The 115,343-nt window shown below is 32.8% G+C and carries 82 protein-coding genes (1 of these 82 running past the window's edge); 30 read left to right on the top strand and 52 right to left on the bottom strand.

Annotated features, from left to right (window positions below; translation table 11 throughout):
* Positions 1-156, top strand: the 3' end of a protein-coding gene (locus tag RH82_RS03670) for a GlcG/HbpS family heme-binding protein (protein ID WP_034058139.1). Its footprint begins 243 nt before the window's first position; only the last 156 of its 399 coding nucleotides appear in the window; its start codon lies beyond the left edge, outside the window; it ends in the stop codon at positions 154-156.
* A 164-nt stretch (positions 157-320) separates the two neighbouring features.
* Here the strand turns inward: RH82_RS03670 and RH82_RS03665 are convergent, their stop codons facing one another.
* Positions 321-767, bottom strand: a complete 447-nt coding sequence (locus tag RH82_RS03665; protein WP_034058137.1) for an FKBP-type peptidyl-prolyl cis-trans isomerase — start codon at positions 765-767, stop codon at positions 321-323.
* Between the two features lie 692 nt (positions 768-1,459).
* Between RH82_RS03665 and RH82_RS03660 the strand changes: the two genes are divergently transcribed.
* Both RH82_RS03660 and RH82_RS03655 read left to right on the top strand, forming a co-directional pair.
* Positions 1,460-2,788: a glycoside hydrolase family 18 protein gene (locus RH82_RS03660; RefSeq protein ID WP_081979176.1), complete on the top strand. Its 1,329-nt coding sequence runs from the start codon at positions 1,460-1,462 to the stop codon at positions 2,786-2,788.
* 407 nt (positions 2,789-3,195) lie between these two features.
* Positions 3,196-3,420, top strand: coding sequence for a hypothetical protein (locus RH82_RS03655; RefSeq protein WP_034058134.1), 225 nt, complete (start codon positions 3,196-3,198; stop codon positions 3,418-3,420).
* Between the two features lie 508 nt (positions 3,421-3,928).
* On the opposite strand, the gene trhA is transcribed toward RH82_RS03655, so the two are convergent.
* Both trhA and RH82_RS03645 read right to left on the bottom strand, forming a co-directional pair.
* Positions 3,929-4,555 (bottom strand): PAQR family membrane homeostasis protein TrhA, encoded by a 627-nt coding sequence (gene trhA / locus RH82_RS03650; RefSeq protein ID WP_034058132.1) that lies wholly within the window; start codon positions 4,553-4,555, stop codon positions 3,929-3,931.
* A gap of 8 nt (positions 4,556-4,563) precedes the next feature.
* Positions 4,564-5,259: a DUF4294 domain-containing protein gene (locus RH82_RS03645; RefSeq protein ID WP_034058187.1), complete on the bottom strand. Its 696-nt coding sequence runs from the start codon at positions 5,257-5,259 to the stop codon at positions 4,564-4,566.
* A gap of 127 nt (positions 5,260-5,386) precedes the next feature.
* Here RH82_RS03645 and RH82_RS03640 point away from each other — a divergent pair, with 127 nt between their 5' ends.
* Complete coding sequence (locus RH82_RS03640; protein ID WP_034058131.1) at positions 5,387-6,475, top strand: M42 family metallopeptidase; 1,089 nt, start codon at positions 5,387-5,389, stop codon at positions 6,473-6,475.
* A 106-nt stretch (positions 6,476-6,581) separates the two neighbouring features.
* Here the strand turns inward: RH82_RS03640 and RH82_RS03635 are convergent, their stop codons facing one another.
* The 3 genes from RH82_RS03635 to RH82_RS03625 form a co-directional block, all read right to left on the bottom strand.
* Positions 6,582-7,580 carry a hypothetical protein gene (locus RH82_RS03635; protein ID WP_034058130.1) on the bottom strand — a complete coding sequence of 333 codons (999 nt, stop codon included), beginning with the start codon at positions 7,578-7,580 and terminating at the stop codon, positions 6,582-6,584.
* Positions 7,581-7,669: 89 nt separating this feature from the next.
* On the bottom strand, positions 7,670-11,038 hold the full coding sequence (locus tag RH82_RS17670; RefSeq protein WP_156112404.1) for a T9SS type A sorting domain-containing protein: 3,369 nt from the start codon (positions 11,036-11,038) through the stop codon (positions 7,670-7,672).
* A gap of 29 nt (positions 11,039-11,067) precedes the next feature.
* Positions 11,068-11,631, bottom strand: coding sequence for a hypothetical protein (locus RH82_RS03625; RefSeq protein ID WP_034058128.1), 564 nt, complete (start codon positions 11,629-11,631; stop codon positions 11,068-11,070).
* A gap of 398 nt (positions 11,632-12,029) precedes the next feature.
* On the opposite strand from RH82_RS03625, the gene RH82_RS03620 reads away from it, so the two are divergent.
* The 8 genes from RH82_RS03620 (at position 12,030) to RH82_RS03585 (ending at position 23,406) form a co-directional block, all read left to right on the top strand.
* On the top strand, positions 12,030-14,108 hold the full coding sequence (locus RH82_RS03620) for a BNR-4 repeat-containing protein (protein ID WP_034058127.1): 2,079 nt from the start codon (positions 12,030-12,032) through the stop codon (positions 14,106-14,108).
* Positions 14,109-14,170: 62 nt separating this feature from the next.
* Positions 14,171-17,227: a protein O-mannosyl-transferase family gene (locus RH82_RS03615; protein WP_034058125.1), complete on the top strand. Its 3,057-nt coding sequence runs from the start codon at positions 14,171-14,173 to the stop codon at positions 17,225-17,227.
* A gap of 11 nt (positions 17,228-17,238) precedes the next feature.
* Positions 17,239-17,775, top strand: coding sequence for a class I SAM-dependent methyltransferase (locus RH82_RS03610; RefSeq protein WP_081979175.1), 537 nt, complete (start codon positions 17,239-17,241; stop codon positions 17,773-17,775).
* 297 nt (positions 17,776-18,072) lie between these two features.
* Entirely contained in the window at positions 18,073-18,624 is a 552-nt protein-coding gene (locus RH82_RS03605) for an NUDIX hydrolase (RefSeq protein ID WP_034058123.1), read from the top strand.
* A gap of 220 nt (positions 18,625-18,844) precedes the next feature.
* Entirely contained in the window at positions 18,845-19,525 is a 681-nt protein-coding gene (locus tag RH82_RS03600) for a PrsW family intramembrane metalloprotease (RefSeq protein ID WP_034058122.1), read from the top strand.
* A gap of 314 nt (positions 19,526-19,839) precedes the next feature.
* Positions 19,840-20,325, top strand: coding sequence for an acetyl-CoA carboxylase biotin carboxyl carrier protein subunit (locus tag RH82_RS03595; protein WP_034058121.1), 486 nt, complete (start codon positions 19,840-19,842; stop codon positions 20,323-20,325).
* A gap of 37 nt (positions 20,326-20,362) precedes the next feature.
* Entirely contained in the window at positions 20,363-21,805 is a 1,443-nt protein-coding gene (accC, locus tag RH82_RS03590) for an acetyl-CoA carboxylase biotin carboxylase subunit (RefSeq protein WP_034058184.1), read from the top strand.
* A gap of 59 nt (positions 21,806-21,864) precedes the next feature.
* Entirely contained in the window at positions 21,865-23,406 is a 1,542-nt protein-coding gene (locus RH82_RS03585) for an acyl-CoA carboxylase subunit beta (protein WP_034058120.1), read from the top strand.
* Between the two features lie 36 nt (positions 23,407-23,442).
* Here RH82_RS03585 and RH82_RS03580 read toward each other — a convergent pair whose 3' ends face one another.
* From RH82_RS03580 to RH82_RS03570, 3 genes are all read right to left on the bottom strand, one after another.
* Positions 23,443-24,069, bottom strand: a complete 627-nt coding sequence (locus RH82_RS03580) for a MarC family NAAT transporter (RefSeq protein ID WP_034058118.1) — start codon at positions 24,067-24,069, stop codon at positions 23,443-23,445.
* A gap of 104 nt (positions 24,070-24,173) precedes the next feature.
* Entirely contained in the window at positions 24,174-25,940 is a 1,767-nt protein-coding gene (locus tag RH82_RS03575) for an ABC transporter ATP-binding protein (RefSeq protein ID WP_034058117.1), read from the bottom strand.
* A 21-nt stretch (positions 25,941-25,961) separates the two neighbouring features.
* Positions 25,962-26,405 carry a DinB family protein gene (locus tag RH82_RS03570; protein WP_034058115.1) on the bottom strand — a complete coding sequence of 148 codons (444 nt, stop codon included), beginning with the start codon at positions 26,403-26,405 and terminating at the stop codon, positions 25,962-25,964.
* A 119-nt stretch (positions 26,406-26,524) separates the two neighbouring features.
* Between RH82_RS03570 and RH82_RS03565 the strand changes: the two genes are divergently transcribed.
* Complete coding sequence (locus RH82_RS03565) at positions 26,525-27,724, top strand: multidrug effflux MFS transporter (RefSeq protein WP_034058113.1); 1,200 nt, start codon at positions 26,525-26,527, stop codon at positions 27,722-27,724.
* 1 nt (position 27,725) lies between these two features.
* Here RH82_RS03565 and RH82_RS03560 read toward each other — a convergent pair whose 3' ends face one another.
* The 4 genes from RH82_RS03560 to RH82_RS03545 all read right to left on the bottom strand — a co-directional run bounded on the left by RH82_RS03560 (position 27,726) and on the right by RH82_RS03545 (position 31,159).
* Positions 27,726-28,253 (bottom strand): GNAT family N-acetyltransferase, encoded by a 528-nt coding sequence (locus RH82_RS03560; RefSeq protein WP_034058111.1) that lies wholly within the window; start codon positions 28,251-28,253, stop codon positions 27,726-27,728.
* A gap of 162 nt (positions 28,254-28,415) precedes the next feature.
* Positions 28,416-29,483, bottom strand: coding sequence for a proline iminopeptidase-family hydrolase (locus tag RH82_RS03555; protein WP_034058109.1), 1,068 nt, complete (start codon positions 29,481-29,483; stop codon positions 28,416-28,418).
* A 46-nt stretch (positions 29,484-29,529) separates the two neighbouring features.
* A complete protein-coding gene (locus RH82_RS03550; protein WP_034058182.1) occupies positions 29,530-30,291 on the bottom strand; it encodes an NYN domain-containing protein in 762 nt (253 codons plus the stop codon).
* A gap of 268 nt (positions 30,292-30,559) precedes the next feature.
* A complete protein-coding gene (locus tag RH82_RS03545) occupies positions 30,560-31,159 on the bottom strand; it encodes a hypothetical protein (protein ID WP_034058107.1) in 600 nt (199 codons plus the stop codon).
* A gap of 132 nt (positions 31,160-31,291) precedes the next feature.
* Between RH82_RS03545 and RH82_RS03540 the strand changes: the two genes are divergently transcribed.
* The 5 genes from RH82_RS03540 (at position 31,292) to RH82_RS03525 (ending at position 35,158) form a co-directional block, all read left to right on the top strand.
* Positions 31,292-31,576 (top strand): DUF2188 domain-containing protein, encoded by a 285-nt coding sequence (locus tag RH82_RS03540; protein WP_034058106.1) that lies wholly within the window; start codon positions 31,292-31,294, stop codon positions 31,574-31,576.
* A 176-nt stretch (positions 31,577-31,752) separates the two neighbouring features.
* Entirely contained in the window at positions 31,753-31,983 is a 231-nt protein-coding gene (locus RH82_RS19070) for a hypothetical protein (RefSeq protein ID WP_316930893.1), read from the top strand.
* Positions 31,968-32,585, top strand: coding sequence for an alpha/beta hydrolase (locus RH82_RS03535; protein WP_316930894.1), 618 nt, complete (start codon positions 31,968-31,970; stop codon positions 32,583-32,585). The genes RH82_RS19070 and RH82_RS03535 overlap by 16 nt, the downstream gene beginning before the upstream one ends.
* Positions 32,586-32,613: 28 nt before the next feature.
* Positions 32,614-34,176, top strand: a complete 1,563-nt coding sequence (locus RH82_RS03530) for a protein adenylyltransferase SelO (RefSeq protein WP_034058105.1) — start codon at positions 32,614-32,616, stop codon at positions 34,174-34,176.
* Between the two features lie 40 nt (positions 34,177-34,216).
* Positions 34,217-35,158, top strand: a complete 942-nt coding sequence (locus RH82_RS03525; protein WP_034058104.1) for an aldo/keto reductase — start codon at positions 34,217-34,219, stop codon at positions 35,156-35,158.
* Between the two features lie 606 nt (positions 35,159-35,764).
* Here the strand turns inward: RH82_RS03525 and ahr are convergent.
* The 6 genes from ahr to RH82_RS03495 all read right to left on the bottom strand — a co-directional run bounded on the left by ahr (position 35,765) and on the right by RH82_RS03495 (position 43,417).
* Complete coding sequence (gene ahr, locus RH82_RS03520; protein WP_034058103.1) at positions 35,765-36,772, bottom strand: NADPH-dependent aldehyde reductase Ahr; 1,008 nt, start codon at positions 36,770-36,772, stop codon at positions 35,765-35,767.
* Positions 36,773-36,872: 100 nt separating this feature from the next.
* Positions 36,873-37,607 carry an acyl-CoA desaturase gene (locus tag RH82_RS03515; protein ID WP_034058101.1) on the bottom strand — a complete coding sequence of 245 codons (735 nt, stop codon included), beginning with the start codon at positions 37,605-37,607 and terminating at the stop codon, positions 36,873-36,875.
* A gap of 58 nt (positions 37,608-37,665) precedes the next feature.
* On the bottom strand, positions 37,666-38,238 hold the full coding sequence (locus RH82_RS03510) for a Crp/Fnr family transcriptional regulator (protein WP_034058099.1): 573 nt from the start codon (positions 38,236-38,238) through the stop codon (positions 37,666-37,668).
* A gap of 38 nt (positions 38,239-38,276) precedes the next feature.
* Positions 38,277-39,986, bottom strand: coding sequence for a serine hydrolase (locus RH82_RS03505; protein ID WP_034058097.1), 1,710 nt, complete (start codon positions 39,984-39,986; stop codon positions 38,277-38,279).
* Positions 39,987-40,109: 123 nt separating this feature from the next.
* Complete coding sequence (acs, locus tag RH82_RS03500; protein ID WP_034058095.1) at positions 40,110-42,017, bottom strand: acetate--CoA ligase; 1,908 nt, start codon at positions 42,015-42,017, stop codon at positions 40,110-40,112.
* Between the two features lie 17 nt (positions 42,018-42,034).
* Positions 42,035-43,417 (bottom strand): alanine/glycine:cation symporter family protein, encoded by a 1,383-nt coding sequence (locus RH82_RS03495; protein WP_034058094.1) that lies wholly within the window; start codon positions 43,415-43,417, stop codon positions 42,035-42,037.
* A 180-nt stretch (positions 43,418-43,597) separates the two neighbouring features.
* Between RH82_RS03495 and RH82_RS03490 the strand changes: the two genes are divergently transcribed.
* Entirely contained in the window at positions 43,598-45,922 is a 2,325-nt protein-coding gene (locus RH82_RS03490; RefSeq protein WP_081979174.1) for a zinc-dependent metalloprotease, read from the top strand.
* A 252-nt stretch (positions 45,923-46,174) separates the two neighbouring features.
* Here the strand turns inward: RH82_RS03490 and RH82_RS03480 are convergent, their stop codons facing one another.
* Together RH82_RS03480 and RH82_RS03475 are read right to left on the bottom strand one after the other, a co-directional pair.
* On the bottom strand, positions 46,175-47,125 hold the full coding sequence (locus tag RH82_RS03480; protein WP_034058090.1) for a phosphoribosylaminoimidazolesuccinocarboxamide synthase: 951 nt from the start codon (positions 47,123-47,125) through the stop codon (positions 46,175-46,177).
* 296 nt (positions 47,126-47,421) lie between these two features.
* Entirely contained in the window at positions 47,422-48,378 is a 957-nt protein-coding gene (locus tag RH82_RS03475; RefSeq protein ID WP_034058089.1) for a PhoH family protein, read from the bottom strand.
* A gap of 120 nt (positions 48,379-48,498) precedes the next feature.
* On the opposite strand from RH82_RS03475, the gene RH82_RS03470 reads away from it, so the two are divergent.
* The 5 genes from RH82_RS03470 (at position 48,499) to dnaN (ending at position 54,218) form a co-directional block, all read left to right on the top strand.
* Positions 48,499-49,332 carry an SAM hydrolase/SAM-dependent halogenase family protein gene (locus RH82_RS03470; protein WP_034058088.1) on the top strand — a complete coding sequence of 278 codons (834 nt, stop codon included), beginning with the start codon at positions 48,499-48,501 and terminating at the stop codon, positions 49,330-49,332.
* An 87-nt stretch (positions 49,333-49,419) separates the two neighbouring features.
* Entirely contained in the window at positions 49,420-49,719 is a 300-nt protein-coding gene (locus RH82_RS03465) for a putative quinol monooxygenase (protein WP_034058086.1), read from the top strand.
* A gap of 11 nt (positions 49,720-49,730) precedes the next feature.
* Positions 49,731-50,525: an SDR family oxidoreductase gene (locus RH82_RS03460; protein WP_034058085.1), complete on the top strand. Its 795-nt coding sequence runs from the start codon at positions 49,731-49,733 to the stop codon at positions 50,523-50,525.
* 13 nt (positions 50,526-50,538) lie between these two features.
* Positions 50,539-52,932 (top strand): gliding motility-associated ABC transporter substrate-binding protein GldG, encoded by a 2,394-nt coding sequence (gene gldG / locus RH82_RS03455; RefSeq protein WP_034058083.1) that lies wholly within the window; start codon positions 50,539-50,541, stop codon positions 52,930-52,932.
* A 167-nt stretch (positions 52,933-53,099) separates the two neighbouring features.
* On the top strand, positions 53,100-54,218 hold the full coding sequence (gene dnaN / locus RH82_RS03450) for a DNA polymerase III subunit beta (RefSeq protein WP_034058081.1): 1,119 nt from the start codon (positions 53,100-53,102) through the stop codon (positions 54,216-54,218).
* A gap of 169 nt (positions 54,219-54,387) precedes the next feature.
* Here the strand turns inward: dnaN and RH82_RS03445 are convergent, their stop codons facing one another.
* The 10 genes from RH82_RS03445 to RH82_RS03400 form a co-directional block, all read right to left on the bottom strand.
* The gene (locus tag RH82_RS03445) at positions 54,388-54,657 is read right to left on the bottom strand and encodes a hypothetical protein (RefSeq protein WP_034058079.1); all 270 of its coding nucleotides are present in this window, start codon (positions 54,655-54,657) and stop codon (positions 54,388-54,390) included.
* Between the two features lie 12 nt (positions 54,658-54,669).
* Entirely contained in the window at positions 54,670-55,266 is a 597-nt protein-coding gene (locus RH82_RS03440; protein ID WP_034058078.1) for a hypothetical protein, read from the bottom strand.
* Between the two features lie 9 nt (positions 55,267-55,275).
* The gene (locus RH82_RS03435; RefSeq protein WP_052158194.1) at positions 55,276-56,031 is read right to left on the bottom strand and encodes a hypothetical protein; all 756 of its coding nucleotides are present in this window, start codon (positions 56,029-56,031) and stop codon (positions 55,276-55,278) included.
* 373 nt (positions 56,032-56,404) lie between these two features.
* The gene (locus tag RH82_RS03430; protein ID WP_034058077.1) at positions 56,405-56,743 is read right to left on the bottom strand and encodes a DUF4870 domain-containing protein; all 339 of its coding nucleotides are present in this window, start codon (positions 56,741-56,743) and stop codon (positions 56,405-56,407) included.
* Positions 56,744-56,976: 233 nt separating this feature from the next.
* Positions 56,977-57,393 carry a DUF6691 family protein gene (locus RH82_RS03425; RefSeq protein ID WP_034058076.1) on the bottom strand — a complete coding sequence of 139 codons (417 nt, stop codon included), beginning with the start codon at positions 57,391-57,393 and terminating at the stop codon, positions 56,977-56,979.
* Between the two features lie 88 nt (positions 57,394-57,481).
* Complete coding sequence (locus RH82_RS03420; protein ID WP_034058075.1) at positions 57,482-58,036, bottom strand: YeeE/YedE family protein; 555 nt, start codon at positions 58,034-58,036, stop codon at positions 57,482-57,484.
* 11 nt (positions 58,037-58,047) lie between these two features.
* Positions 58,048-59,463: an MBL fold metallo-hydrolase gene (locus RH82_RS03415; RefSeq protein ID WP_034058074.1), complete on the bottom strand. Its 1,416-nt coding sequence runs from the start codon at positions 59,461-59,463 to the stop codon at positions 58,048-58,050.
* 70 nt (positions 59,464-59,533) lie between these two features.
* Positions 59,534-60,334: a sulfite exporter TauE/SafE family protein gene (locus RH82_RS03410; protein WP_034058073.1), complete on the bottom strand. Its 801-nt coding sequence runs from the start codon at positions 60,332-60,334 to the stop codon at positions 59,534-59,536.
* Complete coding sequence (locus RH82_RS03405; protein ID WP_034058072.1) at positions 60,334-60,966, bottom strand: Crp/Fnr family transcriptional regulator; 633 nt, start codon at positions 60,964-60,966, stop codon at positions 60,334-60,336. The genes RH82_RS03410 and RH82_RS03405 overlap by 1 nt, the downstream gene beginning before the upstream one ends.
* A gap of 64 nt (positions 60,967-61,030) precedes the next feature.
* Entirely contained in the window at positions 61,031-61,807 is a 777-nt protein-coding gene (locus RH82_RS03400; RefSeq protein WP_034058071.1) for a M90 family metallopeptidase, read from the bottom strand.
* An 86-nt stretch (positions 61,808-61,893) separates the two neighbouring features.
* On the opposite strand from RH82_RS03400, the gene RH82_RS03395 reads away from it, so the two are divergent.
* Positions 61,894-62,553 (top strand): HAD family hydrolase, encoded by a 660-nt coding sequence (locus tag RH82_RS03395; RefSeq protein ID WP_034058070.1) that lies wholly within the window; start codon positions 61,894-61,896, stop codon positions 62,551-62,553.
* Between the two features lie 176 nt (positions 62,554-62,729).
* Here the strand turns inward: RH82_RS03395 and RH82_RS03390 are convergent, their stop codons facing one another.
* The 18 genes from RH82_RS03390 to mnmE form a co-directional block, all read right to left on the bottom strand.
* The gene (locus RH82_RS03390; protein ID WP_034058069.1) at positions 62,730-67,124 is read right to left on the bottom strand and encodes a T9SS type A sorting domain-containing protein; all 4,395 of its coding nucleotides are present in this window, start codon (positions 67,122-67,124) and stop codon (positions 62,730-62,732) included.
* A gap of 219 nt (positions 67,125-67,343) precedes the next feature.
* On the bottom strand, positions 67,344-68,966 hold the full coding sequence (locus RH82_RS03385; RefSeq protein WP_034058066.1) for a T9SS type A sorting domain-containing protein: 1,623 nt from the start codon (positions 68,964-68,966) through the stop codon (positions 67,344-67,346).
* A gap of 461 nt (positions 68,967-69,427) precedes the next feature.
* Entirely contained in the window at positions 69,428-70,522 is a 1,095-nt protein-coding gene (locus RH82_RS18555; protein ID WP_162182445.1) for a T9SS type A sorting domain-containing protein, read from the bottom strand.
* A gap of 119 nt (positions 70,523-70,641) precedes the next feature.
* Entirely contained in the window at positions 70,642-72,762 is a 2,121-nt protein-coding gene (locus RH82_RS03375; protein WP_034058063.1) for a thioredoxin domain-containing protein, read from the bottom strand.
* A 125-nt stretch (positions 72,763-72,887) separates the two neighbouring features.
* Positions 72,888-75,569, bottom strand: coding sequence for a T9SS type A sorting domain-containing protein (locus RH82_RS03370; RefSeq protein WP_162182444.1), 2,682 nt, complete (start codon positions 75,567-75,569; stop codon positions 72,888-72,890).
* Between the two features lie 630 nt (positions 75,570-76,199).
* Positions 76,200-79,502, bottom strand: coding sequence for a VCBS repeat-containing protein (locus tag RH82_RS03365; RefSeq protein ID WP_034058059.1), 3,303 nt, complete (start codon positions 79,500-79,502; stop codon positions 76,200-76,202).
* A 148-nt stretch (positions 79,503-79,650) separates the two neighbouring features.
* Positions 79,651-80,619 (bottom strand): glycoside hydrolase family 17 protein, encoded by a 969-nt coding sequence (locus tag RH82_RS03360; protein WP_034058057.1) that lies wholly within the window; start codon positions 80,617-80,619, stop codon positions 79,651-79,653.
* Positions 80,620-80,656: 37 nt separating this feature from the next.
* Positions 80,657-83,014, bottom strand: coding sequence for an MFS transporter (locus RH82_RS03355; protein ID WP_034058056.1), 2,358 nt, complete (start codon positions 83,012-83,014; stop codon positions 80,657-80,659).
* 44 nt (positions 83,015-83,058) lie between these two features.
* The gene (locus RH82_RS03350; protein WP_034058054.1) at positions 83,059-84,549 is read right to left on the bottom strand and encodes a glycoside hydrolase family 30 protein; all 1,491 of its coding nucleotides are present in this window, start codon (positions 84,547-84,549) and stop codon (positions 83,059-83,061) included.
* 85 nt (positions 84,550-84,634) lie between these two features.
* A complete protein-coding gene (locus tag RH82_RS03345) occupies positions 84,635-85,924 on the bottom strand; it encodes a glycosyl hydrolase family 17 protein (protein ID WP_034058053.1) in 1,290 nt (429 codons plus the stop codon).
* An 11-nt stretch (positions 85,925-85,935) separates the two neighbouring features.
* The gene (locus RH82_RS03340) at positions 85,936-89,388 is read right to left on the bottom strand and encodes a hypothetical protein (RefSeq protein WP_034058179.1); all 3,453 of its coding nucleotides are present in this window, start codon (positions 89,386-89,388) and stop codon (positions 85,936-85,938) included.
* 127 nt (positions 89,389-89,515) lie between these two features.
* Positions 89,516-91,651 (bottom strand): immunoglobulin-like domain-containing protein, encoded by a 2,136-nt coding sequence (locus tag RH82_RS17665; RefSeq protein ID WP_052158193.1) that lies wholly within the window; start codon positions 91,649-91,651, stop codon positions 89,516-89,518.
* 23 nt (positions 91,652-91,674) lie between these two features.
* Entirely contained in the window at positions 91,675-92,511 is an 837-nt protein-coding gene (locus RH82_RS03330; protein ID WP_034058051.1) for a glycoside hydrolase family 16 protein, read from the bottom strand.
* A 29-nt stretch (positions 92,512-92,540) separates the two neighbouring features.
* The gene (locus tag RH82_RS03325; protein WP_034058050.1) at positions 92,541-93,962 is read right to left on the bottom strand and encodes a hypothetical protein; all 1,422 of its coding nucleotides are present in this window, start codon (positions 93,960-93,962) and stop codon (positions 92,541-92,543) included.
* 13 nt (positions 93,963-93,975) lie between these two features.
* The gene (locus tag RH82_RS03320) at positions 93,976-97,161 is read right to left on the bottom strand and encodes a glycoside hydrolase family 2 TIM barrel-domain containing protein (protein WP_034058049.1); all 3,186 of its coding nucleotides are present in this window, start codon (positions 97,159-97,161) and stop codon (positions 93,976-93,978) included.
* A 285-nt stretch (positions 97,162-97,446) separates the two neighbouring features.
* On the bottom strand, positions 97,447-100,251 hold the full coding sequence (locus tag RH82_RS03315) for a helix-turn-helix and ligand-binding sensor domain-containing protein (RefSeq protein WP_034058048.1): 2,805 nt from the start codon (positions 100,249-100,251) through the stop codon (positions 97,447-97,449).
* Between the two features lie 369 nt (positions 100,252-100,620).
* Positions 100,621-101,385, bottom strand: coding sequence for a hypothetical protein (locus RH82_RS17660; RefSeq protein ID WP_052158192.1), 765 nt, complete (start codon positions 101,383-101,385; stop codon positions 100,621-100,623).
* 428 nt (positions 101,386-101,813) lie between these two features.
* Positions 101,814-103,205 (bottom strand): tRNA uridine-5-carboxymethylaminomethyl(34) synthesis GTPase MnmE, encoded by a 1,392-nt coding sequence (gene mnmE / locus RH82_RS03305; protein WP_034058046.1) that lies wholly within the window; start codon positions 103,203-103,205, stop codon positions 101,814-101,816.
* A gap of 105 nt (positions 103,206-103,310) precedes the next feature.
* On the opposite strand from mnmE, the gene RH82_RS03300 reads away from it, so the two are divergent.
* Positions 103,311-104,006 (top strand): DUF4369 domain-containing protein, encoded by a 696-nt coding sequence (locus RH82_RS03300; protein WP_034058045.1) that lies wholly within the window; start codon positions 103,311-103,313, stop codon positions 104,004-104,006.
* Here RH82_RS03300 and RH82_RS03295 read toward each other — a convergent pair whose 3' ends face one another.
* Complete coding sequence (locus RH82_RS03295) at positions 104,007-104,654, bottom strand: rhomboid family intramembrane serine protease (RefSeq protein WP_034058044.1); 648 nt, start codon at positions 104,652-104,654, stop codon at positions 104,007-104,009. It lies immediately after the preceding gene.
* Positions 104,655-104,717: 63 nt separating this feature from the next.
* Here RH82_RS03295 and RH82_RS03290 point away from each other — a divergent pair, with 63 nt between their 5' ends.
* A complete protein-coding gene (locus RH82_RS03290) occupies positions 104,718-105,608 on the top strand; it encodes a lysophospholipid acyltransferase family protein (RefSeq protein ID WP_034058043.1) in 891 nt (296 codons plus the stop codon).
* 170 nt (positions 105,609-105,778) lie between these two features.
* Here the strand turns inward: RH82_RS03290 and RH82_RS03285 are convergent, their stop codons facing one another.
* Both RH82_RS03285 and glmM read right to left on the bottom strand, forming a co-directional pair.
* Positions 105,779-107,278 carry an aminotransferase class V-fold PLP-dependent enzyme gene (locus RH82_RS03285; RefSeq protein ID WP_034058042.1) on the bottom strand — a complete coding sequence of 500 codons (1,500 nt, stop codon included), beginning with the start codon at positions 107,276-107,278 and terminating at the stop codon, positions 105,779-105,781.
* A 26-nt stretch (positions 107,279-107,304) separates the two neighbouring features.
* Positions 107,305-108,693, bottom strand: coding sequence for a phosphoglucosamine mutase (gene glmM / locus RH82_RS03280; protein WP_034058040.1), 1,389 nt, complete (start codon positions 108,691-108,693; stop codon positions 107,305-107,307).
* 79 nt (positions 108,694-108,772) lie between these two features.
* Between glmM and RH82_RS03275 the strand changes: the two genes are divergently transcribed.
* From RH82_RS03275 to RH82_RS17655, 3 genes are all read left to right on the top strand, one after another.
* Positions 108,773-109,366, top strand: coding sequence for an acyl carrier protein phosphodiesterase (locus tag RH82_RS03275; RefSeq protein WP_034058038.1), 594 nt, complete (start codon positions 108,773-108,775; stop codon positions 109,364-109,366).
* A gap of 68 nt (positions 109,367-109,434) precedes the next feature.
* On the top strand, positions 109,435-111,123 hold the full coding sequence (ggt, locus tag RH82_RS03270; protein ID WP_034058036.1) for a gamma-glutamyltransferase: 1,689 nt from the start codon (positions 109,435-109,437) through the stop codon (positions 111,121-111,123).
* A 105-nt stretch (positions 111,124-111,228) separates the two neighbouring features.
* On the top strand, positions 111,229-115,343 hold a 4,115-nt coding region (locus tag RH82_RS17655; protein ID WP_052158191.1), incomplete at its 3' end, for an L-type lectin-domain containing protein.

Here is a 115,343-nt window from a genome sequence, read left to right as displayed (position 1 = left end):
TTTAACATTGAACATTCTAACAATGGACTTATTACTTTTCCAGGAGGTGTACCAATTAAAAATGCAGCTGGAGAGGTTATTGGTGCTATTGGAGTAAGCGGAAGTTCTGTTGAAAATGATCATGCAGTAGCAGAAGTTGGAGCAATGGCAATCTAGTAAAAACTTGATTTTATTTATAGAGGATAATACTCAGGCACTGCAATGCCTGAGTATTATCCTCTATTTTCATCTCACAATTATGAAAAAAACCTGTACACAAAATAGCCTTTGTTAAAACGTTTAACAAAGGCTATTGATATTATTTAAAATTTATAATTACTTTATTCAGCAATTACAGTTTCTTTAATTTCTAACACTTCAAGATCAAAAATAAGGTCTTTACCAGCTAAAGGATGATTGCCATCTACAACAATGCTTTCTTCTTTTACTTCAACAACCATTAAATTCATTTCTCTACCATCAGGAGCTTTAGAAACAAGTCCCATTCCAACTTCTGGAGCCATATCTTGCGGAAGCTCAGCTTTATTTACTTCATGAAGTAAATCTTTATTAACGTCTCCGTACGCTTCCTCTTTAGGAATTGTAATGGTCTTCTTTTCGTTTAATTTCATATCAATTAAACCTTTTTCAAAACCAGGAATTAATCTTCCTTCTCCTAAAACAAATTCTATTGGCGCTTCACCTTCAGATGTATCAAAAATCTTTCCATCAGATAATTTACCTGTATAATTTACTTTTACTGTGCTGTTCTCTTTTACTTGACTCATACTCTATTCTTTAATTTTAAAATTGCGTTTTGGATAATTATTATTCAAAACTATTTTAGTTTAAACTTATCAGAAAGCTATTAGCCAAAATCAAGCCAAAAAACTAATATGAAGCTTTACAAACCTATAAATAAACACGTTGTTAAGAAACAAAATAGGCTATAGTGCTTGTATAACAGTAAACAAGTACTTTAGAACCTTTTTAAAAAGAATGAAATCATGAAAAATAAAATCAGCAACTATGTCAGTTAAAGTAATATTTAATTAAAAAAATGTGACAGTTTTACAAAATAGCAATCAATAATAAAAGCTGTTTAATTTACGTGTATAATAAAATTTAAAACACCCTTTTTTGATAGGTTGAAAAACTTGACTTTCCAAAAAATATGAGCTAACTTCGTTTAATGTCTGTTATAAAACATTAAAACGATTTCATATCAATGAAACATTGTATGTCATTTAAAAAAAATCAAAGTTTGGACGTAATAAGCTACAACTATACATCAAATTTTGAGTTTGATAAAAGTGATAATTTTATTAAAAAAATATTAAAAAAGCAGAAGTTTATCTCACTAATAACTCCACTTTATATCATATCTTGTAAGTTATAATGTAGTTGCAGTAGGTACAATCAAGATTAAAAATAAAATTATGAAATACATTGTAGCTTTTAAAGAATATATTAATATTAAATGATGAATAGAAAATTTATAGTACTAGGTATCTTACTAATGATAGTATTAGGTGCCATAATAATGTTTGTAACTTCACACCAAGAAGGCATAACACTTAAAAGTAGTGTTAGAAAAGTTCAAACAGAATTTAGAGATGCAAAGGGAGGAATAGAAAAAATTAAAAAGAGTGTGGGATTGAATGATGAAAAATTAGCAAATCAATCAGACGACAAAACAGAATCTATAGATTCAATACAAGATGTTTATTCTGTTAAGGATAAAAACTACAAAACGATAAAACTAAATAAGGAAGTCTTTGGGTGGCATCCATATTGGATGGGTAATAAATGGAAAAATTATCCTTTTGAGCTGCTTTCTACCATCTCTTATTTGTCATATAAAATAGACCCAGCTACTGGAGGATATACAAACCCAGAACAAATTGAAGAATGGAAAACAACCGCCATGATTGATTCTGCAAGAGCCAAAAACACTCGTGTGTTATTAACGGTTTCTTCTCACGGTTTTGAAAATAATACTAAATTTTTGGAGAATAAAGATAGATGGGATGTTCTTGTTAAAACCTTAACCGGACTTCTTTTAGATAGAAATGCAGACGGAGTTGATTTAAATTTTGAAGGCATCTCTTACTTTAAAAGAGAACAATTAAACAGATTTGTTCGATATTTTAGAGAAAGTTTTGATAATATTTATTCAAAAGAAGGCAAAACGTTTTATTTATCGATGACTTTGCCTACCTCTAATAGTCGAGATATTTTTGAGGTTAAAGAACTCCAAAATTATACTGATTTATTTGTAATAATGGGTTACGACTACCATATCGGTGAGAAAGCTCAAGGTGCAGTTGCTCCTTTAAGGTCTGCAGAAAATTCTTCGTTGAGTCTTTCAACGACCGTAGCATATTATTTGAATGAAGGAATTAAGCCTGAAAAAACAATTTTGGCACTTCCTTATTATGGAAGCTTATGGAAAGGAGAGCTTGAGCAAAATGGTAGTGCTGTTTACAATAGAAGTACCTATGAAAAACCATTAACTTACAGTGAAATTAGAAAAAAATATATTGATAATGACGAAGTGAAAGTTAATGCCTACAGAGATGATAAAAGCATGACAAATTATTATAGTTTAACATTTGATGATGAGACAACACAAGAAATTTGGTTCGATGATGATTATACATTAGGCAAGAAGTACGACTTCGCCATGAGTAAAAAGTTAAAGGGAGTTGGAATTTGGGCTTTAGGGTATGATGATGGTTACACTGATTTATGGGACGTAATAGAAGATAAATTTGCCACAAATATAAAAACACAAAAGCAGCAATAATTATTTCTCTGTTGTACGGACTTCTTGCAACCACAACACTAGTTCAAGCTTTAAAAAGGAAACCTATTTTTAGACAAAAAGAAGTAAAAGAATAGAATAAAAACGGCATACAACAACATATAAAAGCAATAGCGGTTTAGGTGCTTAATCAAACCGCTATTGCTTTTATTAAAGTATATTTCAATCCGAAACCTAGTGCTTTTTAATCTGCTACTGCTCTTATACCAACCGGTAAACGAAATTTCCAATATTGAATTCACCTAAAAAATATTTAACTACTCTAGCTAACGTAAATAAATGCTAGGTAACAGTAAAAACAAATTCTTTTAAAGAGCTAAAAGAATAATCATATAAGTATAACAGAGACTTATCACAACTTTAGTATCTTACATCAATAAATAATCATTATGAAATTAAACTTATTGTCCTGTGATGCACAGAGACCAGATAGAAGAGCGATAGCCAAATGTATTGCAGAGGTTTCGTCTAGCGTTGGTGGATCTTTGGCTAATGAACTTACAGATATACTCTTAGAAGGAGACGCTGTAGATATTGAGGTAGAAGATAAAAACTCCGGTTCTGCTTTAAGAGCTTTTCGAAAACTAAGTATTGACTACGAGATTATAGAATAAACCTATAATTAGTAAGAGTTATTTCTTATAACACATTGTACTTAATTATAAAAAATGAGTTTAAAGAATAGGATATTAATTAACACGTTTTTAATTCCAATTATACTGCTTCTTTTTTTAGTAATATATATAATAAAAGATGGCTCATATATGTTAAAATAATTTTATGGTATTTATCTTTAATTTTGCACTGTAGATTCTAATAAGTATAATTATTATAAGAAGATCGACTAATCATTTAATAAAATACTCAATTGAGAAAGAGCTTATTAAAGTTAATTCCAGTACTACCCGAGAAATAGAAACTCCAATTAATTCTATCATTTACTCGAAATTGGATACTAGAATTTTTGACTTTGGTTTTGATGTCTTAAAAATTAAATATATTGATGACAAATAAGTCTATAATCTTTTAGATATAAGGGTTTCTGATAAAAAAGATTGGATATCTTTTTTATCAAAAACAGAAAAACATACTAAGTGTAACTAGAGCGTAAAATAGTACACGCTATACAACATAACCATAAACCATAAAAAAGTGAAAAACAGCTCCTGCAAGTACAAATAAGTGCCAAATAACATGATTATAAGGGATTTTATCTACAGCATAAAAAACAATACCTACAGTATAAGCAAAACCACCAGCAGCTAATAAATAAATACCATTAGTATCCATTAGCTCCGATAACTTCGAAAAATCGAATACAACTAGCCAACCCATTACAAGGTATAGTAGTGTAGAAAAAGTTTCAAACTTACCCGTAAATAAAATTTTTAAAACCACACCAAAAGCTGCAATTCCCCAAACAACAGCAAACAAAACCCAACCTAAACTCTGCTCTAAAGTCACCAGTAAAACTGGCGTGTATGTTCCTGCAATAAGAAAATAGATACTTATATGATCTATAATTCTAAAGGTGTGTTTATACTTTTCCTTTTTTATGTAATGATACGCTGTAGAAGCAGAAAAAAGGATGACTATAGACAGTCCGTAAATAATAACACTAAATAAACTGTAAGATGTTTTTTCGGTATCTTTAAGCACCAGGACTATTAAACCTACAACACCTAAAACAGCTCCAATAAGGTGAGTGATAGCGTTCCAGTGCTCTTCGTGTTGTGTTTGTATACGCATTTAAGGTTTTAGTTTTTGTTTGGTACTAATTGCTTTTTTTCGTCGTTTAACCATTTGTTGGTAAGGTCAAAAAAATCTATATCTAAAGCCGATTTCTGTTCTTTTAATATCCCAATTTGAAAATTACGTTGAAGGATATCTTCAATTAGATAATCTTCTTTAACATTTTTCGGATCGAATTCTCTTTTTAAAGAAATATCGAACAAACTGGCTGTACTATTAAACCAAAAGGCTCTCCAACCATTTCTAAGCTCTTTAATTAATGAGAATGTAGTTTTTCCTGTTTGTCTGTGAATGAGTTTAATAAGAATCTGTCCCTCGGTTCTCGTCATTTTTTTTAATTCAACAGAAAACTCACTTTCAATATATTTTTGAACTTTCTTGGCATATCTTTTTTTCTTTCTTTTAGAATCTAAAGTTAACAATTGCTTGGTTAACGAGTCTAACCTTTCTGCAGCCATTTTTGCATAAGGATAGACTTTTATTGTTTTTCGTCTTAAAATATAATAACGCCTTCTATTTTCTTTACTATCGAATTTTAATTTATGTAAAAGCAACACCTCATCAAGGTTGATGGCTTCACGCGGAATAGAATCACCTTCAATAATCATGTATTCCACTTGCGTTGAATCTTGATCTATCTCAAAGGTTTGTCCGAAAATAAGTATCGGAAATACCATTAAAAGTGGTAAAATATACTTCATATAAATAAGTGCTACTAAAACCATTCCAAAAAAAAGTTTAAGCTTCTGCTACAAAATTAATAATTATACTATTGTTAACTACCAATTAAATGCGAATATTGTTATTTTAGTGAAAAATTAGAAAACAATGGCAAAAAAGAGCATACTTAACAAAAAGTCTATGGACTTTTTAGAGAAATATTTAAACAACGCTTCACCTACAGGTTACGAATGGGATGGGCAAAAAATATGGATGGATTACTTAAAACCATATGTCGATGAGTTTTTTACAGATACTTATGGTACTGCTGTTGGTGTAATAAATCCAGAGGCTAAATACAAAGTAGTTATAGAAGGTCATGCAGATGAAATCTCTTGGTATGTTAACTATATAGACGATAAAGGTTTAATTTACGTGGTAAGAAATGGTGGTAGTGATCACCAAATTGCACCTAGTAAAATAGTGAATATTCATACTAAAAAAGGGATTGTAAAAGGTGTTTTTGGTTGGCCAGCAATACATACTAGAAACAGGGCTAATGAGAAAGCTCCAAAACCAGACAATATTTTTATAGATTGTGGTTGTAAAACCAAAGAAGAAGTTAAAGAATTGGGTGTACATATTGGTTGCGTTATTACGTATCCAGATGAATTTCATATTTTAAATAAAAACAATTTTGTTTGTCGTGCATTAGATAACAGAATGGGCGGATTTATGATTGCCGAAGTCGCGCGTTTACTTAAAGAGAATAAGAAAACATTACCATTTGGACTTTATATTACCAATTCTGTACAAGAAGAAATTGGTTTACGTGGTGCGGAAATGATTACACATACAATTAAACCAAACGTAGCAATTGTTACCGATGTAACACATGACACCACTACTCCAATGATTGATATGAAAGTACAAGGTGAAGCTGAAATTGGAAAAGGTCCAGTTATTGCTTATGCTCCTGCTGTACAACAAAAATTGCGTGATTTAATTACAGATACGGCCGAAGAAAAGAAAATTCCTTTTCAACGTGCTGCATTATCAAGAGCAACAGGAACAGATACAGATGCTTTTGCTTATAGTAATGGTGGTGTTGCTTCTGCATTAATCTCCTTGCCTCTACGTTATATGCATACAACAGTAGAAACAGTGCACAGAGATGATGTAGAAAATGTAATTAAACTAATTTACGAAACGCTATTAAAAATTGAAGATGGTGAAACGTTTAGCTATTTTAAATAGACACAAAACAACATTTACATAAAACTAAAAAAGCCTCTTAATTGAGGCTTTTTTTATAGCGTTTTGTTTGTGTTTAATTTTTTAATATCCTTTTCAAACAACTACTTTATTTTTTTCTAGTAAATAAACTTTTTATTGTAATAACATTAAGAGGAAATTCCAGCATAACATGTATAATACTTAGAAATATAGATAGAATTAATCCTAATCTATAGCTGTACAGATAACTACATACTATTAGCACCCAAATTGATGTTATAACTATGCCTTTTTTTGCTGTTAGCTGTTTGTGCCAACCAATAATTGTGGTTTTAGAAAACCAATTTAAATAATGGTAGATGTATGCAAATGTTATAAATATTTGAATTTTTAAATCTACTTTTTCATAAAAGAAAAATTTTAAATCTGCATAAACACCAAATAACTTTGCAAGATTTGCATTTAGTGAGTGAAATCTATTATTTACATAATTATCTTTTACCGTTTGAGAGAAACTATAATTAAAGAGATCTGTATCTAAAAAGAGTAAGGACAACGGTAATGCTATAATGAGTATAATATTAATAATTCCAAATGTATTTGTGTTCTTTTTTACACCATAAAGCATAAACAATATGGTAAATAAATATACATGAATAATAGTAGGTAATAATAGACCAAAAAGCAACGCGTAGGTTGTTGTATTATAGATCCAAAAAGAAACAAACAAAGTAACTAAAAAACTAATTAATAGTGCTTTATAGGTTTTATAGAATACAGAAAGGATTGCAGAAATTAGAATAAAAAACAATAAACCATTAGTGTATTTCACTAACCCAACGGTTAAGAATTGTATAATAGAATACTCATTAAATTGGAAAAAAAAAGAGAGATTAAAAACAAACGGTAGTGAATATATTATAGCTGCTGTTAGTACTAAAAATTTCCAATTGGGATTAACTACAAAGTAATTTTTATCTCTTATCCAGTTTGTTTCTGTTAGATAATGTAAAGGTCCTAAAACAGCATAACCAAATAGAAATAACTCAAATGGTAGAAAACAAGCCAAAACGAAACTGAATAGCAATAATGCTAAATTTAGTTTATCTACGTTAACAGTTTTCATTACTATTTATTATTGAATTTATAACCTTTGTAAAATACAAAAAGCCACACATTAAGTGTAGCTTTTTATATTTTGATTTAAAAATTAAATTAATCTACAATCATTTTTTTAGTATCTATTCTACTACCATTAACATATAAAGTATAGTAATATAAACCACTAGAAAGAGACTCACTATTAAAATATATTTCTTGCTCACCTAAGTTTTTAAGTTCAACGTTATCTATAACTTGTCCTGCATTGTTACTAAATACGATGGCAGCATTCTTATTATCTGTTGGTACAAAATATTTAATAGATGTTGTTCCGTTATAAGGGTTTGGAATATTTTGGTATAAAATAGGGCCTCTAGATTCAGCATCATGATTATGTTCTACAGCTGTTAAGGTATTACATCCACATAATTCACGTGCATCCATTCTTGCTAGTAAATCATCAATTTGTAATTGTTGCGCTGTGTTTTCAGCTTCTAATGTTGCTAAGATTGGAGATAAATCTACGTTTACAGAAGTTCCACTTTCAATAGCTACAGTTAATGTATTTCCACTTAATGTTGCAGAAGCTAAGTTTTGGTTATCTGTTCCTGTACCATCTACTAAACCAGATAAATCTACACTGTTTCCACCTGCAATACTTAAGTTGTTAGAACCGTCTAATGCTAAAGTTTGAGAATCTGTTCCTGTACCATCTGCTAAACCAGATAAATCTACACTGTTCCCACCTGCAATACTTAAGTTGTTAGAACCGTCTAATGCTAAAGTTTGAGAATCTGTTCCTGTACCATCTGCTAAACCAGATAAATCTACACTGTTTCCGCCTGCAATACTTAAGTTGCTTGAACCATCTAAAGCTAAGGTTTGAGAATCTGTTCCTGTACCATCTGCTAAACCAGATAAATCTACACTGTTTCCGCCTGCAATACTTAAGTTGTTTGAACCGTCTAAAGCTAAGGTTTGTGTATCTGTATTATCTAAATAACTAGATAAATCTACTGTTCCTGCATCACCTGTGATACTTAATACATTTGCTGCTACAGAAAGCGCTTGACTATCTGTTCCTGTACCATCGGCTAAACCAGATAAATCAACACTGTTTCCACCCGCAATACTTAAGTTGTTAGAACCGTCTAATGCTAATGTTTGAGAATCTGTTCCTGTTCCATCTGATAAACCAGATAAATCTACACTGTTTCCGCCTGCAATACTTAAGTTGTTAGAACCGTCTAAAGCTAAGGTTTGTGTATCTGTATTATCTAAATAACTAGATAAATCTACTGTTCCTGCATCTCCTGTGATACTTAATACATTTGCTGCTACTGAAAGTGCTTGACTATCTGTTCCTGTGCCATCGGCTAAACCAGATAAATCTACACTGTTTCCACCTGCAATACTTAAGTTGTTAGAACCGTCTAATACTAAAGTTTGAGAATCTGTTCCTGTGCCATCTGATAAACCAGATAAATCTACACTGTTTCCGCCTGCAATACTTAAGTTATTTGAACCATCTAAGGCTAAAGTTTGTGAATCTGTTCCTGTTCCATCGGCTAATCCTGATAAATCTATACTGTTTCCGCCTGCAATACTTAAGTTATTTGAACCGTCTAATGCTAAAGTTTGAGAGTCTGTTCCTGTTCCATCTGATAAACCAGATAAATCAACACTGTTTCCACCTGCAATACTTAAGTTATTTGAACCATCTAATGCTAAGGTTTGTGTATCTGTATTATCTAAATAACTAGATAAATCTACTGTTCCTGCATCGCCCGTTATACTTAATACGTTTGCTGCTACTGAAAGTGCTTGTGTATCAGTATTATCTAAATATCCAGATAAATCTACTGTACCAGCATCGCCTGTTATACTTAATACATTTGCTGCTACTGAAAGTGCTTGTCCATCGGTATTTGAACTTGTTTGCCAAGCTGTTCCATCCCAATAGTACATATTATCTAATTCGTTATCATAAACAACCATTCCTTCATCAACAACTGCTAAAGTCGTTCCAAATGCAGTACGTTCTGCTGTTAGCATACGGTTTAGTTGTAACCCTTTGGTTGTTCCTGTTAAGTCTAAAGATGCTTTTGCGTTTGGTGTATCTGTACCAATACCAACACTTAGTGGATTTGTAACTCCACCTAATACCATTGTATTATCATTTGAAGCTGTTGCAGCATTACCAATAGCAACAGCATTTGTACCTTGTACATTTACTGAATGTCCAATAGCAATATTATTTGTAGGATCTAAAGCGGTTGGATCTGTTGAAGTAGCTGCATAACCAATTACAATGGCACCATCATTTTGCGCTACCGTATTAGAACCTATAGCAACCGCTTGTTGATTGTCAACATCTACTAAATTACCAATACCTACCACGTCATTTTCTTCAATATCGACTCTATCTCCAATACCAACTGAATAATCGGCTAAGGCTTGCATGTTTCCTAAATAACCCATCATAATAGAGTTTTGTCCTCTTATATCATGATCGTGTCCTAAAGAAACCGAGTATTGTCCATCTGCAAAGGCTCTGTTACCAATTCCAAGAATGTTGTTGTTACCTACAGTAAGATCATATCCAATAAAGAGAGCGTTAGATCTGTTGTTGTTATCAAAATCTGCTAACGACCCAATACCTACATTATATTGTCCTTCTCTGTTTGTAAAACCCGCAGAGAACCCTAAATACGTATTGTGGTTTGCGTTTGTTGTATTGTTTGTACGGTTGTTATCCCAACCGGCTTGTGCACCAATAAAGGTGTTATAATCTCCATATTCTGTTGCAACACCTGCTGCTGCTCCAACCATAGTATTATAAATACCATCTCCAATATCTATAGCTGCAGAATCTCCTAGACCTGTATTATGGTGACCTTCGTCTACATCACTCATAGACTCACTACCAACACCTGTATTTCTGTAACCAACGTCTGATGATATTCCTACTTCATTACCAATAAAAGTTTGTTTATAACCTGTAGTATTACTAAAACCTGCATCTTCTCCAATGAATGTATTTTCATAACCTGTGGTGTTATTCGTTCCAGATTCCTCTCCAACGAACGTGTTATCATAACCAGTAGTGTTCATTTCTCCAGATTCCGCACCTATAAAGGTGTTATCGCCACCAGACGTATTTAAACGTCCTGCTTCATAACCTATAAATGTGTTATCGAAACCTGAGGTATTAGAGTATCCTGCAAGGTAACCAATGGCTATTAACTCACTTGACGTGGTCATACTACGACCAGCAGCGTAACCCATGAGTACCATTCTTGAGCCAGAAGTTATAAAACTTCCTGTACTATCGCCATAAAAAGTATTGAAATCTCCTGAGGTAATATTCACTCCAGATGAAATATCCACTCCATTAATTCCTTGGGTTTCGTTAAGGGTTTGTGCTTGCATGCTTACTACGGAAAGTAATACTGCACATAATAAAAGATAAAATTTCTTCATAATGGTGTGGTTTAATTTAGTGTTTAGTGTTAATTGTATACTTTACTAAAAACTGCTTTTTGCATTAAAACAATATTAGCAGATTTTGCTTGATTTTTATTTTTCTTATTTACAGTTACTTTTTCCGAAAGGAAAATATTTAAACGTACTTTTTCGTCGTTTGTAAAATGTAATGTTGTAAATAAAATAGTGTTGTCTATTTCTACTGTTGAATATAAAATATTCTCTATTTGTATGGCTGTAAATTCCATGCCAGAATCGTCTTTTATAGCATAAAATCCTTTGTCTTGATCAATAGTTCTGAGTTGGTAGTTAATTGCCTGTTTTTCTTTACCTATAAAATAAGAGATGCTATAAACAAATTCACCTTTAGTCTCTGTTTCTTTAATTGAAAATTCTGTAGGGTGGTTTGCTAGTGTACCTGTAGCATTAGACACTCTTAAATTACCAGAATAGTTTCCTAAAAAATCGAATGGAAATGAAATTGGTGTTGGAAACTCTTTATCAATCCTATTGCTGCCTTTTTGAGCATAAGTAGATAGGCTAATGGCTAAAAAAAGAAATAAAACGATATTTACAGACTTGTAATTCATTTATTAAATTTGTAAAAATTTAAATGGTTTTAACGTTTAATGATTAGCATAAAACAATGACTAAAAAAAACCTTTAATACTAAATTTAAATATTTAATTTGGCTGAATTAATTTAAAAATAATAAGCCAAAGTGTTGGTAATAGACTAACAGCAAAACAAATTTAATAAATTAAGTTAACTTAAGTTAACTTAATTGTAAAATAATTTTACTATAACGATAAAATAAAACAGATAATCGATAAAAAACATAATTCTATAAAAAAATTCTTTTTTTTGAAAAAAAAATCACAATGCATATTAAATTACAAAATACAAATCTAAGAGCTCTAACTCTTTATAAATGTAATCATTACCACATGTTTTTATTTGGTAATGATTTCTATTAGAATTAATATTTATGAACTTTAGAGTCTTATTCCTATTCCTTTTAGCAAACATTTTTTTTGTTGACGCACAAAACGTTTCTAATATAAATGAGGCTAGTAAAACTGTACACTCAAAAAACTATCAATCCATAACGTTTAATGGCATTTGGAGTTGGTTTACAGACCCAAGAGCAGTTTATTTTGAAGGCGAACATAAAAGAACCTATACTGGTTGGGTAGATAATTATGGAGACATACATGTTGCTTATTTCGACCACACTACAAAAGCATTGAACTCTAAAGTTATTTTTGATAATCTTGAAATAGACGACCACAACAATCCATCAATATTAATTGATAAAAATGGATATTTAATAATGTTCTTTAGCTCGCATTTGCAAGGCGAAAAACCGCTCTATATGTTGAAATCTAATACACCAGAAAGTATAGAAGATTGGAGACCCGTTAAAGAATTATATTTAAATGATAAAGACGTATACAAAAACGCAAAAAATTTAAACCATACTTACACAAACCCTATTCAATTAAGTGCCGAAAATGATAAAATTTTTCTTTTTTGGCGAGGTGTAGATTTAAAACCTACTTATGCAACTTCAAGCGATAATGGAAACACCTGGAGCTCTGGAAAAATTCTATTTATGCCAGAAGAAGTTAATGCTATGCGTGTTCCGTATACTAAAGTGTATTCAGACGGTGTTTCTAAAATTCATTTTACGTTTACAGATGGACACCCAACTAAAGAAGTTTCAAATGCATTGTATTACATGTATTATGAAAATGGTGCGTTTTATAAAGCCAATGGTAAGAAAATAAAGACTGTTGCTCAATTACCAATACAACAGCAAGATTTAGATGTTATTTACAAACAAACTTCCGAAAACAATACCGTTTGGAATTGGGATATTGCACAGAACAAAAATGGAGACCCAATTCTTGTTTATGTAAAATTTCCTGATTCAGAGAACCATATTTATTGTTATGCTATTTGGAAAAACAATGAGTGGATTAATTACAATTTGGTAAACTCTGGTAATTGGTTTCCTGAAACTCCAGAAGGAAGTGAAGAATTAGAACCTAATTACTCTGGTGGTATTACTATAGATCATGAATCTCCAAACACATTATATCTCTCTGTAAAAAGAAAAGGCATTTTTGAAATTGAAAAATGGATTACAAACAATGAAGGAAAATCTTGGGCTATAGAAAAAATAACTAGTAATTCTACTAAAAATAATATTAGACCTTTCGCTATAAAAAATGCTAAAAAAGAAACCAGTCCTCAAGTCCTTTGGGTTCAAAACACAAAATACATTAGCTATTCGCTTAGTGCTCAAGATAAAAAAACACAAATAGCATTTAAAGATAGGTATCAATCTGCAATAAAAATAGATGCTGAGTATCCAGAAATCGATAATACCCTTTCTAGTAAAAATATTATTCTTCTTACCAGAGAACTACTGGATTGGCAACTAGAAAACCCTTCAGAAAACATAAAAAAAACAGATTATAAATATGGCGTTTTTTGCGATGGTATAAAAGCCTTTTGGGATTTAACTAATGATAACCGTTACAAAAATGAATTGGATAATATAATCCAATACGAAGAAGAAGAGGAAGAATTCGAAACACTTGCTGTAGAAGATCTCATTTGGCATTTTAACACAAAAAATGACAGACCTTTTTTAAATAAACTTAACGCATTAAATATTGAAAGCATAAATAAAATTAACGATGCTATTAAAACTGTTACTTTATCTAAACTGTTAACCTTAATAAACGAAGACGATAATTATGCCACTAAAGACATTTTTGATTTATACAAAAGGTCTTTAGATGATGAGTTAAAAAAAGAAAAAGAGTATACAAACCCTGATAAATTCTTTATTAATGCACTTTCGGTATACACAATCGCAAAAGGGATTAATAATGGAATGCTACCAAGAGATGAGAAGGCTAGATTATTAGAATCTTGGCAATCTTTAATTAAAATAATAATTAACAAGAAATACCAAAACGTGCATTGGGATATTGGTAACACAGGAATTATACTTTTAGGCAGCAAAGAAATAGTTGATTTAATAGAAAACTAATATTTATTTTTAATTATTATTTCTATTATCTTGCTAGAAATTAATAAAACCAAGTTATAAAGATGATAAAGAGTGAAAGAATTGTAAGCTTAATTCTTTTTATGCTTGTTTTTATTATCTACGCTATTTCTGCCTCTAGAACGATTCCATTTTGGGATGGTCCAGAATTTATTTCAAGCAGCCATAATTTACAAGCAACTCATCCTCCTGGTTCTCCTTTTTACACGATGCTTTGTAGTGTGATTTTACAATTTTTTACTGCTACAAAAGCAGCTTTTATTTCTAATTTAATTTCTGGTTTTTTTGGAGCTCTTGCAGTAACGTTTCTCTTTAAAACAACGTATTATATTACAACAAAAATACAGGTACATAAATCGCGTTTCGAAACCACTTACCTACCCTATTTTACTGGTGTAACTAGCGCTTTAACCCTAGCTTTTTCAAGTAGTTTTTGGGTAGCAGCGACAGAAGCCGAAGTCTATACGCTTTCATTTGCATTACTGATTATTATGTTTTACGTTATGTTAAAATGGGAAGGCACTATCAATAAGCAAAAAGAGATAAAGCTACTTTTATTATTTGCGTTATTATTAGGGATTGCTTCTGGAACACACCTTATATTAATTTCTATAATTATTCCGTTATCACTATTGTTTACTTATAAAAAATTCGGGCTAAGTATAAAAAACATAGTGATCTCATTAATTATTGGATGTGTTCTATTTTTTAGCATTTACTTTTTTGCAATTCAAGGCCTTATAAAAATCACTTCTTTTATAGATATTTGGTTAGTAAATACTTTAAAATTAAAGGTGAATATTGGTGTAATAATCATGTTACTCTTACTCGTTATATTCTTCTCGTCTATACTCTGGATAACTCACAAAAAAAGGAAATACACATTACAACACATTACTCTAGCGCTTCTGTTTTTTTTAATAGGATTTAGCGTTTATATCATGCCATTACAAAGAGCTAATGCAAATACATTAATTGCAAATGGAGTGAGTACTAGCAATAGAATGCTTCACTATATTAAAGGTGATCAATTTGGAATTGGGAGTATTCCGCTTTTAAATGGGTACACCTACAATGCGCCTTTAGACAAAGACAATTCTTTCTCTAAAGGGAAACCAACATTAACTTTTAATCCTAGTAAACAAAAGTATGTTACTGTGGATAATGGTGACGCAATGCTTGTAAATTATGCTGAAGAGTTTTCAATGGTATTTCCTAGATTATATGATGCTAGAAATGAAAGCAAATACAAATCTTGGACTACAATTAAAGGAGAACCTATTGATTATCCTGTTAATGGTGAAACCAAAACAATTTATAAACCAACCTATAAAGAGAACTTTAGCTTTTTTATGGATTACCAAGTGTCATGGCTAAATCTGCGCTACCTCTATTGGAATTTTATTGGAAAGCAAAACAATAATCATGGTGTTGGCTATATAAAAGACGGGAATTGGGTAAGCGGAATAAACTTTATTGATAAATCTAGAGTTGGCGACTATTCTAATACACCAGAACGTTATAAAAACGATAAAAGTAGAAACACGTATTATTTTATCCCTTTTATTTTAGGTCTTTTAGGCTTAGTGTCACTTATAAGACATAAACACTATCTTTTAACAACACTATTTCTCTTTTTAGCCTTTGGCTTAGGTATTACTTTATACATTAATCCTACGCCTTCTAGTATTATGATTAGAGAGCGTGATTATATTTTTATTGGTTCTTTTGTTATTTTTTCACTTTGGATTGGCTTGTCTATTAACTTATTTTATAATGCGTTAAAATGTATAGCGTCAAGTAAAATAAGTTTAATTGTTGCTTCTATTCTTGTTTTTATTGGCGCTCCACTGCAACTCCTAGCTAAAGGATGGGATGATCATCAACGCAGTTACGATACTTTTCCTCGTGATTTTGCAAAAGGCTATTTAGATGCCTGTCCAGAGCAAGCAATACTTATTACTAATGGTGATAATATGACGTTTCCGCTATGGTATTTACAAGAAGTAGAAAAGTATAGAACAGATGTTAGAGTACTAAATTTTGATCAAATGAATTTAGACAAACATATAGAAAAACTAAAGCAAAAAATAAACACCTCTAAACCTATTAAATTCACTTTAGAAAACGATTTCTACATCAATGGTGTAGACAAGTTAATACCATTGCAACGAGAAACAAATAAAGCCGCAATACTGCCTCTATTATTCGATTTTTTTAAAGATAGTAACACCAAAATTAACTGGAACGGAAAGCTAAAACATTATATGCCTTCAACAACTTTTTCCATTCCAATAGACACTTTAAAAATAAAAAAGAAGAGTCTAGTTGCTCATGAATTAAATGCTTTCTATACTTCAGAAATAAAATGGGATTACCCTAAAAAATTCTATGGATTAAATGACATTGTACTATTTAACGTGATTACAAATAACATACATGATAGACCAATATGTTTTGCTATAAATAGTAAAGACAGTCATTACTTAGGATTGCAAAACTACTTTGTTCAAAATGGAATGGTAGAACAATTAATTCCTATTCAAAGAAAAGACGCGTTGGCAAATCCAAAAATTGTAAATACAAAAATGATGTACCCTTACTTAATGGATACACTACAATTTAAGGGGTTAAATGATGAAACAAAATTTATAAAACAAGAAAACAGAGTTTATGTTCAAGATATTTTAAGACGTAATTATTATTATTTAGCACAAGCATTATTAGAAGAAGGTAAAACAAAACAAGCCATTGCAGTTGTTGATAAATCGTTTACGCTTTTCCCTAATAAAACAATTGCTTATAAGCAATATGCTTATGCTTTGGGAAAACTTTATAAGAGAGCTGGATTACAAAAAAAATCTGAAGAAATATGTGCTTTAGCGATGACTAATATATGGGAAGAATTAACCTGGATAACCTCTTTTAATCCACCACATCCCATTATTAATGTAAGACATGCCGAAAAACTAAAACAAATGTATTTACAAATGATAGCTCAATTTCCTGGTGACGAAATAACAAAAAACGAATACCAAAACCGTTTTAATACTTTTGAAACAGAATACATACTATGGCAAAAGAAAAACTGGCCTTACTAATATTTTAATTAATGATCTCATATTCAACTAAAATAACTTCTTCTCATATAAAATCAGACAACGCATTATTTCAAAGAACTTTGAAAGCCTACAGCATAACTACTAACAAGACTTATGGAGATGTTCTTGAAATTGGTTGTGGAGAAGGTTATGGAATTAGTCTAATAAATAAAAACATTAACTATTTAACTGTTATTGATAAATCTAAAAAAGTTTTAAATAACATTAAAAAAAAGCACCCAACAACAAATATATTATGTCAAAATATCCCTCCTTTATCTAATTTAAAAGACAATAGTTTTGATGTTATTATTTCATTTCAAGTTATAGAACACATAAAAGATGTAAAATGCTTTATTAAAGAGATCTATCGTATTTTAAAACCAAATGGCAAAGCCTACATTACAACACCAAATGCTACAAAAACTATAGCCCGAAATCCTTGGCATTATAAAGAATATAATTTTACTGAAATTACTAATTTAATTAAAAACACATTTGCAAACTATACTATTGAAGGTAATAAAAAAACGGACGCCTATTATTAAAAAAACAAACAATCTGTTGAACACATATTAAGATTAGATATTTTAAAAATTCAAAATATATTGCCATCAATACTTCTTAAATTGCCTTATGAGATAAGCAATAGATTAAATAGGAAGAAACTATTAAAACAAAATCCAAAGTTAGTAAATAGTATAACATTAGAGGATTATGCGCTCAAATTATATTCAAAAGCAACTTTAGATTTTTACTGTACTTTGTATAAATAACTTTATAAAACAATCTTTTCAAATTTTAACCAAATTATAAATAGCATTACATATTTTTACATTAACACTATGGAAGAATACATAGACATTGTCACCAAAACTGGAAAACCAACAGGTAAAACTGCTGCTAAATCTATAATACACAGTAAAGGTTATTATCATAACACAGCCCATATTTGGTTTTATACCGCAGAAGGTGAAATTCTATTACAACAGCGCGCAGCTACAAAAGCTATTTACCCACTACTTTGGGATGTAAGCGTTGCAGGACATATAGATGCTGGAGAAACTATTAAATCTGGAGCCGTTAGAGAAATTGAAGAAGAAATTGGTTTAGAGGTTACTGAAGATGAACTCCATAAAATTGGTGTATTCGAATGTTTTCAATCGTATCCTAACGGTATTACTGACAACGAATTTCATCATACTTTTATAGCTGAATTGATAGTAGATATAAATCAACTCATCCCTCAAAAAGAAGAAGTAGAAGCTCTAAAGCTAGTGAACATGTATGATTTTCACGAACTATTAGATAATTCTGAAAATAATGATCATTTTGTGGCCAGCAACAAAGACTACTACAATAAGGTTATTGAGGCTATTTTAGAAAAAGTAACTTAAATTATTATGTATATGAAGCAAAACATATTTATGTAACCTTTACAAAATCGTAAAAACAAATTTTAATCTAACTCATAGTAATACTTTCATTCTAAGCGTTTCTATTAAAAGAAAAGCGTGATCATATCTCAATATTTTTTTCACGATAATCCTAAATATTTGTACTTCATTCCTTCAAAAGACAGGTTAGGGTTATCTCTTTATTTATTACATTAGCTTAATGAATTTAATCCTATTCGCTCTAGCTCCTGTTGCCGTTGTTATTTTCTACATTTATTTAAAAGATAAATATGAAAAAGAACCTAAACGCCTTTTAATAATTTCCTTTTTATTGGGTGCAATTGTAAGCATTATCATTACAACGGTGCTTTATGGCCTGTTTAATTTAGCTCTACCACTAACCGACAGTTTAAGTGTCTTTCAACAATTTATTCAAGCTTTTTTTGTGGTTGGTTTTTCTGAAGAATTAAGCAAGTATTTAATTGTTTTACTATTCGCACAAAGAAACAAAGCCTTCAACGAACAATTTGATGGTATTGTATATGCAGTAATGGTTTCTATGGGTTTTGCAGCAACAGAAAACATATTCTATGTTTTAGAGAGTGGTGCAGGAACCGCATTACTTAGAGCTTTTACAGCAATTCCTGCGCATGCTACTTTTGGAATATTAATGGGCTATTTTATGGGAAAAGCAAAATTCTCGAACAACAGAATGCTTCTAAATTTAACAGGATTAGGATTCGCTATTTTATTTCATGGTGCTTACGACTTCTTCCTGTTTATCGACTTTATTCCAGGCATTTGGGTAGGCGCTTTTGTATCATTAATTATTGGAATTGTATTGTCGCGAAAAGCGATAAAAAGACACCAAAACAATTCTCGTTTTAAAGATGTTAATTGATAACAAATATTTAAAATAAAAAAACATAGTCTTAAAACTTATTAATTTAAATAACAATAAGTTACATTGTTTAAACAAAGTGTTACTTCAATATAAATTCAAATATTATCACGAACTCAAACCCTATTATAAAAGAGAATATAAGTTGTGACATTAATATTTAAAACAAGCAATAAACAGTCACATTAAAAAACTAATTTCTTAAGACCAACAACTCTAATGAAGAAAAAATGAGGTCTATAAAAAATTAGTAAATATTTAATAATAATCCAACTTAAGGTTTATATATTTACTCTCATTTAAATTGAATAATTATGAATGAAAATTTCAAGATAAAAGTTAATAATGCTACCGTATTTAATATTTCAAGTGAAGAAGCTTCTACTTTAGATAGTATTAAAGTTTCTGATTCAAAATTTCATGTGCTGCAGGATAATAAGGCGTACAAAACAGAAATTACTGAAGCAGATTTCAATACAAAAACATATGAAGTAAAAGTCAATAATAACAGCTATTCTGTTATTATTGAGAATGATTTAGATGTATTAATTAAAGCTTTGGGATTCGAAGTTGGTGCTTCTAAAGTTATTAGCGATATCAAAGCGCCAATGCCTGGTTTAATTTTGGACATTATGGTGAAAGTAGGTGAAAAAATTAGTGTTGACACGCCTCTTTTAATATTAGAAGCTATGAAAATGGAAAATAGCATTTTATCACCTCGAGAAGGAATTATTAAATCTATTTCTGGAACAAAAGGAAACACGGTTGACAAAGGTGACTTGCTAATCGCATTTGAATAAATAAAAATTCCTTCCTTTTGGGAAGGTTAGAATGGAAATGAAAAAAATACTAGTCGCTAATCGTGGCGAAATCGCAATAAGAGTGATGCGTACAGCTCATAAAATGGGTATTAAAACGGTTGCCGTATATTCAACAGTAGACAGAAATGCAACACACGTAAAATATGCTGATGAAGCGGTTTTAATAGGTGAAGCACCTTCTAATCAATCTTATTTATTGGGAGATAAAATTATTGAAGTCGCTAAAAGTTTAAACGTAGATGGCATTCATCCTGGTTATGGCTTTTTAAGTGAAAACGCAGATTTTGCTGAACTATGCGAAAAAAACAACATCGCATTTATTGGCCCTAAATCTCATGCTATTAGAGTTATGGGAAGTAAACTTGCAGCTAAAGACGCTGTAAAGGCCTACAATATACCAATGGTGCCAGGAACGGATCAAGCGATTACAGACATACCAGAAGCTAAAAAAATAGCTAAAGGTATTGGCTTTCCAATATTAATTAAAGCATCAGCCGGTGGTGGCGGAAAAGGTATGCGTATTGTTGAAAACGAAAACGAATTCGAATCGCAAATGAATCGTGCCATTAGCGAAGCAGTCAATGCTTTTGGTGATGGCTCTGTATTTATCGAAAAATATGTTGGATCACCAAGACATATCGAAATTCAAATAATGGCAGACACTCATGGTAATGTTATTCATCTTTTTGAACGCGAATGTAGTATTCAAAGGCGTCATCAAAAAGTAGTTGAAGAAGCTCCTAGTGTTATTTTAACGCCAGAATTACGTGAAAAAATGGGACAAGCAGCTATTAAAGTCGCAATAGCTTGTGATTATGTTGGCGCTGGAACTGTTGAATTTTTATTAGATGAAAACAAAAATTTCTATTTTTTAGAAATGAATACACGGTTACAAGTTGAGCATCCTGTAAGTGAGATAATTTCAGGAGTAGATTTAGTAGAATTGCAAATTAAAGTTGCGCTTGGTGAAGCCTTAGATATAAAACAAGAAGATCTTAAAATTAACGGTCATGCTTTAGAATTACGTGTTTATGCAGAAGACCCTTTAAACAACTTCTTACCTAGTGTTGGCCATCTAGACGTTTATAAAACACCAGAAGGAGAAGGTATTCGAGTAGATAACGGTATTGAGGAAGGCATGGATGTGCCAATTTATTACGATCCCATGCTCGCTAAATTAATTACTTACGGTAAAACACGAGAGGAAGCCATAGCACTCATGCTTAAAGCCATTTCTAATTACCACGTAAAAGGCATACAAACCACTTTGCCATTTGGCACGTTTGTTTTTGAACATGAGGCGTTTAAATCTGGTGACTTTGATACACATTTTGTAAAAAATTACTATTCGCCCGAAGCTTTAAAACAAGAAACAGAACGAGAAGCTAAAATAGCTGCCCTTTTAGCTGCAAAACAATATTTAGAAGATCAAAAGCTACTTAGAATCCCTAACAACTAGAATTACAATTATATTACAGATGTCACACTGAGCTTGTCGAAGTGTATTAATAGAAAACTATGGAATCCAAAATAAAAATATTACAAGACAAACTAGCACAATCTAAACTAGGAGGCGGACAAGCTAGAATAGACAAACAACACCAAAAGAAAAAATTAACAGCAAGTGAGCGCGTCGCTTATTTAATGGATGAAGGATCTTTTGAAGAAATTGGTGCATTAGTAACACATAGAACTGTAGATTTTGGAATGCAAGACCAACTGTTTCCTGGTGATGGCGTTATTACGGGTTACGGAACTATTAATGGTCGATTGGTGTACGTGTTTGCTCAGGATTTTACGGTTTTTGGTGGTGCTTTGTCAGAAACTCACGCTGAGAAGATTTGTAAAATCATGGATTTATCCTTAAAAGTTGGAGCACCTTTAATAGGTCTAAACGATTCTGGAGGCGCAAGAATACAAGAAGGTGTGCGGTCATTAGGTGGTTATGCAGATATTTTTCATAGAAATGTGAAGGCTTCAGGAGTGATTCCTCAGATTTCAGCAATTATGGGACCATGTGCTGGAGGTGCTGTCTATTCGCCTGCAATGACAGATTTTACTATGATGGTTGAAGACACCAGTTACATGTTTGTTACTGGTCCAAATGTTGTAAAAACGGTAACTAATGAAGAAGTAACCAGTGAAGAATTAGGAGGCGCGAGCACACACTCTACAAAATCTGGAGTAGCACATATCACCTCTCCTAATGATATAGAATGCTTAGAAGATATTAAACGTTTACTAAGCTATTTACCACAAAGCAATGTAGAGAAACCTAAAGATTTAGAGTTTACATTGGGAGAAGAAACTAGAACGGAATTAGCGTCAATTATCCCTGAAAATGCGAATAAGCCTTATGATATGCATGCGGTAATAAAAGGGATTATTGATGAAGACAGCTTCTTTGAGATTCATAAAAATTACGCAGAAAACATCTTAGTAGGTTTTGCTAGAATTGCAGGTAAAAGTGTTGGTATTGTTGCGAATCAACCACTGTTTTTAGCAGGTGTTTTAGATGTAAATAGTTCACGTAAAGCTGCACGTTTTACACGTTTTTGTGACGCTTTTAATATTCCATTATTAGTGCTGGTTGATGTTCCAGGATTTTTACCAGGAACCGATCAAGAATGGAACGGCATTATTGTTCATGGTGCAAAATTACTATATGCATTAAGTGAAGCTACAGTTCCAAAAGTGACTGTTATTACGAGAAAAGCTTATGGTGGAGCTTATGATGTTATGAACTCTAAACATATTGGAGCAGACTTAAATTACGCTTGGCCTAGTGCAGAAATTGCAGTTATGGGAGCCAAAGGTGCCAGTGAAATTATTTTTAGAAAAGAAATCACAACAGCAGACAATCCTGAAGAAAAACTACTAGAAAAAGAAGCTGAATATGCTGAGTTATTTGCTAATCCTTACAAAGCCGCAGAACGTGGTTTTATAGATGAAGTTATCCTTCCTGAAACCACAAGACGAAAGCTTATTAAAGCATTTGCAATGCTCGAAAACAAAGAAGAGGTTCTACCTAATAGAAAACATGGGAATATTCCTTTGTAATTATTGAATAAAAAAATAGTGCAGCATATAAAAGTATTACAGATTTCTAAATATTGATGTTATAGAAACAATAATATACTCCACGCCTATGGCAATAACAATAAAACCAATAATTCTTGAAAGTGCATTAATACCTGAAGCTCCTAAGAATTTCACTATTAAATGAGCGCTTTTTAAAATCAAATAAATGGTGAAAGCTGCTAAAAACATGGCACCAAGTATTGTCATAATTTCTGAAATCATTTGAAATTCTTGATTGTAAGCAATTAACAATGAAATAGTTCCTGGCCCAGCAAGCATAGGTATTGCTAATGGTGTTAAACTTATAGCTTCACGATTCTGAATATCTTCTTGTACTTTTTTACGTTTCATACCTTTATGCTCTCTAAACTTGCCTGTTAATAGAGCAAAACCAGAAGAAGCTATAATTAATCCTCCAGCAATTTTTAAAGCATTTAAACTAATACCAAAAAAGGACAAAATGTATTTACCTGCAAAGAATGACAATAGCAAAATAACAAGCACATCTATCGCTGTCCAAAAAGCGGTAACTGCTCGTTCTTTTTTACTGTGTTCTTGAGTTAAACCAACAAAAACAGGCACTGTTCCTAGAGGGTTCATGATTGAGAATAAGGCACCAAATGCCACTAAAAATAACTCCATTGTTTTTTTGACAAAGAGATTCCTTTTATTGAACAGAATAGTTACTATAATTTTATCTAACAGTTATGAAATTGTAAATTTTATATAGCTTAGATTTAACATTACTATATTTTAGCTTGATACGTATATAAATCGTAATAGCGTCCTTGTGAAGCTATCAACTCGTCATGAGTACCACGTTCTGCAATTTTACCAGCCTCGATAACCAATATCTGGTCTGCTCTACGAATCGTACTTAATCTGTGTGCAATAACAATAGTCGTTCTATTTTTAGTTAGTTCGGCTAAACTCTTTTGTATTAAGGCTTCACTTTCTGTATCAAGATTCGACGTTGCTTCATCTAAAATAATAATTTTAGGATCTGCTAAAATAGCTCTTGCAATAGCAATGCGCTGTCTTTGTCCTCCAGATAGCTTCACTCCTCTTTCTCCAATTAAAGTTTCTAAACCGTCATCAAATCGGTCTGTAAATTCATTTACATAAGCGGCTTTTACTGCTGCTTGTAATTGTGCTTCTGTCGCATTTGGTCTTGGAAACATTATGTTTTCACGAATAGTACCTTCAAATAGAAATTCGTCTTGTAATACTACTCCTAGGTGTTTTCTAAAGCTTTTTAGTTTTACTTTAGATAAATCTTCGCCATCAATAGTTATTAGTCCAGAATTAGGGTTTAAAAACGTTGCAGATAAACCAGCAATGGTAGATTTCCCAGAACCAGAACTACCAACCAATGCAATTACAGAGCCTGATGCTGCTTTAAAATCGATATGCTGTAATACAGGTTTGCCGTCTTCATATTCAAAAGAAACATCTTTAAATTCTATTTCTCCTTTAAAGTTTTCAAGTGCAACTGTTCGGTTTTCATCATCGTCTTCGGCGGCCATATTCATAAGCTCTTCCGTTCTATCTAATCCTGCTAAAGCTTCGGTTAACTGACTTCCAATATTACTCATTTGAACGATTGGAGCAACCATAAAAGCCAAAAGGAAAGTGAACTGTAAAAAATCACCATAAGTCATTGTACCTTGCATCATATAGTAACCACCAATACCCATAACTCCTGTTGTTGCCAAACCAATTAAAAAGGTTGATGAACTGGTCATTATTGCAGTTGCCGTCATGCTTTTTTTAACATTCTGAAAAATGTTATCAACTCCTTCTTCAAAAATTTTACTTTCTTGTTCTTCAGCATTAAAGGCTTTAATTACGCGAACGCCTGCTAACGTTTCAGTTAACCTGCCTTTTACTTCAGCATTTATTTTTCCTCTAGCTCTAAAAATTGGTCGAATGTACTTAAAGGCTTTTAAAGCTACAATTCCAAAAATAGATAATGGCACAAACGTTGAAAGTGTCATCCAAACATTCATTCTTAATAAAATAATTAAAGTTAAAATTGCCGTAAATGATCCACCAACCAATTGTACTAAACCGGTTCCAATAAGATTTCTAACACCTTCAACATCACTCATAATACGCGATACTAAAGCGCCTGATTTAGTGTTGTCGAAAAAACTAATAGGCAAAGACAGTACTTTCTTTTGTACTTGGGCCCGTAATTCGCTAATTAAGTATTGTGCTTGGATACTCAATACTTTAGTTAATAAAAAGGAAGTTATCGCTTGCACTAAGATGGCCGCAATAACGATTCCTATTAAGTTGTAAAGTTGACTAAAATCTTTATTTGGCACAACCTCATCTAACAATACCTTACTTTGAAGTGGTAAAACAAAACCGGACAAACTACGAATGATTATTAATAATAAACCTAGGAAAACTAAATTCCGTCTTGGCCAAATTATAGTTATAAAGGCTTGTTTTAAAGTTATTTTAGGTGTGGTTTTAGCTTTAGAAGTCTCTTTAAAATGTTGCATTCTTTTTTTTGTTCAAAGATACTATTCTAGCAAGCGCCTATGGTAATTTATTTGTCCTAAATGATAGGTTAAATGCATTGTTAAATGTACCAAGAAAAACTCAATTGTCATAGTCTCTTCAGAAACGCGTCGTCTATATTCTTTGTGTAAATCCTCTTCTTTAAGCTGCGATAATGATTTTTCAACAACACTAATTGCGGCATTTATTGCACTCAATAATTCTGTTCTTGGAATATTTTTTAATGAAAACTCTAAATCCCGTTGTCTCACGTAACTTGTGTTCCCTAATTCTGATCCAATAAAATGATTTAAATTACCTACAATATGCAAGCATAAATTTCCAGCTGAATTAGAAACGTTAGCTGTAGTTAACCATAAACTCGACTCGTTCTGGTATAAATTTATTTCGGTTTTGAGTTTTTCTAAATCTCTTTTAAAGAGTTTGATTAGTGTTTCTGTTAGCATTTTTATTTTTTTTAAGACTAAGATACGTTGAAATAGTATTCATTTTACCTTTAAAATTAATGTTTTGTTAATTCAAAAATATACAGACTTTCTCTCTGCTATTACTGTATTTTTGCAAGATGCAAGAAAACCAACCTGTAAAGTTAGAATTTATTGTTTTAATGGCCTCTTTAATGGCAATTGTAGCCTTAGCTATTGATGCGTTATTACCAGCAATTTCAACAATTAGTGCAGAGCTTAATAGCGTACATTCTAATGATAATAAACTACTAATTACCATGATCTTTTTAGGTTTAGGAATTGGGCAGCTTGTCTTTGGACCTTTATCTGATAGTTTTGGAAGAAAACCTATTGTATATATTGGTTTTACAATTTTTGTTATTGCTAGTATAATATGTGTGCTTTCACCAACTATGGAATGGATGATCTTTGGTCGTATTCTCCAAGGTATTGGTTTGGCAGCAGCAAGAACTATTGCTATTACTATAATTAGGGATACTTATAAAGGTGATTATATGGCAAAAATAATGTCTTTTATAACCACTATTTTTATTCTTGTTCCTGTTGTTGCACCTGTCATGGGTAAGTTTATTTTAATTCATTACGATTGGAAAGGTATCTTTTATGCACAACTTATTATTGCAATTTTTGTATGCCTTTGGTTTTGGAAAAGGCAACCTGAAACGCTAAAACCGGAGTATAAAATTAAGTTTAGTAGGCATGTATTTATAGAGGGTCTAAAAGAATTATTGAAATATAAAATATCTTTGGGCTTTACCATTATTTCAGGTTTTATTTCGGGCGCTTTTATTGTGTATTTAAGTGCCGCGCAAACCATTTTTGAATTACAATATGGTTTAATAGACGAGTTCCCATATGTTTTTGCCGGATTAGCTATTGGTGTAGGACTCGCCACTTTTCTAAATGGTAATCTAGTGATGCGTTTAGGCATGTGGAAATTATCTTTTTTAGCTATACTAGTATTTAGTGCTAATGCATTACTATATGTTATATTATTCTGGAACACTCCTAATCCTACACTAACAATATTACTGGTTTTTATGGCTATTCAGTTTTTTACTATTGGCTTTATTTTTGGAAATATTAGAGCCATTACTATGGAACCTATTGGACATATTGCGGGCATTGGAGCCGCAATTACAGGTTTTGTATCTACAATGATGGCTGTACCCATTGCTAATTATATTGGTAGCTTTGTAACGACAACCGCTTTACCTCTATTTATTGGGTTTAGCGTTTTTGGATCTTTATCGTTTGTGATTTTTGTGTTTCTTAAAAAGAAAAGAATCGTAGCCTAAATTAAAAGACTCTTCCGTAATAGTTTAAATCAACAATTTCGCCTTTAGTGGTTCTATAGTCATTTCTAATAGTGCCTTCTAATTCAAATCCACTTTTTAGAATAACACTTATACTTCCTATGTTTCTACTATTTGCACGACAAAGTAGCTTTTTAAATTTATAGGTTTCTATAATATGGTTTACAACTAAACCCGTCGCTTTTGTAACGATGCCTTTTCCTTCGTATGCTATATCAATAAAAGAACCAAGCTCAGCTTTAGGGACATTCCAATCAATATTTTTTACATCAACTAATGCTACAAATAGATTGGTTTTCATATCTGTAATCATAAAAGGAAAATAGCTTTTTTGTGCAATGCGTTGTTCTATCGCATTACAATATAAAACGGTGTCTGCAAGTGTTTTTGTTTTAGATACTGTTCCCGCGAAGTAATCTTCTAAACGTGGACGATTATCGTCTATTAATTTGAATAATGCTTCACTTTCACTAGCATTTAAAAGATTTATTCTATAGTTATCGAATTGCATAAATATTAGTTTGTATTTTTTTTATTAATGTTCACAGAAGTAATAAACATCCAGTTCAACGATGCTGAAGCAAGAAATTTAGTTTCTAGAAATCATTAAAAACAAGTTAAAAAACGCTCTATACAACATTCATGAAAATAAATTTTACTAAATATTTGATAACTAATTATTTACGGAATAAAAACTGCCATCATCAACACTTTTAATAAAGTCTATTAAACCTTTAAAAAACACTTTCTGGTCGTCAAACTGTGATAAATGACTTCCATTTGGACACAGTAAAAAATCACCATTTTTAACTTCTGTGCTTATCCATTCCATATGTTTTGGATCCATTGTATCGTGAGTTGCTCCAATAGTTAACGTTGGTACTGTAAGCTCTTTTAGCCTGTCTTTTACATCCCAATTTTTAAGCGTCGCATCGCCTTTTATTCCAAATTCACTTGGGCCTTGCATAGTAATATAAACTTCCGGATTTAAATGTTTAAAGGCTCTATTAATTGGCTCTGGCCAATCTTCAACAGGCATTCTAATAACATGTTCTGTGTAGTAGTTATTTACAATTAACTCCATGTATCTTGGATTGGTATAATCTTCTTTATCTTCAAAGCTCATAATCTCTTTTAAAACTTCTGGATCTAATTTTGGTGCTAAAACGGTATCAGAATATTTTTGATAATCTGGAATTGAAGCCACCATATTAGAAATAATCAAACCTTTCATATTCCCTTGATATTTTAAAGCATATTGCATGCCTAATATACCTCCCCAACTTTGTCCATAGAGGTAAAAATTATCTTTATTCAAACCTAAAGCAATACGCACCTGTTCTACTTCTTCTACAAAACGATCTAAATCCCAAAGGCTTAAATCTTTTGGTTGGTCGCTGTAATAAGAACCTAACTGATCGTAATAATAATATTCTATGTTTTCCTGCGGAAAATACCCATCAAAACACTCGTAAATCTCATGCGTCATTCCTGGTCCACCATGCAACAACAACACTTTCATTGTTGGATTATTACCTACACGTTTAGTCCACACCTTAAAAGTACCTTTTGGTGTTGTTATAGGTATCATTTTAATACCGCCAAGAAATTGGTCTTTGTCCTGTGGTTTTAGATAGTTTTCTGCGGAAGTATTAACCGTATCTGACTCGTGATTATGGTTATGTTCATTTTTACAACCAAAAAATAATAGTAAACTAAGGATTAAAAATGCCTTTTTCATTAGGGATATAGTATTTAATTAATGACTTAAAGATAATAAAATCAACTTATCTCTTTTTACCTTTAGATTTCACTTCTTTAATCTTAACATAAATAAGTTTTAAGCGTCCTCTAGAGTCCTCTCGTCTTTCTATCTCAAAGTTTGATATCGATTTAATTAAAGGTGTTAGCTTTTGAAAACCATAATTTCTAGAATCAAAATTAGGTTGTTTCTTTTGTAGTAAACTTCCAACGTCTCCTAAAAATGCCCAACCATCATCGTCTGCAACATCATCTATTGTTGCTGCTATAAATCGAATTTCTTTTTGTGTAATTTTATCGTAGTCGTTTTTAGTAACTGTTGTTTTATCTGCAGATTCCAATTCGTTTCCTGAAGCTTGATGTTTTAAAATCTCGATATAAATAAACTTATCGCAGGCCACAATAAAAGGATTAGGTGTTTTCTTTTCACCAATACCATATACAGCCATACCTGCTTCACGCAATCGTGTTGCCAAACGCGTAAAATCGCTATCGCTAGACACTAAACAAAAGCCATCTACTTTTTCAGAATATAAAATATCCATCGCATCTATAATCATAGCAGAATCTGTTGCATTTTTACCTGTAGTATAACCATATTGCTGGATTGGTGTTATCGCATTTTCCAACAACAAGTTTTTCCATTTATTCAAATTTGGTTTCGTCCAATCGCCATAAATACGCTTTATAGTTGGGTTGCCATATTTAGCAATCTCCTCCATCATCTCTTTTACGTTAGCAGATGGGATATTATCACCATCTATAAGTACTGCCAATTTTATATCTATCATATTTTAGTGTTGCTTCATTATTTTTAAAGGTTATAGCTTTAAAATATAAAACCACTCGAAAGAGTGGTTTTAAATGTATTATTGTCTAGCTGATTTTTTAGCTAGTTTTGCAGCCTTTTTTTCTTTTGGTGTTAATGCTGCCTCTTTTTTTACATTTTTTTTAGAATCTTTAGATTTTGCCATGACTTTATGTGTTTAGATTAATTTTTAAATTTGATAGTATAAATATAGTATTTTTTTGATTACTAATAATTCTATGTGTTTCTTACTCATCTTCATATTTAATCATTGCTTGACATAAATGACCTAGACTTGAAGATACACCACCTTGTAAAACATATCCTCTTCCTAATAATTCAAATATCTCATTTTCAAAACTTGACCTTGCAGCCTTGTTTAAAATTGGATCTGGGTTGTTTTTTAATTCATTTAACTTAGATTTTAAAGTTATTAATTCTTCGTTATTTTTTTTATCAAGTGCAATTTGATCTTTTAATTTTTGGTCAATATCATCATAATTAATTTGTATGTTTTTAATATCAGTTAAATTAATAGTTTTTTCTTTTTTCCATGGATTGTAAGGCGCTAAAGGATGTTTATACCTTAAACCACCTATCCAATTATTCATACTAAACGATTCATTAGTATCGTAAGTTTCATCAACTTTAAATAGCTTTAACTTTTTAAACTCTATTTTTACTGCTTCATGAAATTCTATTTGTTTCCTTTCTTGTTCTAAAAAATTTTCACTCTCAATAATTTTGGATTCTAGAGTTGTAATACCATCGCTTATACGCTGTAAAAACGAAGAATGCTCTTCTAGTCTTGATACTATTATATAATCTACAACTTTTTTTGTACTCATATCTTTATAATTTTTTATTTTTGAGGAGACTTAGCAAATGTAAAACATTATTGAATACCTTAAAACAATAAGAATGTATGAATAATCTATTTTAACAAAAAATGCTATCTTCGATTTACAATTAATTTCACGATGCCAGAAAACAGCAAACTAAAATCTTGGATACAAATTTTAAACGACCTTTTTGAAGCTTTTTTTAAAAGCTCGCGTAACAAAAAAAGAACTTGGCACCAACATGTTGTACCATACCAAGAAGATTGGGCTGTACGTCGCGAAGGTAATAAACGTATTACCTCTAAACACCGTAAACAAAGCACTGCTATTAACAAAGCAAAAAGAATCGCTAAAAAACGTAAAGCCGATGTAATTATCCATAGGCAAGATGGTACTATTCGAGAGCGAATTAATTACGATTAGTAGTAACTATATTTGTTTTATTGTAATTAATCCATAGAGAGTGACAAATACAACATCTTTATTGAAACTAAAAAAAGTAATTTGCAAATAATTAGTTGCAATTTTAGGGACATCAATAATCTAAATCTAAAGACTAATTTAGCCACACTAATTCTTAACTTAGCATTAAAAAAGGAATGCATTTAAAACTAACCTATCTAGCGTTAATTTCTCTGTTACTATTTAATTGCGCGTCTCGGAAAATAAAAGATGTTCCCTATTTAACCAAGGCAGAAACACTAGCCGAAATACAACCAACACTAAACGTTTTTGAACCTAGACACACTAAAGCGACTAAAAATCCTGTTGTTATTTTTGTACATGGTGGTTACTGGAGCGAGGGTGATAAAAAATCTATGGCTTTTTAGGACGAAATTTTGCTAAAAATGATGTAGTTACTGTAATTCCTGATTATAGCTTAAGCCCAAATGGTAGTTATGATGCCATGGCTAAAGAAATTTCACAGGCTGTGCAATGGACTATAGATAATATTGAGAACTATAAAGGTGACCCTGAACAAATTTATTTAATGGGACACAGTGCTGGAGGTCATTTAATTGCGCTAATAACAACGAATCCTAAATATCTAAAAGACAAAACGGTTATAAAAGGTGTGATTTTAAATGATGCTGCGGCATTAGATATGAAAAGCTACTTGGATAAAAATCCACCTACCAGTAAATACCATTACGATGTTACCTGGACTACAAATCCTGAAAACTGGAAAGATGCGTCTCCAATTTACTTTATAGATGACACCACACCACCTTTTTTAGTCTATGTAGGCGAAAAAACATATCCATCGATAATTACACAAAGTGCTACATTTGTTGAAGCACTCAAACCCTTTCAACCAGAAATTAAACAGATTTTTTTGAATAAAAAACATGTCCCAATGATGTCTCATTACATTTATCCTTGGACTAAAAGGTATGACGAAATAGTAACATTTATAAGTGAGAATAAATAGCTTTTAAAGCTCTAAAGACAACAAGATAATGCAACTAAACATAAAAGATAGATTTAATACAGAATTACCAGCAGATTCAATTCTTGAAAACTCAAGACGACAAGTTAAAGAAGCTTGTTTTTCTTATGTTACACCAAAGCAAACTAAAAAACCAGAATTATTACATGTCTCTCCAGAAATGCTTCATAGTTTGGGTTTAACCGAGGAGGATGCTAAAAGTAAAGACTTTCTAAACATCTTTACAGGCAATACTGTTTTACCAAACACCAAGCCTTATGCGATGTGTTATGGTGGACATCAATTTGGTAATTGGGCAGGACAATTAGGCGATGGTCGCGCTATTAATTTAGCTGAAATAGAACATGAGAACAAACATTGGGCAATTCAATTAAAAGGCGCTGGCGAAACACCTTATTCTCGCACAGCGGATGGTTTGGCTGTATTACGCTCTTCTGTTCGCGAATATTTATGTAGTGAAGCCATGTATCATTTAGGAGTGCCAACTACAAGAGCTTTATCCTTAGCTTTATCTGGTGATAACGTGTTGAGAGATGTGTTATACAACGGTAACTCTGCTTACGAAAAAGGCGCAATTGTTTGTCGAGTAGCTCCAAGTTTTCTGCGCTTTGGAAGTTTCCAAATATTTCCAGCAAGAGAGGATAAAGAGACCTTAAAAACCTTAGTGGATTATACCATAAAACATCATTTTACGTATTTAGGAATGCCTTCGAAGTCTACCTATTTACAGTTTTTTGAAGCGGTTTCAGCCCGTACTTTAGACATGATTATCCACTGGCAACGTGTTGGTTTTGTGCATGGTGTTATGAACACAGATAATCTCTCTATTCTTGGGCAAACTATAGATTATGGGCCTTATGGCTGGCTGGAAGGTTACGACCACGATTGGACGCCAAATACAACAGATAGCCAGTTTAAACGCTATCGTTTTGGAGCACAATTAGATATTGGGCATTGGAACTTGTACCAATTAGCGAATGCTTTATATCCTTTAATTGAAGATGCTGAAGGGTTACAAAATAGTTTGAAAGCGTACTCTGAAAAAGCAAAAACCCAGTATATAGAAATGATGAGAACCAAGCTTGGTTTGTTAACTGAAGACTCTAGCGATGCTAAATTAATTTTTAGTTTAGAAGACCTTTTGCAGTTAACAGAAACAGACATGACAATTTTCTTTAGAAGCTTAAGTGCTTTTTCTGCTGAAAATTCTTTGGATGGATTAGAAACTGTAAAAGATGCTTTTTATATGCCAAATGAATTATCTGGTACTATAAGAAAACAATGGAATGCTTGGTTTGAAAGCTATACCGAACGTTTAAAAAAAGAAACGCTGTCTTTTCAAGACCGAAAAGAAAAAATGAATACAGTGAATCCTAAATATGTATTGCGTAATTATATGGCACAATTAGCAATAGATGATGCAGATAAAGGTGATTACAAATTAATAGATGACTTGTTTCAACTCCTTAAAAAACCATACGATGAGCAACCAGAGAATGAAAAATGGTTTGCTAAACGACCAGATTGGGCAAGACATAAAGTTGGCTGTTCTATGCTATCTTGTAGTTCTTAGTACTTACTTTTTTCGATAAATAATATCAAAATTTAAAAATATGTCATTAGGATTAGGTACAGCCGCTTTAGGCAGACCGCACTATATAAATGTACGTCAAGAGCGTTCAAAACTTGATTTAAACGCTTTTAGAAAACAAAGTTTTGCTGTTTTAGAAAATGCTTATCAATTAGGTGTGCGGTATTTTGATACAGCTCCAGGTTATGGTTTGGCTGAAGATTTACTATTAGAATGGCTAAGCACAAAAACCGATTCAAGCATTGAAATCGCAACAAAATGGGGATACACCTATGTTGCAAATTTTGATACCAATGCAAAGATTCATGAAATAAAAGAGCATAGCTTAGAGAAGTTAAATGCACAATGGGAACACTCAAAACGGTTTTTACCACATTTAAAAGTCTATCAAATACATTCTGTAACATTAGAAACAGGCGTTCTTGAAAACAAAGCAGTTTTAGAACGTTTGGCTTTTTTAAAAAAGGAATATAACATTGAAATTGGTCTCACCACTACTGGTAAAAATCAAATAGAAGTTATAAAAAAAGCTTTAGCTATTTCAATAGATGGCAAACAATTGTTTGATGCGTTTCAAGTGACTTACAATATATTGGATCAAAGCTTAAGTGCTATTACAAACCAACTCATTTCGCGAAATAAAAGGATAATTATTAAAGAGGCTTTGGCTAACGGCAGATTGTTTAGAAATAAAAACTACTCACATTATAATAATATATATACCGCTTTAGACCATTTGGCTAAAAACTATAACGTTGGTATAGATGCCATTGCTCTAAACTATTGTGAACAAACAATTCCTACAAGTCTTGTTTTAAGCGGAGCAAGTAACTCTGAACAATTGAAACAAAATTTGAAAATGAATATATTTTCGCTTTCTAAAAATGAAATAATGCTTTTAAATTCTTTTAAAACTACTCCAGAATTATACTGGTCTGAACGTAAAAAACTAGAGTGGAATTAAATAAAATAGGCTTTGTTGTTTGGCATGGGTTGCAGAAGTTTTTTTAGTTGTTGAAAGTATAAAGAAATGAAGTTTTATATATAAACGAAGCAGCCTCATGAAGCAAAGGATTTACAAACAAGAGATTGCTTCGTTCCTCGTAATGACAGTTCTATTTTTGTTTAGTTTTTGCATTTTTTAAAATATAAGGTTACTTTTGTTTTGAGGTGCGCTGAAAAAGTAAACCTCCACAAACTGTTAATGTAGGGCACAATTTTTAATTGAGACTGAATTTAACAGTTTCTCTTTTTTACAATAGGGGTGACTCATTCATTTTAATTTTATTAAATATAAAATTGTGACTATTTTGAATTTGCTACAGTTTTTAAAACACCTTGCAATGGTTGTTATCATAGAAACAAAAAAACGCAGCCTTTTTCAGGTTACGTTTTTTGTTTTGCATTAAGGGTGGAGCGTTTGTTGAAGCTCCTCGCAGAGAGCGACTCGCGAGAGCCTGACGTTTTGCCCTTTTTTAAGCTAAAGGTAATGCCCAAATAATTATTATTCTTCTCGATACAATTTACTCATGCTTCGCAAATCACTAGAAGTGACAAAAAGAAGGAATTGTTAAGCCTTCAAAACAACTCTAAATCGCGCTTTACCATCATGCAAGTGTTTAAGCGCTTCGTTTACGTTTTCCATTTTAAACTCTTCTACAGTTGGGTAAATGTCATGACGTACACAAAATTCTAGCATTTTTCGTGTTAAAGCGATGCTTCCTAATGGGCTTCCGCCAACCGACTTCTCTCCTGCTATTAAACTAAATGCTGGAATTTCCATTGGTTCTAATACTGCGCCAACGGTATGAAGTTTTCCTTGTGGTGCTAATGTTGTTATAAACGAGTTCCAGTCTAATTTTACATTAGTGGTATTTAAAATAAAGTCTAAACTTCCTGCAATACTTTCTAAGGCTTCTGGATCTCTAGAGTTGATGACTTTATGTGCTCCCATTTTTAAGATTTCGGCTTCTTTATCTGGGTTTGAGCTAAAGGCTGTAACCTCGCATCCCCAAGCTTTAAGAAATTTTACTGCCATATGACCTAAACCACCAATACCAATAACACCGACTTTATCTGTAGGTTGAACTCCTGATAATACAATTGGGTTAAATACAGTGATGCCACCACAAAATAATGGACCCGCTTTTGCCATATCGATGCCGTCTGGTAGTAATGTTGTCCAAGACCAATGCCCACGAACAGTATCTGCAAAGCCACCGTGGCGCCCAATTATTGTTCCTTCTGCGGTGCCGCATAAATGTTGTTTACCATCCATACATTGGTTACAATGCATACAGGATGCACTGTACCAACCCATACCAACTTTATCGCCGACTTTTAAGCCTTTTACTTCGCTTCCTATTGCTTGTACTTCTCCAACAATTTCATGACCAGGAACTAAGGGATATTGTGTCATTCCCCATTCGTTATTAATCATACTTAAATCGCTATGGCATACACCACAATAATGGACTTTTATATCTACTTCTTCGTTACCTATGTTTGGTAATTGGAATTGAAAGGCTTCTAATTTTCCAGCTGGTTCGTTTGCTGAATAGGCGTTTACTTTTGTCATAACTTTATATTTTTTAGATTAACTAACTTTTATAAAGGTAAGAAATCAAGGGCTTTTATACCAGAGATTTTGATAAAAAACAAGTATTATTCAATCTACTTTATACAACAGATTTCTTTAATTTAATAATTCTCAACTTATCTAAAACCACCATAATTAAATACGTGAAATCTATCTCATGCCATTTTACTCCAAAATTAGCTCTACTGGAATGGGTGTGATGATTGTTATGGTAACTTTCTCCCATCATTAAAAAATCGAATGGTAATAGGTTTTTAGAGGTGTCTTTAACTTTAAAGTTTCTATAACCATAAATGTGCGCAAACCAGTTAATTATTACGCCATGAATTGGAGCCATAAAAAAGGCTACTGGTAAAAATAACCAATGCCACCAAGCTGTTGCAAATACAATAAAAAATACGACATAAGCTGCAGCCCAGCCTAATCTAGAGTACTTTGAACTCGCAAACTTATCGAATGCTTCCCATTGCGGAACATTTTTGGTAAACTTATCTGCTACTGCAATTCGTTTTTTATTAATATCTTGATAGATGTTTTTTGTGCGCCACATCATTGCAAATAGGTTAACATCGTACTTAGGTGAATGTGGATCTTTCTCTGTGTCTGCATAGGCATGGTGCATTCTATGCATAACACCATAACCATAAGCGCTTAAATAATTAGAACCTTGAAATACCCAGGTTAAGAAAAAGCATATACGCTCTGTTACTTTAGACATGGTAAACGTTTGGTGAGCTGCATAACGGTGTAAAAAGAAGGTTTGAAAAAACAAACCTGTGTACCATAAAACGACGATAAATATAAGAATATTCATAACTATTACTTTTTTAGTAAAGGTCTGAATATGTTATGCTAATTACAATGAACCTAAGTTAAGAAATTCGTTTTCTAATCCGGCTTAATGCTTGTGGAGTTACACCAATATAAGAGGCTATATATTTTAAAGGAATTTCTTTTATTAGTTTTGGTCGTTCTGTAAATAGCTTAAGGTAACGCTCTTCGGCTGTTTCGTTTAGCAGCGATTGCTCGCGTTTGGATTTTATTAGAAATAAACGTTCTGAAGACATCCTGCCAATAACATTACCTGCAAAACTTTTTTGATATACTTCTTGTAAATCGTCGTAAGAAATACTCCAGATGGAAATATCTGTTAGCGCTTGTAATTGATATAAAGATGGTTTTCTTGTTAAAAAGGAATCGTATGCACTTACAAATTCGTTTTTAAAACAGAAACCAAAGGTTAAGTCTTTTTCTTCCTCTTCTTTTGGGATTAAAAAACGAGCAATACCATTTTCTATAAAAGAAATATGATTTTCGATTTCTCCAACCTCAAGCAATTTGCTTTTTTTCTTGAAAACCCTGTTTTCTAATTTAGACGAAAACAGTTGCCAATCTTTATCACTAATGGCAACGGTTTGCTCTATGTATTCTCTTATGTTTATCATATTCGCAATTACATTGTAAAGGTCGCGAATTAAATTAGTTATTCTACTTTTTTTCCAGGTATTACTTCTCCATTTTGAAACAAAGTCATACTTTCAATATTACCTTTATCATTTGCATAAAACTGGACTCTGGCTTCAACCACTTTGAGATAGAATTTATTATAATCTGAAGGAAAGAGTTCAAATTGTGGTTGACCTGTAGCTTGAGCAAACAAACGCCCTTCTTTAGTTGTTATAACAATTTTAAACGTTGGCGCTAATTCGTATTTACCTGTATAGCTAAGTAACATTTCTTTAGAAACTACAACTTCTTTTACCTCAACATTTAAACGTTTTAAAAAGTCTCGAGCATTATCGTTACCAGGATTTAGTTCTAATGATTTCTTATAGTTTTTAACTGCTAACTCTTGGTTTCTAATTTCAAAATAAGCTTCTCCTAAAGAATCGTAAGGATTAGACTCGTTTGGAAACTCAGCAACATTTAACTTAAACAAGGCTAAAGCAATTTCTTTTTTACCTTCAGCTAAAAACTTGTAGCCTAAAGCGTTTAATTCTTCAACTTGAAAATTATAATCGTTTGGTTTTTCAGTTTTAATACTTTTATAAAAGACTATCGCTTTTTCAACACCATTATCGATTATCTCCTTTTCCAATACTTTTGCGATAGAAGGCAAAATAGGTTTTAAAGGATACGTAGGCATCATTATTTTAATCCCGATTGGATCAATACTTTGGTTACTATTTGTTAATACAATAACGCCTCTTTTTCCGGACTTCTCTAAAGCAATCATTGCGCTATAACCACCAGTTGCACCATTATGCAATAAAAACTTACCATTCTCAATATGCCAAGCTAATGCCATTTCTGTTCTTTGTTCTTCATTTTTATATGCAGATTTATGTGCTAACGACATTGCATTATGTAATTTAGAATCAATTGATTCGCTATTAATATTAGCTTGTATATATTTTACCATATCGCTAGCTGTAGAACGGATTCCTCCTGCTCCACCAAGTGTAATAATATCCCAGTTTTCTGTTTCTAAAAGTCCCTCGTGTCCTTTGGCTAAACGGTTTTTCATTGCTTCATTAAAAACCAATCTCGTATCATTCATTTGTAACGGATTAGCAATATACTCGATGACTAACTCTTCATAAGTTTTACCACTTTGTAATTCTAAAATATGACCAAGTAGTCCCATACCAACATTTGAATACTCGCTTACTGAACCAATATCTACCTTTAATTCATGATTAGAAATATAATTATAAAGGTCTTTATAAGTATAATCTACATAAGGATTTTTAGGGTTTCTAGACTCTAAATTATCTGGTAACTTTGGTAGTCCAGAAGTATGTGTTGCTAAATGTTTTAATGTTATTTCCTTTCCATTACGCGTTGGTCCTTTTACAGCTTTAGGTAAATATTTCGAAATAGGATCATCTAAATTCATTTCTCCACTATTCACTTTTAAAGCTAATAGTGTAGCTGTAAATGTTTTTGAAATTGAACCAATCTCAAAAACCGATGCTTCATTTACTGCTACTCCATTTTCCATTGCAGTTTTACCCAAGCTATAATACTCTATAGTATCTCCATTTATATAACCTACAACAATACCAACATTCATTTGGTTATCGACTCTAGATTGAATGTACTCTTTTACTTCCGTTGATATTTTGGAATCTTGTGCTTTAACTTGAAAGTTAAAAAGTAAGGCTAATGCTATAAATATTGATTTTTTCATAGAAAATGAATTTTTAATTTTATTTAGAGTAAAAGTAAACAGTAATAGTTTTGTAAATACTTAAATGCGACTAACGACAGTATTGCTTACCCTATTAACCAAAAATGTAATGTGTATTACAGACTATAACACATTATCCATTATATCTTGCACACATTCAGGGTTTAAAAGCGTACTAATATCACCTAAATTACTTGTGTCTTTTTCTGCTATTTTACGCAGAATACGACGCATAATTTTTCCGCTTCGTGTTTTTGGTAAACCATCTGTAAATTGAATTTTATTAAGCTTTGCTATTGGTCCAATACGATCGGAAATGAGTTGATTAATTTCTTTACGTAGATTTTCTTGGTTTCTACTTTCTCCTGAATCTTTTAATGTAACATAACCATACAGTGCACTTCCTTTTACGTCATGCGGAAAACCTACAATAGCACTTTCTGCAACTGCTGGATGTTCGTTTATAGCATCTTCTATTGGAGCGGTACCTAAATTATGTCCTGAAACAATAATAACATCGTCTACACGACCTGTTATTCTATAATAGCCAACCTCATCTCTAAGTGCTCCATCTCCTGTAAAATACATGTTTTCAAAAGTTGAAAAATAGGTCTCTTTATAACGCTGGTGGTTTCCCCAAATAGTTCTTGCAATACTTGGCCAAGGAAACTTTATACATAAGCGCCCTTCTACTTGATTGCCTTTTAATTCTTTTCCATGTTCGTCCATTATACAAGGCTGAACACCTATAAATGGTAGTGTTGCATAGGTTGGTTTTGTTGGTGTAACGTAAGGAATTGGCGTAATCATTATACCTCCTGTTTCTGTTTGCCACCATGAATCTATAATCGGACTCTTTTTCTTACCAATATTTTCGTTATACCAATGCCATGCTTCTTCATTAATGGGTTCGCCAACGCTTCCTAAAACTTTAAGTGAGGATAAATCGTATTTTTCTACCATCTCTACACCTTGTTTTGCTAAAGCACGAATAGCGGTTGGTGCAGTATAAAACTGATTGACTTTATGCTTATCTACAATGTCCCAAAAACGACCATAATCCGGATAACTTGGCACGCCTTCGAACATAACTGTCGTTGCGCCATTACATAAGGGACCATAAACAATATACGAATGTCCTGTAATCCATCCAATATCTGCAGTACACCAATATACATCGTTTTCTCTATACTGAAATGCATTTTTAAAAGTATACGCGGTATAAACCATATAGCCAGCAGTTGTATGCACCATTCCTTTTGGTTTTCCTGTAGAACCAGAAGTATATAATATAAAAAGCGGATCTTCAGCTTGCATTACTTCTGCTTCACATTGATTTGAAGCTACGTCTAATAATGGTTGTAACCACTTATCACGACCTACTTTCATTGTAATATTTGAGTGTATTCGCTTTGCTACTAAAACCGTTTCAACGCCTTCACAACGCTCTAAAGCTTCGTCTACAATGCCTTTTAAATCTATTGTTTTTGCACCACGATAAGAACCATCACTTGTAATAACAATTTTACAATCACTATCATTTATTCTTGTCGCTAAAGCTGTAGCCGAAAAACCTGCGAATACCACAGAATGAATGGCTCCAATTCTAGCACAAGCTAAAGTTGCAATTGCCAATTCTGGAATCATTGGCACATAAATACAAACGCGATCACCTTTTTTTACACCTTGCGCTTTTAAAACATTTGCAAACTGATTAACACGATGATATAATTGTTTGTAGGTAATATGCTCTGCATCATCATCTGGATTGTTAGGCTCAAAAAGAATAGCGGTTTTATTTGCTCTTGTTGCTAAATGTCTATCGATACAGTTTTCTGAAATGTTAAGTTCTGCTCCTTGGAACCATTTTACTTCTGGTTTTTTAAAATCCCATTCTAAAACTTTATCCCATTTTTTTCGCCATAAAAAATGTTCTTCGGCGATTTCTTCCCAAAAACGTTCTGGGTTATTTACTGATTTACGATATACCTGATAGTATTCCTCTAAGTGCTTTATGTGGTAGTTACTCATATCTTTTTGGTTTTTGGCTATTTCCTTTTAGCTGTTTTCATTCTATTTATATAACTCTTAATTTCTATAACCACTTTTGGCGCTAACAAGAGTGCACCAATCATTGTTGGAATTGCCATGAGCGCAAAAATGCCATCTATAAAGTTAATCATCATATCAAACGATGTCGTTGCAGCTAAAATGATACTGAATATATAAAAGTAATTATAATAATGTTTTTTATCTGCTCCAATTAAAAAAGATAAACATTTAGTACCATAGTACGAATAAGAGAATAATGATGAAATACTAAATACAAAAACACAAATCATTAATAAATAATGTCCATACTCTGGCATCGTTTCTTTAAAAGCTGAAGCCGTTAAACTTACTCCATTATCAGATGTGGTTTCCCACACGCCAGTTACCAGAATAGCTAGAGCTGTTAGTGTACACACAATTAAGGTGTCTATTATAGGACCTAACATAGCAACCAAGCCCTCGCGAACTGGTTCATTAGTTTTTGCTGCTCCATGCGCCATTGGCGCTGTACCAATACCTGCTTCGTTAGAAAAAGCACCTCGACGAATACCTAATAAAATTAATGCGCCTAAAATTCCGCCTAAAAATGCATCACCTTTATAAAAACCAGCACTAAAAGCATCAGTAAAAATTAATACAAAATATTTTGGAACCAATTGGTAATTAGAAATAAGAATAAAAAGCACTAATCCAAAATATAAAAGCACCATCGATGGCACCAATTTAGAAGCCGTTTTACTTATTCTATTTAGACCTCCAAAAATAATAATCGAAGTTAGAACCACTAAAACGAATGCTATTATTAAGTTACTTTTTAAACCAACCTCTACTCCATTAGGAATTAATATAATATCATTAATCGCTTGTGTTAATTGATTCACATTTACCACAGGAAGTGCTCCAAACATACCAAAAATGCTAAACGCTATCGCTAACCATTTCCAATGTTTACCCAAACCTTCAACTATAAAATACATTGGACCACCTTGCAATTCACCATTGCTATCTTTCCCTCTAAACATAACTGCAAGCGTAGAGGTGAAAAATTTTGTAGACATACCAAAAATTGCACTAATCCACATCCAAAACATGGCTCCTGGTCCGCCAACAGAAATTGCCAAAGCAACACCAGCAATATTTCCCATACCAATAGTAGATGATAAGGCTGTAGATAAGGCTTGAAAATGACTTATCTCTCCAGGATCATCCGGATCATCGAATTTACCTCTTAAAACTTGAATAGCATGACCTAAATATCTAAAGGGTAGAAATTTAGAATATATAAGAAGAAACAATCCACCACCAATTAATATAATTAGTAATGGCAAGCCCCATACAAAGGATGAGAAATCTGAAATAAATTGGTCTAGTTTTTCCAAATGTTAAATGTTTTTATAAATATATTAAAAGGAATTAATATGAAAGATAGAAACAACTAATTATTATTTTAAATTCCTATCAAAAAATCTAGCAAATGCTCGAAATAACACAGATATAAGAATGATTATTTCTGTTTTTTTTATATTTTACAAAAAACTTATCATCTTAAAACTACTACAATGATCAAAAAAACTACTTTAAACAAGAAATCCATACTGTTTTGTATGGCATTTGTTACGTGTGTTTTTTCTATAGAAGCCCAAGAACGTTCTTGTGGCATGTTAGAATACATGGAAGAGCAAATGAAAGACCCAGAATATGCTAAGCAGTATAAAACGACTCAAGCAAAATTTAAAGCGCAACTAAATAAAAACCTCAGTGGTAACTTTAAGAGTAGAATGGACCCAATTATTATTCCAGTTGCTGTTCACTATCCTGAAGCTCAAGAATCGGACAGAGCCTGTTTAGAAGCTTTAGCTCAAAATCAAATTGATATTTTAAATGAAGATTTTACAGGAACTAATGCAGATATCTCAGGATGGACTGCAGCGGCATCAAATTATCCTGGAGTAAATACAGGTGCTGCAAATTTATTATTTTGTATTGCTACAACAAATCATCCAACAGGTTTAGATCCTGATATGATTGAAGGTGGTCCAGCAGTTACCATTGGTTATAATTTTGGTAATGGTGGTTCTACTGATGCTGCTTGGGGAGGTTATATGAATTTCTTAGTTAAAGATATTGGTGGAGGTCTATTAGGATTCTCTCCTTTTCCAGGAAGTGTTGCAAATGGAGACTCTGTAACAATGAATTTAGGTGCTTTTGGCTCTGGTGCTGGTTGTCCTAATTCTGGTATTGTACCTGGTGCACCATACGACCTTGGTAGAACTGTAACTCACGAATTGGGTCATTTTTACAACTTAGACCATGTATTTGGCTCTTGTGGTACTGATGATGGTATTGCCGATACTCCAAATCAAGGTAATTCAAATGGTGGGTGTCCAGCAATAGGTAGTCAGCCAGCTTGTAATCCAGCAGAGCAGGAATTATTTCAAAGTTATATGGATTATACAAACGATGCTTGTATGTTTATGTTTAGCGCAGGACAGACAACAGTCGCGGAAGCTTATGTCATGTCTATTGAAAACACATTTAAACCAAATGTTGTACAATGTTCTGCAGCTCCAGATTTCTCTTTAACTACAAACAATTCTGAAGAAAATATTTGTAACCCAACAGATTCTGTAACCTATACTTTAAATTATGTTTCAACAGGAGGAAATACAGATCCTACTAATTTTACTGCAACAAATTTACCCGGAGGAGCAACAGCTTCGTTTAACCCAATGTCATTAAGTTCAGACGGGTCAACGGTACTTACTCTAAGTAATTTAAGTGGTCTTGCTACTGGAAATTATACCATAACGGTTACTGGTACAGGAATTACAACAAACTCTATTTCTGTAGATTTAAATGTTGATGGTACGCTACCAACTATTCCAGCTTTAATAAGTCCTACTGATGGCGCAACCGATACTCCAATTACATTAAATTTAAATTGGAACGCCATTGCAAACGCAACGAGTTATACTGTTGAAATGGCTACTGATGCCGGGTTTGCAGCTAATTATACTTCTAACACGGTTTCGAGTGTTGGATTCGACACTCCTGAATTAACATCTTCAACTCAATATTTTTGGAGAGTAAAATCAATTAACAGTTGTGGTGATTCTGCTTATTCGGGAACAAGAAACTTTACAACAGCAGCAATTGCCTGTGTAGTCTATGATTCTACCGAAAATAATATTAATATCCCAAGTACAGGAAATACAGCGCATGTTATTACTTCTACTATAAGCATTACACAAGACACGTCTATTACAGACTTAAATTCGACTATTAACATCTCACATATTTGGGCTGGAGATATAGAACTCATGTTAACGTCGCCAAATGGAACATCGGTTATTATGCTAATTAATAGTGCCTGTGATGATGGAACAGATGATATTGGTGTAACTTATGATGATCAAGCTTCAGGACCTGTTGTTTGTAGTAATTCTGCACCAGCAGTTGGTGGAACTATCCAACCAGCTAATCCTTTATCTGCTTTTAATGGAGAAAGTTCTTTAGGCGATTGGATATTAACTGCTACAGATGGCTTTCCTTCTGAAGACGGTGGAACATTTTTAAACTACTCTATTGAAATATGTGGTATTACGTCATTAAGTGTTGACGAGTTTAGTTTAGCTAGCTCTTTATCTTTATGGCCAAATCCATCACAAGGTGAAATAAATGTATCCTTTAATACTCAAAATAACGCTGCTATTAATTTTAGTCTTTACGATTTAAGAGGTCGTTTAATTAATAAGCAATCTTTTGAAAACAATTCTGGTGTATTTAATAAAGCATTACAGTTAGGTAACTTAGATAGTTCTGTTTATATTTTAAGTATTGAAAATGCTGGACAAATAATTAATAAACGTATTGTTGTTGAATAAAATATTTAACAAATTATATGTTTTTTTTATAGAAAAAAGGATTCCAATTTTGGAATCCTTTTTTGTTAATATTCATAATGCATTAAAGAAAACTAAATATCTAGAAAAAAATAAGTCACGAAAAGCAATTGGTACAATTGCTATAAAGCTTACTAAAATAAAGCATCAACAGTAGTTACTGTTGATGAATTCAAATAAAAAACCTCACCCATTTTAAACAGGTGAGGTTTTTTATTTAATAAGTATAGATATTTATTTAGCTAAATACGCTTCTACATTGTCTTCAATCCTTTTATCAATATTAGAAACATCTGCCTTAACAAATTTTTCTCCCATAATATTCTCGTATAATTCTATATAACGTTCACTAACAGTAGTAATGTATTCGTCACTCATAAAAGGAACCGTTTGTCCTTCTAAGCCTTGGAAATCATTAGCAATTAACCATTGACGCACAAACTCTTTTGAAAGTTGTTTTTGCTCTTCACCTCTATCTTGACGGTCTTGATAACCATCTGCATAGAAATAACGTGAAGAATCCGGCGTGTGGATTTCATCAATCAATACAATTTTCCCTTCTTTAGTTTTTCCAAATTCGTATTTAGTATCTACTAAAATTAAGCCTCGAGAAGCTGCTATTTCTGTTCCACGTTGAAATAGTTTACGTGTATACTCTTCTAAAACAAGATAATCTACTTCGCTAACTACTCCTTTTTTAATAATGTCTTTGCGAGAAATATCCTCGTCATGGTCTCCCATTTCTGCTTTTGTAGCCGGAGTAATTATTGGCGAAGGAAAAATGTCGTTTTCTTTCATGCCTTCTGGCATTGCTACTCCGCAAAGTAATCGTCTTCCTGCTTTGTATTCTCGTGCTGCATGACCAGACATGTAACCACGAATAACCATTTCAACTTTAAATGGTGTGCATAAATGACCAACTGCAACATTTGGATCTGGTGTGGCTGTTAGCCAATTTGGTACAATATCTTCCGTTTGCGCCATAAATTTTGTGGCAATCTGGTTTAGTATTTGCCCTTTAAACGGAATTCCTTTTGGCATTACCACATCAAAAGCACTAAGCCTATCTGTTGCTACCATTACCAATTCTTTATCGTTGATATTATATACTGCTCTCACTTTTCCTTTATAAACGCTTTTTTGTCCGGTAAAGTTGAAATTTGAATCTGTTATTGTGTTGCTCATTTGTTATTTAGTACTTAGCATTTTGACTGTGCTCAGTGTGACAATAAGTTATGTTAAATTGAAAGTGCAAAAATATTGATAAATTTTAAATTTAATATCATTATAAGGAGAGAAACGACGTGAGAACCTGTTCCTTGTTAATACAATTGTCACATCACAAAAAAGTGATTAGCAATAACGTTTCAATTTAAAATCAATTTTGTTTTTAGTTATGTTGCTTTAGCCCTGATTGAGGCTTTGTTGAAGCTCCTCGTAGAGAGCGACTGCCGAAAGCAGGTTCCTGGCTCCAAAAAAATTTATGCTTCAATATTTTCAATATTTCTATAGGCAGCAATTACAGCCTTAACTAATTTATGTCTCACAACATCTTTATCATCAAGGAAAACCATGCCAATGCCTTCAACATCTTTTAAAACCAATAGCGCTTCTTTAAGACCAGAAACGGTACGACGTGGCAAGTCTATTTGTCCTGGATCACCTGTTAGTAAAAACTTCGCGTTTTTTCCCATACGCGTTAAAAACATTTTCATTTGTGCGTGCGTGGTGTTTTGTCCTTCGTCTAAAATAACAAAAGCATTATCTAAAGTTCGACCACGCATAAAAGCCAAAGGTGCAATTTGAATGGTTCCATTTTCGATGTATTGTGTTAATTTTTCGGGTGCAATCATGTCTCGTAATGCATCGTATAATGGTTGCATGTACGGATCAAGTTTCTCCTTTAAGTCTCCAGGAAGGAAACCTAAATTCTCACCTGCTTCTACTGCTGGTCGCGTTAAAATAATACGCTTTACTTCTTTATTTTTTAATGCTTTTACTGCTAATGCGACTCCTGTATAGGTTTTTCCGGTTCCTGCTGGACCAATAGCAAAAACCATATCGTTTTTACGCATGAGATCTACCAATTTACGCTGATTAGCAGTTTGGGCTTTTATTAATTTCCCATTTACACCATGAACTATTGTTTCTCCACTTTTTGCAGTGGTAGTATAATCGTCGCTCGTACTGCTTGTTAATACGCGCTCGATGGCATTTTCGTCTAATTTTTTGTGTTTAGTAAAATGCTTGAGTAACATTTTGAGTTTTCTATTAAACGCGTCTAAAAGTTCTTCTTCTCCAAAGGCTTTTATTTGATTACCTCTTGCTACAATTTTTAATTTAGGGAAGTGCTTTTTTAATAGTTTAATATTTTCGTTTCCTGGTCCAAAAAATTCTTTTGGAGTGATTTCTTCAAGTAGAATTATTATTTCGTTCAAATGGCAGCTGTTTTAGGTAAATTATTTATTCTATTTCATTAGATTTGTTCCGCGTTACTAACTTAACAAATTGCTGCGTTAATAAAACACAGTTAATTAAAAAACTATCAACAATTATAAATGGCAATCATCACTCTAACAACAGACTTTGGTGAGAAAGATCACTTTGCTGGTGCTACTAAAGGCGCTATTTACAGCGAAATGCCTGAAGTTAAAATTGTTGATATCTCACATTCTGTTTCTCCATTTAACATTCCTGAAGCCGCTTATATTATACAAAATGCATATAGTAGCTTTCCAGATGGCACCATACATATTATTGGTATTGATTCTGAAATTAACGAAGAAAACAAACATATTGTCATTGAATTGGATGGTCATTTTTTTGTGTGTGCTAATAATGGGATTATGAGTATGATTTGTGCAGAAATTTCTCCGAAACAGATTGTAGAAATTAACATTCACGATAAGATTGAAACCAGTTTCCCTGTCCTTGATGTTTTTGTAAAAGTGGCTTGCCACATTGCTCGTGGTGGCACTTTAGGTGTTATAGGCAAAAGTATTAGAACGATTAAACCTATAAAAAACCTAGAACCTTATGTTAACGATGAAAAAACACAAATTATAGGCAGCATTATTTATGTTGATAATTATGGCAATGTGGTCACCAATATAAAAAAATCGTTTTTTGAAACTGTGCAAAAAGGGCGCGCTTTTGAAGTGTCGGCAAGAAACCATAAGTTTAAAAAAATACACGCAAAATATAGTGACATTGTAAATTTTAAAACTGCTGAAGAGTTAAGAAATGACGAAGGTCGTGGATTGGTGGTTTTTAATTCGTCTAACTATTTAGAAATTGCTATTTATAAGGGTAATACGGGTAACGTTGGTGGAGCGAGTAATTTAATGGGCTTGAGACTTAGAGATACCGTTTCTATTAATTTCTTGAAATAAATATCGTAATGAGTGCATTTTAAATACTTTAAAATAATAAATTAAAAGGTCTTAGACTGTACTCAGACTGACAACTAAAATAAAAAAATGTTTGTAAGAATTGTAAAAATGAGTTTTGCTGAAGAAAACATAGAACAATTTCTTGCAAATTTTGAAACGGTAAAAGATAAGATTCGCAATTTTGAAGGTTGCCAGTTTCTTGAATTATATCGTGATAAACACAATACAAATATCTTTTTCACATATTCTTATTGGAACGCCGAAGCCGATTTAAATAATTACAGACATTCTGATTTGTTTAAAGGTATTTGGGCACAAACAAAACCAATGTTTAATGCGAAGCCTGAAGCTTGGAGTGTAGATAAATTGGTGAGTTTGGGATCATAAAGTATTAAACTATGAGTTTTACTAATAAAGTTGTTTGGATAACTGGTGCTTCTTCTGGTATAGGAAAACATTTAGCTATTGAACTCTCGAAACAAGGTGCTAACGTTATTTTATCTTCAAGAAACCTTAAGGCTTTGAAAACGGTAAAGAAGCTCTGTGAAAATTCAGAAAAAGTAAAATTAATCCCTTTAGATTTAGAAGATTATAATAACTTAAAACCAAAAGTGGATAATGCAATTTCATTTTTTGGGAAAATTGATATTTTAGTTAATAATGGAGGTATTAGCCAACGTGAATTAGCAAAAGACACTGCAATTGCTGTCGATAAACGCTTGATAGATATTAATTATTTAGGAACCATCGCTTTAACAAAATTGATGCTACCACATTTTATTAAAAATCAATCTGGTCAAGTTGTAGTAACCACAAGTATCGTTGGTAAAATAGGCACACCGTTGAGATCTAGTTATGCCGCTAGCAAACATGCTTTACATGGTTTTTTTGATAGCTTAAGAGCTGAACTCTATAAGGATAATATCACTGTAACTTTAGTTTGTCCTGGCTTTGTTAATACTAATGTCTCAATCAATGCGTTAACTGGTGATGGCACTGCACAGCAGATTATGGATAAAGCAACAAAAAATGGTATTGCACCAGATTATTTTGCTAAATTAATGGCTAAAGCAATCCTAAAAAAGAGACAAGAAGTCTATATTGCTGGTTTTAAGGAAAAACTTGCCGTTTATACTAAACGGTTTTTTCCTAAAGTTTTATCTAGAATGATAACAAAATTAAGCGTCACATAATACTATATAATTAATGTTTGCACTTTTAAAAAAAGAAATAAATTCCTTTTTCGCATCACCAATTGGATATTTGGTAATAGCGATATTCCTGCTATTAAATGGTCTATTTTTATGGCTGTTCAAAGGTGAATTTAATATTTTGGACTACGGTTTTTCAGATCTTTCTTCATTTTTCCTATTGGCGCCTTGGATTCTTATTTTCCTAATTCCAGCAGTTACTATGCGTAGTTTTAGCGACGAGAAAAAGCAAGGTACTTTAGAGTTGTTATTAACCAAACCCATATCACATTTACAAATTGTACTTGGTAAATATTTAGGTGCCTTTTTACTTATCGTTTTAGCGCTAATACCGACACTACTCTATGTTTACACTGTTAATCAATTAGGGAAACCTATTGGTAATCTAGATGTTGGTAGTACTTTAGGCTCGTATTTTGGATTGTTATTTTTAATAGCAGCCTATACTTCAATTGGAATCTTCTCTTCTACTTTAAGCGATAATCAAATTGTAGCTTTTATAATTGCTGTCTTTTTATGTTTCCTTTTTTATATAGGTTTTGAAGGTTTAGCAGATGCTTTAGGACGTTTCGTAGAACAAATTGGTATGGCTTCACACTATAAAAGTATGAGTCGTGGTGTTTTAGATACGCGAGACATTCTATACTTTTTAAGTGTAACCGTTTTCTTTATATTCCTTACTGTTAAACGTATTAATGCAGAAGGCTCTCAACCTATAAAGTGGCTACATCTTGCTATTCTACCCATACTATTAGTTGTATTTAATGTTACTAGCTCTTCATTATATCAACGTTTCGATTTAACTTCAGATAGTCGTTATACATTAAATGAAGCGTCTTTAAATATTGTTAAAGATGTTGATTCGCCAATTCTAATTGATGTGTTTTTAGAAGGTGACGATTTTCCTGCAGAATATAGAAGACTGCAAACCGAAATAAAGCAGTTACTTGAGGAATTTTCGGCCTATAATGGTAGTATAAAATTCAATTTTATAAATCCTATAGAAGACTTAGCAACTCGCGATCGCAATATTGCTCAGCTTACAGAACGTGGCTTAACACCTATGCAATTAAGTGTTCAAGAAAACGGAACGCAATCGCAACGTGTTATTATTCCTTGGGCTTTGGCGAGTTATAACAATCAAACGGTAGATATTCCTTTAGTTAAATATAAAGTTAATGCCAATCAGCAAGAAACAGTTACTAATTCCGTTCAACATTTAGAATATGCTTTTGCAGATGGTTTAAGTAAATTGGTAAATCCTAAACGTAGAAAAATCGCCATTTTAAAAGGGAATTCTGAATTAGACGATAAATATATATTTGACTTTGTAAAAACCCTTGGTCAATACTATTACATTGCTCCTTTTACTTTGGATAGCGTAGCCACAAACCCTCAAAAAGCATCAAAATCATTAAATACTTACGATTTAATAATTGCTGCAAAACCAACAGAAGCTTTTTCTGAAGAAGAGAAATATGTTCTCGATCAATACACCATGAATGGTGGAAAAAGCATGTGGTTAATAGATAAAATAAACATGGAAAAGGATAGTTTATTTAATCCTGAAGGTAAGAATGTTGCAATACCTCGTGATTTAAACTTAACAAACTTCTTTTTTAAATATGGAGCACGTATTAATCCTTTACTCACAAGTGTTAAGAGTCAGAACATTGGCAGAATCACCTTAGAAACTGGACAAGATGAAAGTTTAAAATTACAACACTTTTTATGGCCTTATTCGCCTTTAGCTTTAAGCGATGTTCAACATCCAATTACTAACAACATAAACTTTGTAAAGTTCGATTTTGCCAACCAAATAGACACACTTAAAAACGATATTAAGAAAACTATTCTACTTAAAAGTGATAAGCCAAGTCGTTTAGAAGGTACGCCTAAAGAAATAAGTTTAAGCTTTGCATTACAAGAGCCCGACTCAAAGCTTTTCACTAAAGACAGACAGAATCTTGCTGTACTGTTAGAAGGTGAATTTACTTCGGTTTATAACAATCGCGTAAAACCGCTTAAGCTTGAAAATGATAAGACAAAAAGTGCTGATACCAAAATGATTATTATCGCCGATGGAGACGTTATTAAAAACGATTTAGATAAGGGCAGACCGACCACTTTGGGCTTCGATAAATGGACTAAAGAAACTTATGGGAACAAGGAATTTTTACTTAATGCAGTGAACTATCTATTGGATGACGACGGACTTATAAACATTCGTAGCAAGGAAGTAAAAGTAGCGTTCTTAGATCAAGCAAAAATTGCAAAAGAGAAAACAAAATGGCAAGTCATAAATATTGTATTACCTTTATTGCTTTTAGGCTTGTTTGGCTTTGTTTTCAACTTTTTAAGAAAGAAAAAATACGCTAAAAAAGTATAAAAAGTGATTCCTTTTTTTATAGATCCCAAAGGAATAAACTGTTAATAAGTTTGTTTCAGATTTTGACTGTTAAACTCTATATTTGTATTAAACTCAGGTTTGTTATTTTTTGATTTAAAATAGCACGCTCAAAATGATAACACAGACCATAATACCATATAAATAAGATGAAATTTATAGTATCAAGCACATATTTACTAAAGCAATTACAAGTATTAGGAGGTGTAATAAACAGCTCTAATACTTTACCCATTTTAGATAATTTTCTTTTCGATATCGATAATAATGCACTCACCGTTTCGGCTAGTGATTTAGAAACGACTATGTCTTCAAAATTAGATATAGAGAGCGATAGCATAGGAAGTGTTGCAATTCCTGCACGTTTATTATTAGATACATTAAAAACGTTTCCTGAACAACCGTTAACGTTTACTGTTGAAGAAAATAACACTGTAGAAATTAGTTCTAATCATGGTAAATACGCTTTAGCTTATGCAGATGGTGCAGAGTTTCCAAAAGCTGTTGCTCTTGAAGATCCTTCAAGTACAACAATAGCTGGAGATATTTTAGCAACGGCTATCAGCAAAACCATTTTCGCTGCTGGAAACGATGATTTAAGACCAGTAATGAGTGGTGTTTTCTTTCAGTTTTCGACGGATAACTTAACGTTTGTGGCTACTGATGCTCATAAACTTGTAAAGTATACACGTGAAGATGTTTCTGCTTCTCAAGTTGCAGAATTTATAATGCCGAAAAAACCTTTAACGTTATTAAAAGGGATTTTATCTGCAAGCGAAGAAAATGTAACTATAGACTATAACGATTCTAACGCTAAATTCACTTTTGAGAATACTGTTTTAATTTGTCGTTTAATTGATGGAAAATATCCTAATTACGAAGCGGTAATCCCAAAAGAAAATCCGAATAAATTAACTATCGATCGTACACAGTTTTTAAACTCTGTAAAGCGTGTTAGTATTTTCTCAAATAAAACTACACACCAAATTCGTTTAAAAATTGCTGGTGCAGAACTTAATATATCTGCAGAGGATATTGATTACTCTAATAAAGCCGAAGAGCGTTTAACTTGTGATTATCAAGGTGATGATATGCAAATTGGCTTTAACTCACGTTTTTTAAGTGAAATGCTTAATAACTTGAATGCTTCAGAGGTTCAACTTGAAATGAGTATGCCAAACAGAGCTGGGATTTTAACTCCAGTTGATGGATTAGATGAAGGTGAATATGTAACAATGCTTGTTATGCCAGTGATGTTGAACAACTAAGACAGTCCTGCGAAAGCATGAATCTCATGAGTATTACAAAATTACAAATGGATTCCTTTGCCTCACAGGAATGACAAAAATAATAAATTAAAAAGCGCAATCTTATAAGGTTGCGCTTTTTAATTTAAACTTTAGGCGAGATTAATACTCATTGACTAGCAATAAATAATTATACGACTTTAGATACTATCCGTATTAAAAAACCAACTCCATTATTAATATTTGCAATAGCTGTTGCTTTTTGACAGTTTGAAGATGTTGCTGCATTTATTTCTTGTAAAACCTTAATTGCATTTGCATTACTAATATTACTTTCTGCAATAAAAGCATCAATTTCTGTAACTTTTAAACTTGTTAAACTTGCCATTTGTGTATTAAGCTCTGCATCTGTTTGAGATGCTGCTTTTTCGGCTAAATCACTCCAATCTATATCTGCCATAATTCTATTGTTTTAATTATTTTTTAAAATATTTTTCACCTCTAATAGTTTACCCATATCTGAGCCAGATTTTTGTAAAAAACCATCTATTGCGCTTTCTACCTTTTTAACATCTACAGAATCTCCTGTTAATCTTTGTATTGAAGCTAAAGCATCACTTTCTGCTGTTTTCAACTTTACCGCAGAGTTTATTAAACCCTGTAAAGCAATAGTCGATTTATTATAATTTGAATAATTAGTATTAAGGCCAGTGATTATTTGTTCTTGTTGAGTACTTAAAACACTTTGCAAAGAATCCTTTTTACGATTTATTACTGGTATAATACTTTTCATAATATTAGGAAGTTCTTTTTTATAATCTAAACTGTCCGGCAATAATGCATCGTACTTTTTTATAATAGTCGGCGTATACTCATTAGTAATAAACGAATTTATAACTTGTTTGCGTTCTTCGAAAAGTTGGTTTACCAAAATAATATTTAATTGGTGCATTTCATCTGCTTCTTTAATAACTTCTTGAGTTAAGATTGCAGTAGAAGAAGGAATAGTAGCACAGCCAAAAACAAGAAAACTACACACAGATAAGATAATATATATTCGATTTTTCATAATTAGTTATTAAGATTTTGTTGGAATAAAAATGGATTTAATTCTATCTATAAGTCCTTGAAGAATAGTGAAAATTGCATCGGAAGAAAAACCTCCAATTAAAGCGAGTACACTTTTATTAAATAGATTGATTTTTTCAGGGTCAGTTAAATAAAGTGACAATATTTCGGCTAAAATTAATCCCGCAATAATACCCAGTACAATTTGTGCCATATACTCTATTGATTCTTCTGGAAGTAAAACTCCTTTTTTTACAGACGTACTAACATTTTTTAGCAAATAAAACAAGACTCCTAAGCCAGATACCGAGGCTAGATAACCAAGATTTAAGAGTAATGGCAAACCATGATTATCCATGATTCCTTTGTCTAAAGAATCATTATTTACGTTTGGAGATAGGCCCGTTATAATAAAAATACCCAAAAAAATAATTGCTAAAATTATTAAGTTTCTAACTAATGGTAGTTTATTTAAAACAGATTTGTTTTTACCTTCAAGGTGTAATTTTTTAGTAAACTTTATAGATTTAGGTGTTGCTGGTGCTACATTTTTACACAGCAAGTTATGAGCGTGAATTAAATTATCCACAGTGCTATTTTGTATTAATGCATTTACATCTGTGTTTATTGTTATTCCGTTAAATATGGCAAAGGATAACATATTGTTAATCTCTTCACTTAGTTCATCAATAATCGCATTAGATATTCCTCTTTTAGGTGTTTTTAAATCTTTAGGAACAGAACCTATTACCGTTTTAGTTGTCATACACTACCATTTATTTTCAGATATAAAAATAATATTAATGGCAATATTAAAATAGCGTAGAAATACCCATTTTAAAATACAGAACAAATACCTATTACGATATAGACTCGCTGGATAACTTTACTAAATGAATTTAAAATGCATTTCCTATAAATACAAAAGCGCAACCTTTTCAGGTTGCGCTTTCTTTATCTTAAAATAAAATTTAACTAACTAACAAGATTATAAGATAAAGGTATTTTATATTCTACTAATACTTTCGGTAGATTCTCTTTGTTAAAGTCTTTAATCAATAATTGATGCAAAGAGTACCAAAGACACAGCAATAGAAATCCAAAAACTAATCCTAGTTTAAAAATTGTTTTTAACGTCTCTAGTTTATAAAATTATAACTAAAAGGGTACGTTGGGTTTTCACCATTATTAGCTTTTATAGCGTTAATTATTGGGAATAATATAGAGATAATGCCTAAAATAATAAATCCTAAAAATCCGAGTCCAAAAAATAATATTAATGGTATACAGATTATAAAGTTTACAATTAAACTTAATTGAAAATTAATAATTTTCTTTCCTTGTTCGTCTATTTGATAATTCTCGTCCTTTTTAGTAAACCAAATTACTAAAGGGACTATAAGTCCTCCAAAACCTGTTATTGCTGTTAATAATTGACTTAAGTGAGTAAATACTAATAATTGTCTATCTTCCTTCATGGTTATTTGATTTTTGGTTTACTGAAAAGCATTCAGCACCATTGATTGCTACTTATATGACGAAGAATCTTTTAAAATGTTACAGAAAACCGAAGTTATTATTTTAGAACATATTTACATTAGGCCTAAAAAGGTAATCCCTATTTTCATAAACCTCGAAAGGTTTAAAAAAAATACAGCATAAAACCGCAAGACTTAAAAACTAGCAGAATTACAAACTAAAAATATTTTTCTTAATGCGGTAACTTATCTTTCAAGATACCAAAAACAAAAGTCCCTAAAAGTGCGCCAAGAATAAGCACTATAATACTAGGTAACATTGTTCCTATTAACACAAACATTGGTCCAGGACAAGCGCCTGCAAGTGCCCAACCTAATCCAAAGATGATTCCACCTAAAATGTATCTTGTAAAACCTTTTTCTTTAGGCATAATGTTAATTTCTTTTCCCCAAAAACCTTTAGCTTGACTGTGTTTTAAATATTTCACTATTATTATACCTAAGGCAATGGCAGAGCCTATAATACCGTACATGTGGAAGCTTTTAAATTGAAACATTTCGTAGATACGAAACCATGAAGCGACTTCCGATTTAATAAATAATATTCCTAAAAATAAACCGATACCAAAAAATGATAAAAAACTTTTCATTTGTTATGTTTTATTGTTTTTCAAGGTTTAATGTATTTTCATTTAACCTTTTGTTTAAAATCAAGCTTATTTATAAGCTCGGTTGCTATTAAAAAATTAAAGGAAATATTAAATGAACCATTACTAAACCCCCAATAAAAAAGCCAATAATTGCAATTAAAGATGGAATTTGTAAATTACTTAATCCAGAAATGGCATGACCAGAAGTACATCCTCCTGCATATCGAGAACCAAAACCAACAAGAAACCCACCAATTAATATAATTGCAAAACCTTTAATTGATAATACACTTTCGAGACTAAATAACTCTGTTGGTAAAAAGGCTGTATTTGTACTATTAATTCCGAGTTCTTGAAGTTGTATAACAACGTCTTGATTTATTTGTGGCGCTGTTGGAGATAAAAACTGTAACGCTATAAATCCACCAAAAATTACGCCTAGCACGACATACAAATTCCAAACGTCTTTTTTCCAATCGAACTTAAAAAAATCAACAAATTTTCCTGCGCCACCAATTGAACACATTGTTCTTAAATTAGAAGACATTCCAAATTTCTTACCCATTTTTATGAGTAAAAACATTGTTAATGCAATTAGTGGTCCAGCCACATACCATGGCCAAGTCTTGTAAATTAAATCCATATATAGTAATGTTATTTTTTTAGAGTCGTTGGGCAAACAAAATCTGACACTGGAATACCTACTTTCTTTATGGCGTCCATTCCTCCTGCAATATCAATTAAATTATGAATCCCTCTACTTTTTAAAATTGAGGCTGCAATTACAGAACGGTAACCTCCTGCACAATGCACGTAAAAGGGCTTGTTGTCTGGGAATTCTTCTAAATACGCATTTAAATCACCTAAAGGTGTGAAATTTGCGTTTTCAATATGTCCTGCAATAAACTCACCTTCTTTTCTTACATCGAAAACTGGAATACTATCTTTTTCTAATCTCGACTTGAATTCTTCGACTGAAATAGACGTTAGAGTATCTGTTTCTTTTCCTGCTGCTTTCCATGCCTCTATACCTCCTTCTAAATACCCTAAAGTATTATCAAAACCTACACGAGATAATCTTGTAATAGCTTCTTCTTCACTCCCTTTATCTACTACTAATAATAGCGGTTGCTTTACGTCTGCAATTAAAGCACCAACCCAAGGTGCAAAACCACCTTTTAAGCCTATAAATATAGAACGCGGAATATGACTTTTTATAAATTCAGATTGATTACGAACATCTAAAACAAGTGCTTCAGTTTCGTTAGCAGCAGTTTCAAATGCTTCGGGAGAGAATGCTTTAGAGGCTTTCTCAATCACTTTGTCAATATCTTCGTAACCTTCCTTATTCATTTTTACATTTAAAGGAAAATATTTTGGAGGCGGTAATAAATCTTGGGTTAGTTCTTTAATAAACTCGGCTTTAGTCATATCTGCACGTAAAGCATAATTCATCTTTTTTTGGTTCCCTAAAGTGTCCACAGTTTCTTTCATCATATTCTTTCCACAAGCAGAACCCGCTCCATGTCCAGGATATATAATAACATCGTCTGCAAGAGGCATGATTTTATTTCGAAGGCTATCAAAAGATAAACCTGCAAGTTCTTCCATAGTCATGCTTGCGGCTTTTTGTGCTAAATCTGGACGACCAACATCACCTAAAAACAAAGTATCACCACTAAAAATAGCATGATTTCTACCGTTTTCGTCTTTTAGTAAATAAGACGTGCTTTCCATGGTGTGACCAGGAGTATGCAAGGCTGTTATTGTAATTTTACCCAGCTTAAATTCTTGATTATCTTCAGCTATAATAGCATTAAAAGAAGGATTTGCTGTAGGTCCAAATATAATTGGAGCTCCAGTTTGTTTAGATAATGTTACATGTCCAGAAACGAAATCTGCATGGAAATGTGTTTCGAAGATGTACTTAATTTTAGCATTATTGTCTTCCGCTTTAGCGATATAACCTTTTACTTCTCTTAAGGGATCAATAATAGCAACTTCACCTTCGCTTTCTATGTAATATGCACCTTGTGCCAGGCAACCTGTATATATTTGTTCAATCTTCATGATACTATTTTTAATTTTTAAAATAATGTAATTATATATTAAATGCGTAACGTAAGTTACGTAATCTATCTTACTTTGTGAGCTCCTTAATTATTATGTAAACTCCCATAACAAGCACAAACCATCCAAAATATTTTTTTAATTTTTTACCTTCTATAAAATTAGAAAGGTAAATGCCTAAAAATATACCGACTACAGAAATTGCTGTAAAACTGAGTAAAAATACCCAATCTATAGTTATTGTTTCTACGTCACCAATGAAACCTATTAAAGATTTAATTGCAATAATTAATAGCGAAGTGGCAACCGCTTTTTTCATTGGAAGTTTTGCTAATAAAACCAATGCTGGAATAATTAAGAACCCACCACCTGCTCCAACGATTCCTGTTAAGATTCCAACTATTGCGCCTTCGGCAATTATTAATGGATAATTATATTCTATGGCTGTAACTTCGGATGTTTCTTTACGGTTACTTCTAATCATAGCTACGGCAGCGACTAACATAATTAGAGCAAAGAACAGCATAATTGCTATATTTTTGGTTAAAACAAAGCTTCCCATGGTTACTATGTTATCAGGAATAGCAGGCACTATAAATTTTCTTGTTGAGTACACAGCAATAAAAGCTGGTGTCGCAAAAACAATAGCTGTTCTAAAATCTACTAGTCCTTTTTTAATATTTCTAATGGCACCAAATAGAGAAGAAACACCAACAACAAACAAAGAGTAAGCAGTAGCTGTAACTGGGTTAAGAAACATGAGATACACAAGAATTGGAACCGTTAAAATAGATCCGCCTCCACCAATTAAACCTAGAACAACACCAATAAGTAATGCACCGAAATAGCCTAAAATCTCTTGGAATGCCATTATAAATCTAAAATTTTAATACTATTTCTATTGAGAATTATTCTACCATTAATCTCTAATTTTTTTAAGAGTCTGGAAATGACCACTCTTGAGGTATGCAAATCGTTAGCAATTTCTTGATGAGTTACATTAATAACTTCGTTATGGTTAACCATTGCTTTATCTTTTATATATTTAAACAAACGTTCGTCCATTTTTAAAAAGGCGATGGTGTCTACCGCTTCTAGAAGTTCCGTCATGCGATTATGGTAACTTTGTAAAATAAAGTGTTGCCATGTTTTGTATTTACCAAGCCAAGATTCCATTTTTTCAACAGGAATCATTATTAACTTTGTATCTGTTTCTGCAACCGCTCTAATTTCACTTTTTGCTCTGCCTATACAACAAGATAAAGTCATTGCGCAAGTATCGCCTTGTTCTATAAAATAGAGCACTAATTCGTCTCCTTTTTCGTCTTCTCTAAGAATTTTTATTGCACCTTCAACCAATAAAGGCATCGATTTTATATAGTCTCCAATATCAATAAGGCTTGTACCTTCTGGGATTTCTTTATAAATACCTATTTGGCTAATTTCTTGAATTAATTCGTCTTCAAATAAATAACCATAGTGTTCTGTAAGTGCTTTTAACATAAGGCGTTTTTACTACTGCAAATTTAATGTTTTCTGTTTTGTTTATATATGAACACTATAAATTTTAACTATTGTTTTTGGGATACTGAAAACATAGCGACAACATTTTGTATAATTCTGGTTGTTTTTGTTTGAATAATTTTGGTCTTTCAAAGAAATATTCTGAAGCTACAGCAAAAAATTCTGCTTGACTTGTACCTCCATATTGTCTAATATCTGATGCATCGTTATTAATAGCTTCCATTTCTTTATGCATTAACTCGAGCCAAGGTTCAATATATTCTTTCCCAATAAAAAACTCTGGAACGCCGTCTATTTGCCCATCCATTTTATCTAGTAAATGTACAAATTCGTGAACTGGCGTGTTGTGTTTATCCGTTTTGTTATTAAAAGCTTTCCTAATTGCTTTTTTAGAGAGCATCATTTGTTTCTCGAAACGACCTGTACCAATAATACCAAGGATTCGCTTGTTTGTATCTTTATCAGAAAATTGTAAGTTTTCATTAAAACTATCTGGATAAACAATGACACCAGTTAAGTTATTATAGCTCCAATTAGGGAAACTAAATACGGGAATAACAGCGCTAGAAGCAATTAATATTTTATCTAGTTCTTCGATTTCTGTATTAACACCATCTATATTAATTTCACTTAAAAAAAGCATCATTCTTTTTCTAAATACAGCCTGATTTTCCGTCGAGAGATTTTTATAAAACAGTACGTTTTTAATTAATATATCATGCCAATGCTTTGGTACAACTTTAATCTTTTTAGGTTTTATTATATAAAAAGCATAGCATACAAAGATTAAAAGTGTTATAAAAATAAGGATGTAGATCATGTTATTGAATTGTACTTGCAAAATATTCTAATTTTTAGAGAGAAAAAAATATATGTGATATACTTATCTTCGTAAAAAAAACAAGAATGTTAAAAGCAGTATTATTCGATATGGATGGCGTTATTGTAGATACAGAACCGCTACATAAAAAGGCTTATTTTTTAATGTTTGATGCCTTTAATATTGAAGTTACAAATGCCTTATATGAATCTTTTACTGGACAATCGACTATTAATGTTTGCAGAAAGCTATGCGACATTTTTAAATTAGAAGCTACTCCTGAAGCATTAATGCATAGTAAACGTAAAATATTTACTAACCTATTCCATAGCGATCCTAGCTTGAAGCTTATTGATGGCGTTTTAGAATTAATAAAGGATTACAGCAGCAATGGATTAACGCTAGTACTCGCCTCTTCTGCCTCTATGCTTACCATAAACAATGTTTTTACGCGTTTTGAACTAGATCACTATTTTATAAATAAAATTAGTGGCGCAGATTTAAAAGCCTCTAAACCTCATCCTGAAATTTTTGAAAAAGCAGCGAAACTTTCAGGATTTTCTAGAACAGAATGCATGGTTATTGAAGATTCTACAAATGGGATTAAAGCTGCAAATGCTGCAGGTGTTTTTTGTGTAGGATTTGATAGTCATCACTCAAAAAACCAAGATTATAGTTTAGCCGATTTAGTTATAGATGATTTTGAAAAAATAAGTTATAAAAAAATAAAAACATCGTTTCATTAAACACCAGTTCTTATTTCTACAGTGTTTTCAATTGAAATTTATAAGTACATTTTTAAATAGTAAAACTATTTACTATTGTTTAGCCTATTATAAAGCAACAAAAAGCCACTCTATCTAGAGTGGCTTTTTTATGTTTGTATTATAAGTTCTTAAGAAAAACACTACATAAACTAGTCTTAATTTTTAATAACTCTTACTGTTTCTACTGTTGCTCCAATTGTTACTTGTACAAAGTAAGGGCCAGATTGTAAGTTAGACATGTCTACGTCGTTAGACACAGCATTTGGTGTCGTTTTAATAACTTCTTGTCCTAACATATTAAATACAATTACATTAGTAATCGCTTGTTGCGCGTTTAATGTTAATGTATTCTTCACTGGGTTTGGATAATAAGAAAACCCTAATTCATTATTGAAATCTTGAGTTGATAATGATGCCTCTGAAAGTGTTGCTGTAAATAGGCCTGCTACTTTAGCAAAACCTGAGTTATAGACACGTACATAATACGTGTTTCCTGACATTAAAGTTGGAGACTGCCCTCCATTTGTTAAACAAGCCACTTCGTTTCCACCACACCCATCGTAAATAGCTACAAAATCTGCGGTTGTTGATAATGAAACTGTTGTACTTAAAGGTGCTACAAAAGAATACCAAACATCTTGATTTCCACCAGACATACTACATGCAGCATTAGTAATACCAGAATCTGTTGCGTTTGTTGTGTCTCCCGAAAATTCTGCACCTAGCATAATAGCTGTTGCATCTGCACAATCATCGTTTGCAGGTGCAGGTGGACTACATGTTACTGAAGCTTCCCAACCATCTCTTTGTTCAGAACCATCAGATGTAAATACAAATGTTAAAGCTCCAGAAGGGTGAGTAGATGTAATCATCATACCTTGTAAATCTCCTGATCCATCCGCAGGAAAATCATCTCTATCCCAACACCATATTGTTCCACCAGCTGGAGGATTAATTGTAGTTGCTGTAGCATCTGGACCATCATGAATAGTTAATCCATCATAACAACTTGATCCAACATTTTCTGTACTAAAAGCTGTAAAATCTACAGTTACTATACCACCCATTATATCTGGAGTAATGGTGTAAGTAATATTCTCACTTGCAGAATAATCTCCACTAACTCCACCTGAATCTAAAAATAACCCGTTAGAACACGTTGGTGGAACAGCAACATAAGGTGTGGCAAAAGCAAGAGGTCCTGCCCAAGCAGAAGTTCCATCTTCTACACCACAATCTGCTTGTATATAAAATTCGTAATTATTATCAGCAACTAAACCTGTTGCAGCATAAGGACTCATAACTCCCGTGGCTGTTGCTGTACCTGTAGCTGTTCCTCCAGCAGTTATATTTACTAATTCGATATTCCATACAGTAGCAGCTCCGTCCTCTATCCAACCTAAATTGGTAGTTGTATCTGTTATCGTTGAAGTAAATAATCCACTAGGAATAGGACAAAGTCCAAGCGTACTACATGTTACTGAAGCTTCCCAACCATCTCTTTGTGCACCACCATCAGATGTAAATACAAATGTTAAAGCTCCAGAAGGGTGAGTAGATGTAATCATCTTACCTTGTAAATCTCCAGTACCCTGTGCTGGATTATAATTTCTATCCCAACACCATATTGATCCTCCAGCTGGAGGATCAAATGTAGGCGCTGTAGCATCTGGACCGTTATATATGGTTAAACCATCAAAACAACCAGATGCACTATTCTCTGTACTAAAAGCTGTAAAATTTACAGTAACGGCGTTACCCATTACATCTGGCATAATTGTATATGTAATATTTTCATTATTAGTATAATCTCCACCAGGTCCACCAGAATCTATGAAAGTTCCACTTGCACAATCTGGTGCTACAGCAACATAATATGGGGCAAAAGCAAAAGGTCCTACCCAAGCAGAAGTGCCATCTACTCCACAATCTGCTTGTACGTAATATTGGTAAGTATTATCACCAACTAAACTAGTAGCGCTATATGGGTTTGCAACTCCAGTAGCTGTAGGCACACCTGTTGCTGCTCCCATTCCAGTAACATCTACTAACTCAATATTCCAAACTGTTGCAGCTCCATTTTCTGTCCAACCTAAATCTGCAGTTGTCTCCGTCACTATTGTAGCTGTTAAAGCAGTTGGTAAAGGACATGCTGGAAGTTCTGTAAAAGAGACGTTATCTATTGATATATCTCCTCTAAATGAACCTGCACTTGTTGCTCTAAATGTTACTGATATTGTTTGACCCGCATAGGCTGATAAATCTATCTCTGCTAAACCCCATGCCGTTATTTCGCTAGCTTGTTGCTCTCCAGATAAAGTCCAAACGTTTGTAGTGCCGTTTACCAAAATCTCTAGAGTTCCTATTTGATTACCTAACATGTGATAGTTAAATATTATTGCTGGCGCATTTAAAGCTGTTAAATCTACTAAAGGCGATACTAAATCTGTTACATCACCACTTGCTCCACCCGAAGCCTCTGTATAGAAATAATTTCCTGTTGTAATTGTTGGACTTGGCCCTGTATTATCTGAACCTGTATCTGTTCCTGGAGCAGATTTCCAATAATATGCACCACCAGTTCCTGCCCAACAATTTCCAGAAACAAAAGCAGAGTTTCCAGTAGTAAAAGTTTCAAAATCTTCTGAGTATGGAGCAATAGATACACAGTTTGCTGTAAAAGCAAAGGGTCCAATCCATGCTGAAGTACCATTTGCTGCACAATCTGATTGCACGTAAAATTCGTAATCATAAGTAGGTGTTAATCCCGTTAGGTTAAATGGATTTGAAACTCCAGAGGAAGTTGCGGTACCAGTAGGTATTCCAGAAGCAGTAATATCTACTAATTCTATATTCCAAACTGTTGCAGTTCCGTTTTCTGTCCAATCTAAATCGGCAGTCGTACCCGTTATCGTTGAAGCATTTAATCCTGATGGTGTATTACATGTATCTAATGTTGTAAACGCAAATGGTCCATTCCAACCGGAAGTTAAGCCACCAACACCACAATCTGCTCTTACATAAAAAGCATAATCATTGTTTACAATAAGTCCCGTCGCAGCATAAGGGTTTGCTACTCCTGTTGCTGTTGCTGTTCCAGTTGCTACTCCCATTGCTGTAACATCTACAAGTTCTATATCCCATAAAGCAGCAGTTCCGTTTTCCGTCCATGCTAAATCTGCTGTTGTATCTGTAATCATTGTTGCTGTTAAAGCATTTGGCACTGGACACAGCGGAATCCCATCAAAAGTTACATCATCAATTGCAACATCATCATAATGATTTCCTGAATCTGCTACTGAAAAACGTGCTCGTGCATCTCCCGTAAATGTCAATGCACTTAAGTCTATTATTTCTTGCGTCCATCCTGCAGTATTTGTGTTATATGTTCCAACTGTATTCCATGCTGCACCATCATATACAGAAACTGTAAGTGTTGCATTTTGAAAGCCTTCATTATCTCTAATTTGATAGAATGATAAGGTTAGTGAAGTTAAACCTGAAACATCAACTAAAGCAGAATTTAATTCTGCATTAGCGGCATCTGGTGAACTATCATCTACCCAAGCAAAGTATCCACCAGAAGCACTAGTTCCTGTTATTGTTCCAAAGTTTCCTACATTAGTACCTTCTGCAGTGTTAGTAAATCTCCAATATTCATCTCCACCTAGATCCCAACATGCTGGTAATACACCTCCTTCAAAATCTTGAGTATATGGTGCAGTTGCACATGTAATAGTTGTAAAAGAATATTCTGTACATCCTTGAGCAGAACCATTAGTATTAAATGGCACAATATTTACAAAATATAAAGTCCCGGAAGCTAAAGTTCCAACAGATACACTATTTTCATTCCCTAAAGTTTCAGAATAAATATCTGAAGCTCCGCTAGTTGTACCAACAGTTACATTATAACCTGTAATTCCTCCTGATGCATTACTCCAAACTAGTAATCCAGAGATAGGTACATCTGTAGCACCATTAGTAGGAGAAGCTAATCCTGAACCACAATTTGGAGGCGTTGTTGTTACTTGTTGAGCAATAAAATTATCTATGACAAAATAAAAACTTCCAATTGCCCTAGTAACCGAAACTCGCAGCTTAACATCTGATCCCATTGCTAAATTAGCTCCAGGAACTGTAGTAGATATTGTTGCACATGTATTAGCAACAACATGATTGGAATTATCTATTGTAAATGCAGTAATCCAATTACTTCCATTATCTGTAGAGTATTCTAATACTGCAGTTCCCCATCCAGCAGGTGTTGCAGCTCCTGCAAAACCAGATATAACCTTATAGTCAAATGAAAGTGATAAATCTGTTCCATTAGATGCACCAACTTGATTAGGAGAGGTTAGATTACCTGTTAAAGTTGAAAAGGAATAATAATCTGCATAAGAACGTCCTGAACAAGCTTGAACATCTCTGTAAGTGAAAGTGCCAGTCCAATCTAAAGGAGTAAAATAAAAATTTTCGTTAATTGATACTTGTGCGAAAGTGAAAACAGCAGAAAACATCATTAAGAATAATAGCGTAATTTTTCTCATAATAAATTGTTTTTTTTATGTGATTAATAGAATTACAAATATATACTTTAATGAGTTATTGTAATTTAGGCTTTAGCAAGATAAAATAATGTATTCCATGTATAAAAAAACGACAGTAAACTGACTACTTATTATCCATAAAAAAAGCCACTCTTTTCAGAGTGGCTTTTAAATTATTTATGTTGTACTAAACTTTAGTAAAACATTTATAAGTAGGTATTAGTTTTTAATAACTCTTACTGTTTCTACTACTGCTCCAACGGTTACTTGTACAAAGTAAGCACCAGATTGTAAGTTAGACATATCAACGTCGTTAGATACTGCATTTGGTACCGCTCTAATAACTTCTTGACCTAACATATTAAATACAGCTACATTAGTTATCGCTTGTTGCGCATTTAATGTTAATGTATTTTTTACTGGGTTTGGATAGTAAGAAAACCCTAATTCATTATTAAAATCTTGAGTTGATAAAGACGCTTCTGAAAGTGTCGCTGTAAATGGTCCTGCTACCTTAGAAGCAACACCTGAATTATAAAGACGTGCTAAGTAAGTATTACCTGCTGTTAAAGCTACCGATTGCTCACCATTAGCTAAACAAGCAACTTCGTTACCTCCACACCCATCGTAAATTACAACATAATCTACAGTTGCAACTAATGAAACTAAAGTACTCACTGGAGCAACAAAAGAATACCATATATCTTGATCTCCACCAGTAGATCCACATGAACTAGTTCCAATACCTGAATCTGTTGAAGTAGATGTATCTCCAGAGAATTCTGTACCTAGCATAATAGGTGTAGCATTTGCACAATCGTCGTTTGCAGGTGCAGCCGCAGCACATTCCACAGTAAAATACATACCAACTGCACAACATGCAGAATTTTGAGCACAAGAAACAGATCCGTCAGATGCAATAATCCAAGAGATTGTATCTCCTGTAGAAGTAAAAGTTAATCCTGCTATATCTCCAGAAACACCATAACCATTGTAAAGCTCTGTTATGCCATCTGTATCATAAACAATTAATTCATCATAAGTATCCTCAACACCACCAGAGGTAACTGTAAACGTCAACGGACTTCCGTCTGTAGAAGTATACTCATATATATCAATGTTATTACTATCGTAGCAATAGCTATCTGATATAGGTGTTGCACAATCTACTGTTGCCAAAATTGGGCAAGTTACAGCATTGTTTACAGTAGCACTTAAATTACATATTGGATCTAAACCACTGTGAACCAAAGTAATACTTGTAATTTCATTATTTGCGAAAGGACCAACATTTGTTGTTCCTACAGCTGAAATAGTAGCCAAAACTGAAATTCCATCACTTACATCGTAAGATGTAGCATCTCCCATGTCTGTTACGAAGATATCAACGTTATAACCTAGTACACAGTCTTCGTTTACTGTAAAAGTAGCAGTTGGTGGGGCACACAACAAGCAAGACATGCACTGCACAGTCGTTACAACACAACTAGCAGCAGTTGCACAAGATCCATCTACGTTCCAATACACTACAATATCACTTGCTGTTGCCGCAGTAATAGTAACTGAAGAAACGCCATGACCTAAAACCATACCATTTTGCTCGACAGTAATATAACCTGATTCTGTAACCGTAAATTGATAATTAGAAGCAGCAGTTATTCCTGTGATATTAGAATACTCTTCTAAATAATTACAACCATTAATCTGAGTTGAAGCTCCAGCAGCATCAGGAGTTACAGCACTAGAAGGATACAAATTTGAGTTAGTTGTACATTGCGCGTTTACTTGTAAAGTAAATGCAAAAGTTATAAAGGCTAAACATAATAAAGTAATTTTTTTCATATTTAAATTGTTTTAATTATAAATTAATAAGGCGCTAAAATAATATAATATATTTGATACCATTAATAAAAGACATAAAATTCAAAAAAAGTTGTAAAAGGCACGAATTCTATGCTCTTATTACACAAAATCTATTATAACAAAAAAAGCCACACAAACAGTATTTGTATGGCTTTAAACATACATTGTATTTATAAATTTTTGAGTATTATTTCCCTTCTCCTGCTACAGAAGCATTCATTAAAGCTGCGTTTAAAGCCATGTTACCAAAATCACTATTTTTGTAAAAGGTTTATATCGCTTATTCGTTTTGCAAATAATATATAGTAATCGATTAATTTAATTTATAAGACAGTGCATTTCAGGGTCTAAACAAGTAAAAAAAAAGCCACTCTTTTCAGAGTGGCTTTTAAATTATTTATGTTATACTAAACTTTAGTAAAACATTTTATAAGTAATTATTAGTTTTTAATAACTCTTACTGTTTCTACTGCTGTTCCAACTGTTACTTGTACAAAGTAAGCACCAGATTGTAAGTTAGACATATCAACGTTGTTAGATACTGCGTTTGGTGCCGTTCTAATAACTTCTTGACCCAACATATTAAATACAGCTACATTAGTTATCGCTTGTTGCGCATTTAATGTTAATGTATTTTTTACTGGGTTTGGATAGTATGTAAATAATGGGCTGTTATTAAAATCAACCGTAGATAAGGTAGTACAAGATACTGTAATATCTAATGGATTAATATTTGCACTATCCTGACAATTAACTGTTCCATCTGAAGTAATTTGAAAAGAAATTGTGTCTCCTGTAGATTGGTATGTAATACCACTTAGATCTCCGTCATTACCATATGGTGTCGCAGCATTAAGGTCTGTTGTGCCATCTGTATCAAAAACAATAAGTTCATCCCAACCGTTTTCTGCATCTCCAGAGTTAATTGTAAAGTTTAGTGGAGAACCATCTGTACTTATAAATGTAAACACATTAGTATCGTTATTTTCATAACAATAATTAAAAGTCGTAGGGCCAACGCTACAGTCAACATTGAAGTTAAGTTGTACTGCAGTTGTAAAAGTTACTGGTCCAGCCCAATCACTAAATCCGTCAGTACCACAATCTGAACGTACATAAACTTCGTAGTCTGTTTGAAAGTTTAAGCTCGTTGCATTAAATCCTGTAGTCGTTGTAGCAGTTCCTGCACCCGTAGGTTCGCCTGTTCTTGGTGGCTGTATTACATATTCCCATGCAGTTTCTCCACCACCTGCTATCCATGAAATATCTACAGTTGTATCTGATATATTATTTGTCGCAATTGCGCTAACATCTGTACAAGGTGGTGTAATAACGTTTCCACCAACTTCCCATACATAACTTCTTGACTGTGCTTCTAGAACGTTTATAAACCTATTTGTAAAACCTCCATTAGTAATGGTTCCAGCAGCTGTAGCTCCAAAATTTTCTTGAGTTCCCCAATTATCTATTTGAAATTTAACCTCATGTGAATTTTCTGTAAGTGATATTGTAGCTGACCAAAATCCGTTACCCATATCCATTAAAGGATTTAAATCACCCGATCAGCCATTAAATGCGCCACTAATGTATACCGCCGTTGTAATAGATCCAGCATAGGCATTCATATCTACAATAAATGTACAACTTTCTAGTTTTATTTAGACAGTAATTGAATTGCTCTTTCTACATCTTGAACAGGTAGTTTACAACTACCGTCTACACATACATAGATATAAGTATCCTCTTTATTATACCTGTTTTCCATTATTGGTAATTTACTATCATTAACAGCGCCAGCAATTAAGATATTTGGTAAATAATTAGATTCTAGTTCCTTTAATTTAGGCAGTGCCTCTTTACCTGAAATAGCAACTTCATAATATGGGTTAGCATAATTTAAATACAATCCCAACCAATTAGAATATCCAGAAGGTGCTCTTTTTGCGTTGACTATAATATTATTTAACATCTGTTTAGACCTGTCTGCATAATTTTTTTCTGAATAATAATAATGTCCTAATTTGAACAAACTTTCTGCTAAAATGGAATTAGAAGACGGCATCACTTTATCTATAACTTCGGTTTTTCTTGCAATTAAACTCGTTTGAGTGTCTGAAGTAAAATAAAACATCTCACTTTCTTTATTTAAATAATGATTGCTCGCATAATCCATTAATTGTTTTGCTGTATCCAGCCATTCCTCGTTTAAAGTAGCCTGATACAACTCTATAAATGCAGCTATAGTATGCGCATAATCTTCTGAAAAACCAATAATAGTACTTTTTCCATTTTTATGATTGTGAAATAAAGAACCATCCTCATTAATTAAATTTTCTTTTAAAAACTGTCCGTTTGCAATGGCTTTGTTTAAATAGGCTTCATTATTTAAAGCACGATAAGCATCAACATATCCTTTTAGCATTAATGCATTCCATGAGGTTAGAATTTTATCGTCTATCCTTGGTCGCTCTCTGTTAGCACGTGCATTATAAAGCTTTGTTTTCCAGTTGTTTATTTTATTATCAAGCGCTTTTTTTGAACTACTTTCTGTTTTAAGAAACACTTCATTAGTGTTTTTTTTATGTAAAATATAAGTATCATTCTCCCATGTAGTTGTACTATTTATATTATAATACGAACTAAACAATTCGTAATCTTCTTTTAATATTGATTTTAACTCTTCAGTTTTCCAAACATAAAATGCACCTTCTTCAAGTTCGCCGGCTTTAGTTTTACTATCGGCATCTAAAGAAGAATAAAAGCCACCATTATTATGCGTTAATTCTTTATCTATAAAATCTAGTGTTTCCTCAATAACGGTTTTAAAAGCTTCGTTTTTTGTTAATTGATACGCTTTAGAGTACAAACTAACCAACTGCGCATTATCGTAAAGCATTTTTTCAAAATGTGGTACGTGCCATTTTTTATCCATAGAATACCTTGAAAAACCACCTCCAACTTGATCGTAGATACCTCCATTAGCCATTTTTGTTAGTGATGTTTCTACAAACTCTTGTAATTCTTTATCGTTATTTTGAAAACTATAACGCAATAAAAAGTTTAAATTACTTGGCATAGGGAATTTTGGAGCATTTTTTTGTCCTCCATATTCAAAATCTAAAGATGCTTTCCATGTCACAACCATTTGTGCTAAAGCCTCCCTATTATATATTACCTTATCCGTATTTACAGTAATTAAATTGGTGCTTTTTATGCCTTCTGTTAATTCACTGGCATAAGCAATTACTTTTTCTGGATTGGTTTTATATAAAGCAGACATGTCCTTCAATATTTTTGACCATTGTTCTTTAGTAAAATAAGTACCTCCAAAAACAGGTCTTCCATCTGGTAAAGCAATACAGTTAAGTGGCCATCCTCCACTACCTGTCATTAACTGTACAGCGCTCATGTAAATTTGATCTACATCTGGACGTTCTTCTCTATCGACTTTAATACTAATAAAATTGTCGTTCATAATTTTAGCAACAGAATCGTTCTCGAAACTCTCTTCTTCCATTACATGGCACCAATGGCAGGCCGAATAACCTACAGAAATAACAATTAACTTCCCTTCTTCTTTCGCTTGTTTTAAAGCTGCTGGGTTCCATGCTTTCCAATCCACAGGATTATAAGCATGCTGAAGTAAATATGGGCTTGTTTCCTTAATCAAATCGTTAGTAAATGGACTTTCAATAATAGTCTCAGATTTGTCTTTTTGCGAACAACTATTAATTAAAACAACTAAAAGAATAAGGTAAATGGTTTTTTTAAACATGTATTTTAATAGATAAAGTAGAATAACAAAATTAAGTAATCAAAACTGAATAATAAAAAAAGCGTGTTTAAATTAATTTAAACACGCTTTTAGATAAAATCTATAGTACTAAGTAATTACATTTCTTATTTTTTAATAAGTTTTAATGTCTTAGTACCAGTTGTTCCTTGAATTCTAGCAAAATACAAACCGCTATTTAAAGCTTCGCTAGTAATAACAAAATCTTTAGTATTTGGTTGAAGTGTTAACACTTGCTTTCCTAAAACATCAAAAACAACTACTGTTTTAACATCTTGAGTTCCTTGTACGTTCCAATTGTTATTTGTTGGATTTGGGAATACTGAAAACTGTGAAAGTGAAAACTCACTATTTGATAAAGTAGAAGTATCATCTATTTTAATAGTACTAGCACCAGGAGCTCTAGTTACTGTACCATCATCTGTTACAGCTAAATAATAAGTAGCCATTGCAATAAGACCTGTATTAGCAGATGTATTACAACTAAGCTCTGTATTACAATCTGTGAATAAAGCATATTGAGTACCCGTTCCTGCAGTAATAGTTACTTCTCCAGAAGCTGGCGCTACAAAAGAATACCAAATATCACTTACAGCACCTGAAAAACAAGTTGCAACACCAGAATCTGTACTTCCTGTATTATCGAAAGCTTGTTCTGCACCTAAAGTAAGCATTGTAGCTGAACCACAATCATCATTAGCTGGACTTGAACAATCGTCTCCTACAGTGTAAGTAAATTCTTTTGTTCTTACTAAACCTCCTGCATAAGGAAATCTACCAGAGAATGTAATAACATCTCCAGTTGTATAGCCAGTAAGAGTTACTGTAAATACATTTGAACCATTATTTGTCATACCTATAAACTGAACTGGAGTAGGAATAAATACTTCACCAACTAAGCCTGCTTTATCGGTATCTAAAACTTCAAAAGTAACGGTAACATCTGTTCCATTAGCTTCTGTTACAAAATCATAGTTATAACCTATAGAAAAAGATCCGTCAGTAGATTCGCTAGAAAAACCAGCACAATCTGTACTTGTATCTGCTATAGTCGAAGCCATTACTGTAATCGCGTTATTTGCAGCAGGATTTCCTGAGGGATCACTTGCAGATACTTCAAAAGTATATGCTGTATTTTCCATAAGTCCTGGTACTGAAAACGTAGTTTCAACTCCAGAATCTCCAGTAGCTTGTACTGAATCTGCACCTGAATTATAAGAAATATCGTAAGTTATTGTACCTGCAGAATCATCTGTAGCGTTTAATACTAAATCCACTGAAAATGCACTAGCAGTTCCTGCTGTAGCTGTAAATGCTGTTGGTCCAACAGTATCACAAGGTACACAATTTACACCTCCACAATCTATAGCTGTTTCTCCGTTATTTAATATACCATCATCACACGTTTCTGGATCTGCACCAAAAGTAATGTTATCTATAATGTATGTACCTGATGAACCACCAGTACCCATTCCATTAATATTTTGACTCGCTGGAACAGATGTACCTCCTAGATCTCCAACATCTGTAAAAATATGAAGTCTATCTCTAGATCCTAAACCGCCATTAAAATTTAATTCTACATTTAAAACATCTGTACCTACAGTTTGAATATTCGCTTCGTAAGATCCCATACCATCAGATTGAAAACTAACACCATGTTGGTGTATTTCGCCTGGAGCTGCTGTTGTAGATTGTATTGTAAATCTTAGAGTGTTATTAAACTCATCAGAAAGATCAATTGGATCTGTAAATGTAACACTTGCGCTATCCCAATCTGATGCACCTGTTATCATCTCAAATACATCATTTCCTGCGCCATTTGATACTGTTGCGTCATTATTAACAAAACCTTGAAGCGAACCTTCAAAATCAAAAGGAAACGCAATAACTTGAGTAGTAGTTGCTGAAACAGATATTGCATTGTTAGCCGCTGGGTTACCAGCAGCATCGCTAGCAGATACCATAAATGTATACATTGTTTCTGCAGTTAAACCAGAAATAACAAAAGGCGTTTCTGCACCTGATGCCCCTGTTGTTTGTGCCATACCGCCAACATCATAAGTAATATCGTAAGTAATATCTGCTCCTGAATCATCAGTTGCATTTAATAATAATTCTACAGAAGAACCACCTATAGCACCTAAAACTGCTGTAAACGCAGCTGGTGGTGTTACGTCTGTTGCACATGGTACGCAATTAGGGCCTCCACAATCTATTGAATCTTCTCCGTTATTTAATACTCCATCTGAACATGTTCCTGGGTCAAAGCCTAGACTCATATTATCGATAATGTATATACCTGAAAGACTCGCAGTATTCGTACCTGCTACATTAGGAGTAGCAGCTATGCCTCCCAAATCTCCAACATCAGTAAAAATAACCAATTTTTCTCTTAAGCCTAAACCTGCATTGAAATTTAATTCTACATTTAAAACATCCTGACCTACAGTCTGAAAATTCGCTTCAAGAGCACCACCACCACCTTGGAAACTCACACCATGTTGGTGTATTTCTCCAGGCAAAGCAGTTGTTGACTGTATTGTAAATCTTAACGTGTTTTCGGCAGCATTTGAAAGATCAATTGGGGAAGCAAAAGTTACTTGGACATTATCCCAATCCGATACACCTGCTGTAACTTCAAGCACATCATTTCCTGCACCATTTGTGATTCCAGGACCGCCATCTCCTGTAAAACCGTGAAGAGTACCTTCAAAATCGAAAGGTAAAGTTTGAGCATAACCGAAAAATACGGCTAGCATCATAAATAATAAAGTAATCTTTTTCATTGTCATTATGTATTTAGTTAATATTAAAATTAAGGAAATATATATCATTTCCATTTTCATAAAAATAGGTAGAAAACTTTATGAAATACTCAAACACTACCACTACAAAAAACATACAAGGCATATATTTAGTGATATTGTATATGAAATAAATATTATCAACCCTTTTTACAATTGCTAAGCACCATTTTAAAAGGTTGTTAATTTTCTCACAATAGCCTGTTTTAGACCGCTTATAACAAAAATGTTGTGGTAATGTTGTGGTGGTGTTGTGGTCAAAAGTTGAATAAAAAAACCGCACATAGCTTAAATAAATAATTTTAGAGCTTCTAATCGTCTGTTTAACAAATAAACACAATATATTTATTAGCCTAATTTAAAACATAATACTAAAAGTTTGTATGCTTTTAGTATTGATAAAAGGGATCTAGAATTAGTGAAGTTCTATAATTAAAGCAGTTATAAAGGATACAAAACAATAGTGGTATTTTATATTTTGATTTATAAGTCTAAAACACTTTATTTCTATTAAAGTTGTCCAAATAAATTACACATATTTTACAAGAGTAAACGCTTCAACAGAAATCTCAAGTAGAGCCTAGAGGAATTTTTTTTGATTATAATATTATACTATTTAGCACCCTTGTATTTATAGATACTTAATGCATCATTATTATTAGTTATAATTACTGCGTTCTCATTATTAACTTGAATTGCTTTTATGGAGCGACTATCTAATGGAACATGAAAACCACTATTAATGGCCGATACTGTTTTGAAATTATTATTACCATCACCTAAGAACAACGCACCATATCCTGCATCGTATCGTATGGTCTCTACTTCAACTCCATAATGATTTCCAATTACAAGTATATCTTTATAGCCATCAGTATTAAAATCATCAACCAAAGTCCCTTTTACTGGACTCACTTGTGCTTGAGTAGGCAAATTTTGACGTTCTAACTTACCATTATTATTAATTAAAATAATACTTTCAAAATTACTGATTTCATAAATCACTGCACTTTTAACTTCGTCTACGGGAAGCACATCTAACAATTTTGATGATGCAAAACTGTGATAATCTTTAAATTTATCAGCTACGAAAGGCATTTGCTGACTTGTACATTCTCGACCTCTCATAGGCACGTAATCATCTTTATAAAATTTTGCTAACACGACATCATTAGTGCCATTGTTATCAAAATCGTTAGCATAGATTTTAAAAGGATGTTCTTTAGTGGCCTTGAATTTATTATTCTTACCAAGGTTTCCAATAATATAATCGTCATCACCATCATTATCTAAATCGTTAGCGGTTATAGACCACCATATACCTCTTGTGTTTTCTAGACCGTATGTTTTAGATTTATTTACAAATGTGCCATTTTCATTTTCTAGAGCCACAATTTCCATCCATTCACCTACTAACAATAAATCGTTATCACCATCATTATTAAGATCCGTAAAGACGGCATCTGTAACCATACCTATATTTTCAAGATCTGGTGCCATCAATTTATTAGCCTTTTTAAATTTACCATCTGTGTTAATAAGAATATAACTAGTCGCTGGAAATGGATATTTATTAGCAATAAGTCTAACACCAACGAATAGGTCTAAATCTCCATCACCATCAATATCTGACGCTTTAACACATTGGGTACTTTCATTAATATTTGGTAACCCATTGCTACTTTTAATAAAATCTCCAGATCCATTATTAATATATAATCTGTCTTTTAATAACGGATTTCCGCTTGCAAACTCACTTCCACCACTTGTTACATATAAGTCTTGATCGTTATCTCCATCAACATCCAAAAACAGAGCACCTAAATCTTCTGACCCCTTATCCTCTATCCATGGCTGATTACTGTTTATTTGAAAGTTACCATTCTGCTTTTGCAAGTATAATACTCCAGCTTGCCCAACAGCACCACCAATAAATAAATCTTCTAAACCATCATTATTAACATCGGTCACGGTTGAAAACGGCCCATTTTGAGAAACATTATGAGGCAATAAAACCTGTTTCTTATACTCGTCGAAGTCGTTTTCTTGATGCTTATAGGCAATTCCAATATCGGTAGGTTTAAGCTTTGTAAATACTGTCGTTTTTACGGTATTCTCTTTTGTTACGGTATTAGCGTTTGAGTACTTGGCATCTAATGTGGTATTTGCTGAAACATTTTTAAAAACATTTACTTTTCCATCTGGCCATATAACTTCTACCTTTTCTACCTCTACATCTTTCCCTAAACCAAAAAACAATTTTGGTTCTACAGAAGATAAATAACCACGTGTTGGCGTATTATTTCCTGTTTGTATTTTTCCATTATGATGGATTATTGCTTTGGCTCCATATCCGAATTTATTTTTTTCAGAGCCTTTAAAATCAATCTTTAGAAAATTTCCTGTTGCATTATTTTTATAAATAAAAGCAGGAGCTTCCATATTGTTGATTACAACATCTAAATCACCATCATTATCTAAATCGCCATACGCCATACCACTAGAAAAACTAGGTGTTTCTAATCCCCACTTCTTAGTCGTTTTTTCAAATTGTAAATTTCCTTTATTTTTAAATACATAGTTAGAAAGCGGTACTGAAGGCGCAAGCTTACTCATACCATAAAAATCCTTAGAATCTGTTTCCAATTTTTTATTTAATCCTGTTAAAAAATCATTATTCCTTACATCTTTTTTAACACCGTTAGATACGATTACATCTTTCCAACCATCATTATCCAAATCAACTAACAATCCTGACCAACTCCAATCTGTTTGGGCCATTCCTGCCATACTAGCAATATCTGAAAAACTATCGCATCCAGTATTAACTTGTAACGTATTTGACATGAACTGATAGTGTTTACCATCTGCAACCATTTTATTAAACTTTGCAGCACTCATAGATCCCATATTAGTTTTTGATCTGTAATGATCTGCTGACGCCATATCTAAAGTAATCAAGTCCATAAAACCATCATTATTGATATCGCCAGTATCCGTACCCATACTAAAATTTGAAATGTGTTTTAACTTCTCATTAATCACGTTCTTAAAAGTACCATCGCCATTATTGTAATATAAATAGTCTGGTTCGTCATAATCATTAGATATAAATAAATCTGTAAAGCCATCATTATTAAAATCACTTGCACTGACACTTAACCCATAAGTGTATTTACTTATAAGTCCAGCTTGCTTAGATATATCTCTATAACGACCATCATCATTAAGATATAACTTATCTGTATAGAATTTATAACGCTCTTGAGGAATATTAATGTAACGCCTAAATAATCTAGAGTCCGGAATTTGATTGACTTGATACATGTCTAAATCACCATCATTATCCATATCAAAAAATACCGCTTGCGAAGAAAAGCCAACATCTGCTAGACCATAAGCCATTGCCGATTCTTTAAAGGTGAGGTCTTGATTATTAATGTATAAAAGGTTTTTACGGTCTTCTGGTTTCATAGACTCACCATTTCTACTAATATAGATATCTAAATAGCCATCATTATTAACATCTGCCATGGTTACTCCCCAAGACCACCCTGGATTTATGGCAACTTTTGATTTTTTTGTAATATCCTCAAATATAAAACCGCCTTTGTTTAAATACAATCTATCGTTTACCTGATTGCCGCAAAAAAAAATATCTGGTAATCCATCATTATTAAGATCTCCAATAGCAACTCCTGCACCACTGTAAATTTGATTATAATATAAATGATTTACTTTTTCAGACTCTTGTATGCTATTATTAAAATCTATGCCTGTTTTTTCTGAAGGCAATAATTCAAAACCTCCAATCAAATCTTCAGGATAGAGATTACGGTTTGAATCCTTATGACATGAAATACACAAACTGCAAATAACTAGTGTTACAAAAAACTTAATATTAACTTTCTTCATTTTAGTCAAAATATATACATACAAATATACTGAATTATCAAAATTTAATTAAATCAAAAAAGCCTTTTTTCTACTATTAGCAGGAAAAAGGCTTTTAATTAAAAAGTCTAATTGTGATATGACACCATTTTATTTTTTTATCTAAAAATTAAAATTTTAGATTTTCATGCTTATCCCAAAGTCCCCAAAATGCACCAACGTCTCCTTCGTCTCCTGTTTTCCATGACTCATCGAAAGAAGAGAAGTAAAAGGTTTCAATATTGGCTTGATTTGCCCATGCTTGTGTATTTATAAAATACTTCATCGCATTTTCTGCAGAAGAAAAAGCACCTCTTAAACTTCCGCCTTCGCTTGGCCAACCTGTTTCTGTAATAATTACTTTTTTACCCTTGGCTGCATGTGCGGCTTGACCATACATATTCTGCATGTGGTTTAAAGCGCCATCAATATGGCAACCTTCCCAATACGGGTAGCAATTTGCTAATATAACATCTGACGCATCTACCAATTGTGGATGTGCAGAAAATTCATAATAAGCATCTACATAACCTACAGGTATATTTGGTAATGCTTCTCTTACACGCCAAATATAACCTAATAACTCGTCTAAAGTTAAGTCGTTTCTATACAGCACTTCGTTTCCAACTGCTGCAATATCTACATTACCTTCTTTTGCTAATTGAATTAAGCTTTCAATTTCCTTTTCGTTGTCTTCTTTGTTGTCGCTCAACCAAGCACCAACAAGTGTTTTCATACCATGTTTTTTGGCTACTCGTGCTACATGTTCATTACCTTCTATACAAGAAAATGAACGAATCCATTTTGCATGTGGTTTTAATTTTAAAACACGTCGTTCTACTTGGTCAATTGTTATTGTGTCTCCAGGTTTCTGACCGTCTTCGTACATACTAAAACAAATGCCGTGCATACCTTTGTTTACCGTTTCTTTCCATTGTTGTCGATAATCTTCGGTTGTATAGTCTGAAAAATCTACTCCTGAGTGTTCAGAAAAATTAAGATTCGAATGCTCTGAATGTTCAGAATGCTCTAAATGTTCTGAATGCTCTGAAAATTTGTCACCGTTATAGGCATGATAGTCTTCGTTTCTAAATGACATTGTTTATTAATTTTAATTTGTTTATTATAATTTTCTTTTAATTGTACTTTAGTTTTTCATCTTTATCCCAAATTCCCCAGCGCGCACCTAATTCTCCTTCAACTCGTACTTTCCAAGATTCGTCAAAAGAGGAGAAATGAAACATTTCAACACCTTCAGCTTTTGCCCATTCTTGCGTTTGAATAAAATATTTCATGGCGTTTAATTGAGTTGGTTCTGCGTGATCAATATTTTCTCCTTGACTTGGCCAACCTGTTTCTGCAATAATTATCTTTTTACCTTTAGACACACTTTGCGTAATAGCATGCATCTGTCTTAAATGTGTTAATGCATTTTCTATAGCGAAGCCTTCCCAAAATGGATAGCAATTTGCTAAAATAACATCTGTTACTTCTACTAATTTTGGTCTATTATAATATTCGTAATAGGTATCTACATAACCCACTGGAATATTTAAGCCAGCTAATGCTTCTTTTACCCTATTAATGTACGTAATTAATTCGGCTTCCGTTAAGTCTCCACGTAAAAGCACTTCATTTCCAACAGCAGCAATATCTACAAAACCACCTTTAGCCAACTTTATTAAGGCTTCTATTTCTATCTCATTTCGCGCTTTGTCGCTACTAATCCATGCACCAACCATTGCTTTTTTGTTATTATTATGAGCTGCTTCTGGTATGAGTTCGTTGCCTTCGACACACGAGAATGAACGCACCCATTTGGTATATGGTGAAATAATTTCCATACGACGATTAATTTGTCCTGCTGAAAGTATATCTCCAGCATCTTGACCTTCTATATAGGGACTAAAACATAAACCGCTAATACCACGTTGCAAACCTGTTGAAAATAGCGATCCTATTTGCTTGGCATCTTTGTTGCTAAAATCTATTTCAGAATACTTTCCTAACTTTATATTACCGTTTATTCCAATTAAGTTTCCAGCTCCATAACCTGAAGATATTTCTTTTGATTTTTTTTCTGCTTTACGTTTAGCTAATTGTGCACTAATGCCTACCGCTTTTTCTTCTGTAAGGTCATAATTACGCATAATCCACATTGCTGCAAGTGTTCCAACTATTGGCAAACCTGAGTAGAATAATCTTATTCCTGTAACGGAAGCTTCAGTATTTACTGCATCTGGTACAAAGCCTACTAATGACATAATAGCTCCTGTTAATAATCCTGCAATGGCAAAACCAAACTTTACCATCCACCAATATATAGCGCCAAAAACACCTTCTCTACGTTTTCCTGTATTTAGTTCATCAATATCTATAACATCAGAAGTCATAGACATCATCAATGTAAATAAACTTCCAATTCCAAAAGAGAAAAAAGGTAATGCAAATAAAAACATATAAGGTTTACCAGGAATAAACAAGAACCATAACATCAAATACCCTATAACAGAAATCCCTTGAGATACCAAAAAGGCTTTCTTTTTCCCCATTGTTTTAGACATTTTAGCCACAATAGGTATGACCAAGAAAGTAGTTACCAATGCACCTATGCTGCCTAGTAAAGTGGGCCATATACCGGCTGCTCCTGCATCTCCATTAAATAAATAATAGACTACAATAAAAAATGAAAAACCGGCAACAGTATTAAAGGCATTAAAAATTAAAAATGTAGAAAAACATAATTTTCTAAATACTGGAATTTTAAATGCTTCTTTAAAATTATCTACAATTTGTTTTAAACTACCTCCTATTGTTTTTAATGTTAAAGGCGTCAAGCTTTCATCGTCTGCAGTAGATTTACTTTTTATAAAAAGAGCAGGAACCATTGCCAAAATAGAACAAGCAACTGCTACCCAGATAGCAATAGTTCTCGTTGCCACAGCTGCACCACCTTCAAACCAAGAAGGATCGTACATTATAACCCAAAACCATGGTGCTATAACCCAAGCCCATTGCCCAATCCATTGTGCGACTGCCATTATATTTGTACGCTCATGAAAATCATCACTCATCTCATAGCCCATAGCAACATAAGGTACCGAAAAAATGGTAAGACCTAAATAGAATACTAAAGACCATATTAAGAAATATGTAAAATTATAGCTTAGCGTATCTACTTTATATAATTGCCACATCAATGCAAATGAAATACCCATAATAACGGCACCTAAAAGTACATATTGTCTACGTCTACCCCAAACAGAACGTGTATTGTCTGAAATGAATCCCATTACTGGATCGGTTATCGAATCGAAGACACGTGGAAGAAAAAATAAAATGCCCCACATCCAAGTAGGAAACCCTAAATCTTGAACTAAAACTACCATAAAAATACCAAGCGCTGCCGGAAACATTTGATTGGCGAGCATTCCTAACCCGAAGGCTACTTTTTGACCAAATGGAACTTTTGAGGACGTTTTTGTGTTTGACATAATTATATTAATTAGTTAGTTAATTCGTTTGTTATTTAATACCCTTAGTTAGCTATCACAATAGTTTGCAAAGCCTGAGCATCTACTTTTATACTTATATTTTTATCATTTAATACTAAATTGAAAGTTTTAACGGTTTTACCTTCGTTAAATACAACGACTGCAATTGAACCATCGGGGTTTTTTGCTGCTGCAACTTGTAGGTCTTTATCTGTACTTTCTACTTCAAATACTTCTGCACCTGGACGTATGTATTTACTAAAATGAGCCATAACATAATATAATGGTGTAAAATACACTTCGTCTGCATCTGAATCTACAATTATTGGCGCTACACACCAGTTTTTAAACCAATTTGGCCCACCTTGCCTGTCTAAAACCATGTTCCAGTCTACCCAGCCATCTACCCAATTGTTAAGACAACCAATAATGTCTCTTGCATATCTATTTACTGGTGCGTATTTTGGATGTAAATGTTTGTCTTCTTCTGAAGCCCAATCCCATCCCCAATCTGTAGCTTCTTTTTTCCAGTACCAAGCATCATTTTTCCACTCTGGAACTTGAGAATCAATGCAACCTTCGGTTTCTATTAAATATTTTTTTGGTGCTTTATTATGTGCGTATTGTAATGCTTCTGGAAAAACATCATATGTGCTTTCGTACCAATGTATGGCAGTTCCATCAAAATACTTTGAAGATTCTTCGGTAGCATACATTGAGTCTACCCATTCTTTTAATCCAGCTCTGTTTTGATCGTAACCTAAAATTATTTTATCTCCATGACCATCAGCTTCTAATTTTGGACCTAGATGGTGTTGCACAAAATTGGTCATTTCTTCTGGTGTAAAGTGCATACTTTCCCAGTTGTTACCGTTGCCATGTGGTTCATTTTCTACTGTAAAACCCCAAATATCTATATCCTCAGCTTTATAAGCATCTACATATTTCGAAAAGAATAATGCCCAAGTATCATAATATTTTGGCAGTAACTTTCCACCAACCCATTCGTTATTATCTTTCATCCAAGGTGCTGCTGTCCAAGGTGAAGCAAAGATTTTAAAACCATCTTCTGAAGCTGCCATAGCATCTTTAATCATTGGAATTAAATCGTCTTTATCATCTTTAATCGTGAAGTGCTCTAAGTTTACATCATCTGCAACAGGTGAGTATGAGTATTGACTTAACGAAAAATCACAAGAATTCATGTGCGTTCTAGTTAATGAGTAGTTAGCGCCATCTTTTGCGAAATAAGCATTTATAATAGTATCACGATTTTTCTTACTCAAACGATTGAGTAAATAGGCTGAAGACTCGGTAAATGCGCCACCAAAACCAGTTATGGTTTGCAATTTTTTATTTGGAAGCAGTTTTATAGTATCTGTTGCAACATCTGAAGAAAAATCGGTAAGTTGGGTTAAACTATTTCCACTTTCAGATGTTTCAAAAACAGTTACTTTTAAATTTGGTGCTTTAGTTTCTTTACAGCTCATCGTGAATGCTAATAGTGTACAGATTACGTATTTTGTTAGTTTCATATGTATTGGTTTTTATTATCTAAAAAAAGTAGATAATATAAATAAACCTCACAGGTTTAAAAATCTGTGAGGTCTCTAATTAGTGCTATTGATGTGCCATAACTTCATGAATTGTTGGTGGAATTTTAACCGTTTCCATTAATTCATTTTTATCGCCATTATATGTTTTAGTAATTGGATTTCCATTTCTAGTTAATCCTTTAAAAACACCCAGATCTACTAAATCCCAAAGTGGATATTTTGCTTTACCCTCTATAGTAAATAGTCCAAAATGATTTTCTGATCCGTTTGGATGCAGAGCATCTTTCCATTGCTCGTTAAACGCTTCAAAATAAAAGCAAGATATGCCCGCTTTATTAGTCCATTCACGCATTAGTTTATAATACAAACCTTGTTTATATTCGTCTGTAGCCCTAGAACCATTATCTCCATAAAAGCCTTTAGAAACTGAGGCCCAACCTGATTCTCCAATATGTATTGGTTTATTAACGCCTAAACTTTTCATATAATTGGTTACACTGTCTACTTGACGCTGTGAGAATTTTATGGCCCGTTTTATTGAATTATTTATTTTTTCTTCTTCAGAAAGTTGAAAATCTGTTTCTGGAATTCCCCAAAATTCCGGATTATAATGTGTATTATGATAAGGATAAGTGTGCATAGAAATATAATCGACAGATTTTATTATATTTTCTAAGTCCTCAACTTTATAGAAATCATCCGCTCCTCCCCAAGAAGCAAAATCGTCTGAACTTGTTATCCATAAGTCTTTAGGTAATTTACCTGACGTTTTTAGAGCCTGTAAATGATTTACCCATTTTAGAATAACATCGGGCTGAACAAAATAACTAGTTGCCCATTTTACCATTGCTTCATTACCAACAGCAATTACTTTTACAATATCTGGATATTGATTAGCCAGAGCTACTGCTCTCGCAATTTCTCCTTCATTTTGTGGACTTTCAACGTCATGGTTCACAGGTAAATCTGTCCATGCATTAAGGCAATCTATCCAAGCCCCGAGCATGACATACATTTCGAAAGTTGGGTCTTCTTTTTTAAGCTCTGTAATAGCTTCTAATATATTAGATGCGTGTGGTAATTTTGGTTGCACATTATACGTTCGCAACACTTTTATTCCCATTGCAGACAATATTTTAATATCGTCTTTAAGCTCTTTAATTGAAGGCTGACTATCTCTTGCCTTTTGGCGATAACCTCCATAAGAAATTGCTAAATAATCTGGGTTTCCTAATATATCTTTGGCTGTCACTTTTTTTGGGGTTTTATTGGACTGTTTGTCTTCTTTAATTCCATTGCATGACATCATAGATAAAGTGATTAACACAAATAATATGATTACTTTATTAGCCATGGTGTTGCTTTTTATTTTAAATGCTTTTCTTTAATGTTTACTATTATATTTTGAATTTCACCCAAACGATTAAACACCTTTTGACTTGTTGTTTGATCAAGTGTTAAACCATCAACTATTTTAGAATTTCCATCTTTAAAAGTTATTTCTAATCTGTCATTTTCTGAAATCTGATACACTATAGGCACTTGACAATACGTAAACCCTAATGACCCTTTTTCCATTTGAATATTTCTTCTTTCCTTGAAAATATCAATGTATTCAAAACTAGCAGCTTTAGTAAAAAATTCTTCTGTTCTTAAAAGACATGGATTAAAAAATAGTTTTCCTTCTTTCACAAAGACTCCTAATTCTCCAAAGCGACTTAAAATATCTTCTTTTACCTGACCTGTCATTCCTGGTTGTTGTGCTCCTTTTCCTCCTGGTGTGTGCGAGTATGGATCTGTTGGAAAAGCACCATATAATAGCGGCGTTTTATGCACACCAATACCTTCGTTAATTTCGTAAAAATGTTCTAATAAATGACCAACTATAACTTCATTTTCATCATCATTAACAGCTTTTATACAGCATTCTTGCACTGCCAATAATAATTTAGAAACCATATGCCAATATATAGAACCTAATCCTTCATATCCATAAAATGTACCTGATCTACCTGTAAACGCTTTGTGATTAAAAACCTCCTCAAAAGTTTGTAATATTTTTGGGGTATCAGATTCTAAAAGCGCCTGATACTTAGTTTCTGAAAGATTTTCTAAAGCTGCAGATACATCACTTGCATTTTTAAAGTTTCCATTGAAATGGTATTCCCCGTTCACATCTTTTTCAATGATTTGAACATTTCCATCACTTAATAATTCTTGTAATAATTTTGAAGATAAAACAGCATCTTCAGAGATGGTGTTTCTATCTAAAAACCCTTTGAGTTCTTTATTTGGATACAACATATAGCTGTACTGATCTGCTCTAAAAAGTTTACTTTGTTTTAAAGCATTTAATACATCAAGCGTTTGTGTCGCATTTAAATAACCAGAACTTAAAACAGCTACTTGGCCTTCTAACATTTCACTTAAATAAGAGATTGAAACAGAGTCGTCTGCATTAACGGTCATTAAATTGTATGCATGATATAAATTATCTGAACGTTTGTTTGCTCTAATTGAATGTTCTAAAAAAGATTTACTAATTGATATAAAATCTTTTAACCTATCTATAGAAAGTGGTGTTTTTCTTCCCGAAAAGGCATGGTCGTAGATATTGGTTCTAAAATCACTACCTGCTTTTCCTAAACTATCTAATATTGATTTCTTATCACTATCACTAATTGATGCTGATAATAACATTTTGTTATTTTCAAAAGTTTCTAAAACGCTATTGAAGAAGTTAAATATTTCGTTAGAAACTTCTACTTCGTTAACATTTGTTTTAGCAAGTAAATCTTCAAAGAAATTAAAAAATCTTCGCAAATAGCAAAGCGTAACCATAGATACACCATTGCCTACCAAAGCATTGTTAGCATCGTTCCATTCTGGACGTTGCGTATTCATCCAGATGCCTCCTTCAGGAATAAAGTTTGATAACTTTGCTAAAGTGGTTGCGAGTATTTTCTCTACAAAATTTGCTTTTATAATGAATCTATTCTCATCTCGAAGTAAAGCACCATCAGCTCCTAATTGCTCACGATTTTCATTAATTTTATGGTCTAAATCATCATCAAAAACGATAGTATCTTTAGGGTTTTTTAATAAATCTTTGTATGGCTTTATCTTATATGGCACATTTGCATATACAAATAAATCTTTTGTAAAGAAACTTTCTAATTTACCCGGTTTATGGTTATTAATAAACTCTAAAAACTTAAGTAAATAAATAATTTGGTGATCTCCCCAATATCCAATGTAAGACCATGGATCGTCTGGTTCAATAGCTTCCCAATCGAAACCTCCTTTGGTAACACGATATGGATTATAGCCGTCAAAAGTAGACGCATTCAAAAATTTATGAATCATACTTTCTATAAACTCAGGGTAAGAGTGCGCTAATGCTTCCCAATTTTGGAAAATATCACGCCAATTTCCTTCATAGTCCAAAATTTTTGAACCATCAACTTCATTTCGTGTATTAATAGAAAATTTATTCCAAGGTCGACTTGGGTCACCGTGACGACGACTAAATTTTAAAGGCATATACTCTAAACATAAGCGTCTAAAGTTTTTATCACCACTATTATATGCGATTTTCTGTATTTCTGATAAAGAGAATACCTCTGGAAGCGTTTTTAATACACTTTCAGATGTTCTTGCTACCTTTTTATTAGCATTAACAAGATAATTTATAAAATCCCATTTTTCAATTTGATAACTATCATCAAAAATACCACCACGCATAATGTTGAATAATGTATTCGCAAAATGACGTGTATCTCTAAGACTATCTGCAGTAACTTGAATAGCGTCAGACGCAGCATTTAACTCCACTAGTCGTTTCGTTCCAAAAGCTATATTTTCATTAATTTCATCAATTAAGGAATTATCTTCTCTTATCTGTTTTGACAATAATGCTATATCTGAATGATTTTGATTAACATTAGCCACAAGCATCCATTCTTTAGACGAATCTGCCAATAATTCAATTTCTGTAGACACAAAATAAGCACCTTTTTCAGCTTTTATATCAACCTCTTGTGTTATAGCATGACGTGATCTAAAGTTATTAACTTGTAAAGAAGACAATAAATGTTTTGGATTGTCTAAACCTAAAGACCAAACGACATTAGCTCTTAGTGCTTCGCTAGCCTCTGCTTTATCGACGAGAATAGCGCTAAGCGCATAGATACCAAGCCCAGTAGACTCTTCTAACTCATTCCGTTTGTATGCATCAACCAAATTACTAGATTGATTTTGGGTATCGCTACCAATACTCGCTGGCATTATATTTTGAATACCATCTAAAAGTGTCACTTTTACAGATTCTTTTGAGGTATTAACTAATTTAGATTTTTTTACAAAACCAAACTTATTCGTTGAACTCCATTGGTATCTAAATATTAATTCTAAATCATGATTGATTTCCTCAAAAATAATTTTGTTACCAAACTTATTTTTATATAAGTTTTGAGTGGTACTATATCTACCTAATGACCTAATAGCTAATGGTTCCCACATTAACTCTTGATCTCCTTTTTGAACTTTGAAGATTGATTTGTTACCTGTTATATCTGCAGACTCTGTGATTTTGTCGTCTGTATAATATGGAAATAAAGCGTATTCTGAATTTTTACGCCCTGCAGTTAGTCCTCCGTTACTAGATATAAACATCCAGTGGTTAGAGTCACTTACAATGCTCATAAAAAAAGGGCGGATTTCGTCGTTATTAGAAATCTTAAAATAGTCCTCGTTATCAATAACAACTTGAGCCATTGCTATGTTTTCTTTTTCCAAATTATTTATTACCTGTTTCATTAACAATATATTCTCTTTTAGGTTTGTTAAATATAAATTTAACTTCATTTTTGTAGTAAAAAAATACGGTCTTAACACAAATTAAGACCGTATTATTTTTTAATCAATTATTTAACTATTTATTGATTTACTGTGCCGTTATAGAGACATTATCAATATTAATAGTACCAGTACATCCAGTTACTCCTCCACAAACCAATTCAAATAATAGTGATACTCCACCATCAACATTAGCAGCAGTAGTGAATGTATACGATCTTTGCACCCAAGTAGTTGTTACATTTGCATCTCCAGCGATAAGGACGTGTTGAGCAGCAGGTAATCCTGATCCATCAGCTGGTTCAGAAAAAGTAAACGCTTGAAAAACAGCTCCATTTGCTAACATATCTGCCGCACTCGCTTTTATATCAAAAGTAGCAACATAAGTTGTATTAGGCAATATTGTACCCATTCCAAACCTTTCTTGTTTCAAGCCAGGGTTTCCTCCTGGAGCGGTTTGTATTTGACCTGAATTAGTACCACCACCATTACTAACTGTAGTCGATATGGTAGCAGAACCACCATTATCGAATACTACCCAGCAATCTGCATTCACTTCAAAATCTCCATCGCCAATAAATTCACCTGCTGGAGGTGTTGGACAAGTACCGCCTCCGCCGCCTCCGCCAGAGCCAAGGTTTAATTTTATATCATCGAAATAATACGCATTTGTATTTGCAGCTCCTGCTAAATCAAAGAATATTACAAGCTTATCATATTTAGCGCTATCTGCAGCACCAAATGGAATCGTTAGTTCCTCCCATGCGTTAGTGCTTAATGTACTTACTGTAGAAGACACTTCAGTATTTATATTACCATCAGCTTGATCTTCTAATTTAAAAGTAACTTTATAACCAGAGACTGGTGAAAATACTTTTATAGTAAAATTAGAACCGTCTGTAAACGTAATTTTATCGGCAAAATCAATCTGAATATTATCCCAAGACTCTACACCAGCTTTTGTTACTTTACCTACTTTACAGGAGTTATTTACTGCAGTACTAAAATCTGGATTATCGACATACTCATAAGTTGCGTTATCTTCAATAACCGTTACACCGCTTCCTACTGCTGCAGGATCACTCATAAATGTTATGTTAATGTCAACGGCATTTAACGACTGTGCTGTTTCAGCAACACAACCCCCTCCAGTTCCTCCTGATCCTGTTCCATAAAGCATTAAATCATCAAAATAGTACGTGTCTGAATTATCTGCATTTAGATCAAAGAACATTACAATTTTATCAAACTTATCGCTATCTGCACTTGTGTATGGGAATGTTAATTCTTCCCAACCATTAGTAACAGATGTTGTTAAAAATTGTTCTACATTATTACTTGAATTCCCAATTTCTTCTAGTTTTAATCTCACTTCAGTATTAGGAATTGCTGACCATACTTTTATTTTTAAACCAGTGTTTGTAGTAAAATCTAATTTAGCATCTAAATCTATTTGCGTATTGTCCCATGGATTAACACCTTGCTTTGTAATTTGTGCAACTTTACATGAAGGGTTTACTGTGTTATCAGAATCTGGGTTAGTAATCCAACTAAAATCGGCTCCATCATTAGTAATACTAGCTGTTGGGTCTGTCATGAATGTTAAATTTAAATCCGCAGCACTTATAGAACCCGCAATCTCATCAGTACATACTACAGCGGCAACATTAACTGTTCTTGTAACTTGTATAGCTTCATTACCTTGTGTATCTGTTACATCATAAGTAATTGTATAAATCGCTTCTACAGCAGTATCAACGGTATCACCACCAACTACAATATTTGCAGTTAGATCTCCATCTACTGCATCAAGAGCTGATGCTCCAGCATCTGTGTAAGCATCATCTAAAGTTACATTTACTGTAGCATCTCCAATTAACGTAATTAAAGGGATTTCTGTATCTAAAAAGATTATTGTGTCTGTATACGTATCAGAAGCACCAGCAACATTTGATGCTGTAAGTACAATTGTAAACGATCCAATAGGATATTTCTTAATTGGGTTTACTTCATCTAAAACTGTTCCATCACCAAATCCCCATGAATAAGCAGTTGCATTTGTAGAAGTGTTTAAAAAAGTAACCGTTCTGGTATCAAAATCAATAGTATGTGTAAAACCAGCTACTACTTGAGGTAATGTAACATCGTCTTCTTCACAACCTAAAAAAGATAAGGCTAGGAGTAATATTAAAATACTTTTAGTTTTGTTAAATAATTGTTTCATAATTCTTATTTTTTTTAGTTGCTTTAATTTTTATAAACTCTTACGTAATCGATTAACATGGTTTGTGGAAAAACCGTTTCTGCATTTGGAGACCCTACAAATGATCCACCTACCGCAAGATTGATAATAATGTAAAATGGTTGATTAAAAACCCATTCACCAGTAACATCTGCCGGTGTAATTTGATTATACAATTTATCATCTACATAATAATTAATATAATCTGGTGTCCATTCTATACCAAAGACGTGAAAACCTGTATCGAAACGATCGTTTTCTAATGTGTACGTTTTTGTAATCGCTTCACCTCCAGAATAACCAGGACCATGAACAGAACCATGAACTTTAGTTGGCTCTTGACCACGATATTCCATAATATCTATTTCACCACATTGAGGCCAGATAACTTCATCACAGTTTTCTCCAAGTAACCAAAATGCAGGCCACATACCTTGACCGTAAGGCAATCTTATGCGTGCCTCAAAACGACCATATTGTTGATCGAATAAACCATTCGTTAAAAGTCTAGAAGACGTATAAGAAGACCCGTTATATTCTTCCTCATTTGCTGTAATTAACAAATAACCGTTTTCAACTTTTACGTTTTCAGTGCGGTCTGTGTAATACTGAAGCTCATTATTTCCCCAACCATTATCACCGGTCCCTACATCATAAGTCCAAAGCGCATTATTAGGTGCTCCTTCTGTATTAAACTCATCTTGCATCACAATTTCCGTGAAGTTTGCTACGATTTGAGTTCCATCTGATGAACAATTTGTAGTCGTTAAAAACAACACTACAATAAAAGACATAAAAGCAGCTTTCACTAAACCTTTTTTAGTATTCGTTTTATTTTTCATTTTATATTTTTTTGTTTTATTGTTAGTGTTTATTCGTAGAAATAAATGTTATCTAAATAAAAATCAGTTAAAGGAGACCCGTTAACATTTTCATATATAATAAGACCTATATGACTCCTGTTTGCCAAGGTTAGAGGAATTTCCAAAGTACTCCATTCATCGGCAACAAAATCTGAGCTATTAAAAAATATTTGTTGTCTTAAATCATCCGTACCTCCATCAACACCGTCAGCGCCAAAATCTACAACTGAAATTAAAAAATCTAGGTTTGCTGGTATATTATCTGGGATATACATATTAAGGTGAAGATTAGACTTCACTGTAGCATCGACAGTTGGATTAGCGAACTGATTACCAACAAAATTAAAATTAGTATATCCTAAAATATTATCTCCATTTGCTATAAAATCTGCAGATTCAGTCGTTTGGAAAGGTTCCCAAAATCCATTATAAAAATCTACAGGAACATTAGTATAATGATCACTATAAATAGAAATTACAGTACCAGGATCTCTCGTTGGAGTTGGCGCTAAATCAAAATTCCCTCCTGAATTAACCGTTAAAGAACCTTCTGCTGGGACTCCATTAATACTAGCAGTAATTACCGCACTACCAATACCAACTATAGTAACTACACCACGTTCACTTACTAAAGCGATGTTTGTATCTGAAGACTTAAATGTAAAATATGAGGGCGCTACATTCACTGTTTGGTTAACTCCAGAACCCAAATTAAATGTTTCTGTTAAACCGGTCACAGGAACAGGTGCTCCTAGAAAGGCTGTTTGTACAACATCTTCTCCATTAAAAATGGATGGTCTTGGTTGCGCTATAGTTCCTAATTTTTCAAATTTTAATTCGTCCATCCAAAACGTATAACCAACTCCACCAGTACTTTGCGTACCTGCAGAGAATAAAAACATTCCTTTTTCTTGAATAAGTTTTGATTCGTCTGGAATTGGAATAATAATTTTTCGCCAATCTGTAGAAAGCACTACGTTCTTTGTACCTACAACAAACTTATCTTCACTAAAATCTGTTCCAAACCCTGCTTCAATTATTGCTGTTGTTGATCCTTTTGCCCAGAATGTTAAAGCATCGTAACCCGTTAGATTTCTTCCTTGTCCGCGGTCCAGAAAAATACCACCAATAAATCCACCATCGGGATCGTTTGGCTGCGGCACATCTATACGTATAGAACTAGAACCTAGATAGGCTTCATTATTATCTGTGCCAAAACCTTGCGTATTAGCGCCTTGATTTGGATCGAAAGAAGTAAAGAATTGGTCAGTAAGACCTACAGGCGCATCTGTATAAATCTCTGCATTGCTTCCAAATTCTGCAAATACGGCATCTTCAGATAGTTCTCTTTCGCAACTAATAACTGTAGTAAGCAAAATTGCCATAACTACTGAAATCTTTTTTAAGTATAAATTTTTAGAATTTTTCATTTTCTATTTTTTTTTAATTTCCAATGTTAATATGTATATAGGTTCTAATTTCCCATTCATTACCATCAGGAAATCCAACTGGACTTAATGTAGGTACAGTAGAAAATTCTGAAGCTGTTTGGTTAGGTGAATACCTTGGTGAATTTTGATCCATTGAACGCCAAGTTCCGCGAATTCCAATTTTTGTACTTGGTAAAACAAACCAACCTGGCTTCCCTAAAGTTGTAGATATATCTAGCATTGCTTGCACAGGATATGTAAGGTTAAAATCACGATGATAATCAAATGGTCCCCAATCGTTTAATTTTAGTTGTTGCACTATTTTAAATTTCTTATAAATAACTCTAATATCACCTCCAAAACGATTAATTGTTCTATCACTATCACCATTTGCTTGAGCGTTTCCTACATAAAAATTCCCTATTAGACCTAATTCTGGACTTATTTTTGAAACTATTCTAGAGCTTGCTTCCCAAAGATCTTTTGCGGGAGCTGCATTAGGAAATGCAAAAAACTGTCTATTAGCTAAAAACCCAATATGAGCATCTTGAGCTGTTGGGAGGTGACGATATACAAAACCAAGATTCATTGCGAATTTGGCATCTTCCGCTCTATCATTATCCCATGCATACATCCAAGTTCCTGGTGTAGGATCGTAAGTAAATAACATTTCACCAGCGGTAGTCTCTCTATTACCTCTTACAGCAAATGGATCATCAATAAAATTTCTTAATCTTCCTGGTCCATCAACTAAATCATTGGGCATAGCTGCTACTAATGGTTTTTGCCATAAAAAATTTGGTGCAATTTGAAAGTCACCTAATGAATATGTAAAACCTGCTAAAACATTAGTTTGGTTACCGCTACCACTATCTTTTAATTTCCAACCTGTAAATGTTTGTGTTGCATCTGCACCACCATTAGCTACTAAGCCCATTATTGCGCCTTGAGCATACATGTTAAATTTACCGCCTTGGTACGTTATTTTTGCTTTACCACCCCAATTATCATCGTTATTTACTTTGTCTTCGTATATAACATAATTACCTGATGTACCTGTAAAATCCTGATAAGTACTCCCGTTTAAAGGATCTCCAGCCCAAATACCACCTAAAGACAATCCGAATTTACCGAAGTCTCTTTCGATAACAATAGTTCCTCTTTCTGTTGGCCATCCTGGAATTATACCACTCGATACTTGATTCGCATTTAATACACGACGTCCAGCTTCGTCAAATTTTAGTTCTGTTTCTACATCTCTGTGATAGATACCAGTAACTTCCCAATTTGCTATTTTACGCCTGTATTTCAACAACATTGTTGGGTTTGCTCCCCACCACAATTGTGGTCCAAACGCTGCTTTTAAACCATTTAATGATCCTTTTCCATCTATTTCAATACCTAAAATATCACCATTATAGATATCCAAGTTTGGTCCATAATTTGCTTCTGGGTACAAGCCAAAGAAATCGCCTTCATATTGCCAGTGGTAATGTCCTGTTCTATAAAAACCTCTAACATCTGCATCCTTAGTTTTCCATTCGAACTCTGCATTATAAACTTGTACTCTATTTGGATCTGCTATGGTTACACTGCCTTCTTCTGTAGTAACATCAAGATCAAGCCGTCTTCCTCTATTTTCATAAAAAATCTCATCTATAGGGTTCTCTGCTACATTTCCTAGTATGTTGAAGTTTACCTCTGCTCGCATATTTGCTGCAGGATTACCTTCTACTCCAATAAAATAAGATTGCATATGATCGAAACCTAATTGATTAGGATATACCTGATTATTAGGATCTGCAGTTTCTGGTGTCGTTATTAAGCTTCCACCTGTATTAAACGTTGTAAACTCAGCTCTTAAATTACTAAAACGAATTTTATCACTGGTACTCCCTAAAGCAGCTTTATCTCCACGCGCTCTTAAAACGGCATCCATTAAATTAATATTACTAAAATGGTTGCTAATAAAGTTTTGATCTACACCATCGATATAAGGATTAATTTGATGTGCTTCTTTTAAAGAATAATATGCTGCTCTTGGATATAAATCAAAAAGACCTCTTGAATCAGTTGGTCCTTTAGCACAGACGCCAAACCATTCTTCATTCATATTATCTGACCCATTCTCAACATCATGAGGATAACCTCCATTGGACCAAGTTGCATCATTATCATGAATATCTAAATTTTTTGTTTGCCCAATTTTCCACCAACCATCACTAAATTGAAATGTAAATCCTCCAATTGAATTATTTGCTTTGCCAATACCGGCAGCATTTTCATAAATCTCCTTCCAGTTTCCAACCATATAATATGCTTGGGCCTTTTGGTCTTCTTCATTGGTTAATGCATTAAAAGCATCGGCTCCAAACTCAGTAAACATAATTGGTTTATCTAATTCATCTCTAACGCGTGTAAAGGCATCTCCAAATGAAACTCCTCTGTACATATTAGTACCATATATATCTATGTCTTTACATTCTTCTGCAACGATATCCACAAATAACAAATCTCCATTACAGATCGCTACAGGATGAGAACCACCGTTTATAGCTTTTATTTTTAATGCAGCGTCATTCATTAACTTATACATTGGTCTTCCTCGCAACTCTCCCATCGCTCTTTCTTTCTCTTTATCATCTGGGAAATCTTCAGTTTCAGCTCCAGCCCAAAACAAACCATAGTTATTTTCGTTTCCTAATAAAAACATTAATAAACCTGGTGTATTTTTAAATTCCTCGGCAAGTTCACTAATTTCATTCAACAGTACTTCTTGAGTTTTTTCGTCTCTATAATCTGTTACAGGAGTCCAATTGCCTTCAAGAGTTAATCCATAACGTCCAAATGAATGGTTAAGCATGGTATATATTCCGTAATTTTCATATATATATTTAACCCATTTTGGTTGTATTCCTGAATACTGTCTGATAGCATTAATACCCATGTTTTTTAAAAGCCCCATTTCTTTATCCAGTGCAGCTTTAATAATATCATCTGATTGTTTCCATAAACTGTATGAGTAATTTTTACCAATTGGAACATAACCCCAGTTCATACCATTAATCATGAAGTCCTCTCCATTAACTACTAATTTCATACCGTCACTGTTCTTTTGAACCGTTACCTTATCTGCTTGAGCAAACACTGATGATGTAGAAATTAAAATTAGAATTATTCTAAAAATGTTCTTCCTCATTTGTATTATATTTTAGTTTGGTTTTTAACCATTTAGTTTTAAAATAAATGATTATTAATTTTATTGCTTGTAAATCTAACTTTAATTATTGCTGATTTACTAAAACATACCGCTACAAAAAACATACATCGCAAAATAACGAGTTAAATATTACGGATTCAACACTAAACATATGAAACCATAAGTCTTTTGAGCTTATGAAATATATAAAAAATATAAGTCAAAAAAAGTTAAAAATAAGAATGTTGTGGTATTGTATAGGTGAATTATAGCAATGTAGTACCTCTACAATTCGATGATGTAGTTTGCTAAGCTAGTTTCGTGAGGTAAATTCATTTTTTTTCGTAAACGGTATCGTTTAACTTCTACACTTCTAGGAGAGATATTTAACAAAGGAGCTATTTCTTTAGAAGATAGATTTAACCTTAGATATGCACATAATTTTAAATCGTTAGGAGTTAACGCGCTGTGCTCTGTTTTTAATTTCTTTAGAAAATCTTTATCTGCATTATTAAAAGCTTCTTGGAAGAATTTCCAATCGTCTGTATTGTTTATGTTTTTATCAATAATTTTAATAACAGATTTAATATTAGTACTTGCATCCTTATTATTAAGCTCGATTTTAATAGTATTTAAAAACTCATTCTTTTTTATCAAGCTCATAGTAGATATAGCAAGCTCTCTATTTTTACCCTCAATGTCTTGTTTTAATTTTTCATTATTAAAACTCATTAACTGTTGCTTATTCTCTAATTCTTTTAATTCTAGTTCTCTATTAGTCTTTAAAAAGATGGCTTCACGCTGTTTTTTATAATATCTTTTATAAAATGTATGCGTTAAAAATGACAATGAAATAAATATAATAATGTAAAGGACTAACATTAAGTTAGATAAGTACCACGGTTTTTGTATTGTAAAACTATACCAAGCAACATTTTTAGTTATAACACCACCTACTCTGGCTTTAACGTTAAAACTATAATCTCCATATGGCAAGTTTTCGAATATATGTGTTGAATTTGTGGTCCATTTACTCCATGGTTCATGAAATCCTTTAAGTTGGTATTGGTATTCTGATACCAAATATTTAGAATATTCTGGTACACTAAACGAAAAGGAAATATTATTATGTTTGTTTTCAAATTCGCTTTGACTAGTTCTATCTATTGCACTAAATTCACCATCCTTTTTACTGTTTTTAATGCTACTTATTTCTATTTCGTAAGATGTTTTCTTTAGCTTAGAAAGGCTTACTACAGCATAACCTTTAGAGGTTCCAAACAAATAATTATCGTTTGTAATTGCTGTAATGTTTTCGAAACCTGTTATATTTTTCCTAAGTTTATTAGGCAAAGATATACTATTCAAAACAGGTTTTTTACTTAATCCGCCTGAAGATATATAGGTTATTTTCTTATCTGAAAAACCCCATAACTTATCCGTTTTACTGTTATGTATTAATTTTCCAGATATAAAATTATCTGAATTAAATAATTGACTTAATACTGAATCTCTTCTAAACTTTTTATTAGCATGGTTGTACTTAAAAACACCTTTTTTATAAGTGTAAAGCAAGTCATTCTTATATTTAATTAAGCTAGAGTATAAACCTTTATTTGCGGTTGAATCTATTACTACAGAAGTAACTTCTGTAAAATCTTTATTAAATTTTATATTAAAAACACCTTTATACTCATGACTAACTAAAATTTGGTTTTTATTTAAGAATTCAAAATAACGTGAAGAACTATTAAACCCTTGAATTTTGTTTTTAAATTGCCAATTTTCATTTAATTTTTCAATAACATTTAAACCATTATAATTACCCTGAAGTAAATGATTAGGTTTTTCTGGAATTTTTTTCAAAACCCAGGTGCCTTGGATATTAGAAATAAGTTTGGCTTTTGAGTTATTTATTAAAAAAGTTCCGCTGTTATGACCACAAAATAGTTGATTATCTATTTCTACTAAACACCAAACCTGACCATTAGTACCTTTAATAAACTTAAATTCCTCTTCGCTATTATAATCCTTATAAAACAAACCTTGATTTGTACCTAAATATAGCGTATCATTAAAAATAGCTGAAGCATAAGTAGTTCCAATTTTACCTTTATTATCCTCATAAATTCGAAATGGAGAATTAATATTAATGCAGTTTATGCCATTATCTAAGGCTAACCAGATATTATCCTCCCTATCTTGGAAAGCAGACAAAACCGTGTTATTAATTAAGCCCGAGTTTTGATTAATTTGATATAAAACTTCTCCATTTTCTTTTAAATGAATCATACCATTTGATATGGTTCCCAACAAAAAACTTTTATCCCTTAGTTGTATACTACTGTATATCGTTTTGTTGTCTAAAATATTAGAAGATGGCGTTTGCCATGGTATTAGATTCTCGTTATTAAGCTTATAGAATCCACTTGTATTTGTAAGTACAATTAGATCTTTGCTTTTTCCAAATATACCTACGACTTCTGTTGTTTTAAAAATATTATCACTAGATAGTAATACTGCTTCTCCATTGTTAATAGTATAGAGGCCTTCATTAATTTTTTGAAAATAGATTTGATCTTCAATTTGATACATTTTTATAATTTTAGAATCTGATTCTATAATTTTAAAAGTATCATTTGTAGTGTTGTAAATATAAATTCTGTTTAAAGACTGAAAAAGAATCCATTCTCTAAAATTTAAAATAGTCCAAAATTCCTCATCTTCTATTATAGGTTTCTCTACCTTATTAGCTAAAGATTTGTATTTAAGTATTGAAAAAGCATCGCGTTCCCAATAACCAAAATCCATATAACATCCCGTATAAATTTTATCTCCTACAACATGCACAGAACGCAATATTGTTTGATTTGGAGAAGGATACAATTGCCATTTTTCACCATTAAATTCTAAAAGACCTTTATTATTGGCAACATAGATGTGTTTATCTGCAGATTGAGATATATTCCAGTTTTGATTCTCAGCATTATAAATATCTATTGTATAGCTTTCAATAGGCGGTAATTCTTGGGCATAAAAAACACTACAGAACCCAAACAAAAGTAAAAACATGGTATAAAATCTATTCATTTAAAATGCTTAAAAACTAAGTATAGTAAGCAATATACAAAATTTATGAGCTTTAAATGTTAAATATAAAACTATACACCAGCTGAATTCAATAATTCATGAAAAATAATTTTAAAAAAGAGCTGTTTTAAGTATTAAAAAAATGTAGTCGTAAATTTACTAAGAAAGTAAAAATCACAAGGGTTTATTGAAAACTAGATAAACTCAAAAAACCCTTTCAACACTAAAAATGAGTTTTTATGGCTGAACTTGATTTATAAACACTGTTAGATGCACTAACAACAATCACAAAAACTATCTACAATCTATAATAATCGTTGGACTACTATGAAAAGGAAAAAAAAATCCATTATTAAAAACTTATGGAGCTTATTTTACAAACTGCTTTAGTATTTTTCTAAGAAGTAAAACATCTTTCCCCTTGTCACGACTTAAGTTCTTTTTATTATCACATTCAAATAAAGAATAATCGATTTCAATTAAATTAATATCCTTTTTTTGAAGCACATCTCTTCGTCTTTTATTGTATCTTATTATTTGTTCAGCTCTAGTGATGCCACTTACTGTCATTACATCTAGCTTTTCCAGTTGCAGTCCTGATTTGTTTTGCTTTTCTAAAAATTCAATCACTAAATTAGCGTCTTCATAAAAAGCTGCTAAAGGTAATTTTGTTCTTGTTTTTCCTTTTTTATGCATGTCACCTAATAAAGAATCAAAAGTATGTTTACGCGATGCTTTTTCTTTAAGTAGTTCGTCACAAAGATCTAAAATATAGAATTCATCGCTATTTTCTCTTTTTTCTTTTGATCTTTCTTTTTTAGAAATAGTGCTTATGGCTTTATTTTCTGGAAACAGAGTTCCTTCTCTTACCAAATACCAAAAAACAGCTGTATCTGTGCGTTCTGCGTGTACAGAAGGTATTGTATTTAAAACACTCTCTTTATCTAAAGCTCGCAAGACTTTTCTAAGTGGTAAACCTTTTTTCTGGTCCTTTGTAAAAACGCCAGCTTTTATTAGATCTGACATGATATCTTTGGCTGGAATCCAATCTTTATCAGTATGTGTATTAAAGTAATTCTCTATTACCTTATTTATTTGAGTTACTTTGTCTTCGTTATTACGTCTATTCTCCATGATTATCCCTTTTATGTTACTTGCATTGGCTGTAACTAAAACGGCCGCAAGATAAGTCAATATTAATTATGAAATAATTATACTACTTGTTTAATTAAGCACTAAATATTACATTGTCGTTATTTCTATACTATGATGAGAATCTAAAAGAGGTTTGGAGTAATCTGTATTATGCAAATTTCAGATTTGTTAGGGTTATAAATTAATCTATTCAAGAGATCCTAAAATTAATCTGGGATAAGTCCGCTTGTGTAAATCATAGGTTTACGATTTAACTTACTTTCCTCCATCACGGTTATAATTATATAATGCCAAATGTTTGCTTAATATTAGCAACGACACTTTCAATATACTTTTATCTTATGGTGGTTTAGGGCCAATTAATGCGTCGTTGTAAAATTAATTACAAGAACTTAGAAGAAAGATAATTATTTGCCAATACAGAAATTTGCAAAAATATTACCCAATAAATCATCACTTGTAATCTCACCTGTTATTTCTCCAAAATGAAATAAGGCCTGACGTACATCTATCGCTAATAAATCTCCAGAAACACCTATTTCTAATCCCGCTTTTACACTATCTATTTCTTGGAATGCTTTTAAAAGTGAATCGTAGTGCCTTGTATTAGTTACAATAGTTTCGTTATTTCTAAGAGCACCAGTATTTACAAAACCAATTAATTTCTCTTTCAACTCCTCTACTCCAACACCAGACTTAGCAGACAATAAATGAAGGTTTTCAAATTCGGATTTTAAAGTATCTAATTCTAAAGCGTTTAAAGTATCAATCTTATTTGCAATAATAATTAATGGTTTTAACGGAAAACGGTTTTTTATCTTTTCGATTTCAACCTTAAGTCTTTTGCTTTCAGTTTTAAATTCTTCAGAAGAAAATAACAAAACAACTACTTGTGCTTGCTCCATTTTTTCGAAAGTTTTTTTAATACCTATACTTTCAATAACATCTTTTGTTTCTCTAATTCCTGCTGTATCTATAAACCTAAACCCAATACCTTCAATTACTAATTCGTCTTCAATAGTATCTCTTGTAGTTCCTGCAATATCACTAACAATCGCACGTTCTTCGTTTAATAGTGCATTTAATAAAGTAGATTTTCCAACATTTGGTTCTCCTACAATAGCTACAGGAATTCCATTTTTAATAACGTTTCCTACTGCAAACGAATCGATTAATCTTTTTAGCACAAATGTAATACGTACTAATAATTCTTTAAATTGAGCTCTATCTGCAAATTCTACATCTTCTTCTGCAAAGTCGAGTTCAAGTTCTATTAATGAAGCAAAATTCATTAATTCTTCACGCAATTTTGATATTTCACTAGAAAAACCACCTCGCATTTGTTGCATGGCAATTTGGTGAGAGGCTTCGTTATCACTGGCAATTAAATCTGCTACTGCTTCAGCTTGACTTAAATCTAATTTTGCGTTTAAAAAAGCACGTAGAGTAAACTCTCCAGCATTTGCCATTCTACAACCTTTTCTTAGAAATAACTGAATTATTTCCTGCTGAATATATATAGAACCATGGCAAGAAATCTCTACTACATTTTCGCCTGTATAAGAATTGGGATTTTTAAAAACGGATACTAGCACTTCGTCAATAGTACGTTTGCCATCCATTATATGCCCTAAATGAATGGTATGTGTTTTCTGTTCGCTAAGCAGCTTGTGGCTTTTAACGGATTTAAAACAGTTTTCTGCAATGTTTATAGCTTCTAAACCAGATAATCTTATAATTGCTACAGCTCCAGCTCCAGAGGCTGTTGCTAGTGCAACTATTGTATCGTTATTAATCATTTTGCAAAAGTAATAAATTGCAAATAGATATGTGACTTAGTCTCATTGTAAAAATCGCTTGGTAATGGATAATCTTATATATTTGTATTTCAGAAAAAAAATAAAATGCTAAAAAAAATTGTAATAATAGTTTTGTTCATTGCCTTTATATCTTGTAAAAAAGAGAAAAACGATGGTTTTAATATTTCGGCAACAACAGATAGTTATATTTCAGGGAGTACTGCTAGACTTTTTAGGGTAGATAATAAAAAGAAAAGTGTATTAGACTCTACAATATTAGAAAAAGGCACCTTTGTATTTGAAGGTAAAGTAACCTCTCCAGACAGATATTACATAACTATTGACAACGTTTTAGGAGTGCTTCCTTTAATTATTGCGAATGAAACCTTCGAAATTGAAATAACAACAGACAGTATTGAAGGTTCAAAAATAATTGGCAGTAAAGAAAATACGATTATCAAAAAATATCTTGAAGATTTAAAATATTTACAACAAGCTTATGGTGCATTAAGTCAGAAATTTAACACCTATAGACTTAGTGATGATAAAGATGGTATGCAAACCGTTAAAAACTCATATGACAGCTTGGTTTTAGAAGCTGTCAAATTTGATGTTAGATTTATAAAAAAACACCCAAATGCCGTATTGTCTGCTTTAACTTTAGAGCGCATTACAATGGCGAAACAAATTCCTGTTGAAGAAACCAATACTCTTTTTAGTAATTTATCTCCAGACATTCAAGAAACTAGAGCTGCAAAATACGCTTTAGAATTTATTGAGGAACAGAGTAAAAAACAATAATTATATTTTACCTAAACGTTTTAAAACAAATAGCAGTACAATTGGTAATGCCAAAAGAATAATCATTGTGAAATTAGTTTCAAAAAGATACGAAGCAAATAAAAGTGTTAACACATAACCTCCAATAGCACCACCAAAATGTGCATCGTGACCAATGTTATCTGCTTTAGTCCTCATACCGTAAATAGAGTATAATAAATAACCAACACCAAAAACATAAGATGGAATTGGAATTGGAATAAAAAACATATACAAACTCATTCCTGGCTGTAATAATATTGCAGAATATATAATTCCCATTACAGCTCCACTTGCACCTACAGCAGTATAATGGTATTCATTTTTATGAAAGTAAAATGATAAAATATTGCCTACCAACAAGCTCCCTAAATAAATAATAATAAAACTTACTTCTCCCAATTCATAAACCACAACAGGTGCAAAAAAGTACAACGAAAACATATTAAAGAATAAATGTTGCGGATTTACATGCAAAAAACCAGAAGTTATCATTCTAATTTTCTCTCCTCTAGTTATAGCTCCAATACTAAATTTATATTTCTCGAAAAATTCAAAATCATTAAAACCTTTAAAAGACGCTAAAGCATTGGCAGCGATAATAACAATTGTGATAATATTTATATCCATGAACAGTAAACGATTTTTTTTAAATATAGCATATATTTGCAATTACAAATTTAAAACTAATTCATGCAATTATTAGCTTACATTTTAATTTATCCGTTTTTTTGGATAATTTCAATCCTTCCGTTTAGGTTATTGTATGTACTTTCAGATATTATTTACTTCTTTGTTTATCGTATTTTTGGTTATCGAAAAGATATCGTTAATGAAAATTTGAGATTAGCTTTACCAGAAAAATCTCCTGAGGAAATAAAAGCTATCACTAAAAAATTCTATCATCATTTGTGTGATATGGTTGTGGAGTCTGTGAAATCTATGACTATTTCTGAGGCTCAAATGAAAAAACGTTATGCATTTACAAATGTTGAAGTATTGCAAAAGTTAGAAAAGCAAAACAGAAGTGTCATAATTATGTGTGGCCATTATGCGAGTTGGGAATGGATCTTTATACTCCAAACTTATGTAACCCATAAAGGTTTTGCTGTATACAAAAGATTAAACAACAAGTATTTCGATAGGTTAATTAAACGTATTAGAGCAAGATATAATAGCTATTTAATTACAACTAAAGAGACTATTGGAACCTTAAGAGCGTCTCATGCACAAAACGAGTTAACAATAACGGGCTTTGTTGCAGATCAATCTCCAAAATTAAATAAAGCGCGCCATTGGAATAACTTTATGGGCATTACTGTTCCTATTCACACAGGTGCAGAAATGATTGCTAAAAAATTAGATATGGCTGTTTTGTTTTTTGATGTAAGAAAAATAAAACGTGGTTATTATGAAACTACCTTTAAAACTATTGCAGAACATCCTAATGACTTTAAAAATTATGAAATAACTGATATTTTCACCTCTTTTGTTGAAATACAAATAAAAGAAGAACCAGAGTATTATTTATGGACTCATAAACGTTGGAAACATCGTGATCATGCACCAAAAGAATTTTTATAGGAATTTATTTAAATTCTTATAAAATAAAAAGGCATTCGCAGACAAAACTGTAGCTCTCAGCTAAAGCACTTTGAATCACATTAACCGCACTCCAAAAGCCTGAAAATTAAAAGGGCGAAGTGAATTTTGAGTTTTTTTTCCTCAGAGATTACTTATTAAAAAGGAAATTATTAAAGTTCAAACCAACCATCAACTCGCAACTCTTGAGTAGGTACAAAAGTCTTGTGTATAAATTCATTATTAGCTTTATTATATTCATAATCTTTAGCCCATTCTACATGGTTTTTAGCTAAAAAAATTAAACTTTCGCAAACATAATCTATCTCATCGCAAGTAGTTGTAGGGTGAATAGACATACGAATCCAACCTGGTTTACGCATTAAATCTCCTAAAGAAATTTCATTTATCAAATTATGAGATTGCTCTTGATCTACATGAAGTAAATAGTGCCCGTAAGTTCCTGCACAACTACAACCACCACGTGTTTGTATTCCAAAGCGATCGTTTAATATTTTAACACCCAAATTAAAATGTAGGTCTTCTACATAAAAAGAGACAACACCTAGACGTTCTTTATGATCACTAGCTAATATTTTAATATTAGCTATGCCATCTAAATTAGAAAAGACTTTGTGCAATAATTCATGCTCACGATCTAGCATGTTTTTTACACCCATTTGTTCTTTTAGTTTTATAGCTAAAGCTGTTTTTATTGTTTGTAAAAAACCTGGTGTTCCACCATCTTCTCTATCTTCAATATTATCAATATATTTGTGTTCTCCCCAAGGATTAGTCCAAGAAACGGTTCCTCCTCCTGGACAATCTGGAACCATATTTTTATACAATTTCTTATTAAAAACTAGTACTCCAGAAGTTCCTGGTCCACCTAAAAATTTATGTGGAGAAAAGAAAATAGCATCCAGTGCTTCGTCTTCATTTTCTGGATGCATATTAATATCAACATAAGGTGCCGAACACGCAAAATCTACAAAGCAAACACCTCCATTCTTATGCATTACTTTAGCAATTTCATGATAAGGCGTTTGAATTCCGGTTACATTACTACCTCCAATAACCGAAGCAATTTTTAGTGTGCATTCTTTATATTGTTCTAAAAGAATTTCTAAATTTTTAATACTAAACAAGCCATCGTCTCCAGCAGGAATCACTTCCACTTTTGCCATAGTTTCTAACCAAGAGGTATGATTAGAATGGTGTTCCATATGTGTTACAAAAACTACAGGGCGAATTTCGTCTGGAATCGTGGCATATTTACGTAAATTTTCAGGCACTTTTAATCCTAAAATACGTTGAAATTTATTGACAACACTCGTCATTCCATTTCCTGCAACAATTAACACATCGTCTGCATTTGTATTTACATGACCTTTAATAATGTTTCTAGCTTTGTGGTACGCATTAGTCATTGCGGTCCCAGAAACTGTTGTTTCGGTATGTGTATTCGCCACAAAAGGCCCAAATTGATTAACTATTTTTTCTTCAATTGGTCTGTATAATCGTCCAGAAGCTGTCCAATCTGTATAGATGATTTTCTGTCTTCCGTAAGGAGATTCAAATTCTTGATCTATACCAACAATATGGTTTCTAAATTTCGAAAAATAGTGTTCTAATTCAGATCGTCTTTCTCTTGGTGCTTTTGTAGGAATCATAATAATTGTATTATGCTGTTAAGATACTAAACATTAGCGATTTCTTTAATTTCAGAGATAATCTTATCTGCCAAATCATCTGCTATTTGTTGCGATGTTGCTTCTGTATAAATTCTAATAATGGGCTCTGTATTACTCTTTCTTAAGTGTACCCAATTTTCAGCAAAATCAATTTTTACACCATCAACAGTATTAAGGTTTTCATCTTTATATTTCACTGCCATTTGCTCTAGTATTGCATCAACATCAATTTGTGGTGTTAACGCAATTTTCTTCTTGCTCATAAAATAGCTTGTGTACGTTTTACGTAATGCACTTACACTCATATTCTTTTCAGCTAAAAGCGTTAAAAATAAAGCGACACCAACCAAAGCATCACGACCATAATGCGAAGCTGGATAAATAATACCACCATTTCCTTCACCTCCAATAACGGCCTTATTTTTTTTCATTAGCGCTACCACATTAACTTCGCCAACGGCACTGGCTTCATAAGCTCCTCCATGTTTTTCTGTGATATCTCTTAACGCTCGAGTGGAACTCATATTACTAACCGTGTTTCCTGGGTTTCTACTTAAAACATGATCTGCACAAGCTACCAATGTATATTCTTCGCCAAACATGTCTCCATTTTCGTCCATAAATGCTAATCTATCGACATCAGGATCTACAACAATTCCAAAATCGGCATTGTGCTTTAATACTTCAGCAGATAAATCTGTTAAATGTTCTTTAAGCGGTTCTGGATTATGAGGGAAATGACCATTTGGCTCACAATATAATTTCACAGGCTCCACTCCTAATCGTTCTAACAATAAAGGGATTGCAATACCTCCTGTCGAATTTACACCATCTACAACGACTTTAAACTTAGCTTTTTTAATAGCGTCTACATCTACATAATCTAAATCTAGAACTTCGTCAATATGTATATCTATATAGGCATCGTTTTTAGTGATTTTCCCTAAACTATCAACATCTGCAAACTTCATAGCATCACTTTCTGCTATTTCTAAAATTTTAGCACCTTCAGCTGCGTCTAAAAATTCTCCTTTAGCGTTTAATAATTTTAGTGCGTTCCATTGTTTTGGGTTGTGACTTGCAGTTAGAATAATACCACCATCTGCATGTTCCATAGGTACAGCAATCTCTACAGTTGGTGTTGTAGAAAGGTCTAAATCTATAACATGAATGCCTAAACCTACTAAAGTATGCATTACTAAATTCTGAATCATCTCTCCAGAAATTCTTGCATCACGACCTACAACAACACGATAATTATCTTTTATACGTTGCGTTTTTAACCAAGTACCATAAGCCGAGGCAAATTTCACAGCATCAATTGGTGTAAGGTTTTCTCCAACGTTTCCGCCAATTGTTCCTCGAATTCCTGAAATAGATTTTATAAGTGTCATTAAATATTATTTTAAATTGAAGTACAAATATAGCATTTCAAAAGCGGATTATTCTATTCTGAATTCGTAAATTCGACCTATGAATTTTCTTGCACATATTTATCTTTCTGGGAATAACCAAGACGTTACTATTGGCAACTTTATTGCTGATGGTATTCGTGGTAAAAAGCACCAAAACTATCCAAAAGACATTCAAACTGGTATTCTATTGCATCGCCAAATCGATACGTTTACAGATGCTCACAAAACCGTTAGAGCTAGCACGAAAAGGCTTCATAAAAACTACGGACACTATTCTGGCGTGATTGTCGATATTTTATACGATCATTTTCTGGCTAAAAATTGGAGTAACTACTCTAATGTTCCTTTAGCAGAATATATCGATAATTTTTACGATAGTTTGCAAGATAATTTTGAAGTATTACCAGCGAGAATTCAAAAAATGATGCCTTATATGATTGCAGACAACTGGCTATTAAGCTATGCTACCATAGAAGGTATTGGCAAAGTTTTAATTGGTATGAACAAAAGAACACAAAATCGTTCGCAAATGAACTTGGCAGTAAATGAACTACAAGAGTTCTATGATGAATTTGAAGATGAATTTACACGTTTTTTTGATGAACTGATACGTTTTTCGGCTACTAAACTAGAAGAAATTCAAAACAAATAATATAAAAGCAATCGGCATTGCTAGGCGTTTACGACGTAGCAATCTGTTGAAATAATCTCAATTATAATATGAAATTAAAAAACATACTCATCCTTTTTGCTACAATTCTCGTTTGCTTATCATGCCAAAAAAAAGAACCTGTTCGTGGTTTAATTGCTCAAAAAGCAATGGTCGTTTCTGCAAGAATTGAAGCGTCAAACATAGGGAAACAAATTTTAGAACAAGGTGGAAATGCTTTTGATGCTATGATGGCAACAGACTTAGCTTTAGCAGTTGCTTATCCTTATGCAGGGAATCTTGGTGGTGGTGGTTTTATGGTTTATAGACTTAACGATGGAAGTGTTGGCGCCTTAGACTATAGAGAAAAAGCCCCTTTTGCTGCAACAAAAGACATGTATTTAGATTCTATTGGAAACGTTATTCCGAACTTAAGTACACGTGGAGCAATGGCTGTTGGTGTTCCTGGAACTGTTGCTGGTGTTTTTGAAGCACATAGGAAATTTGGTTCTCTACCCATTGAAACTATTATGAAACCAGTAATAGCTTTGGCTCGAAAAGGTGTAATTGTCACAAAAAATCAAGAGCTTAGATTAGCTCAAAAACAACCAGATTTTAAATTAGCTAATAAAGATTCTATACTATTTTCAAAAAATTGGAAAGAAAACGACACTATTAAATATCCAAATATCGCAGAAACACTTACGCGCATCATGGAGAATGGTCGCGATGAATTCTACAAAGGACAGTCAGCAAAAATATTAGCAAAATTCATTCAAAATAATGGAGGTATAATTACTGAAAAAGATTTAGCAAATTATGAAGCTAAATGGCGTACACCAATAACTTTTAATTACGACAATTTACGAATTATTTCCATGTCTCCTCCTTCAAGTGGTGGTATTGCTATGGCACAAATATTGAAATCGGTTGAAGATTATAATTTACATGAATTCGGACATAATTCTGTAAAAACCATACAAGTACTAGCAGAAGCCGAACGTCGTGCTTATGCAGATAGAAGTTATTATTTAGGCGATCCAGATTTTGTGAATGTTCCTCAAGATAAACTTTTAAGTGACAACTATTTAAAGAACAGAATGGCTAGTTTTTCATTTAAAAAAGCAACACCATCAACTGAAGTTTCACATGGGACTGTTGATATTATAGAAAGTGACGAAACTACACACTACTCTATTATCGATCAATTTGGTAATGCTATATCAGTAACTACCACCTTAAATTCTGGATATGGATCTAAATTATATTGTGAAGAACTTGGTTTCTTTTTAAACAATGAAATGGACGATTTTTCTAGTAAACCCGGAGTTCCAAATGTATACGGACTTATTGGCGCTGAAGCCAATGCTATTTTACCAAAAAAACGCATGCTTAGTTCAATGACACCGACTATAGTTGAAAAAGATGGCAAGCTTTTAATGAGTGTTGGAACTCCTGGTGGTTCAACAATTATTACATCTGTATTACAAACAATACTAAATGTTCATGAATTTGAGATGAGCATGCAAGAAGCTGTCGAAGCACCTCGATTTCATCACCAATGGTTACCAGATGAAATAAGAATGGAACCTAATCGTTTTAATAAAGAGACCATAAACAGTTTAAAGCAAAAAGGCTATATTATTAATGAAGAACGTTCTCTAGTTATTGGTATAGTAGATGGCATATTAGTTTTGCCAGATGGCACGCTTGAAGGTGGAGCTGATTCTCGTGGAGATGATGCATCAGCTGGATTTTAAGTTTCATTATAGTATAAAATTCGTCAAAATCATTCCTCTAATTTTCTAGTCAGTGTAATTTAATTTACTTTAGTGCATTATATATCAAATTAGCACAAGTAAATTATGAGATTAAAATTACGCACTAATACTTATTACCTTATACTTTTTATAGCTCTATTTTTAACACAAAATAGTATAGCACAATTAGCTCCAACGCTTGTTGGAAATACAATAGATCAAGGGAACAACTGTTATAGAATTACAGCAAATACTAATAATCAACTTGGGGCAGTATGGTATAGCAATGGCATTGATTTAAATAACGATTTTGATATTATTTTCGATGCTAATTTTGGTACAAATAACTCTAATGGTGCTGATGGAATTGTATTTGTATTAAAAACGTCTTCTGCTGCAGTAGTTGGCACTGCTGGTGGTGACTTAGGTTATGGCGGTATTAATAATTCTATGGCAGTTGAGTTCGATACTTGGCAAAATAACGACAGAAATGATCCTTCTAATGATCATGTAGCCATACTTTTAAATGGCATTACAAATCATGCAAGTGGGCCTTCTTGGATACCTAATCCAGTAAATGCATCTGCTACTTCTGGAAATATAGAAGATGGGAATTTACATGATGTAAAAATTAGTTGGAGAGCAGCAGCTCAAGAGTTTAAAGTTGTTTTTGATTGTAATGAAAGAATTTTGGTGTCGAACCAAGATCTAATCAACACTGTCTTTGGTGGTAATTCTAATGTTTTCTTCGGGTTTACAGGCTCTACTGGAGGAGCTACAAATCTCCAAACAGTTTGTTTTAAAAGTTTATCTTTCGTAGATGAAATTCTTTTAGATGATCAGAATATTTGCTCTGGAGACTCTATTAATTCTATAGATGCAACCTATGATGGTGCTACAAGTTATCAGTGGATTCCTACAACAAATGTAAGTAACCCAAACCTACCAAACCCTGTATTTTCTCCAACAATAGATACAAATTACTCTGTAGAAATCACAGATGCTTGTGGCGAAATTATTAGCAATGATTTTGATGTTACTATATTACCTCAAGATGATTCCACTTTTTCAGCTTTAGAAAACTGCGATGGAGCTACTATGAATGTTACTGGTACTTTAGGAGGTACATTTACTTTCAATACAGTACCAACAGATACAGCAATTATAAATCTAACAACAGGCACAATTACTAGCGGAACTTCGGGAGCCACTTATTCTGTTCAATACACTACAAATGGCACCTGTCCATCTAATAGTACCCAATCAGTTACATTAAATACAACAGATGATTCTGCTTTTATTATGTTGCCCAGCTGCGATGGAGCTACAGTAGATTCAGTTGTTACACTAGGCGGAATTTACGTTTTAAATCCAGTTCCTACAGATGGTGCGATAATAGATGCTGCAACAGGAACAATTACTGGAGGACAATCAGAAACAAGTTATACAGTAGATTACACTACCAGTGGTGCTTGTTCTTCAACAAGTTCATTTACTGTAACTGTAGACACAACAAATGACGCTTCTTTTACTATGCTATCTACATGTGATGGCGGAACAGTAGCTTCTGAAGCTTCATCAGGAGGAACATATAGTTTTAATCCAATACCAACAGATGGAGCTAGTATAGATTCAACAACAGGAACTGTAATTGGAGGAATTTCTGCAACAAATTATACCATTGAATACTCGCTTTCTGGAGTCTGTCCATCGTCATCAACGTTTATTTTAACATTAGAAACAGCGGACGATCCAACATTTACATATACACCAACCTGTGATGGTGCAACAATAAATACAGTTACAACATCTGGTGGTACATACACTTTTAATCCAGCTCCTACAGATACAGCAGCTATTAATTCAATAACAGGCACTATAACTAACGGAACTTCTGGGTCAACTTATTCAGTACAATACACAACAAATGGCACCTGTCCATCTAGCAGTACAGAATCTGTAACAGTAACAACAACAGACGATTCTACTTTTACCATGTTGTCTAGCTGTGATGGAGCAACAGTAGATTCAGTTGTTACATCAGGTGGAATTTACGTTTTAAATCCTTTACCATCAGATGGTGCGACAATAGATTCTGCAACAGGAACAATAACTGGAGGGATTTCACAAACAAGTTATACAGTAGATTACACGAGTAGTGGTACTTGTCCGTCAACAAGTTCTTTTACAGCAACAGTAAACACAACAAATGACGCTTCTTTTACTATGATATCTAATTGTGATGGCGGAACAGTAGCTTCTGAAGCTTCACCAGGAGGAACATATAGTCTTAATCCAATACCAATAGATGGAGCTACTATAGATTCAACAACAGGAACAGTAATTGGAGGAACTTCTGCAGTAAATTATACCATTGAATACTCCCTTGCTGGAGCCTGTCCATCGTCATCAATGTTTATTTTAACATTAGAGACAACTGACGATTCATCATTTACATATACATCAAACTGTGATGGTGCTACAATAAATACCGTTGCTACCCTTGGAGGCACTTATACTTTTAACCCAGTTCCTGCAGATACGGCAACTCTTAATTCAACTACAGGAACCATAACTAACGGAACTTCTGGTACTTCTTACATGGTTGAATACACAACAAATGGAACTTGTCCTGATTCTAGTATTGTATCTGTAACTGTAATAACTACCGATAATTCTGTGTTTACCATGATACCTAGCTGTGATGGTGCAACAATAGATACTGTTCTTACACCAGGCGGAACATATGTGTTTAATCCAATTCCAACAGATACAGCTACTATTGATGCTACAACCGGAACGATTATTAATAGTGTTTCGGGAACAAGTTACACAGTAGATTACACAACCAATGGCACCTGTCCATCAACAAGTTCTTTTACAGTAACAGTAGATACAACCAATGATGCCTCGTTTACTATGATAGTAACCTGTGATGGTGGAACAGTTTCAACAGAAGCGACTTCAGGAGGAACCTATACTTTTAATCCAGCTCCTACAGATACAGCAATTATAGACACAACTACAGGAACAGTTACGGGAGGAACTTCTGGTGATGCTTATACTATTGAATATTCTCTAGGTGGAACATGTCCATCATCGTCATCAGTTGTTTTAACAGTATTAACTGCAGACGATTCCTCGTTCACTTACACACCAACCTGTGATGGTGCAACAATAGATACAGTTACAACATCTGGCGGCACTTATACTTTTAATCCAACTCCTACAGATTCAGCAACGATTAATTCAACTACAGGGACTATAACTAACGGAACATCAGGAGACTCATACACAGTAGATTATATTACTAATGGCACCTGTCCAACAACAAGCACAGTAATAATTACGGCTAATTCGTTACCAGTATTAGTACCCCCAACACCGTTAGAAGTTTGTGATGATGGCACACCAGACGGCATGACACTCATTGATTTAACCCTGAAAAACATCGAGATTTCAGGTGGTAATCCAGCATATTCGGTAACCTATTATATTGACCAAGCAAATGCTGACGCAGAAACCAATGCACTTCCAAATCTATATACCAATACAACAGCAGATTTGCAAACCATATTTGTGCGCGTCGAAGACGTTACTACCGGCTGTTTTGACACTACAACTTTAGACTTGTTAGTGGAGCAAGCACCAATAGCGTTTACACCAACGCCCTTAGTAGATTGCGATCCAGACAGTGATGGTTTTGGGGTTTTTACACTCTCAGATACAACATTAGAAATCACAGGAGGCGCAGCAGGACTTACCGTAACCTACCATGAAACTATGGCAGATGCAGGCAATAATGTTAATGCATTAACTAGTCCATACAATAATATTGTAGTCGATACACAAACCATTTACGTAAGAGTAGAAAGTGCAACCATTGCAACCGACTGCGCTACTTTTGTAGCATTAGTTCTTACTGTAAATCCAACACCACAAATTACAACAGCTGCTAATTTAACACCCTTAGAAGTTTGTGATAATGATGCCGATGGCTTTGCTGTTTTTAATTTATCAACTAAAGAACCAGAGATTCTAAACTTATTAGACACAGATACGTCTAACGATTTAGACCCATTATTATACACCATTACGTATTATGAGAATATGGCTAATGCCGAAGCACCAAATAACCCTATCACTACTCCAAATGCATATGTAAACACAACTATGGACCTACAAACCATTTGGGTGCGTGTAGAAGATAATAGTACAGG

Origin of the sequence: Lacinutrix jangbogonensis (assembly GCF_000797445.1) — a bacterium.
GTDB classification, from domain to species: domain Bacteria; phylum Bacteroidota; class Bacteroidia; order Flavobacteriales; family Flavobacteriaceae; genus Lacinutrix; species Lacinutrix jangbogonensis.
This window is presented reverse-complemented; position numbering and strand designations above follow the sequence as displayed.

Excerpts from the sequence above, each read along its gene's own strand:
- RH82_RS03665 (WP_034058137.1), bottom strand. The coding sequence starts at position 767 with ATGAGTCAAGTAAAAGAGAACAGCACAGTAAAAGTAAATTATACAGGT.
- RH82_RS03660 (WP_081979176.1), top strand. The coding sequence starts at position 1,460 with ATGATGAATAGAAAATTTATAGTACTAGGTATCTTACTAATGATAGTA.
- RH82_RS03655 (WP_034058134.1), top strand. The coding sequence starts at position 3,196 with ATGAAATTAAACTTATTGTCCTGTGATGCACAGAGACCAGATAGAAGA.
- trhA (WP_034058132.1), bottom strand. The coding sequence starts at position 4,555 with ATGCGTATACAAACACAACACGAAGAGCACTGGAACGCTATCACTCAC.
- RH82_RS03645 (WP_034058187.1), bottom strand. The coding sequence starts at position 5,259 with ATGAAGTATATTTTACCACTTTTAATGGTATTTCCGATACTTATTTTC.
- RH82_RS03640 (WP_034058131.1), top strand. The coding sequence starts at position 5,387 with ATGGCAAAAAAGAGCATACTTAACAAAAAGTCTATGGACTTTTTAGAG.
- RH82_RS03635 (WP_034058130.1), bottom strand. The coding sequence starts at position 7,580 with ATGAAAACTGTTAACGTAGATAAACTAAATTTAGCATTATTGCTATTC.
- RH82_RS17670 (WP_156112404.1), bottom strand. The coding sequence starts at position 11,038 with ATGAAGAAATTTTATCTTTTATTATGTGCAGTATTACTTTCCGTAGTA.
- RH82_RS03625 (WP_034058128.1), bottom strand. The coding sequence starts at position 11,631 with ATGAATTACAAGTCTGTAAATATCGTTTTATTTCTTTTTTTAGCCATT.
- RH82_RS03620 (WP_034058127.1), top strand. The coding sequence starts at position 12,030 with ATGAACTTTAGAGTCTTATTCCTATTCCTTTTAGCAAACATTTTTTTT.
- RH82_RS03615 (WP_034058125.1), top strand. The coding sequence starts at position 14,171 with ATGATAAAGAGTGAAAGAATTGTAAGCTTAATTCTTTTTATGCTTGTT.
- RH82_RS03610 (WP_081979175.1), top strand. The coding sequence starts at position 17,239 with ATGATCTCATATTCAACTAAAATAACTTCTTCTCATATAAAATCAGAC.
- RH82_RS03605 (WP_034058123.1), top strand. The coding sequence starts at position 18,073 with ATGGAAGAATACATAGACATTGTCACCAAAACTGGAAAACCAACAGGT.
- RH82_RS03600 (WP_034058122.1), top strand. The coding sequence starts at position 18,845 with ATGAATTTAATCCTATTCGCTCTAGCTCCTGTTGCCGTTGTTATTTTC.
- RH82_RS03595 (WP_034058121.1), top strand. The coding sequence starts at position 19,840 with ATGAATGAAAATTTCAAGATAAAAGTTAATAATGCTACCGTATTTAAT.
- accC (WP_034058184.1), top strand. The coding sequence starts at position 20,363 with ATGAAAAAAATACTAGTCGCTAATCGTGGCGAAATCGCAATAAGAGTG.
- RH82_RS03585 (WP_034058120.1), top strand. The coding sequence starts at position 21,865 with ATGGAATCCAAAATAAAAATATTACAAGACAAACTAGCACAATCTAAA.
- RH82_RS03580 (WP_034058118.1), bottom strand. The coding sequence starts at position 24,069 with ATGGAGTTATTTTTAGTGGCATTTGGTGCCTTATTCTCAATCATGAAC.
- RH82_RS03575 (WP_034058117.1), bottom strand. The coding sequence starts at position 25,940 with ATGCAACATTTTAAAGAGACTTCTAAAGCTAAAACCACACCTAAAATA.
- RH82_RS03570 (WP_034058115.1), bottom strand. The coding sequence starts at position 26,405 with ATGCTAACAGAAACACTAATCAAACTCTTTAAAAGAGATTTAGAAAAA.
- RH82_RS03565 (WP_034058113.1), top strand. The coding sequence starts at position 26,525 with ATGCAAGAAAACCAACCTGTAAAGTTAGAATTTATTGTTTTAATGGCC.
- RH82_RS03560 (WP_034058111.1), bottom strand. The coding sequence starts at position 28,253 with ATGCAATTCGATAACTATAGAATAAATCTTTTAAATGCTAGTGAAAGT.
- RH82_RS03555 (WP_034058109.1), bottom strand. The coding sequence starts at position 29,483 with ATGAAAAAGGCATTTTTAATCCTTAGTTTACTATTATTTTTTGGTTGT.
- RH82_RS03545 (WP_034058107.1), bottom strand. The coding sequence starts at position 31,159 with ATGAGTACAAAAAAAGTTGTAGATTATATAATAGTATCAAGACTAGAA.
- RH82_RS03540 (WP_034058106.1), top strand. The coding sequence starts at position 31,292 with ATGCCAGAAAACAGCAAACTAAAATCTTGGATACAAATTTTAAACGAC.
- RH82_RS19070 (WP_316930893.1), top strand. The coding sequence starts at position 31,753 with ATGCATTTAAAACTAACCTATCTAGCGTTAATTTCTCTGTTACTATTT.
- RH82_RS03530 (WP_034058105.1), top strand. The coding sequence starts at position 32,614 with ATGCAACTAAACATAAAAGATAGATTTAATACAGAATTACCAGCAGAT.
- RH82_RS03525 (WP_034058104.1), top strand. The coding sequence starts at position 34,217 with ATGTCATTAGGATTAGGTACAGCCGCTTTAGGCAGACCGCACTATATA.
- ahr (WP_034058103.1), bottom strand. The coding sequence starts at position 36,772 with ATGACAAAAGTAAACGCCTATTCAGCAAACGAACCAGCTGGAAAATTA.
- RH82_RS03515 (WP_034058101.1), bottom strand. The coding sequence starts at position 37,607 with ATGAATATTCTTATATTTATCGTCGTTTTATGGTACACAGGTTTGTTT.
- RH82_RS03510 (WP_034058099.1), bottom strand. The coding sequence starts at position 38,238 with ATGATAAACATAAGAGAATACATAGAGCAAACCGTTGCCATTAGTGAT.
- RH82_RS03505 (WP_034058097.1), bottom strand. The coding sequence starts at position 39,986 with ATGAAAAAATCAATATTTATAGCATTAGCCTTACTTTTTAACTTTCAA.
- acs (WP_034058095.1), bottom strand. The coding sequence starts at position 42,017 with ATGAGTAACTACCACATAAAGCACTTAGAGGAATACTATCAGGTATAT.
- RH82_RS03490 (WP_081979174.1), top strand. The coding sequence starts at position 43,598 with ATGATCAAAAAAACTACTTTAAACAAGAAATCCATACTGTTTTGTATG.
- RH82_RS03480 (WP_034058090.1), bottom strand. The coding sequence starts at position 47,125 with ATGAGCAACACAATAACAGATTCAAATTTCAACTTTACCGGACAAAAA.
- RH82_RS03470 (WP_034058088.1), top strand. The coding sequence starts at position 48,499 with ATGGCAATCATCACTCTAACAACAGACTTTGGTGAGAAAGATCACTTT.
- RH82_RS03465 (WP_034058086.1), top strand. The coding sequence starts at position 49,420 with ATGTTTGTAAGAATTGTAAAAATGAGTTTTGCTGAAGAAAACATAGAA.
- RH82_RS03460 (WP_034058085.1), top strand. The coding sequence starts at position 49,731 with ATGAGTTTTACTAATAAAGTTGTTTGGATAACTGGTGCTTCTTCTGGT.
- gldG (WP_034058083.1), top strand. The coding sequence starts at position 50,539 with ATGTTTGCACTTTTAAAAAAAGAAATAAATTCCTTTTTCGCATCACCA.
- dnaN (WP_034058081.1), top strand. The coding sequence starts at position 53,100 with ATGAAATTTATAGTATCAAGCACATATTTACTAAAGCAATTACAAGTA.
- RH82_RS03445 (WP_034058079.1), bottom strand. The coding sequence starts at position 54,657 with ATGGCAGATATAGATTGGAGTGATTTAGCCGAAAAAGCAGCATCTCAA.
- RH82_RS03440 (WP_034058078.1), bottom strand. The coding sequence starts at position 55,266 with ATGAAAAATCGAATATATATTATCTTATCTGTGTGTAGTTTTCTTGTT.
- RH82_RS03435 (WP_052158194.1), bottom strand. The coding sequence starts at position 56,031 with ATGACAACTAAAACGGTAATAGGTTCTGTTCCTAAAGATTTAAAAACA.
- RH82_RS03430 (WP_034058077.1), bottom strand. The coding sequence starts at position 56,743 with ATGAAGGAAGATAGACAATTATTAGTATTTACTCACTTAAGTCAATTA.
- RH82_RS03425 (WP_034058076.1), bottom strand. The coding sequence starts at position 57,393 with ATGAAAAGTTTTTTATCATTTTTTGGTATCGGTTTATTTTTAGGAATA.
- RH82_RS03420 (WP_034058075.1), bottom strand. The coding sequence starts at position 58,036 with ATGGATTTAATTTACAAGACTTGGCCATGGTATGTGGCTGGACCACTA.
- RH82_RS03415 (WP_034058074.1), bottom strand. The coding sequence starts at position 59,463 with ATGAAGATTGAACAAATATATACAGGTTGCCTGGCACAAGGTGCATAT.
- RH82_RS03410 (WP_034058073.1), bottom strand. The coding sequence starts at position 60,334 with ATGGCATTCCAAGAGATTTTAGGCTATTTCGGTGCATTACTTATTGGT.
- RH82_RS03405 (WP_034058072.1), bottom strand. The coding sequence starts at position 60,966 with ATGTTAAAAGCACTTACAGAACACTATGGTTATTTATTTGAAGACGAA.
- RH82_RS03400 (WP_034058071.1), bottom strand. The coding sequence starts at position 61,807 with ATGATCTACATCCTTATTTTTATAACACTTTTAATCTTTGTATGCTAT.
- RH82_RS03395 (WP_034058070.1), top strand. The coding sequence starts at position 61,894 with ATGTTAAAAGCAGTATTATTCGATATGGATGGCGTTATTGTAGATACA.
- RH82_RS03390 (WP_034058069.1), bottom strand. The coding sequence starts at position 67,124 with ATGAGAAAAATTACGCTATTATTCTTAATGATGTTTTCTGCTGTTTTC.
- RH82_RS03385 (WP_034058066.1), bottom strand. The coding sequence starts at position 68,966 with ATGAAAAAAATTACTTTATTATGTTTAGCCTTTATAACTTTTGCATTT.
- RH82_RS18555 (WP_162182445.1), bottom strand. The coding sequence starts at position 70,522 with ATGGGTAACGGATTTTGGTCAGCTACAATATCACTTACAGAAAATTCA.
- RH82_RS03375 (WP_034058063.1), bottom strand. The coding sequence starts at position 72,762 with ATGTTTAAAAAAACCATTTACCTTATTCTTTTAGTTGTTTTAATTAAT.
- RH82_RS03370 (WP_162182444.1), bottom strand. The coding sequence starts at position 75,569 with ATGAAAAAGATTACTTTATTATTTATGATGCTAGCCGTATTTTTCGGT.
- RH82_RS03365 (WP_034058059.1), bottom strand. The coding sequence starts at position 79,502 with ATGAAGAAAGTTAATATTAAGTTTTTTGTAACACTAGTTATTTGCAGT.
- RH82_RS03360 (WP_034058057.1), bottom strand. The coding sequence starts at position 80,619 with ATGTCATTTAGAAACGAAGACTATCATGCCTATAACGGTGACAAATTT.
- RH82_RS03355 (WP_034058056.1), bottom strand. The coding sequence starts at position 83,014 with ATGTCAAACACAAAAACGTCCTCAAAAGTTCCATTTGGTCAAAAAGTA.
- RH82_RS03350 (WP_034058054.1), bottom strand. The coding sequence starts at position 84,549 with ATGAAACTAACAAAATACGTAATCTGTACACTATTAGCATTCACGATG.
- RH82_RS03345 (WP_034058053.1), bottom strand. The coding sequence starts at position 85,924 with ATGGCTAATAAAGTAATCATATTATTTGTGTTAATCACTTTATCTATG.
- RH82_RS03340 (WP_034058179.1), bottom strand. The coding sequence starts at position 89,388 with ATGAAACAGGTAATAAATAATTTGGAAAAAGAAAACATAGCAATGGCT.
- RH82_RS17665 (WP_052158193.1), bottom strand. The coding sequence starts at position 91,651 with ATGAAACAATTATTTAACAAAACTAAAAGTATTTTAATATTACTCCTA.
- RH82_RS03330 (WP_034058051.1), bottom strand. The coding sequence starts at position 92,511 with ATGAAAAATAAAACGAATACTAAAAAAGGTTTAGTGAAAGCTGCTTTT.
- RH82_RS03325 (WP_034058050.1), bottom strand. The coding sequence starts at position 93,962 with ATGAAAAATTCTAAAAATTTATACTTAAAAAAGATTTCAGTAGTTATG.
- RH82_RS03320 (WP_034058049.1), bottom strand. The coding sequence starts at position 97,161 with ATGAGGAAGAACATTTTTAGAATAATTCTAATTTTAATTTCTACATCA.
- RH82_RS03315 (WP_034058048.1), bottom strand. The coding sequence starts at position 100,251 with ATGAATAGATTTTATACCATGTTTTTACTTTTGTTTGGGTTCTGTAGT.
- RH82_RS17660 (WP_052158192.1), bottom strand. The coding sequence starts at position 101,385 with ATGGAGAATAGACGTAATAACGAAGACAAAGTAACTCAAATAAATAAG.
- mnmE (WP_034058046.1), bottom strand. The coding sequence starts at position 103,205 with ATGATTAATAACGATACAATAGTTGCACTAGCAACAGCCTCTGGAGCT.
- RH82_RS03300 (WP_034058045.1), top strand. The coding sequence starts at position 103,311 with ATGCTAAAAAAAATTGTAATAATAGTTTTGTTCATTGCCTTTATATCT.
- RH82_RS03295 (WP_034058044.1), bottom strand. The coding sequence starts at position 104,654 with ATGGATATAAATATTATCACAATTGTTATTATCGCTGCCAATGCTTTA.
- RH82_RS03290 (WP_034058043.1), top strand. The coding sequence starts at position 104,718 with ATGCAATTATTAGCTTACATTTTAATTTATCCGTTTTTTTGGATAATT.
- RH82_RS03285 (WP_034058042.1), bottom strand. The coding sequence starts at position 107,278 with ATGATTCCTACAAAAGCACCAAGAGAAAGACGATCTGAATTAGAACAC.
- glmM (WP_034058040.1), bottom strand. The coding sequence starts at position 108,693 with ATGACACTTATAAAATCTATTTCAGGAATTCGAGGAACAATTGGCGGA.
- RH82_RS03275 (WP_034058038.1), top strand. The coding sequence starts at position 108,773 with ATGAATTTTCTTGCACATATTTATCTTTCTGGGAATAACCAAGACGTT.
- ggt (WP_034058036.1), top strand. The coding sequence starts at position 109,435 with ATGAAATTAAAAAACATACTCATCCTTTTTGCTACAATTCTCGTTTGC.